Genomic DNA, 115,343 nt, shown 5'->3' on the forward strand with positions numbered 1-115,343 from the left:
AACACTCCAAGGCTGATTATAAAAATGGGATTTTCCCATCAGGTTGTTCATGCTTCGAGACGGTGCTTCGCACCTCCTCAGCATGAACGGATTAATATAATAATCCAATTAACAAGAAAGGTTTATGGATAATCGGAAGAGGGTTTGCATAACACCCCAAGGCTGATTATAAAAATGGGATTTTCTTATCAGGCCGTTCATGCTGAGGAGGTGCGAAGCACCGTCTCGAAGCACACTCGAATACAACAATGTCCATTGAAGTTAGGCTAACTCAATACCTCGTCGTTTCATTATCTTGTGTAAATAATAAGCTAGGAAATACATCAGAACACCAAGCCCCAAAGCACTAATGCCCATAATCAAATAATAATTTTTATAATAGGGCAAACTTTCAAGAGCAGAATTAATATTCTCTGGTATGGCGACCCAACCTGCAATTCGTCCTGAAATGGCATTGGACATGGAACTGGCTAAGTACCATACGCCCATAGCAAAGGCAATCGCACGCCCATCACAATACAAGCCGATCATGCTAAGACCAATGGCACTGACCCATAATTCAGCAATTGAGATTAAAATATAGGTCAAAGCAATGTAGTTACCATTCACTAATCCATTGATTGCATTTTGGGCAGCAAAGGCCATAACCAGTAGGGCGATGCCAGAGAGAATCGTACCGGCTGCAAACTGATAGGGAATCGTGAAACGTGAAAAGAATCTGTAGAAACGAGGGAGTTGACTTCCAATCAGTAAAATGAGCAAAGGATTTAGCATTTGGTATTGAGCAGGAGAAATTTTAAACCAAAGAAAACTCAGATCAGAATTGTTTTCTGCAAATAATACCAAAGTACTGTTCATTTGATTGTATATGATAAAAAATACTATGGCTTCTATTATCAACAATACAGCGATCATTTGTTTACTGCGAGTTTCTCCTTTAAGCATAATGGTTTTAATTAAAAACCAGAGAATTCCTATAGCACATCCTGCACCTATTAGCGTGCTGGCGATATAAACATGAGTATAAGCATATAAAGTAAGGGAATAGATAGCCGCTATATAAGCGACAAGGCGTAATAGACCTTGATTGGAAAATTTGGATTTATCCATTCCCCAAATAACATTACTATAAATGGAGTAACGCTTAGCAAAATTCAAGGCAGCGATGGATTTGCCAATAAAAGTCAAAGTGAGTACTGAAAGTGGGCCATAACGACTTTCCAGTAATACTGGCGCGATCATAGTTGCCAGTAGCGCTCCCACATTAATGGCCATATAATAATAAGTCATAGCGGATTTGGCTTTAATAGCATCATCGGAATAAATGTGAGAAACCATACTTGATGCGGTTCCCATTAATAGGGAGTTGGTTGCTGGAATAAAGGCAAAAGCCATGATAAATAATTGATCCCCAAGAGAACTAATTGTGTATCCACTTAACATGACCAGTAAATAAGCACATGCCAGCATGATGCTACCCAAAAGAATAGACCTTCTCACACCAATAATATTATCGGCCATATACCCGCCTAAAATAGGCATCAGGTAGCCTGTGGCTTGAGTTACACCAATGAAAGCGTAGGCTTTGGCTTGACTGTAACCCAACCCCTGGGCAATCAAGGGTCGAGTTAAAAATAAAACCAGAATTGTATTCAGAGCATAGACAGAAAACTGGCTCCAAAAAGTAATAAAAATAATATTATTGGTTTGTTTTTGACGAAGACTTAGTTCTGGAAGATAATTTTTAACTGCTTGAGAAATCAATTTCACACCTCATTCCGTTTTTTCTAAACTACGGTTCAAGATTATCACTTCTTGGCAAGAACCACATCAATAATATGAGTGTCATGGTAGGGAAAAGTAAATATCCTGCTGAAAAGCCGTTTAAGACGCTGAATTAAAAAATATTTTGGCAGCATACGTATCGATAGGGTATTAAGAAACCAGGTGCCCTCTATTCCAAACAGTGCCAATTCATCAATATTATTAAGGGTAATAGGTATTTCAATACGCTGATGATCCAAAATATTAAATTGATGTTGTTTAAATGCCAACAAGAGTTCTTCGCGATTTGCAGCAACGGTCGTATTTTTTACTATGGATTTATAGTAGTGACCAACAACTCGGCTTAAAATAGTATCCTGAGCGATAAAGTTGGCCAGTTGTTGTTGTGCTACAGGAAAAGAATCATAGGTTGTTGTGATCAAAGAGAAGTGACCATTGGCACGTGTCAAGTATTTCGCTTCATCAAAGAGCACATTGATAGGGATGTAAGCGTTAATAAAATGAGCCAGAACCAAGTCCTGACTATGTGCGGGCAAAAACTTGTTAGCTTCTGCAGCACTGCCTTCAATAGTTGTTAAAGGGAGAGCCTCGCTCGCTCGCTTTAACATTTCTGATGAAACATCAATGCCTGTGAAATCAGCTGTTGGCATTAAGTGATGTAATTTTTGCAAAAATGACCCATTGCCAACGCCCAGATCGAGGATTTTATAATGAGGTTTCAACCCCAAATGAAATTTCCTCATCTGCTCAATGGCGACATGATGGCTTTCACTAATTGAACCAAAACGATTAGCTGTCGCGTAATTTTCAGCGATTTGGTTATACATGGCCTTCAAGGACATGCAAAATTCCTGTTTAATACGATTTATCAAGTATATCCTTAAATGGGGGTAATTGGCGACTGTTGATTTTGAGAAATCTTTTGTTGTTGTATGACTTACTCAGTAGAAATATGATTTGTTTAATACCTGTGATTTTTATTGTATACTCCCGTATTTATAAAAATATACAAAGTCGCGATAGGAATTGATATGAGCAAAATTTATGCACCAAAGTCCATTGATTTATCAAGTTTTCAGCTTCCAGATGAAAAGCTTCAAACAAAGTATGGTCTACCAAATAAGGTGGAATTTTGCAAAAGCTGTGTTATTTCAAACCAAAGACCTAATTCTGCCGTAGAGTATGAACACAAGAAAGAATCAAAAAAAGATACTATTCATTTTGATGAAAAAGGTATTTGCGATGCCTGTCGAGTTGCTGAACGGAAAAAATCAACTATTGATTGGGAAGAGAGAGACAGACAATTGAGAGAACTTTGCGATCGTTTTAGAAGCAAAGACGGTTCCTATGATTGTGTTGTTCCCGGTTCTGGAGGCAAAGACAGTTTTTATGCCGCCCATATTTTAAAATATAAATACGGAATGACTCCTTTGACTGTGACTTGGGCTCCTCATATGTATACACCTTGGGGTTGGAGAAATTTTCAATCCTGGATACATGCTGGCTTTGATAATTATTTGTTTACTCCCAATGGCAGAGTTCATAGATTGTTGACACGACTTGCTGTTGAAAATCTGTTTCATCCATTTCAACCCTTTATGATTGGTCAAAAAGCTTATGCTCCTAAAATGGCTTTGTTGCATAAAATTAAACTGGTGGTTTATGGAGAAAATGAAGCAGAATACGGTAATCCTATAGGGGATACTGAATCTGCGAAAAGAGACTGGAAATATTTTACCGCAGAAGATAAAAGCAAAATCTTTTTAGGTGGTACATCTGTTCAAGAGTTAAAAAGCGATTTCGGTTTAAGTGACAATGACTTGGATGCTTATCTACCTGCTGATCCACAGCAAATTGAGGAACAACAGATCGAGGTTCATTATCTGGGATATTATCTGAAGTGGCATCCACAAAGTTGTTATTATTATGCTGTGGAACACGGTGGTTTTGAGGCTTCTCCAGAACGAACTCCTGGAACTTACAGCAAATATAATAGTATTGATGACAAAATTGATGATTTTCATTACTACACCACATTAACCAAATTTGGCATAGGAAGAGCAACCTACGATGCCTCTCAGGAAATACGTTCTGGAGATATTACTCGTGAAGAGGGTGTTGCCTTGGTTAAACGTTTTGATCAAGAGTTTCCTGAGCGTTTTGCTGAAGAAATCTTTAAGTACTTGAGTATTAATCCCAAAGAATTTCCAATTGCTTCACAAATGTTTGAGCAGCCAATTATGGACAGGGCTTATTTTATGGCTTTAGCGGATACTTTCAGATCTCCTCATTTATGGAAAAAGGAAGGCGAACAATGGATGTTGAGACATCAAGTAACTAATCGCGAAAAACAAACTAGAGATTATCTGGAGACCGTTTAATGGGTAATATCCGTTTGATTGCACGACTAGATATTAAAGGCCCTAATCTAATTAAAGGAGTGCATTTAGAGGGGCTAAGAGTTGTCGGAAATCCCAATGAATATGCTATGGCATATTATGCGCAAGGCGCTGATGAATTGATCTACATGGATACCGTTGCTTCCTTGTATGGACGTAATAATTTATCAGAAATTGTAAAAAATACGGCTGAAAATGTGTTTATCCCTATCACTGTTGGAGGAGGTATTCGCAGTGTCGATGATGTAAAACAATTGTTGCGTTGTGGTGCTGACAAAGTTGCTGTTAATACTGCCGCAACCAAAAATCCTGTTCTCATATCTGACATCGCCAGAAGATTTGGCTCGCAATGTATGGTCTTATCAATCGAGGCTAAGCGAGATACAAATGGACGATGGGAAGTCATGACCGATAATGGTCGTGAACACACAGGAATGGATGTTGTCGATTGGGCTCGTAATGGACAGGAGTTCGGAGCAGGTGAGATTCTCCTGACTTCTATTGATCAGGAAGGTACTCGTAAAGGCTTTGATCTGGAATTAGTGAAACAGGTTTCTCAAGCAGTTTCAATTCCAGTGATTGCAAGTGGTGGAATGGGATGTTTGGACGATTTGGTTGATGTTGTTTGTGGTGCTAATGCTGATGCAGTTGCCATGGCTGATGTATTACATTATAAGCGACTCAGTTTGTCAGAGATACGAAACCATGCGTTAGCTAAAGGTATTCATGTGAGAACAATATGAGTTCAGTTTCAATTGTAGATTATGGCATTGGTAATTTATTAAGCGTAGCAAGAGCTTTTTATTATTTTGATGCTCCAGTAAGGTTTGTTAATACTCCAGAAGAAATTATACGCGCTGATCGTCTAGTTTTACCAGGAGTAGGTGCTTTTCAAGATGGGATGAAGGGATTAACTGATCTGGATTTTATAGAACCCATAAAGCAATTCGTACGTAGTGGTAAACCTTTTCTTGGAATATGTCTTGGAATGCAGATGATGTTGACTAAAAGCATGGAGTTTGGTGAACATGATGGACTTGATTTAATAGCAGGGGAAGTAGTTAGTATTCCATTGCATGGAGCTGATGGCCAACGACATAAAATCCCTCATATCGGATGGAATAAATTGATTCCAACTCCTACTTGTGAAGATTGGTCTGGCACGATATTAAAAAATACCCCTGTCAATTCATCGGTATATTTTGTACATTCTTATATGGCTGTACCAAGCGACTCTACCAAGCGATTAGCTGATACTGTATATGATGGCCAGCCGATCAGTGCTGTGATAAAAGATGAAAATATTTACGGTTGCCAGTTCCACCCTGAAAAAAGTGGGGAAGTAGGGTTGGAAATTATCAAGCAGTTTTTACAAATTTAGGATGCAAGAATTGAGAATTTTAGCAATAATACCGGCAAGAGCAGGCTCAAAACGACTCCCCGGAAAGAATATTAAATTGCTTGCAGGAAAGCCGTTGATTGCTCACACCATCGATGCTGCTCTACAATCCAATTGTTGTGAGCAAGTTGTTGTTTCTACAGATAGTCAGGAAATAGCAGATATCGCAATTCAGCATGGTGCTTCAGTTCCTTGGTTAAGACCAGCAAGTCTGTCAGATGATTCTTCTAATGTTGAGGATGCAGTGATTGATTTGTTAAATAATTATAAAAAAATCAATGTGTATTTTGACAGTGTCCTATTATTACAGCCCACTTCTCCTTTTAGAAAACCTGAAACTATTAGAGAGGCTGTTTTAATGCATAAAGATATTGGTTATAGTGTCGTATCTATCAATAAAGTATATTTTAAACCTTCTTGGTACAGAACAGTTGATGCTCAAGGTAACTTGTGTTCTCCCAGTATTTTTAAAACCATTGATATTTCTGAAAGTGAACCAATTTATAAGTTGAATGGTGCGATTTATATAGCTACTACCAAACAATTAATTACTAACAAATCATTTTACAGTGATCCAACAAAAGCTCTGCTCATGGATAGTCCAATTGAATCTATCGACATTGATACGCCAATCGATTGGGCTCTAACAGAAAAATTAATGGAATTAAACCAAGAGGCTCTAGTATGACTTGTTTTATTATTGCTGAAGCAGGAGTAAACCATAATGGTGATCTTCAACTGGCTAAAGAATTAATTTATGCAGCCAAAGAGTCAGGCGCTGATGCAGTAAAGTTTCAGACTTTCAAAGCGGACTCCCTGGTGAATAAAACAGTAGAAAAAGCGGAATACCAAAAAAATAATGCTCCAGAATCTGCTACCCAGTATGAGATGCTCAAGGCACTGGAACTTTCAGAAGATGATCATTATGTATTAAGTGAATTAGCCAATTCACTCGGCATTGAATTTATGTCAACTGGTTTTGATGAACAAAGCATCGATTTTCTTATTTCCCTAGGGGTAAAACGATTAAAAATTCCTTCTGGTGAAATTACCAACATCCCATATTTACAGCATTGCGCCAGTAAAAAATTACCCTTAATCATTTCAACAGGGATGTGTGATCTGCAAGAAGTAAGAGTAGCTATAGACACAGTAAAACCATATTATGAAAACTCTTTATCAGATTATCTGGTTTTGTTGCATTGCACCTCTAATTATCCGGCATCTTATCAAGACGTGAATCTGAAAGCCATGCAGACATTAGCGGATGAATTTCAATTGCCAGTAGGTTATTCTGATCACACTTTGGGTATTTTGGTGCCAACTCTGGCAGTTGGTATGGGTGCGTGTGTGATCGAAAAACACTTTACAATGGATAAATCTCTCCCGGGACCAGATCATCTCGCTTCCATGAATCCAGCGGAAATGAAGAGTTTGGTGCAAGCCATCAGAGATACTGAAACTGTTTTGGGAAATGGTGAAAAAAAACCATCAGATAATGAGCTTCCGATAAGAGCCCTGGTTAGAAGAAGTGTTACTTTAAAATGTGATTTGCCTAAAGGTTCTCAAATCAGTAAAGAAGATTTGATCCTGCTAAGACCCGGAACTGGAATAGCACCGTCAGAAATATCAAAAATTATAGGCGCGCGATTAAGTATGAATTTGTCTGCGGGTACCACTTTGTTATGGGAACATATTGAAGCGTAATGACCAGAAAAATAATTTATGTTACAGGTACTCGTGCTGATTATGGGCTGATGCGAGAAGTACTAAAAAGATTGCACTATTCAGACGACATTGACTTATCGGTTTGTGTCACTGGCATGCATCTTGATGCTTTGTATGGAAATACAATTAACGAAATTAAGGCAGATCGGTTCTCAATATGCGGCATTATTCCAGTCAATCTTGCCAATACCCAGCATGGTTCTATGGCAAAAGCTATTGGTCATGAGCTTTTGGGATTCACGGAGGTATTTGAACGTGAAAATCCTGATGTCGTTTTATTGCTGGGAGATAGGGGTGAAATGTTGGCTGCAGCCATAGCTGCGGTGCATTTAAATATCCCTGTTGTACATCTGCATGGAGGAGAGCGTTCTGGAACCGTTGATGAAATGGTAAGGCATGCCATTTCGAAATTATCACATTATCATTTTGTTGCGACAGAGGCATCTAAACAACGCTTGATTAGAATGGGTGAAAAAGAGGAAACCATTTTTCAAGTTGGCGCTCCGGGTTTGGATGAAATCATGCAGTATAAAACGTCTGCACGTGATGTGTTTAATCAACGCTATGGGCTTTCTCCTGATAAAAAAATCTGCTTATTAATCTATCACCCCGTTGTTCAAGAAGTTGACTCGATTAAAATCCAATTTCAAAGTGTGATTCAGGCAGCACTCGCATCTAATTTACAGATTATTTGCCTTGAGCCGAATTCAGATACGGGTGGTCATTTTATTAGAGAAGTGATTCAGGAATATACTTATCATCCTGATATTAGAATTATCAAGCATCTACATCGCCCTGAATATATTGATTGTCTTGCAAATTGTGATGTGATGCTGGGAAATTCCAGTAGTGGCATCATAGAGGCAGCCTCATTTAACCTGATCGTAGTTAATGTTGGAAGCAGGCAAAATTTAAGAGAGCGAAGCGATAATGTCATTGATGTTGGTATCACTTATGATGCTATTTTGGCCGGCCTAAGAGAGGCGCTAAGTAAACCCAAAATGAAATACTCGAATTGTTATGGGGATGGGAAAACAAGTGAAAGGTGTTATCAATTGTTAAAAACCATCTCTTTGCATTCACAAATATTGAATAAATGCAATGCATACTAAATTGAAAATAATAGGATGTGGTGGGCACTGTAAAGTGGTGATTGATGCCTTATCTCTGACCCAGCACTCTTTGCAAGTTTCACTTTGCGATAGTAATAAGAGTTTGCTGGGTCAAGAAGTGTGTGGGATATTGGTTGATTCGACGATGGATGATTTAGCTGACTACGTTGGCTATGCGCACGTCAGTATTGGAAATAATCAGGTCAGAAAGAATGTTATAGATTTGATGAATTCCAAAGCAAACTTGTTTACAATTACTCACCCGGCTGCCATTATTGCAAAATCAGCGAGCGTAGGTGTTGGTTCTTTTATCGCAGCACAGGCAATACTCGGACCTGATTGTGAGGTGGGTGAAGGATGTATCATCAACCACAGCGCTGTTGTGGATCATGAAGTGATAGTTGGTTCGTATTCGCATATTGCGCCTAATAGCACCTTAGGTGGGCGAGTCAGGATTGGTGAGCGAGTTCTGATTGGAGCTGGAGCTGTTGTTTTGCCTGGCGTGACTATAGGAGATGGGGCAACAATTGGGGCTGGCTCAGTCGTTGTGAAGGATGTAAAAGAAAATACTGTTGTGAAAGGCGTACCTGCAGTCTAAAAGGAATAAAATGATTACTATCAAAGAGCTATATATACAAAAACAAGAAAATCTGAAAACTGCCTTGAGTAAACTGGATGTTACAGCTCAAGGTGTGTTATTTCTGGTAGATAGTGATGAGCGTTTAATAAGGACGGTTACAGATGGTGACATTCGAAGATTACTATTAAAAGGATTCGCATTAGACTCCACTTTAGAGGGGTTATCTGAGCATTCATCAAAAGCTTTACCCGTCTCTGCTACGATTCAGGATGCTTACCATTTAATGCAGGAATATGAATTAGATCATATTCCGGTTATCGATGAGAGTAATCGCCCCATACGCTTGATCCACCGGAGAGAACTCTCTTCCAATATCCTGCTGTCCTCACCTCATATTGGTGAGCATGAACAGCAATACGTGCAAGAAGCTTTTGCGACTAACTGGGTAGCCCCTTTAGGCCCCAATGTGGATTCTTTTGAAAAAGAAGTAGCGGAATACATTAATACAAAATCAGCTGTGGCTTTAAGCTCAGGAACAGCGGCTATTCATCTGGCATTGGTATTACTCGATGTGAAACCAGGGGATATTGTCTTCGCATCCAGCTTTACTTTTGTAGCCACAGTGAACCCTATTTTGTACCAAGGCGCGACACCGGTATTTATTGATTCTGATTTGGATACCTGGAATATGTCTCCAGTTGCTCTTGAGAGAGCATTAAGAGAAAGTAAAGCAAAAAATCAAATGCCGAAAGCAGTGATCATTGTTAATTTATATGGACAAAGTGCTAATTATGATGCTTTATGCCAATTATGCAATGAATATAATGTTCCAATTATAGAAGATGCCGCGGAGTCTTTGGGGGCTACTTATAATAACAAGCATAGCGGGACTTTCGGCAAGTTAGGTGTGTTTTCATTTAATGGCAACAAAATCATTACCACGTCTGGTGGCGGCATGTTGGTATCTGAAGACGAGAATCTGATACAAAGAGCAAGATTTTTATCAACTCAGGCTCGCGAACCAGTGCCGCATTATGAGCATACTGTGGTTGGGTATAATTATAGAATGAGTAATGTGCTTGCCGGCATAGGCAGAGGGCAGCTGAAAGTATTGGAAAAACGGGTTAAGGCAAGACGAGCTATTTTTGATCGATATAAGCAAGCCTTGGAATCTTACTCATTTATTGACATGATGCCAGAGATAAATAACGGATACAGTACTCGTTGGTTATCGACATTAGTTATTAAACCAACGCCATACAAGATAAGACCGGAAGAAGTCATAGAGCAATTAAAGCCGTTTAAAATCGAAGCAAGAAGAACCTGGAAACCAATGCATAGACAGCCTTTATTTGCAGGCTGTAAATATTACCCTCATGATGAGCAATTCAGCGTTTCAGATTACTTGTTTGATCATGGTATTTGTCTTCCTTCCGGGTCAAATTTAACTCCCAGAGATATTGATAGGGTCATTCATTGTTTGAATGATATTTTCAAATCTAAACAAAATGTTATAGAGGTTGTATAACGATTATGAATGAAAATAAAGTATTAAAAGAAACGGTTATTAAAGCAGGGGATATCCAGCCTCTTAAAACATATCTAAAAGATTTATGGCACTACAAGATGCTGCTGTGGGTTTTTACTGCAAGGGATATCAAAGTTCGATACTCACAAACACTCTTGGGTTTTGGCTGGATAGTGTTATCGCCATTAATTACCGTTGGAGTGTTTACGTTTGTGTTTGGATTTATGATCAAAATTCCCACAGATGGTTTGCCTTATCTTTTATTCTATTTAGTAGCCATTATTCCTTGGTATGCCTTTATGGCAATGATCAATTTAACTATGGGGTCGGTAGAAGGCAACTCCGGATTGGTAAATAAAATTTATTTTCCAAGGTTATTACTAGGAGGAACATACACTTTGTCTGCAGGGGTTGATTATCTTGTTGGATTCGGTTTAATTATAATTTGCGCCACCATTTATGATAAACTTAATTACCATTTATTCATAATATTCCCACTCCTATTTGCCATTCAAGCGATGTTTGCAATGGGATTGGGGTTGATGCTTGCTCCTTTTAGTACCAGGTACCGCGATTTGAAATTATTTGTGCCTCTAGCTTTGCAATTTTATTATTTCGCAAACCCGATACTCTACCCAATATCAGCCAGTCCTTCCTGGTTACGTTTGTGGTATGAGTTTAATCCCATGAGTATGGTGATTTGTGCATATAGAGATGCCTTGAAAGGGGGATGGCCAAACCCTGAGCAATTCGTATTTGGTTTTTCGGCTGCAATTTTAATATTTATTTTTGGATTTAACATATTTCGTAAACATGAACAATCATTAGTAGATGCATTATGAACTGGATTTTAAGAGTAGATAATTTAAGTAAAGTATATAGGTTAGGTGCTGGTGCCTCCGAGCATGGAACTATATATGAGCAAATATCAAAAAAGATTAAAAAAGCGTTAATCGGAGAAAAAAATACATCAAGTGTTGATGAAGAAAATACAAAACAGTCCTCTGCCAAAGCGGTTATTTCGGATGCACAAACAGAAGGGTTACCTCCCGGATATTTTTGGGCTTTAAAGGATATTAATTTACAAATCTCTCCTGGCGAACGCATAGGCTTAATAGGTCAGAATGGTTCTGGGAAAAGTACTTTATTAAAAATTTTATCGAGAATTACGACTCCTACTTCTGGTGAGTTTAGATATAAAGGTCATTTGATCAGCTTGCTTGAAGTAGGAACTGGTTTTCATCCGGAATTGACAGGACGTGAGAATATCTACTTAAACGCCGCTATTAACGGGATGACAAAACAACAAATTAATCTTCGTTTTAAAGAGATAGTTGAATTTTCCGAGTTAGGTAGTCAGATTGAAACACCGGTAAAGCGGTATTCTTCTGGAATGTATACGCGACTTGCCTTTTCAGTAGCAGCTCATCTTGAATCAGAAATATTACTACTTGATGAAGTTCTTGCAGTAGGAGATCAGGATTTCCAGAAGAAATGCAAGGAAAAGATGCTGGAAGTTGCAAATGATGGACGGACACTTATTTTTGTAAGCCATGATATGAAAGCTGTAGAGTCTATTTGTAAAAAAATTATAAAATTGTCTCATGGAACAATCGTTGAATTTAAAGACATCGGAATTAATAATGATGATAATTTAAATTCAGATAAAAATAAAAATTTATTGGTTTCAAATGAACATAAACAATCCACACCAATTGTATTGAATTCAGCACCTGATCTAAAAGAATCATTATGTGCAGAAAAAAGTTGGAATAATAATTTAGTTAATGCGCCTCAGATAAAAGATACAATCGTGATTTATTCACTGAAACTTTTGAATAACGTTGGGCAAGTTCAAGATAAATTTACAGTAAATGAAGACATCACTATTCAAATTCAATATGAGATTAAACGAAATAATTCCAGGGTAAATATTAGATTAGATATATCTTCATTGAGTGGTGTTAATTTATTTTCGACAATGAATAATTCATTAAATCCTCAACATAAATGCAGGAAAGCAGGATTTTATTCTGAGACGCTTGTTATCCCAAAAGAATTCTTAAATGAAGGTCAATTTTTAATTTCACTTGTTATAACAGATTTGGAAAATAATAGACCAGCGCTTGTTCGCCCAAATTGTTTATCAATGAAAGTCATCGACGATAAACTGCCTATTGGTGTCAGAGGAGATTGGTTAGGTTGTTGGCCAGATAGCTTACTAAGACCAAAATTGACTTGGAGCATTAAATCAGAGGAATCTTCTTCTGAATTAATTAGTCAGGAGTTATTAACAGAAGAATAGTAGTTATTTGAATAGTAGATATAATTTAAATTTTAAGGATGTAATATACATTGAATGAATAAAATTAGTATCCCTAAAAATACCTTATTATTTGTCCATATCTCTACTCATTTTAAAGAAATGATGCGTGTTGCTCGACTAATGAAGCAAAATGGAAATTTTCAACCTTATTTACTTTTTTATGCGGGATATGAAGGAGTTAAACGAGATATCAAGCATTGTCAATCAGAGGGAATTCAGTATATTACTTATTTTGATTCTCATGTATTACAATCTAAAAATAGTATTAAACAAAGAATAATACGACGGTCGTTTAAACTGATATTTAAAATTTTAGAAATTATCATTTATTTATTAAAACCTATTTTTTGGATTTTTAATGGTATTTCTCACTTACACAGAAAATTGGTTAGTATCTCAAACAATAAGATTTATTTAAAAAATAATAAATGGCTCATAATATTATTATCCCCTTTCTACTATTTATTTAAGTCTATTGCTTTGATTTTTAATGGTATTTTTCAACCCTATAGAAAATATATTAAGACTAAAAAAAATAAATTATTTTTTAAAAATGAGAATTGGCTTGCCTCTTTATTAATTTCTGTATACAAATTGGTATGGGACAAATTACCGTTTTTTTTACCAACAATTTCACGCTCTGCATACAAGTACAGTAATTATATTGATGAAATTTTAATGCAGTATGAAGTTAAATTATTAGTGTACCCTGAGCATAATTTATTTTATTTTACTCAACTGACTTCACACATTGGGAAAAAATACAATATTCCCTCTATTATTGTGCCATTCACAATTGCAAATACTAAGGAATGGGCGGAGGCTTTTTATAATGAACCAGCATGTTCTCTGTCTAAGTTTTATAATAAAATTATGTCCATCGCATTTCCTCATTGGGTATTTTCCTATAAAAACAAGCAAATTATTCTGCATGCTGATTTAATATTGCTTCATGAAATGTTTGGAGCTACACCTAAAAATCCTTGGTTGTTGAATAGTGGTATGATTGATTTTCTTGCCATAGAGAGTAATGCTATGAAGGAGTATTATATTGCTGCAGGATTGGAGGAAAACTACTTAAGATCTACTGGTGCCTTATATAATGATGAATTGTACTTAAAATTACAAAATGTTGACTTATATAGATCGAAATTATATCAATCCCTTGATGTGCAGCTCAATAAACCAATGATTCTGTGTGCACTACCTCCGAACCAATGTGAGAGCAGACTGGATGTCATTGAATTTACAGCTTATTCAGATCTGGTAAGATATGTGCTAGGGGAATTGGAGCAATATGCCAATGAATATAATATAGTCATTAATTTACATCCAAGGATTAATCCCTCTACTGTGGAGTTTATAAGTGATTATCCAGTCAAAGTATTTTATGGAGATGTAGCTGAAATAATTCCTTTAAGTTCTGTTTATGTAGCAACTTGTTCTGCAACTATTAGAATGGCTATTACCTGTGGGATTCCAGTTATTAATTATGATTTATATCAATATCGATACGATGATTATGACGATTTGAAAGGAGTTATTACCGTATTTAGTCGAATAGAGTTTGCAAGTACACTGAAAAAACTAATCAAAGAAGCAAATTATTATGAAGAGATAAGAGCAGCTCAGTTGAAAGATAGTACTAAATGGGGTTTGTTAGATGGAAAATCAGGCGAAAACTTATTGAGCGAAATTAACTTGCTCTTCACATAACAGTGATATAAAGAATGTATTGGCGAATGTATGAATGTCATAGATACTAAAATAAGCGAAATTAAAATTATTGAACCAAAGATTTATGGTGATGAAAGAGGTTTTTTTTACGAATCTTTTCAAGCCAAGCGATATGAGGAGTTATTAGGGATAACCGATCATTTTGTCCAGGATAATTTTTCAAGATCACAAAAAGGGGTGCTAAGAGGTCTGCATTATCAAAGTCAACAAACCCAGGGAAAACTGGTTTCAGTTTTAGCTGGTGAAGTGTTTGATGTTGCCGTGGATATTAGGTTAGGCTCCCCTACTTTTGGGCAATGGGTTGGAGTGATTCTTTCCGGAGAAAACAAAAGGCAATTTTGGATTCCTAAAGGGTTTGCCCATGGGTTTTATGTTTTGAGTGCTATAGCTGATTTCGCTTATAAATGTACTGACTATTATCATCCTGAAAGTGAGTTTTCCATTCATTATCTTGACCCGCAACTAGCAATTGATTGGCCCTTAGGAAATCAGGTTCAATTGTCTCCAAAAGACGCTGCAGGCAAGCCTTTAAGCCTAATAGATACTCAACTTTTACCGAGATATCAAACCTAAATGAAAATAATGGTTACAGGTGCTAATGGGCAAGTTGGTACCGAGATTGTCAAATTTTTTTCTTCTGAGTATGAAGTATATGCTTGTACTAGAGATATTCTTGATTGTTCCAAACCCGAACGGGTTCATGATGTGTTATCAGAAATCCAACCGGATCTTGTCATTAATGCAGCAGCTTACACGGCTGTAGATAAGGCAGAAGATGAACCTGATTTGGTTCATATCGTGAACACCGAGTTTGTCTGTCGCCTGGTGAATTATTGTAACCTGAAAAATATCCCCTTGATCCATTTATCAACTGATTATGTATTTGATGGAGAGAAGGAGGGTTCCTATCATGAAAATGATATTCCGCATCCATTAAGCACCTATGGACGTAGCAAATGGGAGGGGGAACAGGCTATTTTATCTCAACTTAAAAAGTATATTATTTTACGAGTTAGCTGGGTATTTGGTGAACAAGGGAAAAATTTTGTAAAAACGATTTTAAATTTGGCTTGCAGCAGAAAGGAATTGAATATCGTTTCTGACCAATGGGGAAGACCTACTTCAGCTCGAGATATAGCAAGGGTACTATTTGAAATAGTGCAGAAAATCAGCCACTCTTCCTTTGAATCTTGGGGCCTATATCATTATGCGGGACAGGGTGTCACTAATTGGTACGAATTTGCCAGCACATTTCTTAAGATAGCAAAAGATAAACAGCTGTCTTTGACTTTAAACAATCTAAATCCGATTAAGTCAGAAGAATATCCTACAAAGGCAATAAGGCCAAAAAATTCGGTACTTGATACAACAAAGATAGAAACAATATTGGGTATAAAAAGTTGCAGCTGGAAAAATGATTTGCCAGATGTCATCGACCATTTTACTAAAAAATAAGAATCACACTATGAAAAATCAAATGAACAATCTTTTGGTAACTGGATCTGCAGGCTTTATAGGAAGTAATTTTGTTCAATTTATGATTGATAAATACCCGGAAATCAAGATTGTCAGTCTGGATAAATTGACCTATGCAGGAAATAAAGCCAATTTGAGCGAAATAGAAGAATATCAAAATCACCTTTTTGTGCAAGGAGACATATTGGACAAAAATCTGGTGTTATCCTTACTAAGGGAACATGAGATAGATACTCTTGTCCATTTTGCAGCGGAATCCCATGTGGATAATTCCATTGATAATCCGCAAATATTTCTTGAAACCAATGTGATTGGAACTTTTACTCTGTTAGAGGCAGCAAGGATTTATTGGTTGAATGAAAGGCAATGGGATAAATCAAAGTGTCGGTTTCATCATGTATCCACTGATGAAGTGTATGGTTCATTAGAAAAAGAAGAGGCTGCGTTCACTGAAAAAAATTCATATCAACCTAATTCCCCCTATTCAGCGTCCAAAGCAAGTTCTGATCATATAGTCAGAGCTTATTACCATACTTATGGATTACCTGTTACCACTTCCAATTGTTCGAATAATTATGGGCCTAATCAGCATAAAGAAAAGTTGATTCCTAAGGTGGTGTATGCTTGTGTCAATCAGCTGCCTATTACTGTCTACGGTAATGGATCAAATGTTCGCGATTGGTTGTATGTCATGGATCATTGCGAAGCCATTGATACGGTTATTCAAAAGGGAATGGTTGGAGAGGTTTATAATATAGGTGGTAATAATGAACTGGATAATTTAAGTTTGATAAAAATGATTTGTCAGATGATGGATGATTTAAAGCCTATGAAAAAACCATATGACTCATTGATTACTTTTGTTGAAGACAGAAAGGGTCATGACAAACGATACGCCATAGACAATAGTAAAATTCAAAAGGAATTGGGTTGGGTTCCACAAGGTGATTTTGTTCATAAATTATCAAATACAGTTCAGTATTACTTAACACGATATGAGCACGAAATTAATGTTTAATAAATTGAAAATAATCAGGTAACATAGCCTTTATTTTAATGATCAGAAATAGCATGAAGTCTCACACAGAATTATTATCATGGAGTTTGCTTCAAAAAGAAGCAAAAAGAGTGCGTTTAAATTCAGATTCTCAACCACACGTTGTTCCGGATTCCAACAATTATGAATCGAGAAAACAGATCAATTGTATTGAGTACGACTATTCCAGGCAGAGAGTAAACAGAACCATCATTGATTTGCTTATCGATTTAGCTAATGAAGTCAAATTACCAGAAAAAATTGATAACTTAATCAATGGTAAAAAAATCAATATCAGCGAAAACAGGCCTGCATTACATACAGCACTGCGAGATTTAAGCAATAAATCAATCCTGATTGATGGGCTGGATATCATGTCTGAAGTGGTAAGTACCCGAGAAAAAATCAGAATGATATCTAACCGAATCAGGGAAAAGAAGTGGCTGGGTTATTCAGGGTTACCAATAACTGATGTTGTAAATATAGGCATTGGCGGCTCGGATTTAGGCCCTCGTGTATGTATCCATGCCCTATCTAATTATATTTCCAAAGAGTTTAATTACCATTTTATCTCAGATGTTGACCCGGCTAGTTTCAACGATGTTATTGCAAAAATTAATCCTCAAACCACCTTATTTATTGTTTCTTCTAAGTCATTTACCACAAAAGAAACGCTATTAAACGCCAGAAAAGCTTTTGCATTGTATGAGGTTATGACTTCTATCGATCAACATTTTATAGCTGTAACAGCTCATCCGGAAAGAGCTTATCAAATGGGTATTAAAACAGTGTTACCGATTTGGGATTGGGTTGGTGGTCGATTTTCTTTTTGTTCCGCAGTTAATTTAATTACTGCCATTGCAATTGGTTATGAACAATTTGTTGAATTGCTGGCTGGTGCCCATGATGTCGATACTCATGTCCAATTTACTGATTTTAAAAATAATATTCCTGTACTTATGGCTTTAATCGGTGTATGGAATAACAATTTTTTGAATATTCATAATTTACTTATTCTTACTTATTCAAAAAAACTGGAATACTTTGTTCCTTATGTACAACAGCTGGATATGGAGAGTAATGGAAAATCTATTGATGTGAATGGAAAAATGGTAGATTATGCCACTGGACCTATCGTTTGGGGTGGATTAGGTAATCAGGCGCAACATAGCTATTTTCAATTATTATGTCAGGGTACACATCGATGTGTTGGCGATTTTATTACTTTGAAAACTAATGATGAGCATGAGATTAATTCCATGTGTCATTATAAAATGAAAGTGTTAAGTGAGGGAATTCAAACAAATGAAAATCCTTATGGGTATATTCCTGGCAATATGCCAATGAATCATCTTATTTTGTCAGATTGTTCTCCTTATACATTAGGAGCGCTGGTGGCACTCTATGAACATAAAATCTTTGTACAAAGTGTGATATGGAATATTAACCCGTTCGATCAGCCCGGTATTGAAAGCGCCAAGAGTGCTCACAGAGAAATCACATTATCAAGCGAATCATAAAGGGGCAATAAATGCTATAAAATAGTTTAATTATTAAACTAAACTTTATATTTTATTGACAATATCAACGTATTTTAATGTATTACCGCAATAAACTTGATAATATTTAAGGCTGTTATTTGTTCAAAGAAAAATAGAGAGTAGGCTCGATATAATGAAAGGTATTATCCTGGCAGGTGGTTTTGGTACTAGACTGTATCCTCTGACAAAATCCATTAGTAAGCATATGATTCCGGTTTATGATAAACCAATGATTTATTATGCCATCTCTACATTAATGTTGGCTAATATCAGGGAAATACTGATTATTTCAACGGAGGAGCATCTTCCACTGTATCAAAATTTATTGAGTGATGGTTCTCAGTGGGGCATCTCATTTGCCTATCTTGTGCAAAATGAACCAAGGGGAATCGCGGAAGCATTCATTTTAGGCGAAAAGTTTATTGGTAATGATTCTGTTTGCCTGGTTTTGGGAGATAATATCCACCAGGGCAGAGGTTTTTCTGCATTATTACAAAACGCAAAATCAAAATTAAATGGTGCAACAGTTTTTGCCTATTATGTCGATAAACCCCAAGCCTATGGTGTGGTGGAATTCAACGAGAAATATCAAGTCCTATCCATAGTGGAAAAACCAGCACAGCCCAAATCCAACTATGCGGTAACCGGATTATATTTTTATGATAATCAAGTTATAGAAATTGCCAAGAGTTTAAAACCCTCTGGGAGGGGGGAGCTGGAAATAACTGACATCAATCAGTTTTATTTATATGAAAACAAACTGGATGTCCAGATTTTGGGAAGAGGTTTTGTCTGGCTGGATATGGGTACACCAGAAACCCTGTTATCAGCAAGTAACTATATTTGTACTATCGAACAGCGGCAAGGTTTAAAAATCGGATGCCCTGAAGAAATTGCGTGGCGTATGAAGTTTATTAATGATGATGAGTTACTATGCAGGGCTAGAGAGCTTAATAAAAGTAGTTATGGTCAATATCTTGCAGAACTGCTTAATCAAAAACGATTTTAAAAGCCATAGGTAAAATAGTGACAAAAGTATTAGTGACAGGCGCAACAGGTTTTATTGGCAGTAGCTTGGTTCCGGCTCTTATTGCTGCAGGGTATGAGGTTCGTTGTGCTGTGTGGCAAAAAAATCAATACATGGCTGTTGAGCAAGTTGAAATTGATAAGCTGGAGCAAGTAACGGATTGGTCAGAAGCTTTGGATGGAATTGATATCGTTATACATCTGGCTGCGCGAGTCCATATTATGAAAGAGGATACATCTTCCTCTCTGGAGGAGTATTGCAAAATAAACAGTATTGCCACAAAGAATTTTGCTGAACAAGCTGCAAAACACAAAGTAAAGCGATTTGTATTTTTAAGTACGATTAAAGTAAATGGCGAGGTGAGTTCGCCAGAGAATCCATTTTCTGAGAAAAATTCTGCCCAACCAAAAGACTCTTATGCTCAAAGCAAGTTGAAAGCAGAACTCTATTTACAAGAGGTTAGTGAACATAGTGAAATGGAAGTGGTTATCTTGAGGCCTCCACTAGTTTATGGGCCAGGAGTAAAAGCTAATTTTTTAAAATTATTGAGTATGGTGGAAAAAGGATGGCCATTGCCTTTTGCCAGTATAAATAATAAGAGAAGTTTTATTTTTATTGATAATTTGATTTCTGCCATTCTAACAGTAATGACACATCCTAAAGCAGCAAACCAACTTTATCTTGTGGCAGATAATGAATCTTGGTCTTTAGCTGATTTGTTATCCATGCTAGCCCAAAATATGAAAATCAATTTAAGATTGTATCGTTTCCCTGCTACTTTATTAGCCGGTCTATTCAAAGTTATAGGAATGGGCAGTTTAAATACTCGTTTGTTGGGTTCTTTGGAAATTGATAATTCGAAGATTATTTCAGAGTTAGGCTGGATTCCACCAGTCGACTCATGTGAGGGCTTAAAAAAAACAGCAGTTTGGTATCAATATGAATATAATGCTTAGTGTTTTTTTTATACTGTTATCTTTTCTTTGTACCAAACTATTTTGTGGTATTGCACAAAATTCAAAGCTAATTGATAAACCCAATGACAGAACTCTGCATTTGAAACCAACGGTGAGAGGCGGTGGTATTGTATTTATTGGTTTGTCTTTGTTAATTATACCTTTTATTTGGTATTTTACAGGTATGCTTTCTTTTTATAAAGAATCGGTGTTTTTATTGTTGTGCATTCTTTTAATAGCTGGGGTCAGTTTTTTTGATGATATATACGATCTTCCTATCAAGATTAGGCTGGGAGTACAATGTATTGTCGCTTTCATTTTGGCTGTATTCATGAGACCAGAAAAACTGGATTTTATACTTTTTTCGTTGAATCATGGCTACATCATAATTCCGTTCATTTTTTTCATGGTTATCTGGGCCATAAATCATTTTAATTTTATGGATGGTCTGGATGGCTTTTGCGCGTTACAGGCTATTTATTTGCTTGCCTGCTATTTTATTTTATTTAATGTACATCATGCCCTGGCTTATCAGGAATTTTGTTGGATTTTAATATGCAGTTTAGTTGGATTTTTAATTTTTAATTTTCCTCCAGCCAAGTTATTCATGGGGGATGTAGGTAGTGCTTCATTAGGGTTAATCATTTTCTCAATGGCATTAATCGCCCAACAAAAATATCAAATCCCTATAATTTATTGGTTTATGCTAAATAGCCTTTTTCTTTTTGATTCTACAATCACTTTATTGCGACGAATTGTGAATAAAGAGCAGTGGTTTGCCCCACACAGGAAACATGCATACCAGAGGTTAAAACAATTTGGAATGGACACCCGTTTCATATTGCTTGCTCAATTACTAATAAATGGATTCATTGGATGTTTGGTGTTCTTGAGTTGGACACAAAAAGTGACGATATTATGTGCGTTATTAATGTTAACACTGATTTTATTTGGTTATTATTTTATTGTTGAAAGAATATACCCGATGCATTTTCAAGCATCTTAACCCACAACTGTATCCGCTTCCTTACGGTCGCGGCTCGGTTTCGTGTCATTATAAATCCGAGCCGCGACCGTAAGGAAGCGGATGTGTAACCCCAGCATGAGCAGTAAATCAATCGCAACTCTGGTATTTCACTATGGGTATATATTATCAAGACATTAGTCTTGATTGTCTAACGCCCTAGAAAACAAAATAAATAAAAGGTTTTGTTGGTGAGAACATGAATATCATCAGCATCAACATGCCGAAGATATAGCTGCATTTTTTAATCCAAAGTGGCTGAAGTGAGGAAATAGTTTGAGTTTCAAATTTCTTTACCTGTGGTCCAATAAAACATAATGCGCATAATGCAAGTAAACCTAATACCGAATCAGTGTAACCAGTTGAAGAACGATTGATAGCAATTTCTTTTGCTATTCCTATTGGATTAAACATTTTTGCAATCAACGTGTAAGCTTGGTCAAAAGAATTGGCTCTAAAGATAACCCATCCAACAACGACACATAAAAATGTAAAAGCAATAGATGCTATTCGATGATAGTTATTTGCCAGGGCAATATTTTTGTTTTTAAATTTATTACGATAGATATGGTATATAGACAACAACATCCCATGATAAGCTCCCCAGATAGCATAATTCCAGGAGGCTCCGTGCCATAATCCAGCAATGAACATTGTGGCTATTAAGTTATTAACTGTTTTAATTAAAGTTCCTCGACTACCGCCAAAAGGAATGTATAAATAATCTCTAATCCAGAGTGAGAGACTGATGTGCCATCGTTGCCAAAAATCACTGATATTAACTGCGTTGTAAGGATGATTGAAATTAAGTGGCAGCTTTATATTGAAAAATAAGGAAACCCCTCTTGCAATATGGGTATAACCCAGAAAATCAAAATAAATTTGTACGGTAAACGCAATGGCAGCAAGCCATGATTCAAGATGAGTTGCGTTTTGATAATTGTTAAATACGGAATCTACAATAGAGGCGACTCCGTCTGCTATGACTAATTTAAAAATAAAACCGTATAAAACCAGTCTTAATCCTTCATTAATTCGGGAGAACTCTGGTAGCTCAATAGTGCTTTCATATTGTTGATAAATTTCTTTATAACGGACAATGGGCCCTGAAATCAGGTGGGGGAAATACATAATATAAAAATTATAATTTAACCAGTTGCTTGCGGGTTTTTCTCCTCTGTAGATATCTACAATGTAACTGATCGCTTCGAAAGTATAAAATGAAACTCCTAAGGGCAGGATGATATGAACCGCTTTGGGTATTGGTAAATCGATGCCAATAAGAGCACCTAGCGTGTTTGCGTTGTCCAAAAAAAAGTTGGCGTATTTGAAATAGATCAAAATCGAGCAATTAATTAAGATAGATAGAGTAAGAAACAGCTTTTTTAATTGCTTAGATGTCGTATTATGAATTCTGTTCCCTAAATAATAATCTACAGAGGTAGAGAAAAGTATGATACTAATCAGCGGAACACTCCATGTGCCATAAAACACATAACTGCAAATCAAGATAAAATATTTTCGATAATAAGCACCTATCAAGAAGAAGACAGCTAATGAGAGGCTTAAAAATAAAATAAATTGAAAGGTTGCAAAGTTCATGATTTATCCTCATGAGATTTTTTCATGTAATCATATATTTCTGCATCCAGATAACCCTCCGGATAGATATAATCCTTGTTTAGGATTTTATTTGCTAGAAGTTTGGTTACTTTTGATGCACCGAGAACATTCATATGAACCGGATCTTGAAAATTCTCCGGGTCTTGTAATTCTTCGAATAAATTGACGAAAGCAATTTTTTTCTTCTCTGCAAACCGTTTAATTTTTTCAACGATTAACTGATTTTGGGGCACATTGAGCTTGTCATGAACTTTACGCATTAATGGTTGGTATAATGGCATTAGAACAAGAACTACTTTAGTTTGATGGTTATTGAATTCATCTATGAAACTCTCTAGCCTGTCTGTACCTAATTGATAATGAATGTAATCTCTTTCATAAGTTTTCACCATGGCATTGTATAAATAATCAGAGTTAGCAGACTCAGAAGTCATGACATTAAAAATAGGTGAAAAACCTACTACAGACACGGGTTGATGATTATAAATTAAATTGGTTAATCGTGATTTTGATGTATGCAATAATGTCTTATCGCTGTTATTAATTTGCTGATGGTAAAAATTCAGTAATCGTAAAAAGTAGAACTTGCTTGCCAATTTACAATATATTTTTGTAGAAATCGCATGTGTATCCTTTATTTCACAGCGAGTATAGTAATCAGAAACATTATCATCCCATAATTTTAAAGGTGTTTTGCCTGCAGGAGTGGGCATAGAAAAGTTGTCAACATTAAGTATATGCACAGGTACATCAATAATAACCAGTTTTGGATTTACCTTTCTTTTTAGAAGATATTTATAGAGCGCTAATTGCTCTTCCAGATTTCCCCCTTCAAGCCCTAAATTATAGGTAGGGTATGCTATAGACAGTTTTTCTGCCAGGGATGATGAAAAAAGCTCTGGATAAAAATTTCTTGCAATAATTGAGTCACCTATTCCAACAATACCACCATAGATTGTGTCCGCTATTAGAAATTTTTGATCACGATTAAACCAGCTTCCAAATGGGGCAATAGATGTGACCGCTACCCATCTGGAAAATAATTCAATTGGGATAAATACAATAGTAAATAAAAATAAAACCAGCAGTAATTTTTTTAGCAAATAGGTGCGATATGTCTTTAATTGATTCATAGTGAGGAGATATACTGTTTTAATTAAATTGACAAAGAGTTACTATTGCATTTTACTAATAAAAACTGTCAATTCATTAGCTTTGAATTGGTTTTATGAATATAAATTGCTAGTGGATATTATCATAAATTATTTAGATACAAAATCACCACTTATTAAATATTGTTATTGTGGTATTCATTCTGTAAGTGATTTCAAAAATTTTATTTACCGGGTTTGTTCTCAACGAGAATATCAGCTTGATAAGAAACATTCAAATTATTCAGTGCTCACTTATTCTTGTATTCAGAAAATCAATAAATATTGATTTTGCAGTGTCATGTTATGTCTAAACTGGCCTTATTGAAAGGATTGTTGGAATAAATGCAATCATTGTGAAATTCTCATCTCTTGTAATTAGAAACTTTACAAGAGATGAGAAATGTGAAACCATGCATAGTCAGTTTTGAATTCATGTTCAATATGAAAATTTCTCAAGCCAAATCGTATAAAATACTATTCGTTGTTCAGAGATTGTCTGATTTTGTTGAGATGAAGAGGGCATCTATCGGTTTGAAGCAATTTGGTTATCAGTGCCATATACTTTTTTGTGGTGTTGATTCAACCAACCATGATTTAATTGTTCTAAAAGAAATTGAAAAAAGCATTAAGCAGGGTGAGATTGACGGGGTAGAAATTCCCCATAAGGAATTGTCAATAGTAACTGAAATATTAAGCAATAAAACACCGCGGAAGAAAAGAGGCACGACTGTAAGTGCCAATTCTCAAAAGAGCACTAAAAAAAAATCTGATTGGATAAAGAAATTATATAAAATTTTCGGATGTAGGCGAGTAAAAACAAAAATAAAAAAAATTATGGTTTTGCTGTCTTTTACATATACAAGATTTTTTATTCTTACTTGTTTAAAGCGCATATCCCTATGTAAGGTATATCGATATTACAGTAGTAAATATCATTATTATAGAGCCAAATATTATCAATTTAATGATCAATTCAAACAAATTAAACTGATGGGTTACCAATATAAGAGTAAATATTTTCAATTTGTTGAAATTATAAAATCAGGCCAATACAAATTAATTGTTTTGCCCGAAGATATAGTAGGTAAGGTAACTCCTTTAATAATAAAATCAGGACATACATTAAAAATTCCCAGTTTAATTCTTCCTTATACAATTGCAAACCAAAGTGAAGCATTTCAGGCACTAAAAGATCGAGATGAGTTTCAAGTAAACTATGATACCTGTAACAAACTATTCGGAATTTTTTTTCGTTCTTGGGTAATGAAAGATGATAATAGAAAGGTTCTAAGATTGCCGGCAGGACATGTGTATGGACATATTATAACCGGAACCTCACCTCCTGATCCATGGATGATGAACAGTGGATATGCTAATGTGATAGCTATCGAAAACGAGAAAATGTTTGAATATTATCGTAATAGTGGAATACCTGTTTCTAAAATGAAAATTACAGGTGCTTGTTATGATGATAATTTGGCTTATTATTACTTGAATAAGGAATACGAAAGAAAAAAATTATATCAGGAATTAGGTATACAAAGTGATAAACCTATATTCTTGCTCGGGGGTTTTCCAAATCAAATTACAGCTAATCCCCCTCGTTTTGATTTTGCAGATGCAGAAGATGCTGTAGATTTTATTGTAGATTGTGTAGAAGTATTTAAAAAGGATTATGAAATTATTTTTCGCCCTCATCCAAACTATCTGGAATTATCTGATCTTTTTGCGAAAAAAAATATTTTGATTACTCAGATAGATACTACTCGATTAGTTGCCTTGTCTGATATTTATTTGGCTTTTGCGTCTGCGACGATCCGTTGGGCAATATCTTGCGGTATTCCAACTATTAATTACGATATGTTTTATTATGATTTTTCAGATTATAAAAATGTGCAAGGCGTTCTGAACGCGTGTACTAAAGAAGAGTTTAAACTGGCTATAAATACCATGAATCAGCCGGAACATTTTATAGCTATTAAAAAACAACTGGATACAGAAAAAAGAAAATGGGGTAATTTGGATGGAAAATCCACTCACAGAATTAATGAGTTGGTTAGGGATTTAATTCATCTTAAAAAAGTACCTCGGAAAGCGTATTAACTTTTTAGTAAGGGTCAGTATGAAGAGTTTAAGTGTTGCAATAATAGGTGCAGGGCGAATGGGCCGCGAACATATTAAAGCGTTCAAAGCGATACCTGGGGTTCAAGTAGTTGGTCTATTAAGCAGAACTTATGAAAAGGCTGCTGCTTTAGCAAGTGAGTTTGGTATTCCTTATGTTGTAGAGACAATTGAAGAGTTAAATAAACAAACTGGCGCTGATTTAGTGGTTGTAGCAGTTCCTGAGCTTGAGGCCAATCAAGTCGCTAAAAAATGTTTTCAATATCATTGGGCCGTACTCCTGGAAAAGCCAGCCGGATATGACTTGATGGATGCTCATGATATTGCTGAAGCAGCATTAACAGCAAACGGTCCAATCTATGTGGGCTTGAATAGAAGATTTTATTGCAGTTCAGTACAAATTCGTAAAGATCTTGATTCAAAGAGCGCTGATAAGAGATTTATCCATATTCAGGATCAACAGAGTTTTGAAGAAGCGAGATCTTGTCTGCACCCTGAAAAAATTGTGCAAAAGTTTATGTATGCTAATTCAATCCATACCATCGATTTAATTCGATTTTTTGCAAGAGGCGAAGTAACCAAAATAGTTCCGGTTGCGCCCTGGAAAAAGGAGCAAACAGAAATCGTAATCAGTTATGTTGAGTTTGATAGTGGAGATCGTGCATTATATGAATGCATTTGGAAAGGACCAGGTCCTTGGGCATGTAGTGTAAGTACGCCAAGTATTCGTTGGACAATGCAGCCACTTGAAAAGGCCCGCTATCAAAATGCCAATGAAAGAATCGTCCATGATTTAACATTGGATGATATCGATCAACAATTTAAAGCGGGATTTTATAAACAGGCTGAAGAAGTTTGTAAAGGGGTGCGTGGCCAAGAGAGCCATGCGATATCCTTGAAAGACAGTTTAAAAACGATGGATTTGATTTATCAAATTTATGGTGAATAACTACAAACTGTTAAGAATTGCCTTACAAATTTTAAGTGTTATCCCCGGCTTTGAGCCGGGGGAGACAATCTTACCCAAAGATCTTGGAAGTAATATGCGTAAAGAGTGGCATGGAGATTTTTGAAAGCTCACTAGAATTATTAATACATACCCAATCTAATGAAATAGTTTGATTAATATCGATGATTTTATGAGGTTATGTATTGATTTTGTGGTCCGTTCAAATTAATTTACAACAACATTAATACATGTAAATTCATATTTTGTTTAGGACAGAATTGGTAAATTGTATTAGCACAAATTATTAATGAATATTATTGGAGATTCCATTTAATGATTACTTATCCAGGAGAGGTTAACCTTGCTAAATACAAACTTGATAGTAAACCGGAAGAGGTATTTTATGGTTTACCGAGTGATGTTATGTTTTGCAGTAAATGCACATACAGCAACCAAAAGCCTAATTCAGAAAAAGAATATAAACATACCATTAATGCCAAGAAGCCTACTATTAATTTTGATGAAGAGGGTGTTTGCTCTGCTTGCAGAATAGCAGAAAAGAAAAAAGGGATTGACTGGGAACAAAGAAAAAGAGAATTAAAAGAGTTATGCGATAAATATCGAAGTAAAACGGGTCATTACGATTGTCTTATTCCTGGCTCAGGCGGGAAAGACAGTTTTTACACTGCGTATATGTTAAAATATGAATATGGAATGAATCCCTTGACAGTGACTTGGGCTCCCCATATTTATACTTCTTGGGGGTGGAATAATTTCCAGGCATGGATACATGCTGGATTTGACAACTATCTGTTTACTCCCAATGGCCAAGTGCATAGATTGCTTACCAGATTAGCATTGGAAAAGTTATATCACCCATTTCAACCTTTTATTCTTGGTCAAATGTACTATCCACCTAAAATCGCAATGGATTTGAATATTCCATTAGTATTTTATGGAGAAAATCCATCAGAATATGGTAACAATGCCAAGGAAAATGAAAAAGCGACGAAGGATATCAGTTATTTCACCGCGAATGATATTTCCAATATTTATCTTTCTGGGATATCAGCGCTTGAATTGAAGGAAGAGTTTGGTTTAACTGAAGTAGAGCTACAGCCTTATATTCCACCTAATCCTAACAGGCTTGTTAAGAAAAAGATAGAGGTACAATATCTGGGATATTATTTACCATGGCATCCGCAAGAGTGTTATTACTTTGCCGTAAATCATGGTGGATTTACCCCTTCTCCTGAAAGAACGGCAGGCACTTATAGTAAATACAGTGGTATAGACGATAAGATTGATGATTTGCACTACTACACCACCTTTATCAAATTTGGAATTGGTCGAGCTACTTACGACAGCTCTCAGGAAATTCGTAATGGGGAGTTGGTTCGTGAGGAGGGAGTTGCTTTAGTAAGGCGTTTTGATGGTGAATACCCGGAGCGTTTTGAAAAGGAAAATTTTGAATATTTAAGCATTGATTCAAAAAAATTACCCATAGCGGCTAAACAGTTTGAGCAACCTAAAATGGATAGGGAATATTTTGAGAGATTGACTAATCATTTTAGATCACCGCATCTTTGGGCATTTGATAATGGACAATGGGTATTAAGGCATCAGGTTTTTTAGTACCTTAAGATCCATAAGATGTCCTTAAGTCTCTAAGTCCTACAGCTTGTCTACAAGATCCGCTTTAAGGATCTTGCAGACAAGCCGTAGTAGTAATCGATACAATAAACTTCATATGAATTGTTATAAAATATCAAGGACATGAGTTGATTAATCACTGCGATAAACCAAACATTTTAGCTATTATTCCAGCACGAGGAGGCTCGAAGAGATTACCTCGTAAAAATATACTGAATTTAAGAGGTAAACCTCTGCTGGTGCATACTATACTTGCTGCCAGGCATTGTGATTTAATTACTGATGTTGTGGTGTCAACTGAAGATGATTTGATCTCCAATGTTGCTTTTGGCGCCGGAGCAAAGGTTATCGATAGACCATTGGAGTTAGCTGGTGATACAATATCAAATGAACACGTTATAAAGCATGTAATAAAAACCTTCAGTGAAACCAGCTACTTCCCTGACTATATTGTTTTATTGCAGCCTACTTCTCCATTAAGAACGGCATTTCATTTAAAACAATGCTTAGAACAATACTTAGCATCAGAGATGAAAAGTGTTATTAGTGTTTGCAAAGTTGAACATCATCCTGGAAAATGCATTCGTATTAAAGATAATCAGGCTTTGCCTTACACTTGTTTGGATGATGTCGAAAGAAGAACTCAGGACCTGGAAGAAGTATATAGGCAAAATGGAGCAATTTACGCTTTAAAAACAACAGATTTTCTTGAGCAATTAAAATTTTATCAGTCTCCTTGCCTACCCTATGTGATGAGTATGGAAGACAGTATTGATGTTGATAACAAGCTTGATTTGCAATTTTGTGAATTTTTGCTTTCGGAAAAAGAAAAACACGATAAGGTTAATAATCATGTCTGCTAACTATCAAAATTTTCAACATTACATCACAGAGGGATGGTCAAAAAACCCCAAGGAAATTTTTAAATTCCTCGATTTCTTTATTGCCCAAGAAAAAAGGAATGCATCCATTTCTTTGCTTGATGTAGGTTGTGCTACTGGTGAATTAATTTATTTTCTTTCTGATCGCTATCCCCAATTTCGCTATACAGGAATTGATGTTTTTGATGATTTGATCGAGCAGTGTAAAAAGTTACAACCGGATAAGGAATTTTTAAAAGCTTCAATTCTGGAATTACCTGATAGTTTATACCATCAATTTGATATTATTACTGTAGTCGGAGTTATGTCCATTTTTGATGAATCCGAATTACAAATATTCTTCTCAAATTTATTTAAAGCTTGCCGTCCGGGCGCAACAATTTACATATTGTCGCCTTTCAATGAATTTGGCGTCGATTGCGAAATAACTCACAGAAAAAGAAAGAAAGGTGTCAAAGGAGATTGGGAAAAAGGGTGGAATGTATTTAGTAAGGAAACCATTGGAGAATTGATACAAAACCAATGCAATCAATGGAGTTTTCATCCTTTCAGAATTCATTTTGATTTGCAACCGAAAGAAGATCCTGTTCGGACCTGGACTATGAGAACTGAAACAAATGAAAGACAACTTACTAATGGTTTAAAGCTGTTAATTGATCATTACTTATTAAAAATATCACTCTAAATTTATGAGGATACTATTGTGGAAAGAGAATTTAAACTTGGGAATTTTAATGTCAGCACACAAAGCCCACCAATTTTTTTAGCAGAAGTTGGAAGCTATTTCAATGGTAATTATCAACTTGCCAAAAACATGGTCGAGTCGATTATAAAAGCAAGTGCAATGGTTCCAAAACAACCTGTTGTCCTAAAAACAGAAATTTTAAATGACCCTGAAATTTGTCTTCCTAGTGATCTTTTGGAAACTTATACTTCCAAAGATGGTCAAGTTAAAAAAGAGAATTATAGAGAGCTGATCGAGCGTAAGGCGATGCCTTTGGAAAAGTATGAACAATTATTTTCTATTGTTAGAAACGCATCCATGCCGTTTATAGTGTCTGTATATGATTTTACTGCAGTAGATTTTGCAACTCGACATGGTGCCTGTGCATTAAAAATTGCATCTGCTAACATAGTACATATCCCTTTAATTCGTTACGCAGCACAAAAAGGCTTGCCTTTAATTATTGATACGGGCAGATCAACTATTGCTGAAGTATTTAACGCGGTTAATACGGCACGAGTTGCTGGCTGTGAAGATATTATTATTCAACACAGTCCAGATGGGCATCCTGCGCTACCTGAAGCACATAATCTCAGGCTTTTACAAACTTATTCGCAGGCATTTAATCTTCCTGTTGGTTTGTCTGATCACCATAATGGTCTGGAAATGCTGTATGCATCAGTTGCATTAGGCGCTTCAATTTTGGAAAAAGGGGTTCATGTATATCCTGAAGAGCTTGATCAAGATATTTCTCATTCGATGAGTCTGGATGACTTACCTGATGTTTTGCAAAAAGTATATGATGTCTGGGAATCTTTGGGCAGTACTGAGCGTAATCCAAGACAGCAAATCAAAGGGGTGATTGGTAGCTCACAACGCCAATGTGTTGTAGCAAAAAGAGATATCCAACCTGGTGAAACACTTTCATTAGATAATGTAAGATTTGCTTTTCCATGTCTTGGTATACCCGTACAACACTGGGATTTAGTTAATGGAAGCTGTTTTACTTCATCAGTAAAAGCAGATAAACCCATTCAATGGTCTGATATTAAAAGAAATGATTCTTAAAAACCCGACTTGGCAGACCCTAATTCCTGGCCTGCCTGATTATGTGCCTCTCGATTCTAATCAGGCAGAGAGCCTATTAGGAAAAGTGCAGTTGAGTGGCATTGTCTATCAGGTATGTTTTGAAGATCAGTTATCTAACTTTTATTTGATTAAAGAATGGCAAAGCGGAAAAAAGTATTTTGTTAAATGCTTTCAAGAGGAGCATTTTGAGCATTATCAACAAGCCGAACATTTAGCTCGATGGTTACAGATACAGGGAGTAAATACAAACTCTGCTTTGTCATCAGACTTGAAGAGTTATTACCTCTATCCATTTCTTGATGGGGATAGATTAAATTCGTCAATTGTTGTTCTCAAAAAACTGGGAGGCTCTCTTGCTAAAATGCACAAGGCACTCAGAAATTATCCTTTACAAGAGGGTATTATCACTAGAACAAATAACCGAATATGGAAGTTAAATGAAATACGTGAACAAATTACGAAAGGGTTAATTAAAATCGGTCCATTTCCTGATTATGTGAGAAATTTGGCTTTAAATAGTGATTTGAATTTTACCCAAGGCGCTGATTTTCAAGCCATACACGGCGATTTACATCCCGGGAATATGATGCTGGTTGATGGGGATGTCTATTTCTTTGATTTTGAGGATGCTCTCCACAGTTATTTGCCATTAATTTATGAATTGGCATTGATATTAGAGCGTATGGTGTTTATAAGATATGAATCGATTGATTATATTCTGGAATTAGGAAAACATTTTATGGTTGCCTATCTTGAAAACGGTGGTTCTTATTCGTATCAGGAAACAGACAGGTTTGCTTTATCAACAATTGCTCTTCGCTCATTATGTGTTCTGACATTATGTGAAATGGAGGGTAATATCATATATGAACAGGAGTGGCGCAAGTTTTATACGCTATCTGAACTAGCTAAAAAGTTGCAAACTACTTTTAACAAAATTCTACAGGTGTAAATTTATGTCCAGAAAGCGAATTCTGGTATCATCCAGGGATGTCGGGGCTGCTATTAATATTATCGAAATTGTAAAGTTAGCCAAGTCTAATCCTGACTGCGACTTTTTTTTATATATTCAACCTCCTGCAGCCCAATATTTTAGTAATCACAATTTAGAATATGAGTTAGTACCGAATTATATTGCGAAACAGCAAGACAGTGAGGAAGCGAAACTTATTTTGAATTATGCTGGCGAAATATTGGAAAAAATAAAGCCTGATGTTATTTTATGTGGTTTATCTACACCAGGTGACGCTGGTATTGATGAGGCATTGATTACAGTTGCCAAGAATACAATTCCAACAGTAGTGATGCAAGATTTCTGGGGGGAAGTTAATGATTTTTTCGGTGCTTGTGCAGATTATTATTTTTGTTTGGATCAAGAAGCAAAATTTTTAACGGAATCGTACTACCTATGCCAGGCAATTGTAATTGGGTCACCGCGTCATTCTTGGTATCAATCTCTTAATATGGAAAAATTAAAAATTGACTTACGCAAAGAAGTAGATTTATCTCCATCAGAATTAGTAATAGGATTATTTGGGCAGTCATTACATTGGCTAGCTGGTTATCAAGAAATTTTATCCGAATTTCTTTTATCTCTTCATCAAATTCAACCCGACGCTACTATTCTTTATAGACAGCATCCTCGGGAGAGTCAAGAGCAAGCACAGACTACTATTAGATTATTAGAAAAAACTAATTTGAAATTTATTCAACATACACACAATAAGGTTGAATATTCTTTAATACTATGTGATCTTGTCTGTAGCATTCTTTCTAATTGTCTGTATGATAGTAGCTATCTAAATTTCTTTTCGAAAAAACCATTGATTACCCCCATTGCCTTATGTTACAAAACTGATATCCTACAACACCTAAATAATTTTAATATGATTTCAGGTTCACCTTACAAAGCAAAAAAATTAGCTTTTATTTGTGATACTCAAAGACCTGATGACAATTTAATAAAATATCTATTGAGTGTTGATAGTCGAAAAGATTTTTGGTTGGCTAGCAAAAATTTAGAAAACCCGAAATATTCAGCTGCGAGGGCTCTAGATAGTCTTATGGAGATAGCCAAATAAAAAATTTTAAAATTATAAAGTTCATTACTAGAGATTTGCTTATTAAGGGAAAGGAAATTTTATATGGCTTTAACCATATTTAAAAAATTAATTCAAAAGTTTAATACACCTGATAAAAATTTGAAAAACAGGCAGTCAATTTTTATATTTATTTCATCATATACAAGTGCTCCAGTACTTTCGATGCTAGCAGCTGGCTTAATTGATGAAAAGGAAAAAGTTTTATTTGTAATCCAAAAGAAAGATGATTATTTGATTAATAAGATTAAGTTTTTTGTGCCTGGATTTACGAATCAGTATTTGGTAATCGACGAAGAAACTCAAAAAAATATTTCATCACTGTGTAATTCCAAAGTTTCCTTCGAAGAGGTTTCCAAAAAATATAGTCAATTTGATTTTTCATTGGATACCTTTAAGGCTTTATATGAAAGTCAACTGAACGAAATAAATATCTTAATGAAAATACTAAGTCAGCATAATCCTAAATTACTTGTTGTGCCTGAAGATGGTATATCGGGAAATTTTGCTTTAATCAAAGCGGCATTATCCTTGGGGATCCCTATATTAGATTTGCCATATGGCTATGGAAGCCATCGTGATCTAGAGAATGCTTTATATGAAAAACAATTAAAGGAAAAATTATACAATACAGAAGAGGGTATAGGAGCATTAGTTAAAAAATATTATCCTCAATGGGTTAAAAAGGGAAAGTTTGAAGGATGCATATTATTAAACCCTCACTTTATAGTAGTGCTTGAAGAGTTAGGGATATCTGTTAAAAATGCATGGACTATACATGGCGGCTATGCTGATAAATTAGCTGCAGAAAGTCAGACAATGTATAATCATTATCTAAACGAGGGGTTATCTAAAGAGAAAATTATCTTAACAGGAACTCCATATTGTGATTATATAAAAAAAGTTATTGATTCTAATATAGATTATAAAAAGGCTTATTTAAATTCCAAAAAAATATATAAAAATACTACTTCAATACTGATTTGTTGGCCGCCAAGTTATCATAATGAAAGAGGGCATTTATGTGAGTATTCCAGCTATGAACAGCTAACAAAAATGGTTCTTAATCAGTTAGCTAAAATTAAGAATGCCAGAGTTACTCTCAACCTTCACCCAGCAGTGCAATCTCAATTTTTGACCTTTATTAAAAATACTAATATTAATATTAGTAAAGAATATATTCTTGATGAAATCCCGAAACATGATATTTATATAAGTTGTTATTCAAGTACTATAAGATGGGCAATTGCTGCGAGGAAGCCTGTAATAAATTATGATTTTTACAATTTCAATATAAAAGATTATTCTGAGGCACCAGGTGTATTAAGAGCAGAAAATAATGAGAAGTTTAATTTATTGCTAAACAAACTAATTACAGATGACCAATACTATCAGCAGATAGCCTTACTACAGAAAGGAAGCTCCTCTGATTGGGGTATGATTGATGGGCAAAATTTTGCTCGAATATATAATTTAATTAAAAAATTGACTTGTGAACTGAGATATGACTATGTTTGAAATTGGGCTTAAAGATATTACTGTATCTTCAGACTTTGATTTGCATGAAGTTGAAAGTGTTTTGCGTAAGTATGGAGCAGCTGTACTGCCAAGGTGGTTGAATACTGAAAGCATAAAGAAATTATTTGAGGATTGGTACGCAATTCGTGAGTATAGAAACAAGGACGAACTCGAATGTGTTCAGAGAGCTGGGGGTAATGTAGCTGATTATGCTGCATTATATCGTAATAAATCGGGGCAAGAACAATTTAAATCAGTTAATCAAATTTTTAGTCATCCTAAAATTATCCAAATTGTGGATCGAGTTATTGGTAAGCCAAATTTATTAAATGAAGAAATTTATCTTACATTAGATATTGGTAAAGATGAAGAAATAGCTCCATCACATTTCGATAAAACTTGGAATCTAAAGTTTATGATTTATCTTGAGGATATTTTAGAGTCAGGTTATGGTGCTTTTGCGGTACACCCAGGTAGTCAATTAATAGCAAGAAAGAAATTTAGAAGTTGGTTTGAAATAAACTCAGTTAATGGTTTCGTTGAAATTGGTACAGCTTCCTATTATGAAATGCCTAATGAGCATATCCCTGAAGATTTAACAAATTGTGTAGAAATACTAGCGCCGGCTGGTACTTTAATCATTTTCAATACTGATGTTTTTCATCGAGGAAGTTATCTTAAGAAAGGTGCTGAAAGAAAAGTGATAAGAGGACATGCTTGTCCTGGTTACAAAGCTCCAGGAATAGGTGATAAAATTAGAAAAAATTCAAGACAATGGGTTAGAGGAGAGCATTGGGAGTTGTATGGAAAAGTGTATAGTCGGTTTTCAAAAGATGGATTCTTGGAGTGGAGGGAATATAATAAAATGATAAAGGAAATGGCATAAAAGTAGAGGATTAGTCGTTCTCTAGTGTTTCTGATATTAAATACAATACATTAGCTATATTTATACACAATAGTTGATATGTGAAGATAAGTAGATATAATTTTATCTATCAGATATTTTTCTTACTTATGGCATTTTTTAAAATATGCTGTGCTTTATTAAATGTATTCTTGATTTGTTTAAAATTAGATACTTTCTTTCCCAAACGGATATAAATATTATTATAATGGTTTTGCTACCTTGCTAAAATAAAAATTAGATATTCAAGTTAAAAGGATGTATATGACAAAAAAAAAGAAAGACCCGGTAATAGCAAAATTAACCAACATATTTACTGATGGGGATGCTCAAGACAGTCATATAGGCAAACGTCTTTTAAATATGATTCGTACGAGTCAGCAGATTGTAACTCCTCCTTTTCCTCGACAGATTCAGGTAGAGACAACAAATATATGTAATCATGGATGCCAGTTTTGTGCATATACTCTAATGGAACGTCCTAAAAGACAAATGGATCCAAACTTATTCAAACATCTTGTAAAGGAGGCTTATGAATGCGGTGCACGTGAGATTGGTTTATTTGCTGGAGCAGAACCTTTGACTTGCAAATGGATAGTTGAATACATATCCTATTGTAAAGATCTTGGTTATGATTATATGTATATTTCTACTAATGGTTCAATTCCAGATCAAGATAAATTCAAAAAGGTACTTGATGCTGGGTTGAATTCAATCAAATTTTCAGTTAATGGTGGAAATAGAGAGGTATATAAGACAGTGCATGGAAATGATCATTTTGATCGGGTTATTGATAATATCAAATACGTTAGCTGTTATCGTAATCAGGTTGAGCAAGATGTCTACTTAGGGGTATCTTTCGTTGGCATGGAATCTTCTAAACATACATTTGATGAGTTAAAAGAATTAATTGGTGATTATGTTGATGAGGTTATTTATTATGAAGCTTCAAATCAATCAGGGCAAATGGATAATTTACCATTACCGCCGTATCGTGATTGCCACCTACCTTTCAATAAGTTACATATCAGTCGCGAAGGCTATTTAAAAGCATGTTGTAATGATTATGAAAATTTATTAGCCATAGAAGATTTAAATGTTATGTCAATTAAAGATGCATGGCAAAGCAAACGTTTCCAAGAGTTACGAAAAAAACACATTGAAAACAAATTAGATGGTACTTTATGTGGAAATTGCATCAGAGGCTCGAAAGAAAAACCCTACGCTATAAACCCACAACTCTTGCATACTAATACAGTAATTGAAAAGACTCAAACATTAAAACAAATTCCTGTCATGGTAGAAACCACTAACTAGGTAGCATGAAAAAACTGTCTATAAAGGACATTTTAGGAATTTGTTAGATAACTAAACATTTAGTAAATTATGATTTAAAGATTGTTAGTTTCGAATAGTACAAGTGGTACTTAATTTGTAGTAAGTTTCTGATTATTGTAGCCATTCAGTGCTTCAAACAAAGTGTAGAGGGGTATTAACATTCGACATAATAGTTGTGGATGTATAATAATGAGCATCCTAAGTCGCTATTGGAGGAATTTACTCCAATGGCTGTATGGGTAAATTCTAACTAGAAGTGCGATAGATAAAAATACTTTATATGTATGTAATCTTAACTCTTATTAGATTGTTCTATGGTGTAGTACTCCCCGCTAAAACCAGTTTAGGAGGGCAACTCCATATGGTTTTTATTTTATTAGTTTAAGCTACATTTCTAACTTAAGTATTTTTTCAACAAGGGGAGCATGTACTGCGTAAATTTTGTTGCACCTAAGGCATTCATATGATCTGGATCAAAAACTTGCCACTGCCTGGTACTAAAATCTTCATCAATCCATGCCTTAAGTAATTTATCATCAGACCATGAGTGATAGGGGTAATTATCTACTAGAAAACGATTAAGAAAATATATATTTTCAAAACCCGTTGTTAAAGTAACATCATCAATGAGAATAAACCCCATAGTTTTGATTTTAGCTGTGAAAAGATGAAATTCCTGCAACTGAGCTTCTGTATAATGAGAAATAAGCCATTTACTTTCAGGAATATATACAAATATTAATTTAATAGATTGCTCATTCGCTAATTTTTTTAATTTATGAAGAATATTAGTTGGTTGTATAAACTTATTATGAGTTTTTATTATTTGATTATAAAAAAAATTAGTAGAATGTATGCTCTCAAAATGGTTCATAATTATTTTATCAATCTGATCATTTTTTATTCCATCCAAATTTGCCTTTAATCGCTCAGATTTTTCTTTAATTACTTTTCCATCATTAATAAATTGGGGTATTTTTTTCCAGTTACCTTTAAATAAATTCAAAAGGTTTTCTTGAGGTTTTATAATCTCGGTAAATAAATCTCTAGCCCAAGTAATTTTTTCATTTCTGTTCTCGTCTTGCCATAACATTCTTGGTGATAAACCGATAACTATTGACTGAGGGTGCAAATTTGCATTCTTTAGCATAATAAGTAAATCAACCATAGATTCAGGGTAAGCTCCAGAGACAGGGCATGCTCCTACAGTTTTATTGAAAGATTTTTGAAGTAGATTGTAATCCCACCCAGCATAAGTGTGAGAGTCACCAAAGAAAATAATATCAGGTTTCCGTTCTTTAATAGTTCTACAGCCCAATAAAGTATCCCTTAATGTATATAAATACTCGTTCTCGTATTTTGATATCATGTTATGTACATAAAATTCTTCAAGTCCTTGCGAAGTAAAATTATTTTCTCTAAGTTTAATAAATTCTAAAATGCATATGATCCATATGATAAGAATACTAAATAGAAAAATATACCTTGTTAGTTTAAGAGCAGTCATTAAACCCTCTAAAATTGGAAATATATAAATGGATTAACTAATGAATTACTATTCATCTGTAAAAAAAGAACAAGCATAACCATCATTGACATGAGTAAGATATTGAGCATTTTAATTGGGGATGTTGGTACAGTTGTAATATAATTTTGTGAATTATTGACCCGAAATAAACTTGCTGTGGTAATTAAAAATAAAATGGGTAAAATTAAATTTTGATACCTCTGGAGCAATATCAAATTAATATTTTTACTAATTATTTTAGAATAAGCCCCATCCATTTCATAAGTTCTTCTCAATAAATCTGTAATACTATGCAAATCAAAACCAGTAATTAAAGATTGATACAATGTAGCGGCGCTAGTAAAGTTCTGAGCCCTAAACAATACCCATAATAAAGCAACAATAATATTTGTTGTAACGATACCCAAAATAACATTGAGTTTATTCGAATTTTTTTGTTTTCCAATATATCCTCTATATATAAGAAATTGATTAACTATCATCATTAAACCATGCATACCTCCCCAAGCTAAGAAAGTCCAGTTAGCACCGTGCCATATTCCGCCAATCAACATGGTAATCATAATATTTATATAATGGACTATTTCGCCTTTTTTACTTCCACCAAGTGGAATATAAATATAATCTTTAAGGAATCTGGATAAGGATATGTGCCATTTTCTCCAAAATTCTAATATACTAGATGCTAGATAAGGCGAATTAAAATTTACAGGGAACTTTATGCCAAATAGTATTCCTAATCCAATAGCCATATCAGAATAACCTGAAAAATCAAAATAAATTTGTAAATAAAAGGCTAAAATACCAGCAATAGCAGTAAATGAATCAAAAGTAATATTAGCGTCTGCCTGTGCAAAAACAGCATTGCTTAATGGAGCAGCTAAAAGATCGGCAATAATAGTTTTTTTTACTAAACCTATAATCAGAAGGGATAACCCTTGTATAGCTTGATGGATAGATACTTTGTTATAGGCTCTTTCTTCCAGCTGTATTCTTATGTCTCTATAGTTTAAAATAGGTCCAGCAACTAAATGAGGAAAAAAGGACACAAAAAAAAGATAATTTAAGAATTTTTTCTCTGCATTGCCATATCGGTAGATATCAACTAGATAAGCAATCTGATGAAATGTGAAAAAGGAAATCGCAAGGGGAAGTACAATATTTAGTTGATTGCTGGGTATTAAAAGATTGATGTATTTAAAAAAAACCAAATACAATACGTTAAATGTAACACTAGCAAATAATAACTTTACATTACGATTGTACTTTTCGATAAGTATACCGAAAACGAAATTAGTGAAAATTGAAAATGCAAAAACTGATAGATTATTTACATCCCACCACAGATAAAATAGTAAAGACGATATTACTAAAAAAAGTAAATGACTTTGCCTGCTTTTGATAAAGACAAAAAATAAATGTATTAAATAGACAAATGGCAAGAAAACACACAAAAAAATCGCATCTGAAAATATCACATTAACTAAAGCTCCTGTATTCTATTTATACCATTTTAAGGACTTTCTAGATCCAGATATATAAAAAGTGATGTCTTACTATAGAAAGTTCTCATTTTAAAATAATAAATTTATTAAGGCTAGTTTTTTAAGTTATCAACTAGATGGCCCGGTTTGGGAGGGGCAACTCCATACACAAATAAACTATGTTTTAGTTCGATAATTTCATTTTCATTTTTATTTTCCCATCTCGTTAGAGCTATTCGATCGTACTCTAATTTTCTATTAATATTATTTTCTGTCAGTAAAATCGAAAAATTACTAATCCCAGATTCATCTTTTAGCCTCAATACCATTGATAATATTAGATTTCCCAATTCATTTTTGAAGTGTTGGGGGTCCCAAAACCAATGCATTTTAGTTATGACATCATCTTTATCTGGAAGTTGTTCGGTTGTAATGGAATTAATGTTATTAAAACCCCATAAAGCAAATTTTAAATTGGGGTATTTTTGATTATGAGTCGCTATTATTTTCATTAACTCCTTTTGCCATTGTTCATAAGTATCCCATAAATCTAACAATTTATAAGTTTCTAAAAGCCTGACATGTTCTGGTGCAAGTATAAGAATTAATTCCGTATGGTTATTTTCGCAAATCGTTATGATTTTTTGTAAATAAGCGATGGTATCAATCCCCTTTGTAGGATTAGTAAAACTGAATTGATTATGTGGTGAGGGCAATAAAGATGCTTTACTGTAACTTTCTGTATACAAAAAATTATTTTTATACCCTTTTAGTTGTTGTATTTGTTCTTCTCTATAATCATGGACAAGTTGCCCGTTGCTTAAAAAAGCGTTTCCTTTGTGCTGGTTTTTTATGGTTTCCCAACTGGCTTTTAATGCATCAAATGAAAGCAAGGTAGAAAAAATAGTATTTACAGGGTGAGGGTTTTTATTTCCATTGAAATCGACATGGAGTAGTGACTCATTAAAATCATCTCTGTTATCCACATAGGCATTAAACATAAAGAAATTCACTACTAAAATGACCTTTTTTACAGGTTTAATTGCTTCAGCATGTTGTAGATAGCGCATTACTTCGTAAATATTTGCACCGCTCAAACCAAGGTTATAAACGTGAGAATTATCCCATGCAGAAAAATCCGGGTTGAGGCCTGTTTCAGCAGTAGATGAACCCATTATTAAATATTCTGGTTTTTTCCACTCTGTTGCTATTGCTTTGGTAAGGCGCAGGTGTGATGTTACTTGAGGTTTTTTACTAAGTTTCTGAATAGGTATTGATTTGTAAATATCGTACGGATTAACTAGCCAGTTAAACAATATAATAATGAAACCAAATAATAAAAGAAACGACAGATAATAAATGGAAAATTTTTTAAAGCGATTCAATTAAATCCACCTTAGAATTTATAATATAAAAACTCACTGATATGCCCCAATGAGAGTAGTGAAATCAAGGTTAATATAGCGCAAACTGCTGCGGTGAACGCTGTGGGCACCCAATACAGTTTCTTAATTGGATAGGGCTCAATTTCCCCAGGGTAGGTTTCCAGTGCAGGATTATATTTATAAAGTAATTGTTGAGTATTAGGCCCTAAAAATACGATTAATCCTGTTATGAGTAAAAGTACAAACAAATGCTGTAATTGTTCAAAATGAAACAAGGTACTAGATAACGAAACATTCTGAAATAAGGCAATAATAATGTGATTACTGGTTGTAAAATCTTCAGCACGGAAGAATATCCAGGCTATCATAACAGCCAGAAAGGTACTGATCTGAGCAAAAGAATTACCTATAAATTTCTTTGCAGAGAAGAATTGGGAATATTGCGTTTTTAACTGCAGCCATAAATGATTGATCACCAAATAAAAACCGTGTAATAAACCCCATATAACAAAGGTCCATCCGGCCCCATGCCAAATGCCGCCTATGATCATAGTTAGCATCAGATTAATGTATCGACTAATATGGCCTTTGCGGTTTCCACCTAAAGGGATATAGATATAGTCCCGTAAAAAACGAGATAAAGTCATATGCCAGCGACGCCAGAAAATAATAATATTAGGTGCTTTGTAAGGTGAGTTGAAATTCAGAGGGAAAATGATGCCAAAGAGGCGTGCTAAACCTATTGCCATATCAGAATAGCCCGAGAAGTCAAAATACAATTGAAAAGTATAGGAGATACTTCCGCACCATGCTTCTATAAATGTAATGGATTCTTTTGATGCCGCGCTAAAGACGGTATTTGCGTAGGGTGCCAAAGAATCAGCAATGATAGTTTTTTTAAAAAGACCAATAGAAAAAATAGTCATGCCAATTGCACAATTTTCCCAGCTGAGCAATTTTTTTCTTCTATTTTCAAACTGAGGCATTATTTCCTGGTGATGAAGTATTGGTCCTGCCATTAAATGAGGAAAAAATGTGACGAATAAACCGTAGTTTGTAAAGGGAGGCACCTTAATTTGTTTTCTATAGCAATCTGTGAGATAAGCAATTTGAGTAAAGGTAAAAAAAGAAATGCCTAATGGCAAGTCTCCATTAATTAACTCAAGAGGTTGATTAAGCAATAGGTATATATTAGCCAATAAAAACTGGCTGTATTTAAAGTAAATAAGTAAAGATAAATTGCCAATAAGTCCTGCATAGAAGAACTTTCTATTGATGCGCTCCATCAATAAGCTAATGAGAAAATTAAATAATATTGAGATTAATAAAAGTGGCAAATAGTAGAAATTCCAACATCCGTAAAAAATAATAGATGCAAGAAATAGAAATGTGATTGTTTTTGAACGGATTTGACTAAGCTGAAAAAAGGAAAATAGAGTCAAACTAACAGGCAAAAAGAAGAAGAGAAAAGAATATGAATTAAAAAGCATTATTTAATTTTGTATAAAAATAAAGACATCATTATACAATATAATAAACTTGGAATTAAATTATCGATGCAAATTGATCATTTGCTTTTGGATTTTAAAATATTTTTGCTTCTATCATCCTTTAAGCTAACATTAGATTTTGTTTTTTTAGGATAACTATAACAAGTAACTTGGTGCTTGCCTCCGTGCAAATATTAAAAGAACACCCGCAATAATGAATGGAAAATGTTGATTAAAAACCAGAGTTATTATTTACCAACAGGTAAATCCTCCGTCTACTATAATATTTTGTCCTGTCACATAAGATGAAGCATCTGAAGCAAGGAAAACCAATGCACCTAGTAACTCGTGAAACTTTCCCATTCTTCCTAAAGGTACTTTACTTGAATAATTTTTAATAAAAACATCGTTTTGTCCACTTTCAATACCGCCGGGAGTTAGGGTATTAACACGAATATTGTATTTAGCCAAATAAGTTGCCAGATATTTAGTCAGGCTTAGAACTGCTCCTTTTGATACAGAATAAACAGCTGGAGTGTTAATTTCTACACCCAAGTATTCTGAGCCTTTATAGATACCTTGATCTGGTGCAACAACACCATAAATAGAGCTTGTCTGAATAATACTCCCACCGGTGTTCTGAGAGATCATTTCTCGACTCACTGCTTGAGCTACAAGAAACATTCCGTCCAAATTGACTTCCATTACTTTTCGCCAGGTCTCTAAACTATATTCTTCAAAAGGGGCAAAGAATTGATATAAATCATTTGTCTTACTGGCTGCATTATTTAACAGTATATCAATAGAATTGAATTGAGTCTTTACCGTTTCAACCATATGAGCAATATTCGCTTTATCAGTGACATCACATCTTAAAGGCATAACTCTGGCATCTGGATATTCATTTAGAATTGATAGGCATACTTGCTCAGCTTTTTCATAGCAAACATCAGTTACGGCGACTTTAGCGCCATTTTTTGCGAGCTCTCGACTAAAACCTTTACCAAGAATTCCAGCTCCACCCGTGATAATTGCAGTTTTATTTGTAAGATCAAACACTCGCTTTCCTTAATTATTTATTATTAAAAGTAACTTGCTCCATAGGTTTTAATGAAGACAATTGCGTTATTAAATGCATGGTATTTATTGTTTCATGCGGTGGTATAATAGGTCTTTTTTTCTCAACCATTAGTTGCATATTTTTAATGGTACGTTTAAATGCTGTAAAATTATCATGCAGATCATAATGACAGTGACCATTGGTGCCATAAAATGATAAATGAAAAGTTTTTCCGACAGCCCCCAAGCACGACAAGTTAAATACAATGTTATTTTCCAGTGTGAGATTATATGATTCGAATAATGTAGGTAGACGCATTGCAGAAATTACTTTTCCCAGTCCTAAACCATTAATTGCATCAATAAGATGAATTCCATATTTTTCCAAATGATTTAAAACAACACCTTCTATTAATTTTAAATTTCCAAGATCCAAATCGTTACTTCTTAACAGATCTAATTCTTGAGCATAACGCATTCCAGAAGTACTCATGAGCAAGCCATTATTTAAATATTTTTCAAAATAATTTAATTCATCAATATTTAAGGTCAGTGGTTTGTCAATAAAAACAGGTATACCATGTTCCAGGAATGGCTTGGCCATTTTGTAGTGAGTTTGATAATCATCTCTGGCTATGAAGACCAGATCTATTTTGCCTATCATTTCTTCATAATCATCAAGTGCATAAGCAATTTTACTTGCTGCACATAATTGTCGGGTTAAGTTTTTGTCTTGGGTCCATGCACAAGTAACTTGCAGATCATGAAAGTCAAAAGCATCTCTAGGCTGCTTTTCCAGATAATTTAGAATAACAGGCCAGCCCGCTGCAATAAAGGCATCAGGATCATATCCATTAATAATAGCGGAGAAAGAAAAAGGGTGACCGTTTCCTTCGCTGTATCCTAAAATACCTGCCTTCATCACCATACACCCCAGCCACCATCAACGCATATATTTTGACCTGTTATGTAAGATCCCGCTTCTGAGCATAATAATATTGCGGCACCTTTTAATTCATGAGGTTTCCCAATCCTGTTAAGTGGGTTTTTGCTGTTTAGGCGCTGAATAAAATCAGGATTTTCTTTTTGAGTACTTTCAAATGGAAATGGGCCGGGGCTTATGGCATTGACCCTGATTTGGTGGGGTGATAAAAAGCTTGCCAAATATTTGGTGAGTTGAATTAAACCTGCTTTAGCTGCTCCGTAGCTTGGGGGATTAGCAAATCGCTCACTATCGTATAACCTATAATCAGGCGCAACATGCCCATACATAGATGCTATGTTAAGAATATTTCCCTTTTTCTTCCTTAAAAGAGGATAAGCTCGTTTGATAGTCCTGAATACTCCATTTAGGCATATTTCTATATCCATATCCCAGTCCTCATCAGAAATGGATTCAAAAGTATTTTTTCGACCTGACCAGCCACAATTAACTAGAATATCCAGTCCATCAGGAAATAACTCATTAACTGTATGCATGAATAGATCTATAGATTCAGGATTAGAAATATCTACGGATAGGGGGGTGAAAATGCTATTTTTAAAATTTTCAGTTAGATAATTAGTATAATTTTGACATTTTTCCAAACTACGGCTAGCGATGATAACATTAGCTCCCTGTTCAGCAAATGCATGGGTTATTTCACCGCCTAATAACCCTGCTCCTCCTATCACCAAAGCGGTTTTATCATGTAGTGAAAAAAGGTCAGATAATCTCGGTGCTGTTTCTGGTTTCGAATAAGACATTTGCAACCACCAAATCTTTTTTTGTATCAATATCAACTACAGAACATCCATCTAGAATTTCTGCACCTATTTTTCCAAAAAGGATGTTCGGTCCTTCATTAGGGAATACCCTTAGGCTAAACGCATAGACAACTCCATTTAACTGATAAGCCTTTGGTAAATTTTGCCTTGAAATCCATGGTATCGCACCTTTTATAAAGGGTTCCGGCTGTCCATTATGGATAGACCAAATGCGATGAGGATTAATGTGAGCCTCATTAAAAGTAGCAATGGAATCCAGTTCTTCATGAACTAAGCGGTAAAGGCATTTTTGTATGATTGCTTTAGTCCGAAAAGGGGATGTTGCTTCTAGCAATATCATGTAATCAGGTAGATTATTTTCAGAAGACAGAACTGTCCGACAATATCGTATTGCATCTGCAACTAATGCTGTGTCTGTAGCTAGATAATCCGGTCTGTTCTGGATAGTAACATTATAGGAGCTGGCAGTATTTGCAATATTTTGATCATCCGTTGATACTATAATTTCATCGATTTCAGGAACTTCTGAAGCCACTTCAATAGGCCAGGCAACTAAAGGTTTTCCACCAAGTAGGGCGAGATTTTTATTGATAATGGATTTACTTCCTCCTCGCACTGGTATAAAGGCAACAATCCTTTTGTTATTTATCATTATAAAATCATTTGTTATTTTTTTATTGGTCGAATTATAATCTCGCAGAAATTTTAAAGCAATAATGGGCTTTTTATATTTTTATTTTATTCTTTTGCATAGAGTTTTATAGATTTGTTAATGATTGCCCATAATTTTTTTGATAAACATATATTGCTTAAAACAAACAGGCGACTGAGTATTCCGACTCTTACCAACAAAGTGCTAAAAAAAGAAGAGTCATTTTTAAAAAACTTATTATGATATCTCCACATTCCTTTTGCTTTATACCCCAGGACTCTAATAGGAATTTGTTGAGTGCTATAACTTTTTATATGGGTAACTTTTGTTTGAGGGGTAAAAATAATTTTCCATCCTCCTTGAATCACTCTAAAAAACCAATCGTAATCTTCGCAATAAAGGAAGTATTTCGCATCAAGAAGACCTATATCATCTATAGTTTTTTTTCTGACGAACATACAGGATCCCGAAATCAATTCTACCTCTACGGGATGATCTGGCAAGGGTTTATCAGAGAGCAAGTAGCCTGAAAACTTGGGATTGTCTGGAAATATTTTTCCTAATTTGCACATTTGATTAAATACTCTGGCAGGGGTTGGTGTAAGACCACGGCATCCTGCTTGTTCTGTTCCATCCTGATTAGTTACGAGACAACCTGCCATTCCTGCGTCCGGGTAATCATTCATCACTTGAAGCAGGTGTACAATGGTGTTTTCGTTAATAAAGCAATCTGGGTTTAAATAGAGTATGAAGGGGGTTTCTATCATAGGATATACAGCATTATTGGCTGCTGAAAAACCAAGATTGGCATGGTTTTTATGAATATGAATATTTGGATTATCCCGGTATGCGACAGTTAACAGGTGCAGGCTATCATCAGATGAGGCGTTATCGGAAACAATTATTTTTACTGGCACGGTACTGGCTAAAACTTGTTTGATACATTTCAGTAACATTTCGCCTGAATTGTAATTAACTATAACGACTGTGACTAAATTTTTTACCATGGTAAACCTTTATTCAGGATTTTGAGCAGATGGATGGTATTTATTTTTCGCGATTTTTGGATTATTTTGCGTTGTTTTAAAACCCTTTGCAAACCTTTCATTGCATCAATTTTTGATTTTAAAATCGTTGATGTCTGTCCTCTGAAAATAAATAAGAGAATGGTAACGATATTTAATAAAAGATGTAGCGGGAAACTTAGAAGTAATAGGGAAATAGGCATATTTTTAAAGTAAGTCCAAACCAGGTTTCGGTGTCCATGATAGGTATAAAAATCGCTATGTCTTTTTGTTGTCGCAGAACCGGTATGTTCAACAATGGCTTTAGGAACATAAGCGCCTTTATAACCTGAAAGCCATAAGCGAAAAGCAAGGTCGATGTCTTCATAATAGCAAAAATAATGCTCATCAAATCCCTTTACGTCATGGTATGCATCCCGTCTGTATAGGGCTGCTGCAGCACAGGGAGAAAATATCTCTGAAACACTGCCGGGATCCCGATGAAGTGGTTTCCTGTGATTTCTACGCCAGGCTTTTCCGCTGATATGATAGCAATCTCCGGTGCCATCCAATAAATGGGGTTCTTGCTCACAAATTAATTTTGAGCCCAGGAAAGCAAATTGTGGATATTCACGAATGGTATTTACCATTTCCTCAAGCCATTCTTTATGGGGATAGGCATCAGGATTAAGTAATGCAATCCAATTGATTTCGGGGGATAAATATTCCATTGCGCGGTTATTGCCAGACGCAAACCCAAGATTTTTGTCATGTTTAATGATTGTTAAGGGTAAATTCAGACTAACAATCTCTTGGGGGATTTCTTCATGGCTTGCGTTGTCAAAAATGATAACCTGAGAAGGTTTATTGGTTTGATCAGCTAGTGCTCGAGCTGCTTTTAACAGATATTTCCCAGAGTTGTAGTTAATAATGATGACTCCAATATTAATAGAGTGATCCATATTATTGTTAAATAAGTAACTCACGATCCTGTTTCCAATTTGGGAGAGCATTGCTCATACTGATGTATAAATTATTGCTTTCTATAAACCAACTCATTTTTTGAATTAAAAAATATTTATTCACAAGCTCTTGTGTCAGCACATGATTTACCTGTTTATCATAGAGGTATGGAAGAGAAATAGAGGAATACGATACGGATAATACTTCGCATCCTTGTACTAAACTTTCGGCCAATTCAATTGGTAGATGATAATACTTCTGGTCTATTACCTCTATATTGTAATTTTCTTTTAGCGTATTAATGATTAATGAAAATAAATCAGGGTTATGTGCAGGATGGGGTTTTAAAATAACAGTACTGCCTACAGTAGCGTATTTTGATAGAATGTCTTTATAAAGTGCTATTTCATTATCTATCGAGGTTAATTTGGACTCTGTAAAATTGCTGAGCATAAGCAGATAGCATGGATTTGGGCTATTTTTAATTAAGTCTTGCATATGGGTCTTAAATTCAGGGATACAATCAGCAAGATCTGTAACACATTTTTTTAAATCGCCTTTGGGAATAATAGAGAAATCGCATTGAGTTAAAAAATCTCTCCCAGGATCACAAGGTATGGCCAGTATAGCTTGTTGAGCTTGTAATTGATATTTTTTTGCCGGGTAGATTAATTTTCTTTTTAATCTTGCAAGTATATTGTGCGGTATAATTCCATTTTTATTAATAATTTGGTACATAAATCGAGAGAAATAGGTTTGAGTATAGACTAATCCCAAGGCATCACCATAACATATACGTTTCGCATGGGGAAAGGCATGCATCAATGCCTGGTTCCAAAAATCACTACTGATATCATGGGAAAAGAAAAGCTCATCAAATTCATATTTTTTTAGTTTACGACGGATTAGTTTTGCTCGTAATCTTACTGGTAAGTAAGTGATGAATTTGGGGTGTTTGAATAGAGAGTAACCCGACAAAACAATTGAGTTAAGTTCATTACTGATTAATGCTTGAATATGTGAGATTTTAAGGGAATTAAATGGAATATGTGGTTTGGTAAGAATTATCAACGGCTTTAAAGTGGACTTGTTTATTATTTTATTATGTCGATATGCAGCAATAGCAGGTATTAATTGATTAATGTGATCAATACTGATTAAGGTTGGTTTATTCATATTATGATTAATTTATTCATTAATATCATACAAGTTTTTGTCAGCATTATCCGCTCCCTTACGGTCGCGGCTCGGATTGTTGTTAAAAAAGAACCACGATCATAACCGAGCCGCGACCGTGAGGGAGCGGACAGAATCACATTCTATAAACAAGAAACTAGGTAAATGGATAATCCATCTCGCTATTTAATTTGTTTTCTAATAAAAATTCCTTTAAGGAGCCTAATAGTTGCAAATGATGCTGCATGGAAATTTCATAACTTGTCAGGTTGCAACTGCCAGTTTCTAGTAGGGTAGTGACTAGCTCAGCAGTAAGCATGCTTTGGTAAGGTATAGGTGCATTGACCTCTTCCCATTTCCAGTCCTTTTCCAGGCTGGTCTGCCATGCTTTTTGTTCCCATTCTCTGGAAATTACTCGTAGTTTATGGTTGTAAATTTCAATTTGAATAGGTGCCATGCCGCACTTGTCACAATGTAAAAAGGCAGTACTCCCATTTTCAAATCGAGCGACTAAAGTTCCGGTTAACTCAAAATAACCATTTCTTTTACTCGGTATAATTTGCTTATCAAGATATCGGGTATCAATCTCGAATTGGTCGCTTCCGGTGATATAGGCTAGATGATCAAGATAATGGATTGCATTTGTGACCAGACCATATTGACTTCCATTGACATGGTATTGTACGACTTCATTTTTAAATGCAGTATTTAAATGCTGATAATACGGCATCATTCTCATGGTGCAGTTAACCCAGACTTTTGTATCTTTTGAAGATAATTGTTTAGCAATATCGTAATAATCTTGCTCTTGGGTAAATAATAATTTTTCAAGAACCAGATGTCTCACTTCTGTTTTATCTAATAAATTTTCTATGATAGTTCTGCGGCTGTTTGCCGTGCTAGCAATAATCGCTATGTCTATTGTTTGATGATTGGGTAAGCTTTGTGAATAACTAATTTTATGTTTTACATCTTGAATAGTGGCATCAAAGCGGTTTTTTGCTGTTTCAAGTGACTCAAGACTGGGGTCAATAACGTCTATTTCTATTTCCTGATTAAGTAAATTAAGTGATTGTAAATGTCTGCTGCCAAGTTGACCTGCACCAATGATTACTATTTTTTTCATGATAGAATATTTAATTAGTTATAAATTGGTGAGCATTTTAGCTGACTTGTTTGCTTAATTCTATAGAGCTACTAACCATATTGTAAACCTTCCCTTTTTAGTGCCAGGCAATATTTGACATAGAGCTAATGAGGGGTGACTCCAATGAGTTTACAGATATATTGAAAAAACTCTAATCGCTTACCATAATTACTGGATAATTATATCCCGTAATACTATTTTCATTTATCCCACGATTTATAGATGAAAAATGTGTGACTATTCCAGTGGGGAATGGGGTTTTCTCTTCAAATGTATTGGGTTTAGATCTGTAATAAAATTGGTTACCAAATTTTGATAATGAAGAATGATTTGCAACAATTTTATTCCCTATAACATATGTATCTTTACATAATAGGGCCATTCCATACCAATTGTTAACAATTTTATTATTTTTTATATTTATTCTTTTGTTTCCATGAGCACACCATAATCCATAAGTCTTGTGTCTTAGTGTATTTAAGTTAATGTTATTTTCAATTATATCAACATTACGATTTTCTGAACTCAGAAGGATTCCTAATTGTTCGAGTTTTGGGTTATCAGTAATATTTAATGGATTCTTATAGATAAAATTATTTTTATTTATTATAAGACGCTCGGTTGATACAGCATTCACTCCAACTAAATAAAAATTTATATCATCATTTTTATCATAAAGAGAGTTTAATGCAAATGTGTTATTTATAATTTTTATATCAAAGTCATATGATAAAGTAATAGCAATATTATTAATTTTATGAAATTTTATATTATAAATTTCCCCATTTTTTACGTTAGTCATTACTATGCCATAATATGTATTTTCTATAGAGCCATTATATATATGAATAAAACTTGAGTTAGTGACTAAAATACCATAACTGTTGCTTTTAGCTTTATTAACATAAATTTTCATCTTATTGAGATCAAGGTCAACATTATTTGCCGAAATAGTTACTCCAGGCTTATTACCATTCACCATTATATTCCTATCTAAGTAATAACACCCTGATTTAGAAATAATCCTATTTTGAGGAATGATTTGACAATTATTTGAAAAAGCACTAGAAGACCATACGTATACACCTAAAGTCCCCAGTAATTTTAGGATAAAACCAAAATAATTCATTTTATCTATCTTGAACATTAGCTTTTCTTCCATAAAGCCTATTATTTTTAGAAGTAGCATTTTTAAATACGTCATATATTTTTTTACAACCACCCCAAATTGGGTATCATATACAAAATTAATTTTGATATAAAATATGATTCTCTCCATAAAACCGATTCGGCATTAATTAGAAAAACCGGCAAGAAATATTGATGAGCAATCAGTGATGATTGATATTTTGGAAAATCAAAGTCACTAACCCGTAATTCCTTCACGGGAACATGTAAAATGTCCGAGAAAAATTGATAGTGAAACATATAAAGAACGCCTCTTAATGATTGAAACGCTTTCTCAAAAATAAAACACTTCCAAAAGTTTTTTTTCGTTTTAATAAAACCATTTCTGCTTTTTAAGCTTTATTCTTTTCGCTGGAACACTCTTATGAATGCATTAGAAGTTTTATTCACAGAACCCAAGAATAAAACATCTATATTAAACTTTATAAAATATCTTACACATATAAGTGGTCTTCAAATTATAGAATTCAGCTCAAGCTCCGTTAACCCATTATTTAAATTGGTTGGAACAGCAAAATGCATGTTTTTGGGAAAAGGTAGATTTAGGTTATCCATCATTTCAATATATTTTTGTCTGGATTTTACCTGTAGCCTGGGGTTATATTTTTTTTCCCACTCAATAGTACTGTACTGTTTCTGGTTATAATCATGCCCCGGATAAACTTTCATAAAACCTGGTAATTTTAAAAGCTTATTAAACAGGCTATCATATTGTTCGCTAGCGCTACCATTTTGAAAATCGGTCCGTCCGGTAGCGTTAATTAACAAAGTATCTCCAGTGAATACTCTGTCTTCCATTACAAAACAATAAGAGTCAGGGGTATGCCCAGGAGTGTGTATAGATCTTATTTTGATATTTCCAAAATTTAAAAATTCGTCATCTCGAAACTTAACGCATATAAATTTAGCTTCTGTCTCAATCCCCATCATTGATTTACACTCGGTCAAATTCGCTAACAAACCTGATCCAGTCACATGATCTGCGTGCAGATGAGTATCAATAGAAGCAACAAGGTTCAAGCCCAAACTATTAATTAAATGCAGATATTGCCCTACATTTGATCTTACAGGATCGATAATTACAGCATGCTTACTATTAGTTGAACCTAGTAAATACGTATAAGTACAAGAATTCTGATCAAAGAGCTGATAGAAAATCATTAAATCTCCTGAAATTACCCTGTAAAATTAAACTACCTACTTACTAAAACAACTTTTCTAAACTCTCAAGTAGCAATTGCATTACTTACTTCTTATGGTTTGCATTATTAAATTGTCAAAGCAAAAAAGCAATTCATTTATTATCAATCAGTATCAACAGAACCACTAAACGCAGCATAATCTCGCTCAAACGTTTGGATAAAAGCACCAGCTATCTCATTACACTCAAAGTCATATGCCGAAATATCAAAACCGCATAATCTTACTTGATGATAAAAAAGAATTGGGCTCTTCACCGAATCCACATATCATTAATAAATTAATAATTCTGGAGGTTCAATAGCTTTATTCCATTTTAATTTTTCTACGTTTAGGAATAGATTGTTCTTTTCAGTATAATTTTTTGAAACTGCTGTAATCCCATATTGATAATTTAAAATCAAATTATCACGTAAATAATTATTAGCTGTTCCAGAAGCTAACCAGACAGCTATGGATTTAAATGGAGGTGATTGGAAAGTGGAAAAAATATTATTTTCTATTCTACAATTTATAGATTCACTGGATAGAATCAAACCGACATATTCTAATCGATATTTAGGGGGCTGTTTCGGAATAGAGGGAGCGGAAACCACATTGTTTGATATATTACAACCTGATGTATCTCGTACATTTAAGCCAATGAGATAAAAGTCAACTTCATTTTTAGGTTGAGAAAAATCCATATAAGTTATGTAATTACCACGCACCTGTATATTAGAGCCCGAAAGAGTAATAGAGACATATTTAGTATTGGTAAATAAATTATTTATGACGCGCAAATTTCTTCCCCCAGAACCTGCTATAGCGAACCAAAAACCATCAAAATATCCATTCTTAATCGTGATATTATTATGATTACCCAATAAAATACCGATATTCTGAGAACCTGGGTTTGGATCACTTAATTTTTTTTGATTTAAGTCAAGGATTACATTATCAGAGTTTATAATAATTGTTCCTTTAATATTTTCCGTTAAATAGTAACATCCTGGAGTAGATATTGCTTTTGTTTTTAGTGCTATACAGTTTAATTGAGTACTAAATGCAATATTATTTTTTAATAAAATGAACAAAATTATGATCCATTCTATAACGTTATCTAAATGCATGTATTCTATTGCCTTTCTAATTAACATCAAATTGTTCCCGCTTAATATTAGGTGATAAAAGAGATATTCTTAAATATATCCGGTTTAGAAATTAATTGGTTTTAATTAATCGAAGATCAATAAACAATAATTATATAAGATAACAAACCTTTGCAATACTTAATTGTTTAAAAATTGGAGTTTCTTAAATATTGCCAATAAATGTATGCTTGTATCATATCTATTTGATTTTTAATATTTATAGTTAGTAATATAATAATTAAGAAATTAGGTTTACTTTTTGGTATGAATTTAATTTTATTGAGGTGAGACTTTTAAAATTAAAAAACATGGAACAATTTAATGACAAGGAATTTATTAATTTTTCAACTCATTTTTGCAAAAATTAAACGCAAATTTATCTGTTACTTAATATTCCGTTAATAATCAGAGTGTACAATGTGATCCAAGCAATAAATTTTGCTTAAAATTTGTTCATATTGTAGTTGCCAAGAACACCATGGAAGCGTTCTATGGAGAAGTAGGTAGCTGCTATGTTAGGGAGATTTTAGTCATGTTGATTTTGACTCGGCGTATAGGTGAAACATTAATCATAGGTGATGATGTCAATATTACTGTTTTAGGTGTAAAAGGCAATCAAGTTCGCTTAGGGATTAATGCTCCAAAAGATGTTTCTGTTCATCGTGAAGAAATTTATTTGCGCATACAACAAGAAAAAGAATCTGATGATTCGGAACAAGCAGTATAAATCGATTTCCACGCAGCTCATCCAGTTCCGAGTACTTAAAAATACTCGGGACGAACCTTAAATCCCTTCTTGTACCATATTTTCAATATAGTTTATTGGCTCTTGCCAGGTTGTAGTGAAGTATCGCCTGATGAAAGATAATGACAGATTCCCTGGTCATCTTTTAACATCAATTGTCCTGAAGGATTCACGCCACAAGCAATTCCTGATAGGAGGCCTGAGGATTGTGAAACGGTAATGTGTTTCCCTGCCAGGTAATCAACAGAATTCCATTCACTCATAAAAATATCGAGATCAGCGTCCATAAATTTATTTAAATATTGTTCCAGGCGCACAATAAGGCTGGCAATTAGAAAATTACGATTATATGGTTGTTTAAAGATTTCGTACAAAGAACACCATGGTTTATCTGGTAAAGGATGATTTTCTGTATCTGTATTGACATTTAAGCCTATTCCAATGATAACTTGTGAGCTACTATTGGATTCTGCCATGATTTCAATAAGGCTCCCGCACAATTTTTTGTTACCCCAGAGTATGTCATTGGGCCATTTGATTTTAATATCTTTTGAATTGTTTAAGGTATTTAAAAAAGCTACCAAGGCCAAACTTGAAACAAGACTTAAACCAGAGAGTCGAGAAAGATCACAATTAAAATTCCATCGGGTAGAGCAGTAAATATTCTCTCCAAAAGGAGAGTGCCAGTGTCGTCCAAAGCGACCTCTTCCTTGCGTTTGCATTTCAGTACAGCAAATTTCGACTGCTGAGCTTGAGGGCAGGTCTTTCAGGTAGCGGTTGGTTGAGTCAATGGATGTAAATAAATGCAGGTTAAACGGTTGGCTAAATCCTTTGCTGTGTAACTGCTTGGTAATTTCATCGGAGTCTAGCAGGATTAAAGGCTTTTCCAATTGGTATCCTTGATGTGGTATGCGGATAACAGGTATGCCTAAATCATTAAGCTGATTGATTTGTTTCCATACTGCTGAGCGACTGATTTTTAAAGCGTTTCCTAATTCACTCCCACTATGACATGCCCCATCGCCCAGTATTTGCATTAAAGTATGTTGAGAAGTATTAAATTGAAACATGATTTAAAATTTTAAACTAATATTTTGTTGAAGCTGGACGATCCCATGACGAATTTCTCTAACAGAAGGGTGATAGCATAAAGCGCCACTGCAGCATACTTCCGGCATGAATGAGCGTAGTTGCCAGGTCATGTTATGCAAGGGGTCATCAACCAATTGCTTTGTAGGGAAATTGGTGGGAACATGAAATTCTTTGGTTGGATAGGAGAGACCTAAACCACTGGCTTTGATGAACGCTTCCTTTTGAGCCCATATATGAAAAAATAAGGCTGGCTTAAGGGATTGATGCGCTTTTTTCAGTTCCTGGTATTCTTGCTCGGAAAACAAATTTTTACCAATCCCTTCATAAGGTCGGGCTGAATATCTTTCAATATCTACTCCAATCGGATAGGTTTTACCTACTGCCAATATGGCCATTTCACCCGTATGACTGATGTTAAATTGCAATTTTTGCGAATTAATGACATTGGGCTTGCCATGGGCATTGTAAGTAAATTCCAATCGTTCAGGGGGGGTATTAAGGTATCGGGCCAGGATAATTCTTAAAGTTGCTCTGGCGTTGGTAAAGCGTCTTTTATGGCGATTAAAATAAAAGCGATCAGCACGGGAGCGTTCATCGGCATTCAATAACTGATACGCACTATGCAATTCATAATCTAATGAGAACTGCCAAAGATCAATACGTGAATCATTTAAAATGCAGTTTTGGGTGTTTAATGGAGTAAATCCTGTAATTATCATCTGTTGTATCTGAAATCTGGCATCGATTAACGGTTAAGAGTATCATATACCAAAGACGTTTAATTCACCAAAGAGTAATCAATGACCCGACAATTTTTGGAATTTGAACAACCTATTGAAGAGTTGAATCAAAAAATTGAAGCACTGCGTATGGTTGGCAGTGATAATGAAGTTAATTTAAGTGAAGAGATAGCTCGACTTGAAGCGAAATGCTCCGAGTTAACAGAGAATATATTCTCCAGGCTTGAACCATGGCAAATCGCTCAGATGGCCAGACATCCTTTAAGGCCACAGACTACTGACTATATTGAGCGAATTTTTACTGATTTTCAGGAGTTGCATGGTGATCGCAGTTATTCTTCAGCCCCTGCAATTATCGGAGGCATGGCGCGATTAAACGGGGAGCCTGTCATGGTACTTGGTCACCAAAAAGGTAAACGTACCAAGGAAAAAGTATACAGAAACTTTGGTATGGCAAGACCTGAAGAATATAGGAAAGCACTGCGTTTGATGAAGATGGCTGAAAAATTCAAAATGCCTGTAGTCACATTTATTGATACGGCTGGAGCTTATCCTGGCATAGGTGCTGAAGAACGTAACCAATCAGAAGCCATTGCACGGAATCTTTTTGCTATGTCTCGCATTAAAACACCAATTGTCTGTATTGTTACAGGAGAAGCTGGTTCAGGTGGTGCTTTGGCGATTGGGGTCGGTGATAAGATTATTATGCTGCAATTCAGTATTTATTCAGTCATTTCTCCTGAGGGGTGCGCCTCAATCCTTTGGAAAGACGCCTCTAAAGCGAGTGAAGCCGCGCGTGCTATGGGAATTACTGCAGACAGAATATTCGAAAATGAATTGGTTGATATGGTAGTTCCTGAGCCTTTGGGGGGCGCACACCGAGACGTTGATGAGATGGCAAGTCGCTTGAAGAGATTATTAACGAGTGAACTCCAGGCTTTGAAAAAGGTGCCTCTGGATCAATTAATTGAGTTAAGGTATCAAAAGTTTATGGCAATGGGTGCTTGTGACTAGGCCTTTACTAAGTCCCGAATGGGTAGCTCGCCTTAAACAATTCAAGAAATTGATAGTAGGGTTCAGTGGTGGTCTGGACTCTACAGTGCTCCTGCATGTCCTTGCCTCAACTCCTCCCTTGTATAATCAACTTTTGGCTGTCCATATTAACCATGGCATTAGTGGAAATTCTCTGAACTGGCAAAGGCATTGTGAGCAATTGTGCCTGGATTTAGGTATTGCTTTTATTGCCAAAGCGATTGAATTTGATCGTTCTGCAAATGTTGAAGAAGCAGCACGCAATGCGAGATATGATTTTTTTTCCTCTTTATTAGAGGATAATGATTGTCTGGTTTTGGGGCATCATCTTGATGATCAGGCCGAAACAGTTCTTTTGCAACTGTTTCGCGGTGCAGGAGTTGATGGCTTGGCAGCTATGCAGGAATGCAGCAATTTGGGCGCCGGGCAATTAGCAAGACCATTTTTGACCTGCCCCAGAGTGGAATTAGAGCATTATGCTCGCATTCATGAATTGAAATGGATAGAAGACGAAAGCAATCAAGATACAAAATATTCTCGCAATTATCTGCGCCATCGCGTAATGCCATTATTGCTTGAAAAGTGGCCGGGAGTAGCAGGTAATATTTCCCGAGCTGCGACTCATTGTCAGCAGGCAAAAGCGAATCTTGAGGTATTGGCTATAAAGGATTGTCCTGATTTGTTAAACGCTACTGATCATTTGCTGATTGAACCCATAAAAGGACTTGAATTTGAGCGGATTACAAATGTTTTAAAGTTTTGGCTTAAAAAAAATAGAATTCAATTGCCTTCGTCCAAGACGTTTCATCGTATCATTCATGAAATAATTTTTGCAAAGCTCGATGCCATGCCAACAGTGAGTTGGGATCAAATACAAGTACGTCGTTTCCAACAACATCTTTATTTGCTTAAGGCAGACCAGATTAATCTACCGAAGGCCATTAAATGGCAGCAATTTCCAGCTTCTTTAACTTATCCAGATGCTAATATTGAGTTGTCTGCAGTAAAGACCCAAAAGGGATTAATGATCCCGAAAGATGCGCAAATAGAAATACGATTCAGAAAGGGTGGTGAAGAGATTTATTGGCATGGTCAAACCAAACATCTAAAAAAACTATTTCAGGAATGGCAAATTCCCCCATGGGTAAGGGATAGAGTTCCATTGGTTTACATTAATGCTCAATTGGCTTGTGTAGTAGGTTATGCAGTGAGCGATTTGTTTTTTACTGATAATCCGCAAGAGGCTTGGGTGGTAGTTAATAATTCTTAATGTCAGTAATATCCGCTTCCTCACGGCTGAGGGAGAGGAGTAAGTTTAAACCAAACTAAATTATCCCTTCCGTTTTTTTATAGCTTTTATTACTATACATCAGGATTGAATAGGTTTATTCTGCGCAAATTCAAATATTGCTCAATTACGTTCTATTATTTATGTCTGATACCCATTGCGAAAAAAGCTACAGAACAAAACTTTTCAAACAGGGTTTGCTTGGTGTATTCATCTTATGCCTGGTTTTTCTGTTTCTCGAATCTTTCTCAAGATGGATAGCAGCTACAAGTACAGCACCTTTTGGTGAGAATATCAGAAGCGATCAGAAAATGATTGTGAGTGACTCCATCAGGCAAGGTATCGTTGCTATAGGAGATTCCATTATTGCTAGAAGTTTTTATCCAGAACTTTTTTCTTCTTTATTGACTAAAAATTTCTCCAAATCCTATGAAGTATATAACATTGGAGTAGAGGGCTCAGGAATTCTCCATCATCGCGCACATCTAAGGTTCTTATTGAAAAGGAATGTAAAACCGGATTTTGTGATTATGAATGTTTCTGTTCACAATCTTAATTTGAATAATTTTGCTCATGATAGTAATGATCACATTATAGAACCAGCATATCAGGATAATAACTCGCTGGATTACTATACTCGTTGTTTTATAGTGGACAAACCAACAATAGCTTCAAAAATGTACTGTAAGATTGCGGAATATTCTTATTTTTTTCGATTAATCCGTTATTATCATCAACAACTAAATAATAGTTTACAAGCCTTATTGCATACTCAGCGCTTACGTGTTGATAATTTATTCATTAAATATCCTGCGGTTTCAAAACAAGGTTTTTCGCCTAATTTTGGGAGTCTTACCGAACAATCAGTTAATACGCCCAGAATGCTTGAATTTTTAAGATATGAATACAGACATGTGTTTGCTAATTTTAATTTGGGTACCGATGGGTTAGACAGTATTATTGATGATCTGAATAACAATTCAATTAAAGTGATCTTGGTCTTGGCGCCAGTTTACCATCCAGTAACTCGTAAGGTTTATGACGAATTCAACTTGCCATCTAATGGCGCTATAGTCAGTACGCTTGAAAATTATGCTTTAAAGAAAAATATTGCTTTTATAAACTTATTCGAGGAATGTCAGGATCCTGTTTATTTCCAGGATCCAGTACATCCTAATATCTATGGTGCTGTAAAGATAACTACATTGTTATCGAAAAAAATTATCAACAAGCAATTTGTAGGGCCTGACGGGTATTTGGATAAGGAATTGTTTCAATACCTAAAAAGCAATAATGAGAACAAAGCATGAATTTTGTCACTTTTCAGTTCGTTGTTTTTTTAGTTATTACAGTCATTGTCTTTATGATAATGTCTCCCCATTATCGGAAATATTTTATTTTGCTTTGCAGCTATTTTTTTTACGGTACCTGGAGTGTTCCATTAATTAGTGTCATCTTATTTTCAACCTCGGTCGATTACTATCTGGGAAAAAAAATCCATGAGAGTCATTCCCAAACTCATAAAAAACTCTATTTGACTTTATCCATTTTGGTTAATTGCTCCATTCTGGTTTATTTCAAATACATGAATTTTTTTATTTCCAGTATTGATGCTATTGGCTTTAGTTTGGGGGCCACCCAACTTTTGTTAAATCCTAAGCATATTATTTTGCCTCTCGGTGTTTCTTTTTACACTTTTGAGGCGATTAGTTACATCGTAGACATCTATAGAGGGGAAAAGCCGGCTAGTAGCTGGTTAAACTATAATTTTTATATTATGTATTTCCCGCATCTGATTTCAGGACCGATTGTCCGTTATAAAGAACTGCATACTCAATATGAAAGTAAAATTGAATTACCGGAAACTTCACGTTTAAAAGAGGGGTTTCAGTTATTACTTTATGGCTTTATTTTCAAATTGATCATAGCCGATTCAATGGCCTCAATCTCAGATCCCTTGTTTGATAAGTATCAGACAATTGGTCATCTGGAATCCTGGTTGGCCAGTATTGCATTTACCATACAGATTTATTTTGATTTCCTTGGATATACCCATATTGCGCGGGGTGTATCATTATTTTTTAATATTAAATTACCTGTTAATTTTAATCATCCTTATAATGCGCGCAATATCAGTGAATTCTGGCAGCGTTGGCATATCACTTTGTCATTATGGATTAGAGATTATTTATATATTCCTCTAGGAGGTAATCGAGGTCATTTGTATCAAACGGTGAATAATTTACTAATTACTATGTTTATTGCTGGTTTATGGCATGGCGCTTCCTGGAATTATGCGATTTGGGGCATATACCATGGTTGTTTGTTAGCCGTTTATCATGTTTTCCGGTTTTATTACATTAAAAGAAATATACAAACTGAAAATCAATTGATGAAGATTGGCTCAATTATAATGACTTATTCATTAGTAGTGATAGGCTGGGTGATATTTCGATCCACTTCATTTGAACAGGCATTTACTATTCTCGGTAAGATGTATGATATTCCTGGTTTCGTGCAGGAATTTGTAATGAATCAACGTGCCTCAGCTTATACCGATTCATTGTTTTATCTCGTTGGAATGTTCGCCCTGTGTTTTATAGGGCCAACTTTTAAATCAATTGAAACGAAAATCTTGTCAGCTGTACAGCCATTCTGGATTAAAAAATGGCTTTATTCGCTTTCAATTTTTACGGTGTTAATTTTTATGTTTTCCCCTGTGAAACCGTTTATTTATTTTGTTTTTTAATTAGATAATTTGTTATCCGCTCTCACAGTCGTGGCTCAGTTTTAATTATCATTCCATTTAATCATCCGAGCCGAGACCGTGAGGGGCGGTAGATAACTAACACTCAGGCAAGTTAACAGCCAATCCTCCCATGGACGTTTCCTTGTATATACTTTGCATATCCATGCCGGTTTGCTTCATTGTTTTGATGACTTTATCCAAAGAGATTTGATGCTGACCGTCACCTATGAGTGCCATTCGGGTTGCATTAACTGCTTTCACAGCCCCCATGGCATTTCTTTCGATGCATGGGATTTGCACAAGGCCCAGAACGGGATCACAGGTCATTCCCAGATGATGTTCCATGGCAATTTCTGCAGCATTTTCAACCTGCTCGATGGTTCCGCCAAGAACCGCTGTCAAACCAGCAGCTGCCATAGAAGAGGCAACACCAACCTCACCTTGGCATCCTACTTCAGCGCCAGAAATTGAAGCGCCTTTTTTATAAAGGATTCCAATCGCTGCGGCAGTCAGAAAATAAGTGTAGATGTCTTCGTTGCTCATCCTGTCGTGAGCTTGCTGACAATATTTAAGAACAGCTGGAATAATCCCGGCAGCTCCATTTGTTGGGGCTGTGACAATTCGCCCTCCCGCTGCATTTTCTTCATTAACAGCCATAGCATAAAGGTTCAAATGATTCATAATATCTGACTGCTCAAAAATACTTTTAACCCCTTTTTGTTCTATTAGTTTTCTATACAAGTCAGGTGCCCGTCGCTTTAAATTAAGGCCGCCGGGAAGCACTCCATCATGCTTGCAACCGTTGTTGATGCAGTCATCCATTACTTTGGCTATATCAAGAATACCCTTATGAATTTCTACTGTACTTCTCCATGTTTTTTCATTGACTAACATCAATTCAGCGATGGTCAAGTGATGTTTTTTGCATAACTTCAATAATTCAGTTGCTGTTGCAAAGGGGTAAGGGGGGGGATTGGTATCGGTGGTTGATTTATCAAAGTCCTCTTCAGTTGTAATAAAACCGCCGCCAATAGAGTAATAGACTTGTTCAATCAGTAGATTAGCGTTTCCATCAAAAGCAGAAAATCGCATTCCATTACTGTGTTTGGGTAATAATTCTTTTTGTAAAAATAAAAAATCGGTCGCCTCACGAAAAGGAATTTCTTTCTTGCCGGCCAAATTGAGTAGATTAGAATCAAGGATTTCATGCATTCTTGGGATCATGGAGGCAGGATCAACTGTCTCGGGCGCTTTGTTTTCAAGACCATTTAAAATGGCTTTATCAGTACCGTGCCCCTTGCCAGTAAGCGCCAGCGAACCATAAAGCTCTACTTTGACTCTCTGAGTTTTATCGAACAGATTTTTTTGCTCCAGTAATTGCAAAAAAGCATTGGCAGCTAACATAGGGCCTACTGTGTGTGAGCTTGATGGCCCAATTCCTATAGAAAATAAATCAAAAACACTAATGTTCATCGCCGTTAAAATCTCTTGTTCATTATTAGGGGCAAGTGTAGAAGGATATTACCTTTTTGTCCATTATATAATTAAATGATAGCTTATGACTGGTAATTTTATGTAAATTTAGGCAGAATTACTGGGCGATTTGTTTTTGTTTAATTTTGCTCAATTTATTGTGCAGTATGAGAACTTAAGTGTAAGACTAAAAGGGGATTGTTTATGAAGATGAAATTGGTGACTGCAGCTGTTATGGGGCTTGCAATGTCAACAGCAATGGCTGCAACCGATGCCACATCATTAGCTACAGACAAGGATAAGTTGTCTTATAGCATTGGTGCCGATTTGGGGAAGAATTTTAAAAATCAAGGCATAGATGTTAATCCGGAAGCAATGGCTAAAGGCATGCAAGACGCTATGAGTGGCGCTCAATTGGCTTTAACCGAACAACAAATGAAAGACGTTCTTAACAAGTTTCAGAAAGATTTGATGGCAAAGCGTACTGCTGAATTCAATAAGAAAGCGGATGAAAATAAAGTGAAAGGGGAAGCCTTTTTAACTGAAAACAAAAACAAGCCAGGCGTTGTTGTATTGCCAAGTGGTTTGCAATACAAAGTAATCAATGCTGGAAATGGTGTTAAACCCGGTAAATCCGATACAGTCACTGTCGAATACACTGGTCGTCTGATTGATGGTACCGTTTTTGACAGTACCGAAAAAACTGGTAAGCCAGCAACTTTTCAGGTTTCACAAGTTATCCCAGGATGGACTGAAGCTTTGCAATTGATGCCAGCTGGATCAACTTGGGAAATTTATGTTCCCTCAGGTCTTGCATATGGCCCACGTAGCGTTGGCGGACCTATTGGCCCAAATGAAACTTTAATATTTAAAATTCACTTAATTTCAGTGAAAAAATCATCTTAAGTTTTTTTGAATTAAAGCCATACAAAACCCATCCTTCTCATTTAGAGAGGGATGCTCTCTTTGTAAAGGTTAATGATCTTCATAACAGGTGTCAGCCTAACACCATTGAGGAAATTAAAATATGTCTGTTTTAAAGGCTATGACTCACACTGAGTGAACAAAGGAATGAACAAGCGCCTGTTTATAGTTTTCATTTTAGGTTTTTCTTCCGGTTTACCTATGGCATTAATCAGCAGTACCTTGCAAGCATGGTACGCTAATAATGGCATGTCAGTGCTTGCGACGGGAGCTTTAAGTTTAGTCAGTCTACCTTATGCGTATCGTATTTTCTGGGGGCCAATTCTTGATCGCTACTCTTTATTTCATTTAGGGAAAAGACGAAGCTGGATCCTCACCATGCAGATACTACTGCTCCTGGGTTTTAATCTCATGGCCTGGTTTATTCCAGCTCAATATCCTAAATTGATGGCATTTTTAGCTTTAGTATTAGCCTGTTTTTCAGCCACACAAGATGTGGCAATTGATGCTCATCGAGCAGAATATCTTCCCCCACAGGAATATGCATTGGGTGCGTCTTTGGCTGTTTTTGGGTATCGATTGGCTCTTTTGTTATCTGGCGGTTTGGCTTTGATAATGGCAGAAAAGTTAGGTTGGGCTTTTACTTATCGCTTTATGGGATTCGCAATGGCGATAGGTATGTTGGCAATATTTGTCAGTAAGGAACCCTCTACAGAAATAAAAGAAAAAAGTAATTTTATTATTTCGTTCATTGCACCAGTGAAAGAACTTTTAAGCCGTCCAGGGATTATTTATCTTTTAATGTTTATATTTTGTTATAAATTAGGTGAAGCATTTACTACGACGACTAGCGGTATAGTAATGCCTTTTTTAATCCAAGGCTTGGGTTTCTCTCTAGATACTATTGGCTATATCAATAAAATGCTTGGAATAGTCTCTATCCTGTTAGGCGGTTTAACGGCAGGTTTTTTATTAATGCGATATTCTTTGTATCGCGCATTATTTTTCTTTGGCTTACTACAAGCACTAACTAATGTCTTTTTTGTCATATTAGCGATGTCAGGAAAAAATATTGTGCTGTTAGCAATCGCAGTGTTTTCCGATAATTTCGTCGCAGGGATGGGTTCTACTGCATTGGTTGCTTTATTTATGCGTTTGGTGAATAAACAGTTTACTGGAACACAATTTTCTATGTTAGTCGCATTATCGACTTTACCCAGGATCATTTCAGGTCCTGTAGCTGCTACCATTCAAATGCATATCGGCTGGGTCGGTTTATATCAGTTATCCATCGTTTTCGCTTTGTTTTTTATACCTTTTCTAGTGTTAATCAAGGAGCAAACAAAAGAAAGGTTACAAAGTGATACAGCTGCTACTCCAATTGGTGCAGCTTAATTTCTATTTTAATCAGATCAAAATAGGTTGTTTTATACAGCTCTGGACTAACTGAGGATTAAATAATTGTAGTTTTTGGTATCTGTTTTATTAAAGTTATTTGATAGTTTATTGATTGGTACCGAGGGTGGGACTCGAACCCACACGGTGTCACCACCACCGGATTTTGAATCCGGCGCGTCTACCAATTCCGCCACCCCGGCACGCGTGGTCATTATAGCAAAGAAATAAATTCTAACAATGGGTTAGTTCATTTATTATTTGAAAAATTACATGGTTGATGGCATTTTGATTATTAATTTGACAATTACTTGAGCTTTATTAAATAATGAGATCATATCAAGAATAAATTGGAATTATCAGGATTAGAGTTGATGGAGTCTTTATGAAAAGATATTATTATACACTATTAGTTTTGGCTTTAGCTCATACCAGTTTGAGCGCTTATGCGCATACATGCCCTGATCCTCAAACCACGTCATTACAATGGGGTGTGCCTCCATCACCATGGGTAGAAAATCCTTTTTCCCCCAATAGTCCTCAGGGAGAAGAAAATACTCGTTTCGTACGGGCTAATATTTTAGTCGCAGGCTATGGTCAGGGTGTGACTTGTACTTATAGAAACTCCGTAGGTGATTTTTCTATTTTATGGCAGGTGCGAACCAAAATACCCGCTCGTGTTGATTATAGCTGGATAGAAACGATGGGAGGGTATGTCTGTACACGTGGTTTGAATGAATGTCAGTTTTACGTGGCTGATCCTTCGGCTTGATGTGGATTTAACTCGGTATTAATCCATAAGATAGAATAAATTTTTACCTCATGTTTTAAGGGGAACAGTTTGATACATCCGCTCCCTAACGGTCGCGGCTCGGATTTGATGGAAAACTGAGCCGCGACCGTTAGGGAGCGGGTATATGCAATAATAGCTTTTTGATAATCCTTTATTAAACCCTGTCTTCTGTGATATTAATCATCATTTCCAAAGCTTTTTTGGCATTATTTATAACCCATTGTTGATCGTTGACTGGCAGTCTGTTTCTGGTTCCTGTGAATTCATTGACCACATCACCTGCTTTTACTTCATTGTAAGGCATAGATTTGCCCTGGCGAAGTAAATCTAGGAGAGCGACCAGATGTGGCGGGTCATTGCGAGACATGGTAGCACAACCACATCCGATTCCTTTTTCAGTGTCTTTTTGAGGGGCTTCAGCAAGATTTACAACACGAATTCCAAGGCTTTTACAATATTGCTTTAAGTTTTCTACCATGTGGTTTTCAGTTCCAATGGCATATTTTTTTGTGCCTGCTTTGTCATGGACTACCAGATCCCATATGAATGCAGTAGAACCTGAGTAATCAGCCACTTTGATGACATCATTACGACATTCTGGATGTACAATGGTAGTGTATCCCTGGCTTTTCCAATAATCACACATTTCAGGTTGATAATGGGTATGAACCGCGCATTGGCTTGCGAATAAAATCAACTCTGCTTTGTCAAATTGCTTGAGTGTTTTTTTGTCTTGCTCTGGTAGTGAATAATTAGCGCCGGCAGTTCCTCCAGGCCAATAAGCGAGATTTTTAATTCCCAACCAGTAAGCGACATTTTCTCCCATGTGTTGATCAGGAATAAACAGGATTTTTTTGTTTTGCTTTTGAGCCCATTGAAAAATTTTTTTGACATTGGAACTTGTACAAACCGCTCCTCCTTGGGCACCGGTCATGGCTTTCACACGACCAGAAGTATTCATGTAGCAAACAGGTAAAATATTTTCAGCACCATAACGCTCATTTAAATCAAGGAAAGCAGGCTCGACCATAAAGTCTTTGGCAAGCATTTCCATGGTGCAGCCTGACTTGGGATTGGTGATGTAGACGTGTTGATTTTCATTAGCCAAAATGCTTATGGATTCCGCCATAAAATGAACTGCTGATTCCACTATGACTGATTTTTCAGGGTTATTCGCAGCCATCAAAGCCAATTGGTAGGAGTCACCGATTTTACCCCCAAACTGTTCAATTAATCGAACAATTTCTCCCCCCATATAATAATGGGCAAGAAGTAACAGTTTGTTACCAAAATGATTTTGGGCTTTAGTAAGATAAGGTTTCATCCAATTTAAAACAGTCGTAAGCTTTCTATCGGGTAAAGCCTGATATTCCTGAGCATAAGGAATAAAATCTTCTTGATACCAATCTAATGGATAATCGCTTTGGCATATAGCCATATCATTACGAATAGCCATGAGGGTCGCTTCGGGTTGGTAAGTAGTTGAATTTTTAAACATTAAATCTACCTCTAGTCATTAGGGATTTGTGGGAAGGGTTCTTTCATTATTGTTAATGGGATAGCTTTTACCAAGCTATCCTAATGAACTGTCTGCCTGTCCCAGTTTTGCAATACTTTCCTGGGCTTTGAAATTTTTATTGGGGAAATCTTCACGAAAATGTCCGCCACGTGATTCCCTTCTGGAAAGGGCTGCTCTAACAATCAATTCTGCATTAAGGATAATGTTCCTTAACTCAATAAAATCTCTGGTAATGCAATGTTTCCAGTAATACTCTTCAATAATTTTCTTACGCTTCAATATTAATTGTAGTAGATCTTCAAGGCCTGCTTCAGTGCGCACAATGCCTGCATAGGAGGTCATTTCCCCTCTTAAGCCTCTCCATTGAGCGTTGATTTGACTGGCTCTTCTTGCATTGACTTCTCCTGGAGAGCTCCAGCTGGGGATATGATCGATAAGTTTCAGCGGAGTAGCAATGTCTTTGAGTGTACAGCGTGCCGCATTGGAACCCATGACCAAGGCTTCAAGTAGGGAATTGCTTGCCAGCCTGTTCGCACCATGCAACCCAGTAAAAGCCACTTCACCGATAGCGTATAATCGTGCCAGATCGGTGCGGCCGTCCACATCAGTAAGAACCCCACCGCATTGGTAATGGGCGGCCGGAACGACAGGAATTAAATCCTGACTCATATCAATTCCAATAGATAACAATGTGGAATAAATTTGTGGGAAACGTTTTTTCAGGAAAGATTTGCTTTGATGAGAAATATCCAGATGCACATATCCAGCCTGGCCTTGTTCAATTTCACTAAAAATAGCTCTTGCGACGACATCTCTGGTTGCTAACTCAAGTTGGTCAGGCGCGTATCGTTTCATAAAACGTTCGCCTGTTTCAGGGTTTTTAAGTAAAGCGCCTTCGCCTCGAACTGCTTCAGAAATTAGAAAATTGTTAATAGTGTGATGGTGCAAGAGAGTAGGGTGAAATTGATAAAATTCCATGTTACCCACACGAGCCCCAGCCCTGTAAGCCATCGCAACACCATCACCTGTTGCAACCATAGGGTTAGTCGTATACCTGTAGGTTTTGCCGGCGCCACCGGTCGCTAAAATAACGCATTTCGCAAGAAAGGTGTGAATGCGATTACGTTGGCAGTCGAGTATATAGGCTCCTAATACCTCACCCTGGTTATCTGTCCGGTGAGGATGATATTGAGTAATCAGGTTAACCGCCACGTGATGTTCAAAAAACTGGATCTGTTGATGTTGCCTTGCCAAATGATTGAGAGTTTGTGTTAGCGTTAATCCTGTTTGATCGCCACAATTAAAAATGCGCCGGTGTGAATGGCCACCTTCTTTGGCAAGATGAAAGCGACCATCACTTTCTCTTTTAAATTGAACTTTATACTGATCAAGTTGTTTTATAATATCTGGCCCTTGGCGGATAATAAATTCCACCGCAGGTAAGTAGCATAGCCCATCTCCAGCCAATACAGTGTCAGATATATGAGACTCTAGGGAATCTTCTGGCGAAATGGCAGCAGCAATCCCTCCTTGAGCATAGCGACTGTTACACTCAATGGACTCTGCTTTGCTGATTAACGCAATGTTTAGCCTGGGTTGGATAGCTAAAAGCTGCAGACAATAATGTAACCCTGCTAACCCTGTCCCAATGACAAGAACATCGAATTCGAATGAATGGCCTTGTTGTGAGAGCTGATCATCAGTCTTCTTTCCAAACTCTACTGCGATGGGAAATTGCTTCGTCGATACGGTGCTCGAATCCTCATGTACTGATGTGTACACTCCGGTTCTGTGCTCCGTTTCTCCTTGCACTTCCCTCATCGCAGCGAGTTTAGAAAGAAGCCTATTCATGAAAAAGCCTTGACCAATTGGGTTGCAAGACCTGTATAAGTCTCTGGAGTTAATTTCATTAATTCTGCTTTTGCTTCCTCGGGAATGGATAGGGCTTTAATAAATTGTTTAAGGTTTTCAGCATCTATCATTTGTCCTCGCGTAAGCTCTTTCAATTGTTCGTAAGCATTGGGCTCATTGTAGCGGCGCATGACAGTTTGTATGGCCTCTGCCAAAACTTCCCAGTTTTCGGATAAATCTTTTTGTAGAGCTGATTTATTGATTTGTAATTTGTCATTACCTTTGGCTACTGAATAATAGGCAATCAAACTATAAGAGAAGGCAACACCCAAATTGCGTAAGACAGTCGAATCAGACAGGTCTCTTTGCATGCGCGATTGAGTTAATTTATTGGCAAAATGAATAAATAAAGCATTGGATAGACCTAAATTGCCTTCGGCATTTTCAAAGTCTATAGGATTTACCTTGTGCGGCATGGTTGATGAGCCTACTTCTTCGGCAATTGTTTTTTGCTTAAAGTAGCCAAGAGAAATATAGCTCCATATGTCTTGGGTATAATCCAGAAGAATATTATTAATTCTCACCATAATCTGGGAGACTTCTGCTATGCCATCATGTGGTTCAATTTGAGTGGTATAGGCGTTAAAGGATAAACCTAACGATGTAACAAAATTAGCACAATGCTTACGCCAGTCTACTTCAGGATAGGCTGCTACATGAGCATTGTAATTGCCAACAGCGCCATTAAATTTGGCAGGGATTAATACTTCCGCCAATTGTTGCTGGGGTCGTTTAAGGCGAGCCACAAAATTGACCAATTCTTTGCCCATGGTGGTTGGTGTTGCTGGTTGACCATGCGTTCTTGAGAGCATCGCAACGTCAGCATGTTGTTTTCCAAGAAGCGTAATGCTTCCCATGATCTCAGCTATGGTAGGTTGTATCACTTGAGCTATCGCTTGTTTGATCATTAAAGCGTAAGCCAGGTTATTGATGTCCTCTGAAGTGCAGGCAAAGTGTATGAAAGCAACGCAAGATTTGAGTTGTTCATTTTCCTGAAATTTATCTTTCAGGTAATACTCAACAGCTTTAACGTCATGATTGGTTTGTTTTTCAAATTCTTTTATTTTTTCAGCTTCGGATTCATTAAAATTGGAAATAAGATCAGATAAAAACTTACGAGTCTTGTTATCTAAAGCGGGGACTTCTGGAATAGTATCGTTAGCAGCCAATGATTCAAACCACTTGATTTCGACCATTAAACGATAATACGTTAATGCAAACTCACTAAAATAGGGACTTAATGCCCTGGTTTTATTGACATAACGGCCATCTATGGGTGAAATCGCGTTTAATGCAGTAAGTGTCATGATAGGTAGCTTATTCCGATATTAAAGCGTATATAATATTAGATGCAGAACAAGATGTGAATTAAAGCGATAAATATTATAGAAAATTAGCGTAAATTTGTTCAAGGTGTGTATAATAAAGACCAGGTTTTTAATGGGTCAGGTTATTATTTATGAACACGATCACAGAATCGTATCGAGCCGGTTTATTTCAAAAAAAATATTGGCTACAAAATATTATTGCCGGGGTAATTGTTGGTGTGGTTGCTTTACCTTTGGCAATGGCTTTTGCAATAGCCTCTGGGGCTAAACCGGAGCAAGGATTATACACAGCCATCGTTGCCGGATTAATAGTCTCAATTATGGGTGGCAGCAGAGTTCAAATCGCCGGCCCTACCGGTGCTTTCATTGTCGTTCTTTCCGGAATAACAGCCCAATATGGTATTTCAGGGTTACAAATAGCGACTTTAATGGCTGGCTTTATCCTGGTTCTGTTTGGCTTTGCCCGTTTGGGATCGATTATTAAGTTCATTCCCAGCCCAGTAATCATCGGATTTACTTCAGGGATTGCTGTCGTTATTTGGGTGGGGCAATGGCAATATTTTTTTGGTTTACCTGCAGCTGGAAATGGGCATTTTCATGAAAAATTTTGGCATTTACTTCAGTCTCTTCCTCACCTGAATATCGCGACTACTCTTTTGGGTATTTGTGCTTTAATTATCGTACTGTATTCCAGCAAATTACCAGGACTAAAGCGTATTCCCGGCCCTTTGGTTGCTTTGGTACTGGTTACAATCATACAGTCAGTTTGGCACTTTGAGGGAGTGGCCACTATAGGCAGTCTGTTTGGAGGAATACCACAAGGCTTGCCGGCTTTCACCTGGCCGGACATCACAATGGTTCGACTGATTGAGCTGATTGGGCCAGCCTTTGCTATTGCGATGTTAGGAGCAATAGAGTCCTTATTGTCTGCTGTGGTTGCCGATGGGATGAGTGGAACCAGACATCATTCGAATAGAGAATTAGTTGGTCAAGGGATAGCTAATATTGTGGCACCTTTATTTGGTGGTTTTGCTGCCACCGGAGCGATTGCCCGTACGGCCACAAACATTCGCAATGGGGGCAATAGTCCTCTGGCAGGAATTATTCACAGCATTACTTTGATTTTAGTCTTGTTGTTCCTGGCTCCTCTGGCAGTGGATGTGCCTCTGGCAGCATTGGCTGCTATTTTGTTTGTGGTTTCGTGGAATATGAGTGAAGCCCGCCACTTTATTAAATTAATTCAAGTAGCTCCTCGGGCTGATGTAGTTATTTTGCTGGTTACTTTTTGTCTTACAGTGTTTGTTGATTTGGTCGTTGCGGTCAACGTAGGTGTCATCATTGCCGTATTGCATTTCCTGCGCCGAATGGTTAACAGCATTCAAATTCAGCGTATGTCAGAAGGACAATTATCCCAAGAGATGGCACAAGAAAAGCATTTTGATTTGCCTGAAGGGGTCATGGTGTATGTTATCGAGGGGCCATTTTTCTTTGGTGCTGTTGAAACATTTCAGAGTGCGTTGGCTAATACCCATACTGATCCCGGAGTTTTGATCATCAGAATGCGTTGGGTTCCTTTTATTGATGTCACTGGTTTGCAGGCTATGGAAGAAATTATTTTGAGCTTGCAAAAGCGTGGAGTCAGAGTTTTGCTCAGTGAGGCTAACCCGCTGGTTGAAGCGAAACTCCGTAAAATGGGAATTGTTCAATTGATCGGAGAGCAAAATTTTTATAAAGAATTTTCTCGGGCTCTGGATGTTTGCCGAATTAATGATTCTGACAGAAAGAGTCAGCCTCCCTATGAAGCAGCAAAGCCATTAGCTTCTGTTACCCAGTGATCTAACCCGGGTATCCGTTTGAGTTGAGGAAGCGTTTGATCACTTCCTCAGAAAAGATTACCATGCCTATTTTTATATACAATTCAATTTCTTAAATTTAAAATCTATTCTCCTGGCTTGTCACTGCGTGCCATTTTTACCTGTTCTGCTGGTTGATACATTTGAATTGTGGATTAGTCAATTAGTATATTTAGTATTTTCATATAGTCGTCGTGTTTAAGTAAACAACTTGCTATATGTTCATGAATAAATAAAGTTAATCCTGCTTGTTTCGCTTCTGGCGATTGGCCTTGTTGTATCTCTATAGCCAGACATAAAGCGGCAAGCAGAGAGGCCATATGTTCGATGATTGTTTTTATAAGCAGACTTTGCTCTTCATGATTGACTGATTTCATGGTTTTTATTGTTGCATCTAACGCATTTATTTTTTCGAAGAACAATGCCTTATGAGGATTGATATCCTGAATTTGTTCCAGAAGTTGTCGCAAATGGGTAATGAATAATTCATCAATTGCAAATTTATGCATATCTCTGAGTGTTTGCATCCATAGTGTAAAATGCGTCCCTTCCCAATTTTCACAAACGATACAGTCTCTTAACAGTCTTGGTAGCGAAGAAAAATTTTCTATGGTACCGTTTCCTGCCAATAAATCGAGACTATGATGTATATTGTCCACGGAACGTTTGGCTGTAAAGTATTTGTTGATATTCGCCAGAGTACGTAATAAGAGTTGTTGTGATTTGGCTTGTTGAGGGTCTGGAATAGTATCCAATTCATCCTGACAATGAACCATGTGAAACACACTGGCTAGCATAGCCAGGTTTTCTGATTTTATTTTAGCTAAACATTCTTTTACCAGAGGGTATTCAATAATAGGATGGTTAAATGCCAGGCGGTTTTTAGCATAATAGTAAGCAATCTGACAGGCGCGACGAGCCATCCCTAATACTGAGAAGGAATTGAATATTCTTGATAAATGCAATACATTTTCCATAACCAAATGGATTCCTTCCGCTACATCACCCATAGGGTAGGCTAGCGCCCCTTCAAAATCTATTTCTGCAGTTGCCATGGAGCGGGTACCAATTTTTTGTTTTAATCGACGAAGATAATAGTGATTAGGGTGGCCATCGTCCAGGCGACTGGGTACTAAAAACAAACCCAATCCTTTGGTTCCGGGCGTTTCCTCATCGAAACGGGCAGTCATTAAAATTAAATCAGCATTAGCGTTGGAGCAAAACCATTTTTCACCCGAAATGCGCCATTGATTTTGCTCATCCAGATAGGCACGCGTGGCGTTGGCGCCAACGTCAGAACCACCTTGAATTTCAGTTAAAAATTGGGCACCAGTAAAATTGTAACTGAAAGAAGGGTGAGTGAGTTTATCGAGATAATATGAGGTTTTCTCTAATTGGGAATAACGACTTAAAACACGTATTACTCCCGCAGAACAGGCAATAGGGCAGTTGTGTCCTGCCTCCCCGGCATGCGATGAGAGCAGAAACAGGCTCAACGTTTTTTTCATTTGCCCTGGCTTTAGCAAATATTGCATGAGATTGGATCCATAAATAATATCGCCGGCTCGAACATAGGCAGGATGGTGGATTACCCGATCATCGCGCTGACCAATTGCATTGTATTGTTCTATTTTAGGCAAGTTGGCATCCAGGTTATTTTCCATAACGGTTGGTTCTAATTCTTCAGCTACTGCTTTGGAAAATTGACTCAATTGTTGAATAAAATCGGGCTCATCGGGAAAATGAGTTTTGTAAGTGTGCATTAAACAAGACTTTTCGAGCAGTATATTGTCTTTGAGTTGTTTATCCCATAACCTGAAATGGTCTCTTGCTGTTTCATATTCATTTTTTATGCTCATTACCCCATCCTTTGGTAATTAATAGATGCATTGATATCACAGTTTTTTAAGTTCTTGTTGTACTTAAATATTTTTACAATAAATTGTAATAGCGGTTATTAATCAATTATCCCAATCGGTTTCGCTTGTGATATATCCAGGCAGCTTCACAATAAACCTCTTGCCTAAACCTGCCTCTTTCATTAAACAAAATCATCAGGTTCTGCAAGAGGGCCTAAGAATTTCAATTTATCCTATCATGGGTTGAAATTTATCAGTGACGTCCCCGGACAAATGTTGATAAACATTCAGGGCGATTGGTTGATAAAGATAATCAAAATCAATGCCATCCATTGAAATCACTCTTAATGCAGCTTCGTTAATGCTGCGGAAGTAAATTGTTTTGGTCGGGATATCAAAAACCATACTCAGCTGGGTTGGAGAAGAAGTACCAGGTGCTTGTGTGACGACATTGAGGCCGTTGAAAGCATAAGCAATATGTTCTTCTTTAGCTATAAAGCTGGGAAGTTTTTTTAGATAATGTGCTGCTCTTACAAAACGGGAATTAGAATCATATCCACCTGGCAGAGCTTTAGAGCCACCATGGTCCTTGTATTCTTCAAGAAGAGCCAATGACGATTTATAGTCTGTATTGGTTAGTACTGGCATGGTCAAGTTGTCTTGAGTATGAATTACCAGTTTACCATCCAGGTACTCAAAAACAGCAGACTTTCCTTCAGCATCGCTCACCATCAAGTGAACGTTCATGGTTATTCCCCGGTAGGTGTCTGCAACCAGTTGATAATTCGAGCTGTCATCTATGACTTCTTGTACTGTTTGAAAATTATCTAAAATATACTGAACCCATTCAGTAGTTTTTAAAGCGGGAAGCTCAGAGTTACTGGGGTAACTTGATGAATCAAGCATCAGTATCGAAGCAGTAAGTCCTTTTTCATTCATCCCATCAGCAGATGGTCCTGCTTTAAACCGATTTCCTCCATGAAATATCACACTTCCATATTGGCTTTTCCAGATTAATGGATGCATGCTGTGGTAATCTACACTGGAAACCATCATGGCATTCCGAGGATGAATCACAAAGGCTCCTTCCCTGTATTTCCAGTCCAAATTGACTGCAACAGTTGCGGGCTTGTTTTTATTGAACACTAAGGCAGAACAGGCTTCGCTGGTTAAGGAGATAGTATTTAAAGATAAGGCAATCGATATTAGTCCTATGCGTTTAAACATTTCAAATCCTTTTGCTTATTATATTCTTGGAACAGGTTTGCTTACCCGTTCAACCCTAAAACATGGACAGCAAGATATCTTACCGCATAGTACATATACTTGTCATTTTTTGCGAAAATGCTGGTATTTTGACCTTTATAAAAATGAAATACAGCACAAGTTCTAATTCCAATAAAGTAACAATTTAAGTAGAATGTTTACTATTTTATGAATTTGGGGCGGTTATGACTGTTAAAAGACATACTATAGATTTGGCACATCTTGGCATGCGCGATTTGGATCAGGTCGGTGGTAAGAACTCTTCTCTTGGTGAAATGATTAGTCATTTGTCATCAGCAGGCGTTTCTGTGCCGGGAGGGTTTGCTACAACTGCTGATTCTTTCAGAGAATTTTTGTCCCAAAACGGCCTTGATAAGAAAATTTACGACAACTTGACTGCTCTCGATACGGATGATGTCCGCCAGCTGACAGTGGTAGGGAAGCAGATCAGGGAAATGATTATTGATACGCCATTCACTCCGGAGTTTGAACAGTCAGTTCGCTCCTCCTATCAGAAACTTGCTCAAACGATTGGCCATGATAATTTTAGTGTTGCAGTAAGATCTTCTGCTACCGCTGAAGATTTGCCGGATGCTTCTTTTGCCGGTCAACAGGAAACTTTTTTAAATGTGAAAGGAGAGGAAGCGGTATTGGCTGCAATTAAACAGGTATTTGCTTCTTTGTTTAACGACAGGGCAATAGCTTATCGTGTACATCATAATTTTGCTCATAACGAAGTGGCTTTATCTGCTGGTATTCAACAAATGATTCGTAGTGATTTGGCGGTAAGTGGCGTTATGTTTACTATGGATACTGAATCTGGTTTCGATCAAGTGGTATTTATCACTTCATCTTATGGTTTAGGTGAAATGGTTGTTCAGGGCGCTGTCAATCCAGATGAATTTTATGTCCATAAACCATGTCTTGAAGCCGGTAAACCAGCAATCATTCGTCGAAATCTGGGCAGCAAGGCGTTAAAGATGGTTTATTGCGATGACCCCTCTCTTGAAAGGCGTGTTAAAACAGTCGATGTAGACCCCGCTGAACGATTATTGTTTTCCTTATCCAAAGAAGAAGTCGAGCAATTAGCGAATCAGGCACTTATTATTGAAAAGCATTATGGCCGTCCCATGGATATTGAATGGGCGAAAGATGGGGTCAATGGTAAATTGTACATCCTGCAAGCTCGTCCAGAGACTGTAAAAAGCCGGGATAACAAACAAGTGCTCGAACGGTATACCATGCAAAAGAGAGGTGACATATTGGCTGAAGGCCGCAGTATAGGTCAAAGAATCGGTCAGGGTAAGGCAAAGGTTATTAAAGATATTAATGAAATGCACAGGGTTCAACCTGGCGATGTTTTGATATCCGATATGACCGATCCGGATTGGGAACCTGTCATGAAGCGTGCGTCTGCAATCGTTACCAATCGTGGAGGCAGAACTTGTCACGCAGCCATTATTGCTCGTGAATTGGGGATCCCTGCAGTTGTTGGATGTGGTGATGCAACAAAAACAATTAAAGATGGTGATGAAGTGACTGTAAGCTGTGCAGAAGGCGATACAGGGTTTGTCTATTCTGGTCTGTTGCCCTATGAGCAAGAACGTCTTGATGTAGAAACCATGCCCGAATTACCCATGAAAGTGATGTTGAATGTTGGAAACCCTGAAAGAGCCTTTGCATTTCAATCAATACCTAATTCCGGAGTGGGTTTGGCCCGTCTTGAGTTTTTGATTTCCAACACGATAGGTATTCATCCTAAAGCGCTTCTCGAATTTGATACTTTAAAGGATGAGGAGCTTAAGCGATACATTAAAGAAAAGACAGTAGCGTATGATTCACCCGTTGAATATTACATTGAAAGGTTAAAAGAGGGTATAGCGACTATTGCAGCCGCTTTTTATCCCAAACCTGTGATAGTCAGGCTTTCAGATTTTAAATCGAATGAATACGCCAATCTTGTTGGTGGCTCATTGTATGAACCTCATGAAGAAAATCCTATGCTTGGTTTTCGTGGCGCCTCTCGTTATGTTTCTTCAAGTTTTTCTGAGTGTTTTGCTCTTGAATGCAAAGCAGTAAGACGAGTCAGGGAGGAAATGGGCTTAGATAATGTTGAGGTCATGATTCCTTTTGTCCGAACAGTTTCTGAAGCCAGTAATGTCATCGAAGTATTAAAAAAACATGGTCTGGAAAGAGGAAAATGCGGGTTAAGAGTGATTATGATGTGCGAGTTACCTTCCAATGCCTTGTTAGCCAGTGAATTTTTGCAGTATTTTGATGGTTTTTCCATAGGATCGAATGATTTAACTCAATTGACTTTAGGATTAGACAGGGATTCAGGTTTGGTGGCTTCACAATTTGATGAGCGCAACGATGCTGTGAAAGCTTTATTGCATATGGCTATTTCAGCTTGTAAAAAGGAAGGCAAGTATATAGGTATTTGCGGCCAAGGTCCTTCAGATCACCAGGATTTTGCCCAATGGCTGATGAAGGAAGGAATTGAGAGCGTTTCTCTAAACCCTGACTCTGTTTTACAAACATGTTTGTTTTTAGCCAAACAATCGATGAATTGATGAACCAAAGTGTGCTGGCAATTCAGTTTGAAATTGTTAGGCTGTCGGTGCATTAGGAACTTACTGAGGCATTCCTATGATTTTGAAATGCAGCAGATTGCTTTGGAAGATGAGTTTTTTTGATCAATACAATTATTTTGGCTGTTAGTAATAGAACTACTTGTGATGGTATGGTGTTGCAATTCAAAATTCCCTTGCATTTGGGAGTAAGCAGCTTATTAAGCTTATAGGATAAAGCGGTATGAGTAATTCAAAATGGTGGTTTCTTTTAGTCTTTTTCATTCCTGCTATTACTTTTGCATCTGAGGGGGGAGAGCATTCAGATCCAGTCACCTCTGTTCTTCTGGGTGTCACTACTATTTTATTTTTAGCTATTGTTGGTCGTTATTTAGCCAGGCTCCTTAATCAACCTGGCGTTCTTGGTGAATTACTGATAGGGATGATAGTTGGGAATCTCTCTTACTTTTTCGGAAGTGAATTAGTGGTAATTCTTCGCGAAGGGTCTGCCATTTATGATGTTGTCAAAGAAATGTTAGCAGGAATTTCTTTAAATCAGGCGGTAACTGATGTTATCCATAATTCCTATTATGCTAACCAGGTCATTCATGCCTTAAGTGGGGCAGAGGGAACGGAATATCTTAAGATTGCCTATGTTGTTGATATTTTTTCACGTTATGGCGTCATATTTCTTCTGTTTATGGTTGGGCTTGAGACGTCTCTTTCTGATTTAAAGAAAACTGGCAAAGAATCCATTCTCGTTGCGGTGATCGGTATCGTTGCGCCAATGATTTTAGGATTTGCAGTGGCTTGTTTTATCATACCCAACTCAAATTACAAGATTAATTTATTTATCGGTGCTACCTTGAGTGCGACCAGTATTGGTATTACAGCAAGTGTTCTTAAAGAGATGAATAAACTGAGTACACGAGAAGCAAGAACAATTCTTGGCGCGGCTACTTTGGATGATATTTTAGGCCTGATTATTTTGGCGGTAGTCAGCAGTATCGTTATTAGTGGTGCTGTAAGCATCATGGTGGTAATGAAGATTATCATTTTAGCGCTGCTATTTTTTATTGGTACCTTGTTTATAGGGCCTTTTATACTTCGTAAGGCAGTCGATTTATTTCGTTTTCTGGAGCCTTGGGAGTCCAAATTATTTATCTCATTCCTTTTTATTATGGCATTAGCCTGGTTGGCTTCATTTATACAGTTGGCGGCTATAATTGGTGCTTTTGCTGCGGGTGTCATTTTGCACGACGACTATTTTGGAGAGCAAAAAGACCATCATAAAGATCATCGCAGTATTCATCATTTGGTATCTCCCTTGGAAACTATATTGGCTCCTATGTTTTTTACTCTCATTGGGATACAGGTTAAGTTAGAAACTTTTTATGATTGGAATGTCATTGTTTTAGCGGGAGGCTTATCAGTAGCGGCTATTCTTGGCAAGCTGCTTAGTGGCTTAGGCGCTAATCGACGGGATGATAGGCTGCTCATTGGTATAGGAATGCTGCCTCGTGGAGAGGTAGGTTTGGTTTTTGCTTCTATTGGCAGAACTATAGGCGTAATAAGTGATAATCTGTTTACCGCAATTGTATTGATGATCATGATCACAACCTTTATTGCGCCACCTTTATTAAAGATGCGATATGCCAGACCAAAAGAGGATAGGAATGCATGAATAATGTTTTATCGCAAGTTACATTTGATGTAAAACGTGCTCTGCAAGAGGACGTGGGCAACGGTGATGTTACTGCGGCTTTGTTGCCTCAGCAGCTGATTGTAGAAGCAGAAATTATATCAAGAGAACCTATGCTTGTTTGTGGGCAGCCCTGGGTAAATGAGGTTTTTAAGCAAGTTGATAATACAGTTGAAATGGAGTGGCGGGTTTCTGAAGGAGATTTTTTAAGCACGCCGGCTACTTTATGTATTATTCATGGTACTGCCAGTAGTATTTTAACGGCAGAGCGTACTGCGTTAAATTTTTTGCAAACCCTTTCAGCTACTGCAACACAAACTTATCACTATGTTCAGAAATTAAAAGGTACCAAGGCAAAGCTGTTAGACACACGCAAAACAATTCCAGGACTTCGGTTAGCGCAAAAATACGCTGTCCATTGTGGTGGTGGGTTAAATCATCGTATGGGACTTTATGATGCGTTTCTAATCAAAGAAAATCATATCAAAGCCTGTGGTTCAGTTGCTCATGCTATCAATCTGGCAAGGAAAACCGATAAACACTTACTGGTTGAGATTGAAGTGGAAACCCTTGAGGAGTTGCAAGAGGCTTTGGATGCTCACCCTGACAGGATATTATTGGATAATTTTACTCAAGATATGCTTGAGCAAGCAGTCAAAATGAATCATCCCAAGTACTGTGAATTGGAAGCTTCTGGCGGCATTAATATCAATAATATTGCAGACATTGCTCAAACCGGAGTGGATTTTATTTCAGTTGGATCCATCACCAAATCAATTCAAGCAATTGATTTGAGCTTATTGATTAGGGAAACATTATGAGCCCAAGTATTGTTTTTACCGGGGGAGGTACTGCCGGACATGTAACGCCTAATATCGCTTTGATTAAGGAATTTCGAAAAGAAGGCTGGAATGTAGAATATATCGGCTCTGTTTCCGGAATTGAAAAGGAGATGATTGAGCCGCTGGACATTCCTTTTCATGGAGTCAGTAGTGGTAAATTGCGCAGGTATTTTAGTTTGAAGAACTTGCTTGATCCTTTCAAAATTGTTCTGGGAATTATTCAATCTTCTTTGCTATTTTATAAAATCAAACCCGATGTGGTTTTTTCAAAAGGTGGCTTTGTAGCCTTTCCTGTGGTTGTAGGCGCCTGGTTAAATCGAATTCCTGTTGTCGCTCATGAGTCTGATATGAGTCCGGGACTTGCGAATCGCCTATCCTTTCCTTTCGTCAATAAAATATGCCTTACTTTTGATGCTGGCAAAAAATACTTTAAGCGTCAGGATAAAATAGAAGTGACGGGTACTCCAATTCGTCAACAGCTATTAACTGGAAATCGAATGAAAGGATTGGAGTTATGCGGATTTAATTCCTCCAAACCTTGCCTGCTTGTAGTGGGAGGAAGCTTAGGGGCTGGTTCAATTAACAGTTGTATTCGAAGCGCATTGAAACAATTGACAACAGAATTTCAAGTTATTCATCTTTGTGGCAAAGGAAAACTTGATTCTTCGTTGGTTGGCGTGGAGGGATATTGCCAATTTGAATACGCCAATGAAGAGTTGGCTGATCTGTTCGCTGCTTCTTCTGTGGTGATTTCTCGAGCAGGAGCTAATTCTTTGTATGAAATATTAGCATTAGGAAAACCACATATCTTAATTCCAATCTCTTCGCAAGTAAGCAGAGGAGATCAAATTCAGAATGCAAGGTACTTCCAGGGATTGGGAATAAGCGTTGTGATTCAGGACGAGTTATTGAAAGCTGATGTTCTATTACAGGCAGTACAGGAAGTAATGCGAAAAAAAGATGAAATAGATAATAAAATCAAAGCATTAAAAATTGAGTCTGCCACTGATAAGATTGTGGCAATTATCAAGGAGCAAGCACATGTTCAAACCCCAAGGATTGTATGATTACATATGCCAACAGTGGCAAGAAGAGATATTGCCAAGTTTATGTGACTACATAAAAATCCCTAATAAATCTCCTCACTTTGATGCAAAATGGGAAGAACATGGTTATATGGAGCAGGCAGTTAATCACATTGCCAATTGGTGTAAGTCGCATGCTCCCAAAGGAATGACGCTGGAAATTGTTCGCCTGAAAAATAGGACTCCATTACTATTTATGGAAATTCCAGGCCAAATTGATGACACTGTGTTGCTTTATGGGCACTTGGATAAGCAACCTGAGATGTCAGGCTGGAGTGACGATTTACATCCATGGAAACCGGTATTGAAAAATGGATTGTTATACGGAAGAGGAGGGGCAGATGATGGATATTCTGCTTATGCATCACTTACGGCTATTCGCGCATTGGAACAGCAAGGTTTGCCATATCCTCGTTGTATATTAATCATCGAGGCGTGTGAGGAAAGTGGCAGTTACGATTTGCCTTTTTATATTGAGTTGCTAAAAGAGCGTATTGGTAAACCATCATTGGTTATTTGTCTTGATTCCGGAGCAGGTAATTATGAGCAGTTATGGATGACTACGTCATTACGCGGTAATTTGGTTGGTAAGTTAACTGTTGAATTAATTAATGAGGGGGTTCATTCGGGGAGTGCCAGTGGTATAGTGGCAGACAGTTTCAGAGTAGCTCGGCAATTGATCAGCAGGATAGAGGACGAAAACACCGGAGAGATAAAATTACCTCAGTTGTATTGTGATATTCCTGATGAGAGAATAAAACAAGCGAAACAATGTGCGGAAATTCTAGGTGAGCAAGTTTATAGCGAATTCCCATGGATAGATTCTGCCAAACCCGTTATTCAAGACAAACAGCAATTAATATTAAACAGAACATGGCGACCTGCCTTGACGGTGACTGGTGCAGATGGGTTTCCAGCGATAGCTGATGCAGGGAACGTAATGCGCCCTGTTACGTCTTTGAAATTATCCATGCGTCTTCCACCACTGGTTGATCCGGAAGCAGCGTCTTTTGCCATGGAAAAAGCCCTGACCCAAAACCCTCCCTACAATGCAAAGGTTGATTTTAAAATACAAAATGGGGGTTCCAAGGGATGGAATGCTCCTTTGCTTTCTGATTGGTTAGCGAAAGCGGCATCTGAAGCATCAATGACTTATTATGATAAACCTGCTGCCTACATGGGAGAAGGGGGCACCATTCCATTTATGAGTATGCTAGGCGAGCAATTTCCCAAAGCACAATTTATGATAACTGGTGTTTTAGGCCCCCATTCCAATGCCCATGGCCCGAACGAGTTCCTGCATTTGGACATGGTAAAAAAACTCACCTCATGTGTCTCGTACGTTCTTTATAGTTTTTCACAGAAAAAATAATTTGAAATTGGCTAGACTCTTGTTTGAAAAATTGAGATACTCGCTCGCGGCTCTGGAACGAGCCGTATAGTCCAACAATTAGGAGAAATTTATGAAAGCAAGACTCATTGCTATTTTGTTATCAATTATTGTTATCCCTTTCTCTTCTCAAGCTGAGAACGAGCCTCAAAAAACTCCAGCTAAACAAGTCCTTGTTAAGGGCAAGATTAATCTTAATACAGCGGATGTGCATTCTTTAACAGGCTCTTTTAAAGGGATAGGAAAAAAACGGGCTGAAGCTATTATTGCTTATAGAGAGAATCATCAAGGGTTTAAATCTCTGGAAGAGCTTGCGGAAGTCAAGGGTATAGGGCAGCGTTTTGTAGATAAAAATAGAGAAAAACTGAAAGAAATTTTCGTTATTAATTAATTCACATGCAATATAAAACGTAAATCATGTTTTATAAAGCAAATGAGATTGATCCCATATGAAAGCATTGCTTTTACTATGGGATCCGGTTAAAAGCAGTTGTCTGGTGTATAAAATTCTTATGCAGCAACTGTCGATTTTTATCCAAATATAGGATAAAGTAGCAATCAAAAAAACAACGGGGTAGTACTGCGTATGTTCAGGAAATTAAGAGGCGTGTTTTCTAGCGATTTGTCAATCGATTTGGGAACAGCTAATACATTGATTTACGTAAGAGATAAGGGGATTGTTCTCAATGAACCTTCTGTAGTGGCATTGCGTAATGAATCAGGCCAGAAGCGTGTCGCCGCTGTTGGTCTTGAAGCCAAACGCATGTTGGGAAGAACCCCTGGAAATATTAATGCGATAAGACCCATGAAAGATGGGGTTATTGCTGACTTTTTTGTCACCGAGAAAATGCTGCAGCACTTTATACACAAAGTGCATGAAAATAAATTTTTACGACCCAGTCCACGAGTTTTGGTCTGTGTTCCTTGTGGTTCTACACAAGTGGAACGCAGAGCAATTCGTGAATCTGCAATGGGTGCTGGTGCTCGAGAAGTTTTCCTTATTGAAGAGCCTATGGCTGCGGCATTAGGTTCCGGAATGCCTGTTGAGGAAGCCAGTGGTTCAATGGTGGTTGATATAGGCGGTGGTACCACAGAAGTCGCGATTATTTCACTAAGTGGAATCGTTTATCATCAATCAGTACGTATTGGTGGCGATAAATTTGATGACGCAATCGTATCCTACGTACGCCGTAATTATGGTACTCTCATCGGAGAAACAACTGCTGAACGCATTAAGCATGAAATTGGTTCGGCTTTCCCAAGCCGGGATTTATTTGAGATCGAGGTACGGGGTAGAAATCTTGCGGAAGGTGTACCACGTAGCTTTACTTTAACAAGCGCTGAAATCCTGGAAGCACTACAGGAACCTCTATCAGGGATAGTTGGTGCGGTTCGAGCTGCTTTGGAGCTTGCTCCGCCTGAGTTGGCTGCAGATATTGCTGAAAGAGGTATGGTTTTAACAGGCGGAGGCGCTCTGTTGAAAAATATAGACACCTTGTTGATGGAAGAAACTGGATTACCCGTATTAATAGCTGAAGATCCATTAACCTGCGTTGCGCGTGGTGGTGGTAAGGCTTTAGAAACCATGGATTTGCGCGGCGGTGATTTCCTCTCAACAGAATAATAAACACAATAGATTATTTGCCAAGGGCGGACACAGTTCTCTAGGATTTGTGTTTGCCCTTGTTTTTTCTATTCTTCTGATGTTTTCTGATTATAATTATCGATACCTGGATTTTGTTCGCAGCGGTTTTTCACTAATAGTTTCCCCCTTGCAATATGCAGTAGATTATCCTGTTCGAGTCATAGGCTGGGTTCAGTCATTGGTTAGCGCCAAAAAGGCACTGATAGATGAAAATATGCGTTTAAAATACAAGCAAACAATGTTGGAAGCTGAATTGCAAAAATTAATCGTTATCCAAAGGGAAAATTCGCAATTAAAAGAATTATTATTGACTTCATCCAAGGCTGATATGAGAGTCATGGCTGCCCAGATACTTGCTGTTGATACAAGCCAGGCAAGGCAGGTTGTCGTCTTAAACAAGGGCACACGTGATGGTGTCTACGTGGGACAACCAGTGCTGGATGCCAAGGGAGTGATGGGGCAGGTTATTGATGTAGGACCGATGACAAGTACTTTATTGCTGATTTCAGATTCAAAGAGTGCTGTGCCAGTAAGAAATAATCGAACCGGAGAGCGCGCAATTCTTGTAGGTACCAATGATATTGAAGAGCTATCTTTGATTAATTTACCGAAAACGTCTTCTATTCACCCAGGTGATGTGCTAGTAACGTCCGGTTTAGGCAGAAGATATCCTGAGGGTTACCCTGTGGGCCGTGTTGAGGAAGTTAAGAGTATTCCCGGTGAAGATTTTGTCAAAGTCACAGTGAGTCCTGTTGCATTATTGAATCGCAACAGGTTGGTGTTATTGATTTGGCCTGATAGTGAACAAGAAGAGTTAACTGCTCAAATTAATGAGCGATTGAATGCTGAGGAGACTACAGCATGAGTGCGCTTCATATTCGTTTAGGATTGGGGTTTGTCGCGGCGCTTGCTTTATCAATACTGCCGATGCCTGAGTTAATCTCAATTTTTCGACCTCCTTGGGTGTTATTATTAGTTTTGTATATTGAATATTATTTACCAGGTAAATTTAAACTAACCGCTCTGTTGATAGCTGGCTTATTACTGGATGTACTCTTATCAACCGTGATCGGTGAGCATTCATTCGCATTGCTATTGGTAACCTGGATAGCGTCAACTAAATCCAGGCGAGTTCAGTTTTTCTCGCTAATCCAGCAAGTTTGCCTGGTAGGGTTCTTTTGTTTTCTATATCAATCGATTATTTTATTTATTGATGCTCTGTTAGGGTTTAATTATAACCTGGTAATGCCTGTGACAAGTGCCATTTTGGGGATGATTATTTGGCCCTGGATCCGAGTTTTGGGTGATTCTTCTTTGTTGATTCGCTCTGTTTATCGTTAATCAGGTTGATGAGCTTATATTCCCCAGGCTTAAGTTCATCTAACTGCCAATCACCAATCCGGTGTCTGATTAAACGTAAAGTAGGAAAACCAATAGCGGCAGTCATTTTTCTTATTTGATGATTTTTTCCTTCTCTTAAAATAATTTCCAGCCAGGTGGTTGGTATATTTTTCCTTTCTCTTATTGGTGGAATTCGTGGCCAGATTTTTGGTTCTGAAATCAACTTGGCTTCGGCGGGTAAAAAAGTAATGTCTTTGATTACCAGGCCTTTTCTTAAAGGTTGTAGATCTTTGTCTGTGGGGACCCCCTCGACTTGAACCCAGTAATGTTTCTTCTTTTCAAATTTAGGATGGCTTAACCGGTGTTGTAGTTTTCCATCGTCAGTTAAGATAAGCAAACCTTCACTTTGTTTGTCCAGACGTCCAGCCGCATAAAAACCTGGAAATGTAATAAATGCCGAGAGAGTTTGTTCGGGTAATTCGCCAGTAAATTGAGTCAGGATTCCATAAGGTTTATTAAAAAGTATTAATTGTGGCATTTTGTGATTGCTTTGATAGTGGAAATTAATGATAAATTTTTTGGTTATTGACAGCAACCGCTTTATTGCATCATTTAGCCGTTTCCTGTTGATTGTAATTTAAACCAAGATTGATTTTTTATGGCCAATCACTATACAATTACACAATTTTATTCGTTACGGTGACTCTTATTCATGAAATGGGTATTGGTTGTTATGGCAATTATCGCTCAAACAAGTTGTGCAGTGAATCATAGAGTTATGGTCGGGGATGAGCCTGTAATAATTCAACAAACCAAAGGTCAAGGCAAGACCTTTGTTCATGTACACCACAATGAACAAACTGCATTAAAAGCTGCAAAAGCTGTCATTAGAAAAGAGGGTGGAAGTCTGATTACGCTTATTCATTCCGGCGGTCGAAATATAGTATTCCACTTAAATAACCAACGTTATGAATTTGACCCCAACCGCATTTTTACTGATAAAGGGATCAAAAAAACTTTGGCACAATACAGTTACTATACTCCTGAAGCGCATCAGGAAGTGAAGAAACTTGCAGACAAAATTAAGGCCTTACTACCAGAGGGTAAAGTAATCGCTGTTCATAATAACTCATCCTATTCCTTAAAAGATTATTTACCAGGACATGAACTTGCCAAGGATGCAAAAGCTTTATATATGAATCCTGACAATTATTTTAGAAACTTTTATCTGGTCACTAAATTAAGTGATTATTTACGTTTAAAAATGCAGGGTTTTAATGGTGTTTTGCAAAAACCTTCGGCTACAGATGATGGATCTTTATCAGTCTATCTCGCTAAGCGTGATTATATTAACGTTGAAGCCGGTTACGATCAGTTGGCAGAACAAATTAAGATGTTGCTTCATGCCTAGTTCCAATCTGAGCTAACTTAGCTAAAAATAATTAATAGTCGTAATTGATATTTGGGAAACCTGATTATCACATGCTATCATTAATTTCTCTAAATTTATGGAGTCGTCAATGACATACGATAAAATCAAAGTGCCTGCTCAAGGCGAAGCTATTACTGTTGCTGCTGACCTTTCACTTCGTGTTCCTGATAATCCAATTATTCCTTTTATTGAGGGTGATGGTATTGGAGTTGATGTAACACCTCCCATGATCCGTGTTGTTGATGCTGCAGTTCAAAAAGCATATGGCAACAAGAGAAAAATTGCCTGGATGGAAGTTTATGCTGGGGAAAAGGCTACTAAGGTTTATGGTGGCGATCAGTGGCTTCCCAAAGAGACTCTGGATGCCATGAAAAAATACGTGGTTTCAATTAAAGGCCCTTTAACTACCCCCGTTGGTGGTGGTATACGTTCATTGAATGTGGCTATTCGCCAGGACATGGATCTCTATGTTTGTTTACGTCCAATTCGTTATTTTAATGGTGTTCCAAGTCCAGTCCGGGAACCATGGAAAACCGATATGGTTATTTTCAGGGAAAATTCTGAAGATATTTATGCTGGTATTGAGTGGCAGGCAGATACTCCAGAAGCTAAAAAAGTGATTCAATTTTTAACTCAGGAAATGGGTGTCAAGAAAATTCGATTCCCTGAGCATTGTGGTATTGGTGTAAAGCCTGTTTCCAAAGAAGGTACTACTCGACTTGTCAAAGCGGCAATTCAGTATGCTATAGACAATGACCGCAGTACAGTGACTTTGGTACACAAAGGCAATATCATGAAGTTTACTGAAGGGGCTTTTAAAGATTGGGGGTATCAGGTTGCCCGTGACTCTTTTGGTGCAAAAGAATACCAGGGTGGGCCATGGTTGGAATTTAAGAATCCTAAAACCGGTAAGCAGATTATCATTAATGATGTGATCGCGGATGCCTTTTTGCAACAAATCCTGTTAAGACCCGAAGACTATAGTGTCATTGCTACATTAAATTTGAATGGTGATTATATTTCTGATGCGTTGGCTGCTCAGGTTGGTGGAATAGGTATAGCACCTGGAGCGAACATTAGTGATCAAATGGCTGTGTTTGAAGCAACTCACGGAACAGCGCCTAAATACGCTGGTCAGAATAAAGTGAACCCTGGTTCTATTATTCTTTCGGCTGAAATGATGTTACGTCATATGGGGTGGTATGAAGCGGCTGATTTGATTATCAGAGGTATGGAAGGCGCGATAGAAGCGAAAACTGTAACTTATGATTTTGAACGTGGCATGCAAGGAGCAACGTTAGTAAGCAGCTCTGGTTTTGCAGACGCCATGATTAAGCATATGTAAACCGAGGAATTATCACATGTTCTTTCTGAACAATGCATATTGACCATTCAGTGTCTATAGCTTTACTGAGTGTCAATATGTTGTTCATGAAAGACTGGGATTATCCTTTCAAGATTATTGGTAGTATCTTTAACCATTAGGTTTATCAATCTTACGAGTTCATGGGAATTGAGTAGAAACTTTATACATGGTAATTGTGATGCAACGCCACTGATTAGCGGTGGCTCAATCTCTTAAGAAAAACTTAGTGGTAAGTAACAAATAGTACACATTTGAGTGAATCGTATCTAATCACTATGCTATTGATTATTTCAATGACTAAATTTTTCATTAAAATTAGCTAAATTTACTGGCCAAATGCGTGTAGGGAGTCTATAAAAATAGTAAGAGGTTGTTAGTTATGAGCAGGCAAAATTTAGAGGAAATCATACAAACCGGGATAGCTGATACAGAGCTTAGCACAGAAATTAGCACAGCTATTAAACGGCCAAGGAAGTATAAGGTTTTATTGCTCAATGATGACTATACGCCAATGGATTTTGTGGTAGAGGTACTGAAGCACTTTTTTCACTTAAATGAGGAGATTGCGATTCAGGTGATGTTACAGGTTCATTTTCAAGGGAAGGGGGTTTGCGGGGTGTTTACAAGAGACATAGCAGAAACAAAAGTCGCCCTGGTAAATGAATACGCCAGAATGAATCAACATCCATTATTATCTAGTATGGAACCGGAGTAAACTGGTGGTGGGTTGGTAAGGAGCAATGACAATGTTAAATAAAGAACTAGAATTCACCTTGAATCTAGCTTTCAAGGAAGCAAAAGAAAAGCGTCATGAGTTCATGACTGTTGAACATTTGCTGTTGTCTTTGCTTGATAATCCAGCAGCAGGAAATGTATTACAGGCTTGTGATGCGAACATCGAGGCATTACGCCGTGATTTAATCGAATTCATTGATGAAACAACCCCAAGAATTCCTGAAGATGAACTGGACAGGGAAACTCAACCAACATTAGGTTTCCAAAGGGTTTTACAGCGTGCAGTATTTCATGTGCAATCAGCAGGTAAAACTGAAGTCACTGGAGCTAATGTATTAGCTGCAATTTTTAGTGAGCAAGAAAGTCAGGCTGTGTATTTTTTACGACGTGAGAACATTACCCGCCTTGATGTTATTAATTATATTTCTCATGGAGTATCAAAATATCAAAATAACGATATGCATGAAAACATGAATTCCTCTATGGACGAAGATATGATGACTCCTGAGGGTAATGAATCTCCGCTCGATAGTTATTGCACCAATCTTAATAGACGTGCAAAACAAGGCAAGATAGATCCACTAATAGGACGTCATGAAGAAATACAAAGAACCATTCAAGTGCTTTGCAGACGTCGTAAAAATAATCCTTTATTAGTTGGCGAGGCAGGTGTAGGTAAAACGGCTATCGCAGAAGGTTTGGCCAGACGCATAGTGGATGGTGAAATTCCAGATTCCATAAGAGGCTGCGTTGTCTACTCGCTTGATTTGGGTGCGCTATTGGCTGGAACAAAATACAGAGGGGATTTTGAAAAACGCTTGAAGGCTGTACTGAAACAGTTAGGTCAGCAAGAAGGAGCCATTTTATTTATAGATGAAATTCACACCATTATTGGTGCAGGTGCTGCATCTGGAGGTGTCATGGACGCTTCCAACCTGATTAAACCATTATTGGCAAATGGTGAATTGAAATGTATTGGCTCAACGACCTATCAGGAATATCGTGGAATATTTGAAAAAGACAGAGCTTTGGCAAGACGATTCCAAAAAATTGATATTTCAGAACCAACGGTCGATGAAACTTTTGAAATATTAAAAGGATTAAAAGGCAAATTGGAAGCTCACCATGGAGTAAAATTTTCAATTCCTTCATTAAAAGCGGCAGCAGAGTTATCTGCAAAATACATCAATGATCGGTTTTTGCCTGACAAAGCGATTGATGTGGTGGATGAAGCAGGCGCTTATCAGAATTTATTGACGGCCAATAAACGTAAAAAAATTATCAGCGTGACTGAAATAGAGAGTGTTGTCGCAAAAATTGCTCGTATCCCAATCAAAAAGGTATCTGCACGCGACAAAGATACGCTGCGTAACCTGGAACGTGATTTAAAATTATTAGTGTATGGTCAAGACCAGGCAATTACTGCGCTGGCTTCAGCTATCAAATTGGGTAGATCCGGACTTAGAGAACCTCAGAAGCCAGTAGGCTGTTTCTTGTTTGCCGGACCAACTGGTGTAGGAAAGACAGAAGTAACAAGGCAGCTGGCTAATGTGTTAGGTATAGAGTTGTTACGTTTTGATATGTCAGAGTACATGGAAAAACACACTGTTTCTCGTTTGATTGGAGCGCCTCCTGGCTATGTAGGGTACGATCAAGGTGGTTTATTGACAGAAGCCGTGACTAAGAACCCACATGCTGTTCTGTTACTTGATGAAATTGAAAAAGCACATCCTGATGTCTTTAATTTGTTGTTGCAGATAATGGATCATGGTACTTTAACCGATACTAATGGTCGTCAAGCTGATTTCAGGCATATCATACTTGTAATGACCAGTAATGCAGGAGCAAGTGAAATTGTTCGTAACTCCATAGGCTTTGCAACGCAAGATAATACCAATGATGGGTTGGAAGTAATTAAAAAGCAATTTAGCCCAGAGTTTAGAAACCGTTTGGATGCTATTATCAATTTTGCTCCGTTGGATACACAGACTATAGGATTAGTCGTTGACAAATTCATTATGGAGTTGGATGAACAATTAAGTCACAAAGGTGTCACTTTTACAGTTGATAAGTCAGCCAGGGAATGGTTGATGGAGCATGGTTATGATAAAGCCATGGGAGCCAGGCCTATGGCAAGGTTGATTCAGGAAAACATCAAAAAGCCGCTTGCTGATGAACTGCTGTTTGGTAAATTAATGCATGGTGGCCACGTCACTTTGCGAGTGAAAGACGGTAAATTACATTTTGACAGTCATGATCATAGAGAAGGAGTTTGTTAAACTGTAGCCATCTTTAGTTCTGTACATGACAGATTTTTTGTTATGTACAGATAAAAATCACAGTAATAGTGAGATAGTAATTGTGACTCATATGCTAATTGCATAATAGATAATCATGATCACAATTACTTTTGCTTACTACTAAACGAATATTATTCCTTTTTGCCTTGTTACAATCTCGCTTAATTATCGATATAATATTTATTTTGAATTGATGTAGAGCCACATGCTATCCGTAATCATTATCACTAAAAATGAAGAAGCTAACATAAGGCGGTGTTTGGAGTCCGTTCATTTTGCAGATGAAATCATTGTATTGGACTCTGGTAGCACAGATAATACATTAGCTATAGCCAGGGAATATACGGATAAAGTATTTTCGACAGATTGGCAAGGCTATGGTATCCAAAAAGATAGGGCTTTACGGAAGGCTAAAGGAGATTGGGTTTTAAATCTTGATGCTGATGAATCGGTCAGTCCGGAATTGCGTCAGGAAATATTACAAGCTATTTCATCGGATACAGCAGATGCATTTCGTATTCCTATACAAATGATTTTTTATAATCAAGTTTTAAAATATTCAGGAAGTCCTAAAAGGCATATACGATTATTTAAAAGAGAGAATGCTTCTTACAGTAAAGACATCGTTCATGAAAAAGTATTGATTCCTGCCAATGCGAGGGTGGGAAAACTGAAAAAACCAATTTGGCATCATTCTTTTCAAGATGTACATCATGTACTTTACAAACTTAACAAATACTCTTCTTATAGTGCCAAAATTCGTATAGAGTCCAATGAAAATGCTGGATTGGTAAAAACTTTTTTTAGTGCCCTATGGATGTTTGTCAGGTGTCTTTTTTTACAGAAAGGATTTTTAGACGGTAAGGCAGGTTTTTTATTTGCAGTGTTTGGGGCGCAAGGTGCTTTTTATCGCGGGGTCAAGCAAATATATAAAGACAAGGATATTAATAAATTACCCGGTGTAAATCTTATAGAAGAGGAAAAATAGTGCGATTAAATATAATGCATGCCAAGGGTATTTTATTAGCTCCTTTTTTCTTTATTTTATTTATGTTTTTTATTCCGATTAGTCCTACGATAAAATCTGTTTGTTTTATTTGCAGTTTAATTGCGGTATTGATTACTCCACAATACAGAAAACATATTTTTTATGCCTATAATACGTTGTGGGGACGCGCTGCCTTTTGTTTGTTTCTTTTTGTTGTTATTGCAAGTTTATGGAGCCCCGCTCCTTATTCAATGCAATGGATGGTCATTGGTAAATATTGTAAATTAATTTATCTCCCTATTTTAGCTACTGGTTTTATTAATCCTAAAGTAAGGACTTGGAGTATCAATAGCTATTTGGCTGCTATTTTTATTACTTGTGTTATTTCCATCTTAAAGGCTAAAAATATTATTGTGTCAGAAGATCCTGGCGAGGTTTTCTATAATCATATTATTACCGGTTTTATGGTTGCATTAGCGGCCTATTTAACAGGATTGCTGGCTTTTCAAAATTCGGGCTGGTTACGAGTTATTTATATCTTCATGATGCTGCTAACCAGTTATCAAGTACTTTTTATTAATACTGGAAGAACAGGTTATTTGGTTTACTTTATTTTGATGTTATTGCTTTTGATACAAAAATTAAACTTCAAACAGGCTTTAGCAGGGATTATTCTTTTCAGTGGAATTATTGCCTTGGTGTATCATCATAGCCCCGTGATGCAAACCAGAATTTATGATTTAATCCAGGATATCAAACTATTAAAGCAACACAATAAAAATACATCGATAGGCTATAGAATGCAGTTTCATCATTATGCCAAGCAATTGATGATGCAACATCCTCTTATTGGAATAGGTACAGGCGGATTTAAATACAGTTACTCACGAGACATTCCTGTTCCCAGTTGGGGTAAAGAGCTGACGGACCCACACAGTCAGTACTGGATGACTTTAGCGGAGCAAGGGTTAATTGGCCTCGGGCTTTTAGTTATATTTTTAGCGAGTTTGTTTATTACATCGTTTCAATTGACTAGCTCCAGACCTATTCTTTTAGGCGTTTTATTTTCTTTTTGTATAGGTTCCATTTCCGATACTATTTTATGCTATTCAACGGCAGGTTATTTGTTGATGGTGATGAGTGCCCTATGTTTTGGCGAGTTGATTGAAAAGCGCAGAGTTAACGAGGTAGAAGAAGACCATCTTGCTCCTTCATCAACCCATACTCCAGCAGCTATAACTCAGAGCTAATCAATAAACAGAAATTTGTTCTACAGGTTTTTGTAATGAGCATTCTTCTGAAACATACCCATCATTGCAAACTACAAGACCTGACGAATTTAATTGTGGATAGACTCCGCCATGCCATAAACAACATCCCATAAGAAATTGTAAATCCATTACAGCATGACGAGTGCAATAGCAAGTTGAATAGAAACCATTATTGCAAACAAGACGGCCAGCAGAAGAGTCACAATAATTTATCCCTCCCATTCTACTGCAACAACCATCAACAGCAAACACAGGAGATGCTGATAAAGCAAACACACTGGCCAGTAAAAATGCTTTTGGTTTCAATATCTTCATCGTGGTTCTCGATTGGTTTTTATTTTTAAGAATAGCATAGAGTTGAATGGATTATTAGTGGAATATAACTAAATGATTAACAATAATCCGGGATAGATTTCTAATAAATAACTGGTGAGAAAACCTGATAATAGTCCAAACAAGTGACCTTGCCAGGATACGCCTTTTTCACCCGGGAAAATTCCCAGAAAAATACCCGCAAAATAATACAGGCTAAGCAGACCAAGAATAATAGTGGTCAAGGTACCGGTTTGGTAAATGTTATATACCAGAAATCCCCAGTAGCCTGTAATTAAACCGCTGGCGCCTATGTGTATACCGCGTTTAGCAAAACACCAAATCATTGTTCCGCTAAAAAGGGTTATCATTATTGTGACAATCAAATAATAATGAACCCCATTAATCAAAATAAAATTACTTAAAACCAGTAAGGGGATGGAGTTAAAAAATAAGTGATTAAAGTTAGCATGAAGTAAAGGGGTCAATAGAATTCCCGGAAGGCCCAAAATATGTCTTGGGATAATGCCAAGAAGCAAAATTTTATTACTAATAAAATGACTAACAAAAAATATTGACCAGGGAATTAGTAGAATTATCCCTAAAATTTTCAGGTTATTTTGTGTTTGAGTGACAATCACATTCAAACTGGCCGTTAATTCGTTAATCATGATTTTGTCGTTGCATCTTGTGTTGATTTGTTTGATTTTTTATCTGATGTAATCGGAGCAACCGTGATTTTACGAAACGGCACAAAAAGTAAAGGCTCAACCAAGGTTTGGTTAACTACCATAGTCCAGTGAAGATGGGGGCCTGTTACTCTTCCTGTCATACCAACCAATCCAAGCTCTTGCCCTTGTTTGACAGGTTCGCCAGTTTTAACCAGAATTTTGCTGAGATGAGCATAAACCGAGAATACTCCCATGCCATGATCAAGGATAACCGTATTGCCTGTGAAAAAATAATCACCGGTGTCTGCTACAATCCCCTGATTTACCGCATACACGGGTTTCCCTTGGTCAGCGGCGATGTCCAGTCCAGAATGCGGATCCCTTGGCTGTTTATTATAAACTCTTTTTAAACCAAATAAGCTGGTTACAGGTCCTCTCAGTGGCGCTGTGAATTGTTTCTCAAATGGATTGGCGTTTGAGTAATTAGCAAAAATTTGGGTTAATTTTTTGGTTTCTTTTTCAATGCGGATTAAATCTTCAGGTTGGGGGTCTACTTTACTTATGTCTTTTATATTTAAAAATTGGGTATTGTAAAATTTTTCACTAACATGGAAGGGAATGGAAGCTTTAATCGGTTTTGTCACGTTGATGTATTGAACAGAGTTGGTATTTTTAAGAGGGATTGCAACGATTAACAACCATTGCCGGGGTTGGGGGCTGGGAAGAACAGGGATACGTTTTCCCTCAAAGTAAGCTTCGGGCTTCTGATTTATATCTATAGGAATAATAGTGAGCCCGCCATTGACAGAATGGTTTTCTGGCAGGGCCAGAGCATAGGACAGCTTGGCTGAGTTCACCAATATAAATAGACAGGCTAATGAATGTAATAGTTTCTTCATGATTTTAATCAATCCTTAATTTGGGTGACCTCACAAGCAAGACTACCTTGTGCTAAACGGATATCAATAGTATCTCCAATTTGTGCTTGTTGGGCAGTAAAGAGTATTTTTTGGTTTTTGCTCACAATGGCATACCCTCTATCTAGTGTAGCCAAGGGACTTACAGCATGCAAAGTGGACAGATTAGTAGACAGTTGATTTTTCAGTTGGTTTACTTTTATGTGAATCTCTTGGGTTAATTGCATTATTAATTGCCGTAGTTGGGTTTTAGTTCGTTCAATTTGTGTTTTTGGATTGTTAGCTTGTAATTGTGTTGAAAAAAGATTTACTTTGTTAATTTTTAAATTAATAAATTGCGTAATAGCAGATATCAACTGTCTCTCCAGGTAATCCACCGTTTGCCAGTATGTTGAGATGGCATGTCTAGGAGATGCAATTTTATCCATCAAATGATTAAGTTTTAATCGTAATCCTTTGACTAGTCTGATGATGGCATCATGCAATCGAGAAATAGCAGTATCAAGAATATTGAATAATTCGCTGCGGCTTGGGGTAACAGCCGCAGCGGCGGCGGTAGGCGTTTCCGCACGATAATCTGCTACAAAATCAGCAATTGTGAAATCTGTTTCATGACCAATACCAGAAACAACAGGAATTGAGCTGATTGCAATTTGTCGAGCAAGGTATTCATCGTTAAATGCCCATAAGTCTTCAATGCTCCCGCCGCCACGCGCCAGGATGAGAACTTGACATCGATTATGGTCATTAGCCAGTTTTAAGGCTTTGATTAGTTGTTGAGGGGCGGTTTGCCCCTGCACCTCACTTGGGTAAATAATAATTTTGGCTATTGGGAATCGACGGGCCAGAGTCGACAGAATGTCCTGGATAGCTGCTCCAGTAGGTGATGTAATGATTCCAATTGTGTCGGGTATTCTGGGCAGTGGTTTTTTTCTTTCAGGATTGAACAAGCCTTCGTTGGCCAGTTTGATTTTTAACTCTTCAAAGCGTTGGTAGAGAACTCCCATTCCTGCTTCAACTATCTCTTCAACAATAAGTTGATATTCTCCTCGAGCTTCATAAAGACTTAATTTACCGCTGGCAACAACTTGTTGGCCATCATTAAAATTTCTAAGCACAGAACCGGAGTGTCGATTTTTAAAAAACGCACAACGAATTTGCGCTGTACTGTCTTTCAGGGTGAAATAGTAGTGTCCTGAAGAGGGCTTACTTACATTGGAAATTTCACCTTCGACATGCACAAGACCTATTTCATTTTCAAGAAAACCTTTCACTTGTCTATTCAGTTGGCTCACGGTCAGTATTGGTAATTGACTACTCATGGTGGCAAAATTCCATCAAATCAAAAGCTTATTAATATCAATAACTCATTAAAAGAAATAAAATTATATTGTAGTAAGATGTTATTTCATTTAAGGTTATACGTTACTATATAGGTAATTAATAAAATAACAATAATAAGGAATGAGGAATGAGAAAGGCGCTGTTTGTAGCTGCATTGCTAACTTCTTCCTACGCTACTGCCGATACACTCTATGAAGCAGTACAATATGGCATGATCGCTAACCCCGATATTTTACTGAATACTGCAAAAGGTTTGTCAGCAAAACAGGCAATTGATAAAGCAAAGGGTGCTTTATATCCTTCTATTGATGTAACTGGCGGATTTGGCCGCCAAAGAAGTGTTAACCCGACATCTGCAGCGATCGATGATACTCCCAGTACTACCCTAAATATAGTGGAATCGGCCGTGGAATTGAGGCAGCGATTGTTTGCTGGTGGGGGGATAATTAATGAGGTTAAGCGTAACCAATACCTTACTCAGGCACAAAAATGGAAAACTCAGGGTATCGCTGAAGATTTGGCATTGGAAATTACCAAAAATTATTTTGCTGTGTTACTGCGTGAACGTTTATATGCTTACTCCATCGAAAATCTTAAAGCACATAAAGCGGTTTTTAAGATGATAAAAGAACGGGCTACTGCCGGGATTACCAGAACCGCAGAGGTTGATCAGGCTAATGCGAGGTTGGCTCTCGCTGAGGCTAATAAAATAAGTGCTTTGGCTGATTTGCAAGAGGTGAAGATCAATTATGCAAAAACAGTGGGCAAATGGCCAGAGAATCTTCAAATGCCCCGTGTTCCAGCAAGGAACAGCTTACCTAATAATTTAGCCAGAATTATAGAAAAAGGACTGGATAATCACCCAACGGTGAAATCAAGTTACGCTGATATCAAAGAAGCAAAAGCTCAGTATGATGTCGCCAGGGCAGCCTATTACCCGGAGGTTAATCTGGTTTTGAATAGCTCAAAAAACAAGAACCTGGGTGGTCTTATCGGTCCCAATGATTCGGATACGGTGGCTGTAAGAATGAATTACAATGCATTTCGTGGTGGTGCTGATGCCGCGCGTATAAGAGAAACGGCGTACCAAGTCCAGGAAGCTTATGAAACAAAAAATCGAACCTTACTGGAGTTGAAAGAAACTATCCGGTTAGCCTGGAATGCTTATGTTGCCTCTGCCTTGCGCATACAGCCTTTGAAACAACACGTTACTGCTTCAAGAAAAACACGTGCTGCCTATCAAGATGAGTTTAAGGTGGGTAAAAGGACACTCCTCGATTTACTCGACTCTCAAAATGAATATTATGAATCACAAATTGAATTGGCCCGCGCAGAAAATGATGAGGTACTTTCCCGCTACCGCATCCTGAATGGAATGGGTTGTTTATTAAAATATTTGAATTTGAGATTGCCAGTCAATGTGGTTAATAATGACGTGTTCTCGTCAGCTCAGACCAATATTTTATTGAATAGAAAAATGGATGAAATCCCTTATCCCAATAATACGGATAATCCTATGGTTCTCACTCATCCTGTTAAGAACATGGAGAAAACTCGTTTAACCAAGTCTATGGTGGATAAAAACACGACTTATCCTCAGCAAATAACGCCCAAGCTATGGTATATATCAGCAGGCTCTTTCAGAGATAGAAATAATGCTATCGCTTTGGTTAAGCGATTAAATGGATTAGGCTTTACTGCTTTCATGAGCCCTTATAAAGATCTTCTATCCGTTTTTGTTGGTCCTTATGAATACAGAGGGCATGCTGGTAATGGAATGGAAAGACTAAAGGAATTGGCTCATGTTGAAGGAGTCCTGGTTACTTTCAAAGAGCCGCCCAAAAAAGCTTAGTGCTATAGCCAAGAGATTTCAGAATGTTATTTTGGAATCTCTTGGTCATAGATCAGTTTTATCCATTTGGACTGGTTTGATACTTTGCTATGTAACAAGTTTTTCCACTCAAGCCGCACCTCTAATCAGTGTGGAAAAAATTCAGAAATTGGCGCAATCCTATCAGGGGGACACCCGGAAACGATTTAACGCATGGGCGAATTTAATTGAATCGCTTAAAAAAAAGCCAGTAAAAATACAACTGGAAAAAGTAAACTCTTTCTTTAATCAATTTAATTATGAAACTGATCCAATAACTGGTGCAAGTGATGATTATTGGAAATCACCAGTAGAATTTATTGTGGATGGGGGAGGTGATTGTGAAGATTTTGCCATCATAAAATATTTCACATTAGTCGCTGTTGGTGTTCCCTCTGAGCAGTTAAGAATTACCTATGCTGCTTCTCTTACTCTAAACCAGGCCCATATGGTGCTGTCTTTTTACCCTACTCCTGAATCAGAACCGCTAATCCTTGACAGTTTGGAAAGTAAAATTCTGAAAGCTTCGGCAAGGCCTGATTTGAAACCAGTTTATAGCTTTAATGCAGAAGGTTTATGGCTTGCCAAAAAAAGAGGAGAGAGTTCATTGATGGGCGATTCAAAAAGTTTGGGCAAGTGGGATGATCTAATGAAACGTATGGAATAAAAAAGGTGATAGACCATGACATTAACTAAGAAAATGGCTGTAGGTGTGTTGATCATGTTGTTATTCGTATTTATAGGAACTTATTTGATCACTATGAATAACGCGCGTAATTTTTTTATCCAACAACTTGAAAGCAACGCTCAAGACACCGCGACATCATTAGGTCTGTCTTTATCTCAATCTTTAATCAATCATGATGTAGCGACCATGAATTCTATGGTTAAAGCTGTTTTTGACAGGGGGTATTTTTCATCAATTAAGGTAAAAGACATAAAAGGCAAACTGATCATTTTAAAGAAACAATTACCACAAGAAAATGATATACCACAATGGTTTGTGAATTTGATAAAATGGCCATCGACTGAAAAGTCATCCTTAATTATGGATGGATGGATGCAAGCAGGAGTTGTTTTAGTAACCAGTGATCCGAGCTATGTTTACGCCTCTTTGTGGCGTAATGCCGTAGAAATGGTAAACGCTTATCTGATTTTTGCATTAGTCGCTTTAGTTCTATGCTATTGCTTTATAAAATATTTATTACAACCTTTAAAACGGGTAACTGCCCAAGCGTTAGCCATTTCAGAACATGAGTTTCCTGTAGAAACAAAGATTCCCAAAACCCCTGAATTGAGGCAAGTTACCCTGGCTATGAATCAAATGGTTACTAAGATCAAATCGTTATTTCAGGATCAGTTGAAACAAACAGAATCCCTTAGAACACAGGTTTATCAAGATGCACTAACAGGAATGAGCAATCGCCGTTATTTTTTACAGCACTTGGCTCTGATTCTGGATAATGAAGATGAATTTATTCCTGGTTATGTTGTGATGCTGGTCATAGATGGCTTGGATGAGCTAAATCAGAAGCAAGGGTATCAGCAAGGGGATCAATTGGTACTAACTGTAGCTAAAACATGTAAAAACTATTGGAAACAATCGTCTGTTAGCGCGCTGGCAAGAATTAACGGCACGACCTTTGCCTTGATTAGCCATGAAAGGGATCCTTTGGTTTTTGAAAAGGAGTGCAGGGAATTTGAGCAAATTTTGAATCAAACTATTACTGATATCAAAATTTGCAAAACACACATGGGGGCTGCAAGTTATTTTCTCCATCAACCTGTCTCCAATCTATTGTCTATGGTAGATCAAGCGGTTAAAAAAGCTCGCGAAACAGGCGTATTTTATTGTCAGAAAGAGCATGATACCTATAAATATCCTCAGTTAATCAGTGGAGATGAGATTAGAAATTCTTTAGAACAGAAAAAAATAAGTTTGTATGCGCAGGCAGTCACGGATGGTAAGAATTGTTTGCATAAGGAAGTGTTTGTTCGAATTCGCAATCAGGAAGGTGAGGAGTTAGGTGCGGGTTATTTTATACCGGTTGCTGAGAAACTAGGTTTGGCCTATCTAATTGATCAGTATGTGCTTAATGAATTAGCCGAACTGGATATTGCAACTCTCACTAATTTTGCTCTTAATATTTCAGAAGATACTTTGGCAAATAAAGTTAATAGCACAGGATATTTGCGGCAATTAGAAGATATTCCCGAGGCTGTCTTGAAAAATCTCTCATTGGAAATTAATGAAGCTCATGTTTTGTCACATTTTTCAAACTCCAAGTCCTTTATCAAACAAGCCAAAAAATTGGGGGTGAAAATTGGGGTTGATCGTGTGGGTATTAAATTTTCTCCCTTGCATTATTTAAGCGATTTAAACATAGACTATTTAAAACTGCATGGGAGTTTAGTGACAGATATTGATGAAAATGAAAGCAAACAGTTCTTTATACATTATTTTCATGAAATGGCTAAGACGATGGATATCGCGATAGTAGCAACGCAAGTGGAAAGCGAGGCTCAATGGCAGGCATTACAAATAGTCCATGTGCCTTGGGGGCAGGGACGCTTTTTGTCTTCAGTAGAATTAATAAAATAAGGAGATGCGAAACAGATTGCTCCGAATGCATAAAAATGACTTCCTGAAAGGCCTTAAACCCGCTATGTGCCTCTGTAAAATGCTATAAGAATAAGGTATGATAAAAATTCAAATAATTACAATAATAATATTAATATGAACTATTTTGGCAATCTGCAAATACGTTTTTTCAAATCATTTTTATTGTTGTTGATTGTTAGTAGTTTAACAGCTTGTGTGGATTTGACGGGCGCACGAAATACTTATATCAAGAAAGAAGAGCAACCTGCAATTTCTCATGTCCCTAACAAGAAGTCCAAAACACAAAATATGTCATCAAAAAAAGGCGAAGTCCATACTATGCTTGGCGGCTTGGGAATTTTCAGTAAGGGGATGTACACACTTCGTGATAAAGTGTCTGAAAAGTACCATATCACGGCTCATAGCACGATGTGGTATAACGCTGGCGCGGTAAGCCGGTATATTATTGACCATTATTATAAAGAAAAAGACCACAAACCAATTATTTTAGTGGGACATTCTTTAGGCGCTAATGAACAAATCAAAGTGGCGCGAAATTTGAATGCCGCCGGTGTACCTGTTGCTTTGTTAGTGACCGTCGATGCAGTATCACAAACTATTGTTCCTCCCAATGTTAAACAAGCTTTGAATGTATATAAACCTGGTTTTGTACCAATGTTTAGCGGGTTAAAACTCAGAGCTGTTGATCCTCAATTGACCAAAATTGATAATGTCAATGTTGATTCGATAAAAGGGATAAAAGTAAATCACTTTACAATTGATAAAGACGAAATTTTACAAGCGATGATAATGGATAAAGTTGATAAGGTGTTAGTTGATGGAAATAAAAAGGGTGCTTAAGGATCGTTTATCTGCACGTGTTTGTGTTATCGGTGCTGGTCCTAGCGGTATTGCTGCCATTAAAAATTTGCAAGAACACGGCATTACCAATGTTACTGTTTTTGAAAAAAACAATCAGATAGGTGGCAATTGGGTTTATGATGAGCAAAATGAGCATTCCAGTGTTTATGAAACGACGCATATCATCAGTTCAAAACGCTGGTCTGAGTTTGAAGATTTCCCAATGCCGGCTGATTACCCGGATTATCCTTCGCACGCCCAGCTTTTAAAATACTTTCAGAACTATGTGGAGCATTTTCAATTAGCTCAATACATTCGTTTTAACACAGTAGTACAAAAGGTACATCGCCTTGATGATAATACATGGCATGTTATCTATGAGGATGGCGAAGGAATTCATGAAGTGTGCTATGACTATTTGCTGGTAGCGAATGGCCATCATTGGGATCCCTTTATGCCAGTATATCCTGGAGTGTTTGACGGGGAGATGCTTCATTCTCATCAATATAAAAAAGCTTCCATTTTTAAAGACAAGCAAGTATTGGTTGTTGGCGGGGGTAATTCAGCCTGTGATGTCGCTGTTGAAATATCGCGAGTTGCTCCTGGAACTTGCATTAGCATGCGCAGGGGATATCATATTTTCCCCAAATTTATTTTTGGTAAGCCAACGGATGTGGCAGTAGCTAAAATACAATGGATGCCATCCTGGTTAAGGCAGAAGTTCATCAGCTTGGTTATTAGAGGATTGCAAGGCCGATATGCCAAGTATAAATTAATGAAACCTGATTGTGGGCCATTGGAAATTCATCCAACCATCAATTCGGAGCTCTTGTATTTTATTCGCCATGGCAAAATACACCCTCGTCCCGGTATATCGAGATTTGAAGGCAGCACAGTTCATTTTACTGATGGAACCCATGGGGAGTTCGATACGGTTATTTTCGCTACGGGTTATCAAATCAGTTTTCCATTTTTCGATAAAAGTTGTATTGATTTTAGTAACTCTACCACCATCCCTTTATATCGAAAAATGATGCACCCCGAGTTTGAAAATTTGTATTTCATTGGTCTATGCCAACCTCAAGGCTGTATTTGGCCTTTGGCTGATTATCAATCAAAAATAGTGGCCCGTATTATTGCGGGAACTTTAAAACGTCCTGATCAATTACATCAAAAAATAGCCAAAGAGATTAATAAACCCCATCACCGATTTAAATCTCACATGCGCCATGCCTTAGAGGTCGATTATCATATTTTCAGAAGAGAATTATTAGAAATGCTAGGCCAAAAATCTAAGGGACTGAAATCCTGTTCCTAGCTCTTTATGATTATGTGAATATTATAACCCGGATGATCAAATCAGCTCTATGTCAGTTCGCCTTTATCATGATTTCAATATCGGACATGGTTTACAGATTAATTTCAGATGATTGGCGTTTTAATAAAGAACACATCAATTGTTCGACATTGTTACGGTGAGGATTTTCCTGTAACAGTATGGCTTTGGTTCTGTCTTCACAATATCCTTTAACTTCTTTATCAGGCAATATGTAAAATCTTTTTTGTTCCACTTCTCTTACTATATGTTCCGCAACTTCAATGGCGGGACGGGAATGTGCTAATAATTCATTTAATTGGCTATTAATAAGTGAATTATCAAATTTTGCACTGTTGGATAATAATGACGTATCTGTAAAAGAAGGAAATACCACAGAAATATCAACAGGTTTTTTAAGACGATTCAAATCAAAATATAATGATTCCGATAAGGCAAGTACGGCATGTTTTGACATAGAATAAGCACTCATTTGTGATCCTGTGCACAAAGCATACATACTTGCTGTGTTGATGATATGCGAACGAAAATTCTGTTTGAACAAATAAGGTGAGAATGACCGAATCATATTAACCATCCCATATAAATTCACTTCCATTACCTGGCTAATATCGGTAGATTGTAACTCCCAGGCTGGAAGTAATTTGCCCATGATTCCTGCGTTATTAAAAATCCAATCTATTTGTCCGAATTGTTCATAAACAAATTGTGATAATTGTTCTACTTCAATGGATTGGGTAACATCACAGGGTACAGAAATTACCTGATTTGGAAATTCTCTCAAAAACTCGGACATTTCTTTGTTAAGTTTATCTGCATTATTATCCACCATAATCACAGTTTTCTCTTTTTGGAGACAAACTCTACATAAAGCAAGCCCTATTCCACTTGCTGCTCCTGTGATAATAACTACGTTCATATGCTGCCCTTAATAAAATCGGATCAAATATTCTAGATGACGGTTGTCTAGCAAACATTAAATTTTAAAAATATAGTTTGATGTTTGGCAAGGCTTACAAGAAGTGTATCATGGGAAGGACGCTGTGTTCATTCATGGATTACTGATTTTACAATCCCATACCAAAATATCTCTAAAACTTGAATGTTAAAGCCCCTTGATTAGCCCAATAGTTTAATATTCATGAATTATTGTCTACAGTTATTTATATGCCATTGCTTTTTTGAAAGGTTAAAACATGAGCCTTAAGCGAAAAATAGCTGTAATTGGTTTAGGTTATGTTGGTTTAACCTTAGCTGTTGCTCTTGGCAGGATTTCAAGGGTGATAGCTTATGACAGTAATTTATCTCGAGTTTTGGAACTTCAAAAAGGCCATGATAGAAATTTGGAAGTTGAAGATGATGCTTTAGTTGTAAGTGATCTCCTATTAACATCCGAACCAAAGGAACTGGAAAATGGTGATTTTTATATCATAGCCGTTCCAACTCCATTGAATAAAAACAGGCAGGTTGATTTCTCAATGTTGTTTGATGCAACAAAATTGGTTGGAAAATGTCTCAAAAAGGGAGATATTGTTGTTTACGAATCGTCTGTTTATCCTGGAGCTACAGAAGAGCAGTGTATTCCGTTACTTGAAAAAAGCTCCAAATTAGTTTGTGGCGAGGGTTTTTCTGTAGGCTACTCTCCGGAACGTATTAATCCCTCAGATCAAGAGCATGTTCTTCAAAACATAGTGAAAATTGTTTCTGCCACTGATAGAGATACTTTGAATATTATCTCAGAAGTGTATAACAGCATAATTAGCGCAGGAGTTTTTCCAGTTTCCTCCATACGCGTCGCTGAGGCGGCAAAGGTTATTGAAAATGCGCAAAGGGATATCAATATAGGTTTTATAAATGATATTGCTGTTATGTTGCATCATCTTGGCATTGATACAGCGGAAGTGATCCAGGCAATGAAAACCAAATGGAATTATATCCCTTTTCAACCTGGATTAGTGGGTGGTCACTGTATCGGAATTAATTCATATTACTTGATGTACAAAGCGGAGGAGATTGGATATTACTCAAACCTTATTATGGCGGGAAGGCAGATTAATGAATCCATTGCAAAATTTATCGCAGAACAAACCATAAAACAGTTAATTCGCCAGGGAAGTGCTGTAAAAAGGGCGCGAATTGCAATTTTAGGATTAACCTATAAGGAAAATTGTTCTGATCTCCGCGACACCCGAGTAATTGATATTATTAGAGAATTACAATCCTATGATACCGAGCTATTTATTCATGATCCTATCGCTGATGCTGTAGCCGCAAAGAAACATTACGGTATCGAACTGCAATCCTGGGAAAATCTTAATGATCTGGATGCCATGATTTTTACTGTGTCACATCAATACTATTTGACTATGGACAGACATGAAATAAAAAATAAATTAAATTGGCGCGGCCTTATCATGGATGTAAAAGAAATTTTTAATTATGAAGAGTTCAAGGATACTGGAATTTTACTCTGGAGGCTATGAATGGCGCATATATTAATTACCGGAGGATGTGGTTTCATAGGTTCTCATCTTGCTGCCTTTCATTTAGAACAGGGAGATGAAGTTTTGGTTGTAGATAATATGAGCTCGGGATCTATAACTAATTTGCGGTTGTTTCAGGATAATCCACTCTTGCGCATTGAAAATAAAGACATTCTATTTTGGGAGGACTTGCCTAAAGCGACTAAATGGGCTGATCGAATCTACCACATGGCTGCGATTGTTGGTGTCTTTAAAGTGCTTTCAGAACCTGTTAATGTGATTAAGACAAACATATGGGGTGCTCAACGTTTGCTGGAAACAATCACTGAAAGCGGCTCGCTTGCAAGAGTTTTATTGGCATCCTCTTCTTCAGTTTACGGAGCAATAAAGCGCCCAGATCTTAATGAAGAAGATGATTTGGTAGTTAAAATGAAAAATTACTCTCTATCAACCTATATGATCAGTAAAATTACTCAAGAAGCAATCGCTCTGGCTTATTATAAATCCTATCAAATTCCCCTAACTTTAGTCAGGATGTTTAATGTCATTGGACCTAAGCAAACCGGAAGATATGGAATGGTTGTTCCAAGATTTGTGCAACAAGCTTGCAATAATGAGCCAATCACCGTCTTTGGGGATGGAACTCAAACACGCTCGTTTTGTGATGTCAGAGATGCTGTAAAGGTCATGGATTTATTACTACACATCAACAAATCTGTTGGTGAAATTGTCAATGTGGGGAATACCCAGGAAATTTCAATTAGCCAATTGGCCGATTTGGTTAAAAAACGTACAAAATCACGATCAAAAATTCAATATATTTCTTATGAAGAAGCCTATGGACCAGGGTTTAGAGATACTACTCAAAGAAAGCCGGATTTAAGTAAACTTTATAGCATGATTTCCTATAAACCCATGTGGACTTTGGAAAATACAATAGATGATCTCGCCTCGGCATATCGAGGCATACAACAATAATGATAAAGGATTAATGCTGGATGCGAATTTTATTTATCAATACAGGTCCATGGGGTACAGGAAGCTTTACTGTCATTAAAGGTTTATCTAAACAATTAGTTAAATCAGGACATCAAGTAAAAATTTTTTTCCCTGATTCCAATTTGGAATCTGTGGATAAGGATGAATATTATAAAAATACTTACATTTATAAAATATGGGAGTTTCCAATTAGCAAAGATTCAGTTGCTATTCCTACTTTTCCATTAATGATTACGGATCCACATCCCCGAAATCCAAATGCCATAACTTTTAAGAGTCTTACAAAACAACAAATTGCATTCTATGAGCAACAATTGACTCATGAGCTAAAACAATTGATTCAAGAATTCCAGCCTGATGTTATTGAATGTCATCATATTTGGTTAAGTAGCTGGGTATTGTATCAGATGAATGTGAATTATACTGTTGTTGCACATCATAGCGATCAATTGGGTTTGAAATATTATCCAGCGATTGCAGAAAAGGTATGTGCCAGTGCACATGGGGCTAAAAAGATTATTGCAATTTCCGAATCAGTTAAGCATGAGGTAATGCGCCTTTATCACATTCAGGAAAAGCAAATCGTAGTTCTCTCGAATGGGTATGATGATAGCATTTTTAAAAAACGGCCTGTTATGAGAGATTCTTTTCTTGCGGAGTTAGGAGTTCACATAGAGCCGGATATTCCAATAATCAGTTTCGCAGGAAAAATATCTCGCACCAAGGGAGTAGATTTTATATTAGCAGCAAATAAATTACTTCAATCCCAAATTAATGTTCATTTTATTATGATGGGCTCAGGTTCTATTGAAGAATTTTGTGAAAAATTAGATCCTGAACGAATTGATTTGAATAATATGCATTTTATAGGTCAGCAGATCCCTGAAAGGGTAGCTAAAGTGCATAATATTTCTAAATTAAGTGTGATGCCTTCACGCAGTGAAGGTTTTGGGATATCCGGTTTAGAAGCTATGGGATGTGGGCTACCAGTTGTTGTGACACGTTGTGGTGGTCCTGAGCAATTTGCGGTAGGTAAAATTCTTGAGAGAAAGGATCCTGTTTTACTCGCTCAAGCCATATTGGATTTGCTGGCTCTTTCTGAGGTTGAATATCATAATTTAAGCTTGGAAGCCACACACGCAGCAGAGCAATACAGTTGGGAACGGATTACAAAACAGCATCTTGAACTGTATGCTGAACTGTTGAATAATAAAAATTAGTGTTATGATGACTTAGATAAAAAATGAAGTTTAATTTTGTTACAGGATAACAACAGAGTAATTTTTCTGTCAAAATAAGGATCATTGTGAGTTTTAAACTTGTTCTCTTATCATTCATCTTATTGTTTTTTTTTCAATTTGAAATTTGCTTTGCAGATCCCAATCAAATTAAAACCAATACGACTCTGGAAGAGATTAAAGCTGCTTATAAAAAGAAAAATTTCGATCAAACGATTAAACTGAGTCAGGATTATTTAAGTGCTTTCCCTAAGGATGTTGATGTTTCTCTGTATAAAGGATTAGCTTTCAGTCAATTAAATCAATGCGATAAGGCTATCCCTGTTTTTAACTCTGTTTTGGATAGTTATCCACAATATCTGGATGCCAGATTAGGCTTAATTAATTGTCTTTTAAAAAGTAATAATTATAGTCAAGCTCTTGAAACAGTTGAGCAAGGACTGACCATTAATCCTCATCATAGTGAACTTTTATTTTTGAAGGCCAAAATCTTATTTTTATTGGATAGAAAGCAAGAAGCCAGGACAGTGTTAAATCAAAATTTGAAATATAATCCTGCAAATCAACAATCAATCCTATTGTTAAATAATATGGAGAAGGAAGAAAAAAGTGAGAGCGCCAAACAGTTTGTCAATGAGATAGGCTCAACCCAAACGTCCAAAAGAGTCCTGCTCCCAGGCAGAAGAAACTTGGAGTTAGTGACAGATGAAATCAAACGCCCTAAATTGATAATGGGAGCTTTTATGGACAACATGTCTGTTAATATCCCCAGACAATATTGGAATTTATCCAATTTTTACGGTTACTGGGTTAATTCTTTAGGAGCTTTTGGTGGCTCAGTGAATTATGCTACGCGCTATAATCAGAATGCGACACAATTAGAAGTAGACGCTTATCCTAATATTGGAAAATATGCAACTCTGGATTTGACCTATGCTTATGCTAATAAGCCTGAGTTGTTTCCCGATGAATTGGAGAGTGGAGAACTGCATATTTATTTCCCATATGAAATAGATGCTTCTTTTGGTGGCGCGCACAGAGAAATTGCTCATTTTACTCTTAATTCAGTGACAGGAAGTATTAATAAATTCATAGGCAATTACTATTTTAATTTTCGCCCAATCCATTTTATTCCTGGCTCAGGGCCAACTTCAACCTTATATCGCTTTGGAGTTCGTCGATATGGGGAGGATCCCAATCAATACATTGGATTTGTATATATGGATGGAACATCGCCAGATTTAACGGATTTATTAACAGTTGATTTTATTAAAATAAAGGATCGATTGTTTCTTTTCGAGGTTCAGCAACCACTTAATAAAACAATTTCTATTCAATATGGAATAGGTTATGAGGAAATGTTGTATCCCAAACAACTTCTTCGGACATTAGTGCATTTCGATCTTGGACTAAAAGCGGGTTTCTTGTGATCATAATAAGTGAACTACAATTCAGGCTCATTGTTTATTTTATAATAATTGAATTTATTATTATCTTATCTTTTATAATCGCTTCCTATATTTCAAAATTATATTTTTTTATAAAGAAAAGAAGAAATAAAAAGGCATATGATAACTTAAAAGACCTCATTCTCCAAAATAAACCTATTCCTTCCTATTTAGCAAAAAATGTTGAAATAGGGTTACGTGTATTAAAAAAAATTAAACCAGAAGATATTCCTGACTGGGAAAAAAAGAGAATTGAAATCATACGCGATCTAATGTTACCTCAAGCACGTCAGTTTATTAATAGAAGGTCATGGGAAAAAAGATATCTTTTAGTATTGTGTTTTGATTATTATATTAGCTCTAAGGACTATAGCTTACTTATCAAATTAATTAAGGATAATAACCTAATAATTAGTTTTAATGCCATGAGAGTTGCTTCCAAAATAGGGCATCCCGAGCTTTTAAAAGAAATATTAGAGCGATTGAAATCAGAGGCCCATATTTTTCATGCTTTTGCAATTCATTCATTGGCTTCATCCCCTGAGTTGATCAAAATTATTGGAGAAGTATTAACTTCAACGGATAATCCTTGGCTGAAAAAAATTTGTTATGAAATATTGCGAGTGACAAGCAGTATTCCTGAGTATTTTGATTTTACCGAAGCTGATTGCTATAACGAAAATATTAATGTTCGCCTTGCCGCTATTCGTGTTTTGCCATACATAGATAAAAATCGTTATCTTGATACTTATAAACAACTTATTCATGATAAAAATTGGATAGTTCGTAATGTTATTGTGAGAACTTTAGGGGAGTTACAAGATCCTGCCTCCCTGGATTTATTAAAATGTTCACTAAAAGATAAAGAATGGTGGGTTAGAACGAATGCTGCGAAAACTCTGTCATATTATGGTGTTTTAGGCCAAAAAATTCTTGAACAATACAAAGATGACAGAGAAAAAACGACTACCGGTGAAGCAGATTATTTTTTAAAAATTCAACAAACCAGGAATGAAGCGGATGATGATTAATCTTCTTGTTTTTATTAACTTGTGTATTCTTTGCTATTTTATTTTTTCCCTGGTTGCTTATACTATTCTTTTAATTTATTCTTTTCCTGAAATCATAGCCAGCTATAAACTATCAAAGTACACCAATATCTATTCAATTATAAATAAAAAACATTTGCCACCAGTAACGGTGCTTATACCGGCTTATAAAGCGGAGCAAACTCTTGCAAATGCTGTTTGGTCTGCTTTGAAATCAGAATACCCAAATCTCTATGTTATTGTTATTTTGGATGGTGATCCCGACGGTAAAACTTTTAATGCAATCACAGAAATTTTTAAATTTGAAAAGCTTGAACTTATCAATGAAGAGCCTATTAAAACAGCGAAGGTGAATCAGGGCTATATCTCTAAAACACACTCCCACCTTATGTTAATCGATAAAGAGCATTTTGGGGTAGGTGATGCTTTGAACGTTGGATTAAATTTATGTTTTACTCCTTATGTTATGACTTTGGACGCCGATTCTGTCATAGAGCCAGATGCTATATCAGAAATGATTCATTATATGCTTAGTAATGAACATACTATTGCCGTTGGTGGAGGGGTGTATTTATTAAATGATTGTAAGGTACATCAAGGGAAAATTGTTGAAGCTAACTTACCAAAAAGATGGATCTCAGCATTACAAATTAATGAGTATATGCGGTCTCATTTATTTAATCGTACCGCTTGGAATCGTTTTGGTGGAACTATGTCTTATTCTGGGACAGCGACTCTTTTTCAGCGTCAAGCACTTTTAAATGTAAATGGTTTCGATACCACTAATTTTTCACAAGATGCAGAAGTTATTATAAAACTCCATGAATATTATCGTCGTAAAAAGATAGATTATTGGATAGGGTTTACTCCAAAGGCTGCTGTTTGGACAATGACACCCAATAACATCAAATCGTATACTATACAACAGAATCATTGGAGAAGAGGCCTCTTGCGCTCTACTCTTCATTATTGGTATATGTTTCTAAATCCCCTTTATAAAATACAGGGTTTGATCAGTTACCCTTTCTATATGTTACTTGAAATCCTGGCGCCTTATGTTGAATTTACAGCCTATGTTTGTGTATTTATCGCGTACTATATTGGGATTCTAAACGGATATTCTGCGTTGCTTTATATAATTCTCGCTTGGGGATTCAGTTCTTACCTCAGTCTGGCCAGTGCCTTTATTAATCTGATAACCTTTAACAAATATCGTAAATTTAATGATGTACTTAAAATTTTTGGTTTATCCATAATAGACATGGCAGGTTTCAGACAGTATTTGATTACAGTTAAAGTATGGGCTTCATTTCACTACATCATTAATAGAATATCAGGCAAGCCCCAATAGAATAAAAGATAACTTTTCACTCGGATTTTAAAATTATGATGAATAAGATACATTAAAAGAATTTGCTATAATTTAAATAACCAAGTAATTGATAGATGATATGAGAAATAACATTGAAACACCAGAACAACCAATTGAGTATCCAGAGGAACCATCAGAGTACCCTGAACAACCTTTAGAGTACCCTGATAATCCAGAGCCTTTGGAGCCAGGTTATCCTGAATTACCAGAGCCAGAGCCAGTCCAAATACCGGAACCCGGGTTTGAGTAATTGCAATTAATTATGCATCAGTTCCTGTAATGCTTTCCCGATGTTATCTGTTCTCATTAAACTTTCTCCAATCAAAAAGGCATTAATTCCATGGGATTGCATTAATTTTATGTCTTCACGGGTGTTAATTCCGCTTTCAGTAATAATAATTTTATCTTTAGGAACCAGTTGTTTTAGTTGGATGCTCAGTTGAATGTCTGTTTTAAAGGTGTGGAGGCTGCGGTTGTTAATGCCTATAAGTGGGGTAGGTAAGCGCAAGGCTCTTTCTAACTCATTTTGAGTATGGCTTTCAACCAAAACAGACATTTTAAGCTCTTGGGCCAGTTGGCAAAAATCCATTAATTGCACATCATCTAATAAGGCGACAATCAGCAAAATACAATCAGCGCCCAAGACTAGACTTTCGTAGATTTGATAAGAATCAATAATAAAGTCTTTACGCAATATGGGCAAAGTAGTTTTTGATTTTGCCAAGGCTAAATAGTCAGGATGACCTTGAAAAAACTCAATATCCGTTAAAACAGATAAGCATCTTGCGCCATGTTGAGTATAAATTTTGGCAATTTCCGCAACATTAAAATCTTTACGAATTAAACCTTTGCTTGGAGAAGCTTTTTTTATCTCAGCGATGATTGCAGGTGAGGCGTTGGATTTTAAAGCGGCTATGAAGTCACGTATTTCACTCGGTTGTTGTTTTGACAGAACATGTAAAGGCTTATTTTTTTTCGCAACTGCAATTTCCTCTAGTTTATGCTTGGCTATGCGTTCCAGGATACTATTCATGATTTGATTCTTTATTTAAAGTTTGAGTCAATAAACGGAGTTTGCTAAAACAATGATTTGCCTTACCACTATCAATGGCAATTCTTGCTTCCTCTATGGCCGCATCAAACGATATGTCATCTTTGGCACAATAAATGGCTGCAGCAGAATTGAGAAGAACTATATCTCGAGCTGGGCCAGAATCACCGGAAAGCACGGATTGAATTAAATGCAGACTTTGTTCTGGTGAATCCACTATGATTGCATCTAAAGAAGAATGCTTTAAGCCATAATCTTCGGGAGAAATGAACC

100 protein-coding genes and 1 tRNA gene (1 of these 101 running past the window's edge) are annotated in these 115,343 nt (G+C 36.7%); 65 read left to right on the forward strand and 36 right to left on the reverse strand.

Going from position 1 to position 115,343, the window contains the following annotated elements; genetic code table 11:
* Nucleotides 1-261 precede the first annotated feature (261 nt).
* Together CC34_RS0102540 and CC34_RS0102545 are read right to left on the reverse strand one after the other, a co-directional pair.
* Complete coding sequence (locus tag CC34_RS0102540) at nt 262-1,770, reverse strand: peptide MFS transporter (RefSeq protein WP_028379090.1); 1,509 nt, start codon at nt 1,768-1,770, stop codon at nt 262-264.
* Nucleotides 1,771-1,808: 38 nt separating this feature from the next.
* Nucleotides 1,809-2,627 carry a class I SAM-dependent methyltransferase gene (locus CC34_RS0102545; protein ID WP_028379091.1) on the reverse strand — a complete coding sequence of 273 codons (819 nt, stop codon included), beginning with the start codon at nt 2,625-2,627 and terminating at the stop codon, nt 1,809-1,811.
* Between the two features lie 189 nt (nt 2,628-2,816).
* On the opposite strand from CC34_RS0102545, the gene CC34_RS0102550 reads away from it, so the two are divergent.
* From CC34_RS0102550 to CC34_RS0102635, 18 genes are all read left to right on the forward strand, one after another.
* On the forward strand, nt 2,817-4,166 hold the full coding sequence (locus CC34_RS0102550) for an N-acetyl sugar amidotransferase (protein ID WP_028379092.1): 1,350 nt from the start codon (nt 2,817-2,819) through the stop codon (nt 4,164-4,166).
* Nucleotides 4,166-4,927 (forward strand): glycosyl amidation-associated protein WbuZ, encoded by a 762-nt coding sequence (gene wbuZ / locus CC34_RS0102555; RefSeq protein ID WP_028379093.1) that lies wholly within the window; start codon nt 4,166-4,168, stop codon nt 4,925-4,927. The genes CC34_RS0102550 and wbuZ overlap by 1 nt, the downstream gene beginning before the upstream one ends.
* Nucleotides 4,924-5,565 (forward strand): imidazole glycerol phosphate synthase subunit HisH, encoded by a 642-nt coding sequence (gene hisH / locus CC34_RS0102560; protein WP_028379094.1) that lies wholly within the window; start codon nt 4,924-4,926, stop codon nt 5,563-5,565. The genes wbuZ and hisH overlap by 4 nt, the downstream gene beginning before the upstream one ends.
* A gap of 1 nt (nt 5,566) precedes the next feature.
* A complete protein-coding gene (locus CC34_RS0102565) occupies nt 5,567-6,271 on the forward strand; it encodes an acylneuraminate cytidylyltransferase family protein (protein WP_269456700.1) in 705 nt (234 codons plus the stop codon).
* A complete protein-coding gene (legI, locus tag CC34_RS0102570; protein ID WP_028379096.1) occupies nt 6,268-7,290 on the forward strand; it encodes a N,N'-diacetyllegionaminate synthase in 1,023 nt (340 codons plus the stop codon). Before CC34_RS0102565 ends, legI begins: the two co-directional genes overlap by 4 nt.
* The gene (gene neuC / locus CC34_RS0102575) at nt 7,290-8,423 is read left to right on the forward strand and encodes a UDP-N-acetylglucosamine 2-epimerase (protein WP_028379097.1); all 1,134 of its coding nucleotides are present in this window, start codon (nt 7,290-7,292) and stop codon (nt 8,421-8,423) included. The genes legI and neuC overlap by 1 nt, the downstream gene beginning before the upstream one ends.
* Nucleotides 8,413-9,021 carry an acetyltransferase gene (locus CC34_RS0102580; RefSeq protein ID WP_028379098.1) on the forward strand — a complete coding sequence of 203 codons (609 nt, stop codon included), beginning with the start codon at nt 8,413-8,415 and terminating at the stop codon, nt 9,019-9,021. Before neuC ends, CC34_RS0102580 begins: the two co-directional genes overlap by 11 nt.
* 10 nt (nt 9,022-9,031) lie before the next feature.
* Nucleotides 9,032-10,531 carry an aminotransferase class I/II-fold pyridoxal phosphate-dependent enzyme gene (locus CC34_RS0102585; RefSeq protein WP_028379099.1) on the forward strand — a complete coding sequence of 500 codons (1,500 nt, stop codon included), beginning with the start codon at nt 9,032-9,034 and terminating at the stop codon, nt 10,529-10,531.
* Between the two features lie 5 nt (nt 10,532-10,536).
* Nucleotides 10,537-11,373 carry an ABC transporter permease gene (locus tag CC34_RS0102590; protein ID WP_028379100.1) on the forward strand — a complete coding sequence of 279 codons (837 nt, stop codon included), beginning with the start codon at nt 10,537-10,539 and terminating at the stop codon, nt 11,371-11,373.
* Entirely contained in the window at nt 11,370-12,836 is a 1,467-nt protein-coding gene (locus CC34_RS0102595) for an ABC transporter ATP-binding protein (protein ID WP_028379101.1), read from the forward strand. Before CC34_RS0102590 ends, CC34_RS0102595 begins: the two co-directional genes overlap by 4 nt.
* A 54-nt stretch (nt 12,837-12,890) precedes the next feature.
* The gene (locus tag CC34_RS0102600) at nt 12,891-14,573 is read left to right on the forward strand and encodes a hypothetical protein (RefSeq protein ID WP_028379102.1); all 1,683 of its coding nucleotides are present in this window, start codon (nt 12,891-12,893) and stop codon (nt 14,571-14,573) included.
* A 30-nt stretch (nt 14,574-14,603) separates the two neighbouring features.
* A complete protein-coding gene (rfbC, locus tag CC34_RS0102605) occupies nt 14,604-15,167 on the forward strand; it encodes a dTDP-4-dehydrorhamnose 3,5-epimerase (RefSeq protein ID WP_028379103.1) in 564 nt (187 codons plus the stop codon).
* The gene (gene rfbD, locus CC34_RS0102610) at nt 15,168-16,049 is read left to right on the forward strand and encodes a dTDP-4-dehydrorhamnose reductase (protein ID WP_028379104.1); all 882 of its coding nucleotides are present in this window, start codon (nt 15,168-15,170) and stop codon (nt 16,047-16,049) included.
* On the forward strand, nt 16,009-17,088 hold the full coding sequence (rfbB, locus tag CC34_RS0102615; RefSeq protein ID WP_032833071.1) for a dTDP-glucose 4,6-dehydratase: 1,080 nt from the start codon (nt 16,009-16,011) through the stop codon (nt 17,086-17,088). Before rfbD ends, rfbB begins: the two co-directional genes overlap by 41 nt.
* Nucleotides 17,089-17,141: 53 nt before the next feature.
* Complete coding sequence (gene pgi / locus CC34_RS0102620; RefSeq protein ID WP_028379106.1) at nt 17,142-18,626, forward strand: glucose-6-phosphate isomerase; 1,485 nt, start codon at nt 17,142-17,144, stop codon at nt 18,624-18,626.
* A gap of 154 nt (nt 18,627-18,780) precedes the next feature.
* Nucleotides 18,781-19,656, forward strand: a complete 876-nt coding sequence (gene rfbA, locus CC34_RS0102625) for a glucose-1-phosphate thymidylyltransferase RfbA (protein ID WP_028379107.1) — start codon at nt 18,781-18,783, stop codon at nt 19,654-19,656.
* 17 nt (nt 19,657-19,673) lie between these two features.
* On the forward strand, nt 19,674-20,630 hold the full coding sequence (locus CC34_RS0102630) for an NAD-dependent epimerase/dehydratase family protein (protein ID WP_028379108.1): 957 nt from the start codon (nt 19,674-19,676) through the stop codon (nt 20,628-20,630).
* The gene (locus CC34_RS0102635) at nt 20,614-21,636 is read left to right on the forward strand and encodes an MraY family glycosyltransferase (RefSeq protein ID WP_028379109.1); all 1,023 of its coding nucleotides are present in this window, start codon (nt 20,614-20,616) and stop codon (nt 21,634-21,636) included. Before CC34_RS0102630 ends, CC34_RS0102635 begins: the two co-directional genes overlap by 17 nt.
* 177 nt (nt 21,637-21,813) lie before the next feature.
* On the opposite strand, the gene CC34_RS0102640 is transcribed toward CC34_RS0102635, so the two are convergent.
* Nucleotides 21,814-23,256 carry an MBOAT family O-acyltransferase gene (locus CC34_RS0102640; protein WP_028379110.1) on the reverse strand — a complete coding sequence of 481 codons (1,443 nt, stop codon included), beginning with the start codon at nt 23,254-23,256 and terminating at the stop codon, nt 21,814-21,816.
* Nucleotides 23,253-24,410, reverse strand: coding sequence for an SGNH/GDSL hydrolase family protein (locus CC34_RS0102645; RefSeq protein ID WP_028379111.1), 1,158 nt, complete (start codon nt 24,408-24,410; stop codon nt 23,253-23,255). The genes CC34_RS0102640 and CC34_RS0102645 overlap by 4 nt, the downstream gene beginning before the upstream one ends.
* A 423-nt stretch (nt 24,411-24,833) precedes the next feature.
* On the opposite strand from CC34_RS0102645, the gene CC34_RS0102650 reads away from it, so the two are divergent.
* The 11 genes from CC34_RS0102650 (at nt 24,834) to CC34_RS0102705 (ending at nt 37,686) form a co-directional block, all read left to right on the forward strand.
* Nucleotides 24,834-26,534 carry a hypothetical protein gene (locus CC34_RS0102650; protein ID WP_028379112.1) on the forward strand — a complete coding sequence of 567 codons (1,701 nt, stop codon included), beginning with the start codon at nt 24,834-24,836 and terminating at the stop codon, nt 26,532-26,534.
* Between the two features lie 19 nt (nt 26,535-26,553).
* A complete protein-coding gene (locus CC34_RS0102655; protein ID WP_028379113.1) occupies nt 26,554-27,501 on the forward strand; it encodes a Gfo/Idh/MocA family protein in 948 nt (315 codons plus the stop codon).
* Nucleotides 27,502-27,834: 333 nt separating this feature from the next.
* Nucleotides 27,835-29,136 carry an N-acetyl sugar amidotransferase gene (locus tag CC34_RS0102665; protein ID WP_028379114.1) on the forward strand — a complete coding sequence of 434 codons (1,302 nt, stop codon included), beginning with the start codon at nt 27,835-27,837 and terminating at the stop codon, nt 29,134-29,136.
* A gap of 146 nt (nt 29,137-29,282) precedes the next feature.
* Nucleotides 29,283-30,017, forward strand: coding sequence for an acylneuraminate cytidylyltransferase family protein (locus CC34_RS01000000116120; protein WP_050598188.1), 735 nt, complete (start codon nt 29,283-29,285; stop codon nt 30,015-30,017).
* Entirely contained in the window at nt 30,007-30,720 is a 714-nt protein-coding gene (locus CC34_RS0102675) for a class I SAM-dependent methyltransferase (RefSeq protein WP_028379115.1), read from the forward strand. The genes CC34_RS01000000116120 and CC34_RS0102675 overlap by 11 nt, the downstream gene beginning before the upstream one ends.
* A gap of 18 nt (nt 30,721-30,738) precedes the next feature.
* Nucleotides 30,739-31,827 (forward strand): N-acetylneuraminate synthase family protein, encoded by a 1,089-nt coding sequence (locus CC34_RS0102680; RefSeq protein WP_028379116.1) that lies wholly within the window; start codon nt 30,739-30,741, stop codon nt 31,825-31,827.
* A complete protein-coding gene (locus CC34_RS0102685; protein ID WP_028379117.1) occupies nt 31,817-32,800 on the forward strand; it encodes a phosphotransferase enzyme family protein in 984 nt (327 codons plus the stop codon). The genes CC34_RS0102680 and CC34_RS0102685 overlap by 11 nt, the downstream gene beginning before the upstream one ends.
* 4 nt (nt 32,801-32,804) lie before the next feature.
* On the forward strand, nt 32,805-33,929 hold the full coding sequence (locus tag CC34_RS0102690) for a glycosyltransferase family protein (RefSeq protein WP_028379118.1): 1,125 nt from the start codon (nt 32,805-32,807) through the stop codon (nt 33,927-33,929).
* Nucleotides 33,930-33,992: 63 nt separating this feature from the next.
* Nucleotides 33,993-35,465 carry a hypothetical protein gene (locus tag CC34_RS0102695; RefSeq protein WP_028379119.1) on the forward strand — a complete coding sequence of 491 codons (1,473 nt, stop codon included), beginning with the start codon at nt 33,993-33,995 and terminating at the stop codon, nt 35,463-35,465.
* The gene (locus CC34_RS0102700) at nt 35,458-36,351 is read left to right on the forward strand and encodes a phytanoyl-CoA dioxygenase family protein (protein WP_028379120.1); all 894 of its coding nucleotides are present in this window, start codon (nt 35,458-35,460) and stop codon (nt 36,349-36,351) included. Before CC34_RS0102695 ends, CC34_RS0102700 begins: the two co-directional genes overlap by 8 nt.
* A gap of 282 nt (nt 36,352-36,633) precedes the next feature.
* On the forward strand, nt 36,634-37,686 hold the full coding sequence (locus CC34_RS0102705; RefSeq protein ID WP_028379121.1) for a radical SAM/SPASM domain-containing protein: 1,053 nt from the start codon (nt 36,634-36,636) through the stop codon (nt 37,684-37,686).
* Between the two features lie 415 nt (nt 37,687-38,101).
* On the opposite strand, the gene CC34_RS0102710 is transcribed toward CC34_RS0102705, so the two are convergent.
* The 15 genes from CC34_RS0102710 to CC34_RS0102785 all read right to left on the reverse strand — a co-directional run bounded on the left by CC34_RS0102710 (nt 38,102) and on the right by CC34_RS0102785 (nt 54,889).
* A complete protein-coding gene (locus CC34_RS0102710) occupies nt 38,102-39,214 on the reverse strand; it encodes a hypothetical protein (protein WP_028379122.1) in 1,113 nt (370 codons plus the stop codon).
* Nucleotides 39,215-39,222: 8 nt separating this feature from the next.
* On the reverse strand, nt 39,223-40,713 hold the full coding sequence (locus tag CC34_RS01000000116125; protein ID WP_050598189.1) for an MBOAT family O-acyltransferase: 1,491 nt from the start codon (nt 40,711-40,713) through the stop codon (nt 39,223-39,225).
* A 119-nt stretch (nt 40,714-40,832) separates the two neighbouring features.
* Nucleotides 40,833-42,104 carry a hypothetical protein gene (locus CC34_RS0102720; RefSeq protein ID WP_028379123.1) on the reverse strand — a complete coding sequence of 424 codons (1,272 nt, stop codon included), beginning with the start codon at nt 42,102-42,104 and terminating at the stop codon, nt 40,833-40,835.
* An 11-nt stretch (nt 42,105-42,115) separates the two neighbouring features.
* On the reverse strand, nt 42,116-43,390 hold the full coding sequence (locus CC34_RS0102725) for an MBOAT family O-acyltransferase (RefSeq protein ID WP_050598194.1): 1,275 nt from the start codon (nt 43,388-43,390) through the stop codon (nt 42,116-42,118).
* A gap of 456 nt (nt 43,391-43,846) precedes the next feature.
* Nucleotides 43,847-44,653: an SDR family oxidoreductase gene (locus CC34_RS0102730; protein WP_028379125.1), complete on the reverse strand. Its 807-nt coding sequence runs from the start codon at nt 44,651-44,653 to the stop codon at nt 43,847-43,849.
* 13 nt (nt 44,654-44,666) lie between these two features.
* On the reverse strand, nt 44,667-45,575 hold the full coding sequence (locus CC34_RS01000000116130; RefSeq protein WP_050598190.1) for a Gfo/Idh/MocA family oxidoreductase: 909 nt from the start codon (nt 45,573-45,575) through the stop codon (nt 44,667-44,669).
* The gene (locus CC34_RS0102740; protein ID WP_028379126.1) at nt 45,575-46,399 is read right to left on the reverse strand and encodes an SDR family NAD(P)-dependent oxidoreductase; all 825 of its coding nucleotides are present in this window, start codon (nt 46,397-46,399) and stop codon (nt 45,575-45,577) included. Before CC34_RS0102740 ends, CC34_RS01000000116130 begins: the two co-directional genes overlap by 1 nt.
* Complete coding sequence (locus CC34_RS0102745; protein ID WP_028379127.1) at nt 46,359-47,072, reverse strand: acylneuraminate cytidylyltransferase family protein; 714 nt, start codon at nt 47,070-47,072, stop codon at nt 46,359-46,361. The genes CC34_RS0102740 and CC34_RS0102745 overlap by 41 nt, the downstream gene beginning before the upstream one ends.
* Before the next feature lie 86 nt (nt 47,073-47,158).
* A complete protein-coding gene (locus tag CC34_RS0102750; RefSeq protein ID WP_028379128.1) occupies nt 47,159-48,079 on the reverse strand; it encodes a glycosyltransferase family 2 protein in 921 nt (306 codons plus the stop codon).
* On the reverse strand, nt 48,073-49,062 hold the full coding sequence (locus CC34_RS0102755) for a glycosyltransferase family 2 protein (protein WP_231957846.1): 990 nt from the start codon (nt 49,060-49,062) through the stop codon (nt 48,073-48,075). Before CC34_RS0102755 ends, CC34_RS0102750 begins: the two co-directional genes overlap by 7 nt.
* Nucleotides 49,046-50,215, reverse strand: coding sequence for a polysialyltransferase family glycosyltransferase (locus CC34_RS0102760; RefSeq protein WP_028379130.1), 1,170 nt, complete (start codon nt 50,213-50,215; stop codon nt 49,046-49,048). The genes CC34_RS0102755 and CC34_RS0102760 overlap by 17 nt, the downstream gene beginning before the upstream one ends.
* Nucleotides 50,216-50,372: 157 nt before the next feature.
* Nucleotides 50,373-51,341: a Gfo/Idh/MocA family oxidoreductase gene (locus CC34_RS0102765; protein ID WP_028379131.1), complete on the reverse strand. Its 969-nt coding sequence runs from the start codon at nt 51,339-51,341 to the stop codon at nt 50,373-50,375.
* A gap of 172 nt (nt 51,342-51,513) precedes the next feature.
* Nucleotides 51,514-52,641 (reverse strand): right-handed parallel beta-helix repeat-containing protein, encoded by a 1,128-nt coding sequence (locus tag CC34_RS0102770; RefSeq protein ID WP_028379132.1) that lies wholly within the window; start codon nt 52,639-52,641, stop codon nt 51,514-51,516.
* 362 nt (nt 52,642-53,003) lie between these two features.
* Nucleotides 53,004-53,711, reverse strand: coding sequence for an MBL fold metallo-hydrolase (locus CC34_RS0102775; RefSeq protein WP_028379133.1), 708 nt, complete (start codon nt 53,709-53,711; stop codon nt 53,004-53,006).
* A 311-nt stretch (nt 53,712-54,022) separates the two neighbouring features.
* Nucleotides 54,023-54,889, reverse strand: coding sequence for a right-handed parallel beta-helix repeat-containing protein (locus tag CC34_RS0102785; protein ID WP_028379134.1), 867 nt, complete (start codon nt 54,887-54,889; stop codon nt 54,023-54,025).
* A 526-nt stretch (nt 54,890-55,415) separates the two neighbouring features.
* Between CC34_RS0102785 and csrA the strand changes: the two genes are divergently transcribed.
* A complete protein-coding gene (gene csrA, locus CC34_RS0102790; RefSeq protein WP_011213314.1) occupies nt 55,416-55,610 on the forward strand; it encodes a carbon storage regulator CsrA in 195 nt (64 codons plus the stop codon).
* A 92-nt stretch (nt 55,611-55,702) separates the two neighbouring features.
* Here csrA and CC34_RS0102795 read toward each other — a convergent pair whose 3' ends face one another.
* Together CC34_RS0102795 and CC34_RS0102800 are read right to left on the reverse strand one after the other, a co-directional pair.
* A complete protein-coding gene (locus tag CC34_RS0102795) occupies nt 55,703-56,698 on the reverse strand; it encodes a biotin--[acetyl-CoA-carboxylase] ligase (protein WP_028379135.1) in 996 nt (331 codons plus the stop codon).
* A gap of 3 nt (nt 56,699-56,701) precedes the next feature.
* Nucleotides 56,702-57,439, reverse strand: a complete 738-nt coding sequence (locus CC34_RS0102800) for a 4'-phosphopantetheinyl transferase family protein (protein ID WP_011214984.1) — start codon at nt 57,437-57,439, stop codon at nt 56,702-56,704.
* An 81-nt stretch (nt 57,440-57,520) separates the two neighbouring features.
* On the opposite strand from CC34_RS0102800, the gene CC34_RS0102805 reads away from it, so the two are divergent.
* The 4 genes from CC34_RS0102805 to CC34_RS0102820 all read left to right on the forward strand — a co-directional run bounded on the left by CC34_RS0102805 (nt 57,521) and on the right by CC34_RS0102820 (nt 62,529).
* Nucleotides 57,521-58,474, forward strand: a complete 954-nt coding sequence (locus tag CC34_RS0102805; RefSeq protein WP_027225225.1) for an acetyl-CoA carboxylase carboxyltransferase subunit alpha — start codon at nt 57,521-57,523, stop codon at nt 58,472-58,474.
* Nucleotides 58,467-59,762, forward strand: a complete 1,296-nt coding sequence (tilS, locus tag CC34_RS0102810) for a tRNA lysidine(34) synthetase TilS (protein WP_028377903.1) — start codon at nt 58,467-58,469, stop codon at nt 59,760-59,762. The genes CC34_RS0102805 and tilS overlap by 8 nt, the downstream gene beginning before the upstream one ends.
* A 161-nt stretch (nt 59,763-59,923) precedes the next feature.
* Entirely contained in the window at nt 59,924-61,090 is a 1,167-nt protein-coding gene (locus CC34_RS0102815) for a DUF1574 family protein (protein ID WP_028377904.1), read from the forward strand.
* Complete coding sequence (locus CC34_RS0102820) at nt 61,087-62,529, forward strand: MBOAT family O-acyltransferase (protein ID WP_028377905.1); 1,443 nt, start codon at nt 61,087-61,089, stop codon at nt 62,527-62,529. The genes CC34_RS0102815 and CC34_RS0102820 overlap by 4 nt, the downstream gene beginning before the upstream one ends.
* Nucleotides 62,530-62,625: 96 nt before the next feature.
* Here CC34_RS0102820 and CC34_RS0102825 read toward each other — a convergent pair whose 3' ends face one another.
* A complete protein-coding gene (locus CC34_RS0102825; RefSeq protein WP_027225221.1) occupies nt 62,626-64,002 on the reverse strand; it encodes an L-serine ammonia-lyase in 1,377 nt (458 codons plus the stop codon).
* Between the two features lie 204 nt (nt 64,003-64,206).
* Between CC34_RS0102825 and mip the strand changes: the two genes are divergently transcribed.
* Both mip and CC34_RS0102835 read left to right on the forward strand, forming a co-directional pair.
* Nucleotides 64,207-64,908, forward strand: coding sequence for a macrophage infectivity potentiator Mip (mip, locus tag CC34_RS0102830; RefSeq protein ID WP_011214989.1), 702 nt, complete (start codon nt 64,207-64,209; stop codon nt 64,906-64,908).
* A 165-nt stretch (nt 64,909-65,073) separates the two neighbouring features.
* Nucleotides 65,074-66,321 (forward strand): AmpG family muropeptide MFS transporter, encoded by a 1,248-nt coding sequence (locus CC34_RS0102835; RefSeq protein WP_028377906.1) that lies wholly within the window; start codon nt 65,074-65,076, stop codon nt 66,319-66,321.
* 116 nt (nt 66,322-66,437) lie between these two features.
* Here CC34_RS0102835 and CC34_RS0102840 read toward each other — a convergent pair.
* Nucleotides 66,438-66,524: transfer RNA gene (locus tag CC34_RS0102840), tRNA-Leu, on the reverse strand.
* A 182-nt stretch (nt 66,525-66,706) separates the two neighbouring features.
* Between CC34_RS0102840 and CC34_RS0102845 the strand changes: the two genes are divergently transcribed.
* Nucleotides 66,707-67,093: a DUF3757 domain-containing protein gene (locus tag CC34_RS0102845; protein WP_028377907.1), complete on the forward strand. Its 387-nt coding sequence runs from the start codon at nt 66,707-66,709 to the stop codon at nt 67,091-67,093.
* 175 nt (nt 67,094-67,268) lie between these two features.
* Here CC34_RS0102845 and nadA read toward each other — a convergent pair whose 3' ends face one another.
* The 3 genes from nadA to purB all read right to left on the reverse strand — a co-directional run bounded on the left by nadA (nt 67,269) and on the right by purB (nt 71,851).
* Nucleotides 67,269-68,612 carry a quinolinate synthase NadA gene (gene nadA / locus CC34_RS0102850; protein ID WP_027225219.1) on the reverse strand — a complete coding sequence of 448 codons (1,344 nt, stop codon included), beginning with the start codon at nt 68,610-68,612 and terminating at the stop codon, nt 67,269-67,271.
* 75 nt (nt 68,613-68,687) lie between these two features.
* A complete protein-coding gene (gene nadB / locus CC34_RS0102855) occupies nt 68,688-70,484 on the reverse strand; it encodes an L-aspartate oxidase (protein ID WP_134921735.1) in 1,797 nt (598 codons plus the stop codon).
* The gene (gene purB / locus CC34_RS0102860; RefSeq protein WP_028379137.1) at nt 70,481-71,851 is read right to left on the reverse strand and encodes an adenylosuccinate lyase; all 1,371 of its coding nucleotides are present in this window, start codon (nt 71,849-71,851) and stop codon (nt 70,481-70,483) included. Before purB ends, nadB begins: the two co-directional genes overlap by 4 nt.
* A gap of 152 nt (nt 71,852-72,003) precedes the next feature.
* Between purB and CC34_RS0102865 the strand changes: the two genes are divergently transcribed.
* Nucleotides 72,004-73,707, forward strand: coding sequence for a SulP family inorganic anion transporter (locus CC34_RS0102865; RefSeq protein WP_028377909.1), 1,704 nt, complete (start codon nt 72,004-72,006; stop codon nt 73,705-73,707).
* Between the two features lie 173 nt (nt 73,708-73,880).
* Here the strand turns inward: CC34_RS0102865 and CC34_RS0102870 are convergent, their stop codons facing one another.
* Together CC34_RS0102870 and CC34_RS0102875 are read right to left on the reverse strand one after the other, a co-directional pair.
* On the reverse strand, nt 73,881-75,584 hold the full coding sequence (locus tag CC34_RS0102870) for an acyl-CoA dehydrogenase family protein (RefSeq protein WP_028377910.1): 1,704 nt from the start codon (nt 75,582-75,584) through the stop codon (nt 73,881-73,883).
* 228 nt (nt 75,585-75,812) lie between these two features.
* Nucleotides 75,813-76,811, reverse strand: a complete 999-nt coding sequence (locus tag CC34_RS0102875) for a linear amide C-N hydrolase (protein ID WP_011214996.1) — start codon at nt 76,809-76,811, stop codon at nt 75,813-75,815.
* Between the two features lie 224 nt (nt 76,812-77,035).
* On the opposite strand from CC34_RS0102875, the gene ppsA reads away from it, so the two are divergent.
* The 9 genes from ppsA (at nt 77,036) to mreD (ending at nt 87,425) form a co-directional block, all read left to right on the forward strand.
* Nucleotides 77,036-79,423, forward strand: a complete 2,388-nt coding sequence (gene ppsA, locus CC34_RS0102880) for a phosphoenolpyruvate synthase (protein WP_028377911.1) — start codon at nt 77,036-77,038, stop codon at nt 79,421-79,423.
* Nucleotides 79,424-79,664: 241 nt separating this feature from the next.
* Complete coding sequence (locus tag CC34_RS0102885; RefSeq protein WP_027225214.1) at nt 79,665-81,104, forward strand: cation:proton antiporter; 1,440 nt, start codon at nt 79,665-79,667, stop codon at nt 81,102-81,104.
* On the forward strand, nt 81,101-81,943 hold the full coding sequence (nadC, locus tag CC34_RS0102890; RefSeq protein WP_014841212.1) for a carboxylating nicotinate-nucleotide diphosphorylase: 843 nt from the start codon (nt 81,101-81,103) through the stop codon (nt 81,941-81,943). Before CC34_RS0102885 ends, nadC begins: the two co-directional genes overlap by 4 nt.
* On the forward strand, nt 81,940-83,031 hold the full coding sequence (locus tag CC34_RS0102895; RefSeq protein WP_027225213.1) for an undecaprenyldiphospho-muramoylpentapeptide beta-N-acetylglucosaminyltransferase: 1,092 nt from the start codon (nt 81,940-81,942) through the stop codon (nt 83,029-83,031). The genes nadC and CC34_RS0102895 overlap by 4 nt, the downstream gene beginning before the upstream one ends.
* Nucleotides 83,006-84,421: a M20 family metallopeptidase gene (locus tag CC34_RS0102900; RefSeq protein WP_027225212.1), complete on the forward strand. Its 1,416-nt coding sequence runs from the start codon at nt 83,006-83,008 to the stop codon at nt 84,419-84,421. The genes CC34_RS0102895 and CC34_RS0102900 overlap by 26 nt, the downstream gene beginning before the upstream one ends.
* A 91-nt stretch (nt 84,422-84,512) precedes the next feature.
* On the forward strand, nt 84,513-84,830 hold the full coding sequence (locus CC34_RS0102905; protein WP_011215002.1) for a ComEA family DNA-binding protein: 318 nt from the start codon (nt 84,513-84,515) through the stop codon (nt 84,828-84,830).
* Between the two features lie 195 nt (nt 84,831-85,025).
* Entirely contained in the window at nt 85,026-86,063 is a 1,038-nt protein-coding gene (locus tag CC34_RS0102910) for a rod shape-determining protein (protein WP_011213320.1), read from the forward strand.
* On the forward strand, nt 86,041-86,949 hold the full coding sequence (gene mreC, locus CC34_RS0102915; RefSeq protein WP_028377912.1) for a rod shape-determining protein MreC: 909 nt from the start codon (nt 86,041-86,043) through the stop codon (nt 86,947-86,949). Before CC34_RS0102910 ends, mreC begins: the two co-directional genes overlap by 23 nt.
* The gene (gene mreD, locus CC34_RS0102920) at nt 86,946-87,425 is read left to right on the forward strand and encodes a rod shape-determining protein MreD (RefSeq protein WP_028377913.1); all 480 of its coding nucleotides are present in this window, start codon (nt 86,946-86,948) and stop codon (nt 87,423-87,425) included. Before mreC ends, mreD begins: the two co-directional genes overlap by 4 nt.
* Here mreD and CC34_RS0102925 read toward each other — a convergent pair.
* A complete protein-coding gene (locus CC34_RS0102925) occupies nt 87,361-87,963 on the reverse strand; it encodes a pseudouridine synthase (RefSeq protein ID WP_028377914.1) in 603 nt (200 codons plus the stop codon). The genes mreD and CC34_RS0102925 overlap by 65 nt on opposite strands.
* Nucleotides 87,964-88,137: 174 nt before the next feature.
* On the opposite strand from CC34_RS0102925, the gene CC34_RS0102930 reads away from it, so the two are divergent.
* The 6 genes from CC34_RS0102930 to CC34_RS0102955 all read left to right on the forward strand — a co-directional run bounded on the left by CC34_RS0102930 (nt 88,138) and on the right by CC34_RS0102955 (nt 95,496).
* Nucleotides 88,138-88,836: a hypothetical protein gene (locus tag CC34_RS0102930; protein WP_028377915.1), complete on the forward strand. Its 699-nt coding sequence runs from the start codon at nt 88,138-88,140 to the stop codon at nt 88,834-88,836.
* A 97-nt stretch (nt 88,837-88,933) separates the two neighbouring features.
* Nucleotides 88,934-90,202 (forward strand): NADP-dependent isocitrate dehydrogenase, encoded by a 1,269-nt coding sequence (gene icd / locus CC34_RS0102935; RefSeq protein ID WP_202622759.1) that lies wholly within the window; start codon nt 88,934-88,936, stop codon nt 90,200-90,202.
* Between the two features lie 400 nt (nt 90,203-90,602).
* Nucleotides 90,603-90,938: an ATP-dependent Clp protease adapter ClpS gene (gene clpS / locus CC34_RS0102940; protein ID WP_027221175.1), complete on the forward strand. Its 336-nt coding sequence runs from the start codon at nt 90,603-90,605 to the stop codon at nt 90,936-90,938.
* Between the two features lie 31 nt (nt 90,939-90,969).
* The gene (gene clpA, locus CC34_RS0102945) at nt 90,970-93,237 is read left to right on the forward strand and encodes an ATP-dependent Clp protease ATP-binding subunit ClpA (protein ID WP_028377917.1); all 2,268 of its coding nucleotides are present in this window, start codon (nt 90,970-90,972) and stop codon (nt 93,235-93,237) included.
* A gap of 226 nt (nt 93,238-93,463) precedes the next feature.
* Entirely contained in the window at nt 93,464-94,246 is a 783-nt protein-coding gene (locus CC34_RS0102950; RefSeq protein ID WP_028377918.1) for a glycosyltransferase family 2 protein, read from the forward strand.
* The gene (locus CC34_RS0102955) at nt 94,246-95,496 is read left to right on the forward strand and encodes an O-antigen ligase family protein (protein WP_028377919.1); all 1,251 of its coding nucleotides are present in this window, start codon (nt 94,246-94,248) and stop codon (nt 95,494-95,496) included. The genes CC34_RS0102950 and CC34_RS0102955 overlap by 1 nt, the downstream gene beginning before the upstream one ends.
* On the opposite strand, the gene CC34_RS0102960 is transcribed toward CC34_RS0102955, so the two are convergent.
* The 4 genes from CC34_RS0102960 to xseA all read right to left on the reverse strand — a co-directional run bounded on the left by CC34_RS0102960 (nt 95,497) and on the right by xseA (nt 98,739).
* Nucleotides 95,497-95,832, reverse strand: a complete 336-nt coding sequence (locus CC34_RS0102960) for a hypothetical protein (protein ID WP_028377920.1) — start codon at nt 95,830-95,832, stop codon at nt 95,497-95,499.
* A 68-nt stretch (nt 95,833-95,900) separates the two neighbouring features.
* Nucleotides 95,901-96,500, reverse strand: a complete 600-nt coding sequence (locus CC34_RS0102965; protein ID WP_028377921.1) for a rhomboid family intramembrane serine protease — start codon at nt 96,498-96,500, stop codon at nt 95,901-95,903.
* Entirely contained in the window at nt 96,497-97,399 is a 903-nt protein-coding gene (locus tag CC34_RS0102970; RefSeq protein ID WP_028377922.1) for a M23 family metallopeptidase, read from the reverse strand. Before CC34_RS0102970 ends, CC34_RS0102965 begins: the two co-directional genes overlap by 4 nt.
* Nucleotides 97,400-97,407: 8 nt before the next feature.
* On the reverse strand, nt 97,408-98,739 hold the full coding sequence (gene xseA / locus CC34_RS0102975) for an exodeoxyribonuclease VII large subunit (RefSeq protein ID WP_028377923.1): 1,332 nt from the start codon (nt 98,737-98,739) through the stop codon (nt 97,408-97,410).
* A 149-nt stretch (nt 98,740-98,888) separates the two neighbouring features.
* Here xseA and CC34_RS0102980 point away from each other — a divergent pair, with 149 nt between their 5' ends.
* The 5 genes from CC34_RS0102980 to CC34_RS0103000 all read left to right on the forward strand — a co-directional run bounded on the left by CC34_RS0102980 (nt 98,889) and on the right by CC34_RS0103000 (nt 105,412).
* The gene (locus tag CC34_RS0102980; protein WP_028377924.1) at nt 98,889-100,613 is read left to right on the forward strand and encodes a TolC family outer membrane protein; all 1,725 of its coding nucleotides are present in this window, start codon (nt 98,889-98,891) and stop codon (nt 100,611-100,613) included.
* Entirely contained in the window at nt 100,564-101,298 is a 735-nt protein-coding gene (locus CC34_RS0102985; protein ID WP_027227539.1) for a transglutaminase-like cysteine peptidase, read from the forward strand. Before CC34_RS0102980 ends, CC34_RS0102985 begins: the two co-directional genes overlap by 50 nt.
* Nucleotides 101,299-101,313: 15 nt before the next feature.
* On the forward strand, nt 101,314-103,233 hold the full coding sequence (locus CC34_RS0102990) for a bifunctional diguanylate cyclase/phosphodiesterase (RefSeq protein WP_028377925.1): 1,920 nt from the start codon (nt 101,314-101,316) through the stop codon (nt 103,231-103,233).
* Between the two features lie 135 nt (nt 103,234-103,368).
* The gene (locus CC34_RS0102995; protein ID WP_027227541.1) at nt 103,369-104,094 is read left to right on the forward strand and encodes a hypothetical protein; all 726 of its coding nucleotides are present in this window, start codon (nt 103,369-103,371) and stop codon (nt 104,092-104,094) included.
* A complete protein-coding gene (locus tag CC34_RS0103000; RefSeq protein ID WP_028377926.1) occupies nt 104,072-105,412 on the forward strand; it encodes a flavin-containing monooxygenase in 1,341 nt (446 codons plus the stop codon). The genes CC34_RS0102995 and CC34_RS0103000 overlap by 23 nt, the downstream gene beginning before the upstream one ends.
* A 91-nt stretch (nt 105,413-105,503) precedes the next feature.
* On the opposite strand, the gene CC34_RS0103005 is transcribed toward CC34_RS0103000, so the two are convergent.
* The gene (locus CC34_RS0103005) at nt 105,504-106,349 is read right to left on the reverse strand and encodes an SDR family NAD(P)-dependent oxidoreductase (RefSeq protein WP_027227543.1); all 846 of its coding nucleotides are present in this window, start codon (nt 106,347-106,349) and stop codon (nt 105,504-105,506) included.
* A 277-nt stretch (nt 106,350-106,626) separates the two neighbouring features.
* Here CC34_RS0103005 and CC34_RS0103010 point away from each other — a divergent pair, with 277 nt between their 5' ends.
* The 7 genes from CC34_RS0103010 to CC34_RS1000000117315 all read left to right on the forward strand — a co-directional run bounded on the left by CC34_RS0103010 (nt 106,627) and on the right by CC34_RS1000000117315 (nt 114,269).
* Nucleotides 106,627-107,913: a nucleotide sugar dehydrogenase gene (locus tag CC34_RS0103010; RefSeq protein WP_027227544.1), complete on the forward strand. Its 1,287-nt coding sequence runs from the start codon at nt 106,627-106,629 to the stop codon at nt 107,911-107,913.
* The gene (locus CC34_RS0103015; RefSeq protein ID WP_027221191.1) at nt 107,914-108,891 is read left to right on the forward strand and encodes an NAD-dependent epimerase/dehydratase family protein; all 978 of its coding nucleotides are present in this window, start codon (nt 107,914-107,916) and stop codon (nt 108,889-108,891) included.
* 20 nt (nt 108,892-108,911) lie between these two features.
* A complete protein-coding gene (locus CC34_RS0103020; protein WP_028379138.1) occupies nt 108,912-110,132 on the forward strand; it encodes a glycosyltransferase family 4 protein in 1,221 nt (406 codons plus the stop codon).
* Between the two features lie 86 nt (nt 110,133-110,218).
* Nucleotides 110,219-111,580, forward strand: coding sequence for a YaiO family outer membrane beta-barrel protein (locus CC34_RS0103025; RefSeq protein WP_050598191.1), 1,362 nt, complete (start codon nt 110,219-110,221; stop codon nt 111,578-111,580).
* Nucleotides 111,577-112,629, forward strand: coding sequence for a HEAT repeat domain-containing protein (locus CC34_RS0103030; protein WP_032830220.1), 1,053 nt, complete (start codon nt 111,577-111,579; stop codon nt 112,627-112,629). The genes CC34_RS0103025 and CC34_RS0103030 overlap by 4 nt, the downstream gene beginning before the upstream one ends.
* A complete protein-coding gene (locus CC34_RS0103035; protein WP_229309701.1) occupies nt 112,619-113,998 on the forward strand; it encodes a glycosyltransferase family 2 protein in 1,380 nt (459 codons plus the stop codon). Before CC34_RS0103030 ends, CC34_RS0103035 begins: the two co-directional genes overlap by 11 nt.
* A 100-nt stretch (nt 113,999-114,098) precedes the next feature.
* Nucleotides 114,099-114,269, forward strand: coding sequence for a hypothetical protein (locus CC34_RS1000000117315; RefSeq protein WP_162839342.1), 171 nt, complete (start codon nt 114,099-114,101; stop codon nt 114,267-114,269).
* A gap of 6 nt (nt 114,270-114,275) precedes the next feature.
* Here CC34_RS1000000117315 and trpC read toward each other — a convergent pair whose 3' ends face one another.
* Together trpC and trpD are read right to left on the reverse strand one after the other, a co-directional pair.
* Nucleotides 114,276-115,052, reverse strand: a complete 777-nt coding sequence (gene trpC, locus CC34_RS0103045) for an indole-3-glycerol phosphate synthase TrpC (protein WP_028377928.1) — start codon at nt 115,050-115,052, stop codon at nt 114,276-114,278.
* Nucleotides 115,045-115,343: the 3' portion of an anthranilate phosphoribosyltransferase gene (gene trpD / locus CC34_RS0103050; RefSeq protein ID WP_027227550.1), read on the reverse strand. The gene runs 736 nt beyond the window's last position; 299 of the gene's 1,035 nt are visible here — the last part of the coding sequence; its start codon lies beyond the right edge, outside the window; its stop codon occupies nt 115,045-115,047. The genes trpC and trpD overlap by 8 nt, the downstream gene beginning before the upstream one ends.

It is taken from the genome of Legionella pneumophila subsp. fraseri, assembly GCF_000586315.1.
Taxonomy (GTDB): Bacteria; Pseudomonadota; Gammaproteobacteria; order Legionellales; family Legionellaceae; genus Legionella; species Legionella pneumophila_B.

Excerpts from the sequence above, each read along its gene's own strand:
- CC34_RS0102710 (WP_028379122.1), bottom strand. The coding sequence starts at position 39,214 with ATGACTGCTCTTAAACTAACAAGGTATATTTTTCTATTTAGTATTCTT.
- CC34_RS0102545 (WP_028379091.1), bottom strand. The coding sequence starts at position 2,627 with ATGTCCTTGAAGGCCATGTATAACCAAATCGCTGAAAATTACGCGACA.
- csrA (WP_011213314.1), top strand. The coding sequence starts at position 55,416 with ATGTTGATTTTGACTCGGCGTATAGGTGAAACATTAATCATAGGTGAT.
- CC34_RS0102905 (WP_011215002.1), top strand. The coding sequence starts at position 84,513 with ATGAAAGCAAGACTCATTGCTATTTTGTTATCAATTATTGTTATCCCT.
- CC34_RS0102685 (WP_028379117.1), top strand. The coding sequence starts at position 31,817 with ATGATTCTTAAAAACCCGACTTGGCAGACCCTAATTCCTGGCCTGCCT.
- CC34_RS0103015 (WP_027221191.1), top strand. The coding sequence starts at position 107,914 with ATGGCGCATATATTAATTACCGGAGGATGTGGTTTCATAGGTTCTCAT.
- CC34_RS0102580 (WP_028379098.1), top strand. The coding sequence starts at position 8,413 with ATGCATACTAAATTGAAAATAATAGGATGTGGTGGGCACTGTAAAGTG.
- CC34_RS0102760 (WP_028379130.1), bottom strand. The coding sequence starts at position 50,215 with ATGAATAAACCAACCTTAATCAGTATTGATCACATTAATCAATTAATA.
- CC34_RS0102750 (WP_028379128.1), bottom strand. The coding sequence starts at position 48,079 with ATGGTAAAAAATTTAGTCACAGTCGTTATAGTTAATTACAATTCAGGC.
- CC34_RS0102895 (WP_027225213.1), top strand. The coding sequence starts at position 81,940 with ATGAGCCCAAGTATTGTTTTTACCGGGGGAGGTACTGCCGGACATGTA.
- CC34_RS0102645 (WP_028379111.1), bottom strand. The coding sequence starts at position 24,410 with ATGAATCAATTAAAGACATATCGCACCTATTTGCTAAAAAAATTACTG.
- CC34_RS0102690 (WP_028379118.1), top strand. The coding sequence starts at position 32,805 with ATGTCCAGAAAGCGAATTCTGGTATCATCCAGGGATGTCGGGGCTGCT.
- CC34_RS0102585 (WP_028379099.1), top strand. The coding sequence starts at position 9,032 with ATGATTACTATCAAAGAGCTATATATACAAAAACAAGAAAATCTGAAA.
- CC34_RS0102805 (WP_027225225.1), top strand. The coding sequence starts at position 57,521 with ATGACCCGACAATTTTTGGAATTTGAACAACCTATTGAAGAGTTGAAT.
- CC34_RS0102795 (WP_028379135.1), bottom strand. The coding sequence starts at position 56,698 with ATGTTTCAATTTAATACTTCTCAACATACTTTAATGCAAATACTGGGC.
- CC34_RS0102845 (WP_028377907.1), top strand. The coding sequence starts at position 66,707 with ATGAAAAGATATTATTATACACTATTAGTTTTGGCTTTAGCTCATACC.
- CC34_RS0102965 (WP_028377921.1), bottom strand. The coding sequence starts at position 96,500 with ATGATTAACGAATTAACGGCCAGTTTGAATGTGATTGTCACTCAAACA.
- clpA (WP_028377917.1), top strand. The coding sequence starts at position 90,970 with ATGTTAAATAAAGAACTAGAATTCACCTTGAATCTAGCTTTCAAGGAA.
- CC34_RS0102640 (WP_028379110.1), bottom strand. The coding sequence starts at position 23,256 with ATGAACTTTGCAACCTTTCAATTTATTTTATTTTTAAGCCTCTCATTA.
- CC34_RS1000000117315 (WP_162839342.1), top strand. The coding sequence starts at position 114,099 with ATGAGAAATAACATTGAAACACCAGAACAACCAATTGAGTATCCAGAG.
- purB (WP_028379137.1), bottom strand. The coding sequence starts at position 71,851 with ATGACACTTACTGCATTAAACGCGATTTCACCCATAGATGGCCGTTAT.
- mreD (WP_028377913.1), top strand. The coding sequence starts at position 86,946 with ATGAGTGCGCTTCATATTCGTTTAGGATTGGGGTTTGTCGCGGCGCTT.
- ppsA (WP_028377911.1), top strand. The coding sequence starts at position 77,036 with ATGACTGTTAAAAGACATACTATAGATTTGGCACATCTTGGCATGCGC.
- CC34_RS0102700 (WP_028379120.1), top strand. The coding sequence starts at position 35,458 with ATGTTTGAAATTGGGCTTAAAGATATTACTGTATCTTCAGACTTTGAT.
- CC34_RS0103010 (WP_027227544.1), top strand. The coding sequence starts at position 106,627 with ATGAGCCTTAAGCGAAAAATAGCTGTAATTGGTTTAGGTTATGTTGGT.
- clpS (WP_027221175.1), top strand. The coding sequence starts at position 90,603 with ATGAGCAGGCAAAATTTAGAGGAAATCATACAAACCGGGATAGCTGAT.
- icd (WP_202622759.1), top strand. The coding sequence starts at position 88,934 with ATGGAGTCGTCAATGACATACGATAAAATCAAAGTGCCTGCTCAAGGC.
- CC34_RS0102600 (WP_028379102.1), top strand. The coding sequence starts at position 12,891 with ATGAATAAAATTAGTATCCCTAAAAATACCTTATTATTTGTCCATATC.
- CC34_RS0102665 (WP_028379114.1), top strand. The coding sequence starts at position 27,835 with ATGATTACTTATCCAGGAGAGGTTAACCTTGCTAAATACAAACTTGAT.
- CC34_RS0103035 (WP_229309701.1), top strand. The coding sequence starts at position 112,619 with ATGATGATTAATCTTCTTGTTTTTATTAACTTGTGTATTCTTTGCTAT.
- xseA (WP_028377923.1), bottom strand. The coding sequence starts at position 98,739 with ATGAGTAGTCAATTACCAATACTGACCGTGAGCCAACTGAATAGACAA.
- CC34_RS0102950 (WP_028377918.1), top strand. The coding sequence starts at position 93,464 with ATGCTATCCGTAATCATTATCACTAAAAATGAAGAAGCTAACATAAGG.
- CC34_RS0102960 (WP_028377920.1), bottom strand. The coding sequence starts at position 95,832 with ATGAAGATATTGAAACCAAAAGCATTTTTACTGGCCAGTGTGTTTGCT.
- neuC (WP_028379097.1), top strand. The coding sequence starts at position 7,290 with ATGACCAGAAAAATAATTTATGTTACAGGTACTCGTGCTGATTATGGG.
- CC34_RS0102970 (WP_028377922.1), bottom strand. The coding sequence starts at position 97,399 with ATGAAGAAACTATTACATTCATTAGCCTGTCTATTTATATTGGTGAAC.
- rfbB (WP_032833071.1), top strand. The coding sequence starts at position 16,009 with ATGATTTGCCAGATGTCATCGACCATTTTACTAAAAAATAAGAATCAC.
- CC34_RS0102695 (WP_028379119.1), top strand. The coding sequence starts at position 33,993 with ATGGCTTTAACCATATTTAAAAAATTAATTCAAAAGTTTAATACACCT.
- CC34_RS0102675 (WP_028379115.1), top strand. The coding sequence starts at position 30,007 with ATGTCTGCTAACTATCAAAATTTTCAACATTACATCACAGAGGGATGG.
- CC34_RS0102785 (WP_028379134.1), bottom strand. The coding sequence starts at position 54,889 with ATGTTAATTAGAAAGGCAATAGAATACATGCATTTAGATAACGTTATA.
- CC34_RS0102655 (WP_028379113.1), top strand. The coding sequence starts at position 26,554 with ATGAAGAGTTTAAGTGTTGCAATAATAGGTGCAGGGCGAATGGGCCGC.
- trpC (WP_028377928.1), bottom strand. The coding sequence starts at position 115,052 with ATGAATAGTATCCTGGAACGCATAGCCAAGCATAAACTAGAGGAAATT.
- CC34_RS0102740 (WP_028379126.1), bottom strand. The coding sequence starts at position 46,399 with ATGTCTTATTCGAAACCAGAAACAGCACCGAGATTATCTGACCTTTTT.
- CC34_RS0102635 (WP_028379109.1), top strand. The coding sequence starts at position 20,614 with ATGAATATAATGCTTAGTGTTTTTTTTATACTGTTATCTTTTCTTTGT.
- CC34_RS0102590 (WP_028379100.1), top strand. The coding sequence starts at position 10,537 with ATGAATGAAAATAAAGTATTAAAAGAAACGGTTATTAAAGCAGGGGAT.
- CC34_RS0103005 (WP_027227543.1), bottom strand. The coding sequence starts at position 106,349 with ATGAACGTAGTTATTATCACAGGAGCAGCAAGTGGAATAGGGCTTGCT.
- CC34_RS0102870 (WP_028377910.1), bottom strand. The coding sequence starts at position 75,584 with ATGAGCATAAAAAATGAATATGAAACAGCAAGAGACCATTTCAGGTTA.
- pgi (WP_028379106.1), top strand. The coding sequence starts at position 17,142 with ATGAAGTCTCACACAGAATTATTATCATGGAGTTTGCTTCAAAAAGAA.
- CC34_RS0103000 (WP_028377926.1), top strand. The coding sequence starts at position 104,072 with ATGGAAATAAAAAGGGTGCTTAAGGATCGTTTATCTGCACGTGTTTGT.
- CC34_RS0102835 (WP_028377906.1), top strand. The coding sequence starts at position 65,074 with ATGAACAAGCGCCTGTTTATAGTTTTCATTTTAGGTTTTTCTTCCGGT.
- CC34_RS0102565 (WP_269456700.1), top strand. The coding sequence starts at position 5,567 with ATGCAAGAATTGAGAATTTTAGCAATAATACCGGCAAGAGCAGGCTCA.
- CC34_RS0103020 (WP_028379138.1), top strand. The coding sequence starts at position 108,912 with ATGCGAATTTTATTTATCAATACAGGTCCATGGGGTACAGGAAGCTTT.
- CC34_RS0102765 (WP_028379131.1), bottom strand. The coding sequence starts at position 51,341 with ATGAAAAAAATAGTAATCATTGGTGCAGGTCAACTTGGCAGCAGACAT.
- rfbA (WP_028379107.1), top strand. The coding sequence starts at position 18,781 with ATGAAAGGTATTATCCTGGCAGGTGGTTTTGGTACTAGACTGTATCCT.
- CC34_RS0102775 (WP_028379133.1), bottom strand. The coding sequence starts at position 53,711 with ATGATTTTCTATCAGCTCTTTGATCAGAATTCTTGTACTTATACGTAT.
- CC34_RS0102745 (WP_028379127.1), bottom strand. The coding sequence starts at position 47,072 with ATGATAAATAACAAAAGGATTGTTGCCTTTATACCAGTGCGAGGAGGA.
- CC34_RS0102770 (WP_028379132.1), bottom strand. The coding sequence starts at position 52,641 with ATGGAGAGAATCATATTTTATATCAAAATTAATTTTGTATATGATACC.
- rfbD (WP_028379104.1), top strand. The coding sequence starts at position 15,168 with ATGAAAATAATGGTTACAGGTGCTAATGGGCAAGTTGGTACCGAGATT.
- CC34_RS0102725 (WP_050598194.1), bottom strand. The coding sequence starts at position 43,390 with ATGGAGCGCATCAATAGAAAGTTCTTCTATGCAGGACTTATTGGCAAT.
- CC34_RS0102900 (WP_027225212.1), top strand. The coding sequence starts at position 83,006 with ATGTTCAAACCCCAAGGATTGTATGATTACATATGCCAACAGTGGCAA.
- nadB (WP_134921735.1), bottom strand. The coding sequence starts at position 70,484 with ATGAATAGGCTTCTTTCTAAACTCGCTGCGATGAGGGAAGTGCAAGGA.
- CC34_RS0102705 (WP_028379121.1), top strand. The coding sequence starts at position 36,634 with ATGACAAAAAAAAAGAAAGACCCGGTAATAGCAAAATTAACCAACATA.
- CC34_RS0102800 (WP_011214984.1), bottom strand. The coding sequence starts at position 57,439 with ATGATAATTACAGGATTTACTCCATTAAACACCCAAAACTGCATTTTA.
- rfbC (WP_028379103.1), top strand. The coding sequence starts at position 14,604 with ATGAATGTCATAGATACTAAAATAAGCGAAATTAAAATTATTGAACCA.
- CC34_RS0102995 (WP_027227541.1), top strand. The coding sequence starts at position 103,369 with ATGAACTATTTTGGCAATCTGCAAATACGTTTTTTCAAATCATTTTTA.
- CC34_RS0102825 (WP_027225221.1), bottom strand. The coding sequence starts at position 64,002 with ATGAACATTAGTGTTTTTGATTTATTTTCTATAGGAATTGGGCCATCA.
- CC34_RS01000000116130 (WP_050598190.1), bottom strand. The coding sequence starts at position 45,575 with ATGAAGGCAGGTATTTTAGGATACAGCGAAGGAAACGGTCACCCTTTT.
- legI (WP_028379096.1), top strand. The coding sequence starts at position 6,268 with ATGACTTGTTTTATTATTGCTGAAGCAGGAGTAAACCATAATGGTGAT.
- nadA (WP_027225219.1), bottom strand. The coding sequence starts at position 68,612 with ATGTTTAAAAATTCAACTACTTACCAACCCGAAGCGACCCTCATGGCT.
- CC34_RS0102980 (WP_028377924.1), top strand. The coding sequence starts at position 98,889 with ATGAGAAAGGCGCTGTTTGTAGCTGCATTGCTAACTTCTTCCTACGCT.
- CC34_RS0102875 (WP_011214996.1), bottom strand. The coding sequence starts at position 76,811 with ATGTTTAAACGCATAGGACTAATATCGATTGCCTTATCTTTAAATACT.
- CC34_RS0102865 (WP_028377909.1), top strand. The coding sequence starts at position 72,004 with ATGAACACGATCACAGAATCGTATCGAGCCGGTTTATTTCAAAAAAAA.
- CC34_RS0102930 (WP_028377915.1), top strand. The coding sequence starts at position 88,138 with ATGAAATGGGTATTGGTTGTTATGGCAATTATCGCTCAAACAAGTTGT.
- CC34_RS0102910 (WP_011213320.1), top strand. The coding sequence starts at position 85,026 with ATGTTCAGGAAATTAAGAGGCGTGTTTTCTAGCGATTTGTCAATCGAT.
- CC34_RS0102595 (WP_028379101.1), top strand. The coding sequence starts at position 11,370 with ATGAACTGGATTTTAAGAGTAGATAATTTAAGTAAAGTATATAGGTTA.
- CC34_RS0102990 (WP_028377925.1), top strand. The coding sequence starts at position 101,314 with ATGACATTAACTAAGAAAATGGCTGTAGGTGTGTTGATCATGTTGTTA.
- mip (WP_011214989.1), top strand. The coding sequence starts at position 64,207 with ATGAAGATGAAATTGGTGACTGCAGCTGTTATGGGGCTTGCAATGTCA.
- CC34_RS0102815 (WP_028377904.1), top strand. The coding sequence starts at position 59,924 with ATGTCTGATACCCATTGCGAAAAAAGCTACAGAACAAAACTTTTCAAA.
- CC34_RS0102550 (WP_028379092.1), top strand. The coding sequence starts at position 2,817 with ATGAGCAAAATTTATGCACCAAAGTCCATTGATTTATCAAGTTTTCAG.
- wbuZ (WP_028379093.1), top strand. The coding sequence starts at position 4,166 with ATGGGTAATATCCGTTTGATTGCACGACTAGATATTAAAGGCCCTAAT.
- nadC (WP_014841212.1), top strand. The coding sequence starts at position 81,101 with ATGAATAATGTTTTATCGCAAGTTACATTTGATGTAAAACGTGCTCTG.
- CC34_RS0102820 (WP_028377905.1), top strand. The coding sequence starts at position 61,087 with ATGAATTTTGTCACTTTTCAGTTCGTTGTTTTTTTAGTTATTACAGTC.
- CC34_RS0102885 (WP_027225214.1), top strand. The coding sequence starts at position 79,665 with ATGAGTAATTCAAAATGGTGGTTTCTTTTAGTCTTTTTCATTCCTGCT.
- CC34_RS0102985 (WP_027227539.1), top strand. The coding sequence starts at position 100,564 with ATGTTGAAGGAGTCCTGGTTACTTTCAAAGAGCCGCCCAAAAAAGCTT.
- hisH (WP_028379094.1), top strand. The coding sequence starts at position 4,924 with ATGAGTTCAGTTTCAATTGTAGATTATGGCATTGGTAATTTATTAAGC.
- CC34_RS0102925 (WP_028377914.1), bottom strand. The coding sequence starts at position 87,963 with ATGCCACAATTAATACTTTTTAATAAACCTTATGGAATCCTGACTCAA.